The organism is Gaetbulibacter aquiaggeris (assembly GCF_044003965.1).
Classification (GTDB): Bacteria; Bacteroidota; Bacteroidia; order Flavobacteriales; family Flavobacteriaceae; genus Yeosuana; species Yeosuana aquiaggeris.
In genome coordinates this window covers 576,717-667,716 of sequence record NZ_JBAWKC010000002.1, presented here as the reverse complement: position 1 = coordinate 667,716, position 91,000 = coordinate 576,717, and the positions used below count along the sequence as shown (strand labels likewise).

Here is a 91,000-nt window from a genome sequence, read left to right as displayed (position 1 = left end):
TGCAAACATACAACCCTTTTTTGTCTTATCACAACCTTTTTTCTCCCTTTTTTTGAAAAGTTTTTTTAATGAGATTTTATGTGTTGATTTTGAATTCCTTACACCAAAATATCTTTCATATTTTATTGAAAATTTTACAATTATTGAAGAAATAAACCCATTTATTATATTAAAAATTGACCAAGATTCCATATTGTTTAAGCCATTACTATTGACTTATTCCAAAGCAGTGATTCATTTAAGCAATAAACAGATCAATCTGAACAAAAGAAATTCAAATAAGGGAATTATAGAAGCTTACATAAAGAAGTTCCAGACAATACCAAAACGCACCGTAAAGTCTCTGTAAGGATAGTTTGGTGCCGAATAATAATTATATCCTGTAAAAGATGAATTGAAATGCTCAGCTTTTAAATAAATACGTGTTTGGCGTATTTTTGCATTTATGAAAAAATCTAACCTAGGAAAATTTCCATATTGTTTTTCGTTTTGAACAATAAATTCCGCCAACAAAGGATCATAATCGTCCATATAGTACTTAGTAAAATAATTAAACGTCACTCCTGTTTGTAAAAACAAGGCATTTTTAAACATATTTGTGGAGTAGTATAACGTATTACGGGTGGTCAATTCAGGTACATTTAATGACTTATTTTCATCCTGAACATTTTGATACAACATGGTATTATTCAGAGCAAATTTTCCCAATCGAATTTCCTTTTCCAATTTGACGCGCAAATAGGTAATGGTTGAGTTGTTTTGAAACGCCTTGGTTAGATTACTTATTCCGTCTTTTTTAAAGTAAGCATAATCAGTTATAGTGGCATAGTCTACAACTATATTGGCTAACTTCTTTGATTTTAAATGAAAGGCGATTTGCTGAGTCTCCGTATTATTAAAATTATTCTGCCAATTATAATTAATGTAATCACTTTGGTATAATAAGAAATTATAATTAGGTGCTTTTGAACTATGATTTATTTGAGCCGTTGCTGAGATATCTTCATTTAATTTAAATGAGGCGCTCCCTTTTATAAAATTTCCATCAAAATCTCCTGTGATATTTATTCCCATCTCCCCTTCCAAATCAAAACTTTTATATCGCTTATGGTATTTACCACCCGCAGTATAAATATCTCCTTTTAGTCTATTAGTAATAGTTTCGCCATTAAGTACTATTAATTTATCATAACCGTAATTGTAATTATTATTACTCACATTAAACTGCATATCTCCTAATAAATCGTTGCTGTAGTTTAATTGCACCTGATTATAAAAATTTTCCAAAGTCACTTTGTCTTGTAAATTTGAATTATTAAAGGCATTGCCGAAAAAACCAGAAGCATTTGCTTGGTTATACTGATAATACTTGTCTTCAAAAGACATAATATGTCTCAAAATAAGCTTATTACGTGAAGTGGAATCCTTTTTTCGTACAATATCGAATGAATGATCTAAATGAAATCGTTTGCCCTTAAGTATACTTTCGGCATTTTCAAAATTTACTTCTAAAATGGCCCGTTTTAAAAATTCAGGATCGCCTGACTCAAAATTAAGCACACTATCATCATTTAAACCTCCATTTTCTTGATTCAACAAATCTTGCGTTACAATATGCGTTCTTAAATGGTATCTGATATTTTTTGATGTATAATTTGTAGTAAACCTGAAATTACCTGTACTGGTCAAGATATGCTGATACTTACCTAAAGATCGCAACCCTTTATAAGCAATAGAGAAATTAAATCGTGGGGTTGTATTCACGGTAAAAAAGGCATCGACTAATTGACCTTGTTCAAAAGCTGTTTTAAAAAACAGCTCTGTTAAAGGTGTTGGCACTCGGTAATAATTAATATCTTCAATTTCCATATAATTAAAATGCCTTGCTTGTGCTCCAAAACTTGGCATTAGATTGGTGTTTTCAAAATTATAAGTTAAAGTATTATATGTTTGACCCAGGTTCGAAAAAGGAATCAATCCAAAGTCATCCTTTCTTAAATAATTAAATTTATAATCTTTATATATCGTTAAGGTCGTATCTAAATAAGTAGTATCATTTTCCCTACTAATTATAAGGTAATCTGTAATTTTAGCGATTTGTTGCTTAGCATTTTTAGTATTTTTCTTATAATCCCCTGAATTTACCGATTGTAATGATTCTACGTCATCCTGCTTTGGCCTGCCTAATTCCTTTTTAAGTTTTTCTAATTCCTCCTTTGATATGTCCTTTTTTTGCGCATAAACACCACCAAAAAAAGCTAGTAAAACAAATGCCAAAAATATTTTTTTCATAATTGTTTATTTCCAGAGCAAAAGTAAATATTTGAACTTAAAGCACCACCAATTATTTTAAATTAAGAAAGCCAGCAGTTCGCCGCTTTGTGCTTTTAACATTTTCTCTTAATGTATCCTGAATATTACTGCTTCTGTGAGCGCCTTTTAGCTTTGTTTACTCTTGCCCATGCGAGTCACAAAAACCAAATAAAAAAATTAAAAATTAAAAAAGATGAATTTCGCATCAAAATTAAGTGTAAAAGATTAAAAATAATTATTTAATCGTTGATTGAATATTTCTTTTACTAAGCCCTCTAACTACAGAAAAAAGTTAATAACTAACAATTAATATAGAAATTAAGTTATTTGTAATAATCAAAAAAAAAAAAACCACCTTTAAACAAGGTGGTTTTTTTAATGTGTTAAAATTAGAATTTACTAATTCTGACCATCTAAATTTGAATTGAACAAAATTTCATTCTGTGGAATTTCATATGTTAAGCGCTCATCACTATGCTGAAAAGAACTACCTTGGTAATCTAACCAGTTAGAGCCGGCTCTCGTTCTAGTCTCACGTCTTCTCTTCATAATGAAATAAGACTGACCTTCAGCAAATAATTCTAAACGTGCTTGCAGAGCAGCTTCTTCTGCCAATGCATTACCAGAAAGTGCATCTATATAAGAACTGTCATCCAATCTTAAATCTAATACAGCCTTTAAACTAATTCTTGCGGCGGCATCATTTCCGTTTTCAGCGGCAGCCTCTGCATGTAATAAATACATCTCAGCCACTCTCATATAATGAGAATCTGAATCTATATTTGTTTGTGGCCCACTAAACAGACGAAAAGGGCTAGGAGAACTATTTTGAGCTCCCTTGTAATAAAACTTCCACCTAGGTCTTAAGCTGGAATCAAACTGTAATCTCCTTATATCATCTGGTCTAAATTTTGTATACAAAACATTGTCCATACCTTTTGCATTTCCTACCGCAGCATAACTATAACTGTAAGGATCCATAAAACCCCACCAAGAAAAAAGCGATGCCAATCCTTGTCCTTCAGGAGTAATATCAATGCCCCACATAATGCCAGGAATACTATTTACATCATTGAAACCACCTACGTTACCAGTTTCTCCTGGCAAAAAGGCTACCTCATCCGCAGTCATAATAGGGTAATTTCCAGAATCTATGACTTTTTTAGCATACTCCTCAGCTTTCGCCCAGTTGTTTAATGCTCCATATGTTCTAGCCAATAAACCTCGTACAACATCTTGGTTGATCTCAATTTTCGCAGACCTCACGAAACCATCAAGCAAAATTTCTGCATCTAAAAGATCATTAATTGCTACATCAAAAACTTCTTGAAGAGTGCTTTTTGGTTGATCTAAATCTTCTGCACTTTTATAAATTGGCAACACAGGTTTAGACAAATCCGTAATATCATTTACGTAGATATGTGCTAAAAAGTAGTAGGCATACCCTCTTAATGCTTTGGCCTGACCTACTGTATATTTACCATTCGCGGTTTCAGGTACTACATCATTTCCACCAGCTCCATCTATAACCAGATTTGATAAATTTATGATTCTATAAAGGAATCTCCATCCTCTGTAGTTATAATCAGAATCAGGGTCAACAGTAGCCGTTAATTCAGAAATAGCAGTTTGTCTGTTGTAGCCCTTACTCAAGTGAGCCATATCTGCAGATAACATATCTAATTGAATATACTGAGTGGTTATACCAAAATCTTCTTGACTGTCAGTACCGCCACTCCCTCTACGGTACAAATTCTCATATATACCTAACAATGTCCCTTTTGAAACATCGGGGTTAATTTCAGCCGCCTCAGAAACTTGCTCTGCTGATAAAGTATCTGTTGGATACACCTCTAAGAAGTCTTTACTACACGAAGTAAAGGATAGTATTACCCCAACATACATAATTTTTCTTATAATTTTCATAGTTTTTATAAATTTATATTAATACCAAACACGATAGTAGATAATGGGTTGTAACGGTAGATACTTGAATTACCAGTTACTGAAGTAGATGGATTAAAACCTTTTCTTTTAGAGAAAAGAGCGAGGTTATCACCTGATATAAACAAATCCATATTTTCAAGTCCGATTTGTTCAGTAACAGATTTTGGCATTGCAAAACCCAAACGAATGTTGTTCAATGCTAAATAATCTGCTTTTGTCAAAAATCTTGTAGAGACTGCATTTTGCTGAATCTGAAATCTAGCATCCTGTCTTGGAATATCGGTAATATCTCCAGGAGCCATCCAACGATTTCTTATGTCAGTATGGAAATTATTTGTACCTGCATAATCATTATCCATCAAATTAGCATAAGCACCGTCGTAGGACCACCCTCCTATAGAATAGTTAAATAAAGCGCTCAATGTAAAACTGCCATAACTTGCATTCAATCTAAAAGATCCATTTATATCAGGAATAGCTGTTTTATCAACAAATTTATCAGTTGCTTCTGCATACACTTCAGTTAAATCCTGAATAATATTAGCATCAGGATTTTCATTAATGTAGCTAGTTAAATCTAGAATGACTTCATCATCAGTTCCAAATACGCCATCATTGTCTACATCATCAAAATGCCGTTCCCATTGGGCTGCACCAGTATCCGAATTAACACCAGCATAAACCGGCATATACCAATCATATAAAGAACGGCCGGCAGTACGCCCATAACTTCCTTCCTGGTCAAATTTTTGTTCTAAACCTGTTGTTGGGTCAATTGGCAAATTGACCAATTTATTATTAAGCATAGCTCCATTAATACCAAAATTTAAACGAAATTTACCATTATCTACCAACTTGAAATCTAAATCAAATTCAATCCCTGAGTTTAACATCTCACCATCGTTAACTCTAATAACTGCATAACCATTGGAAGGTCCTACATTTCTATTGAAGAACATATCTGTAGTGGTTTTTCTGTAATACTCAATAGATCCATCTATAAAACCTCCTAATTCAAATTCCGAACCAACATTAAAATTACTTGAGCTTTCCCAAGTTAGGTCAGGATTACCTTTTGTAGCAAAAGCCAAAGAAATATTATTGTTTAGGTTATTTACAGAGTATAGGTTGTACCCAGGGTATAAGCCAATTCCTGCAGAATTACCAATTACACCATAACTCGCTTTAAGCTTCAAGAAATCTACAAATTTTGAACCCATCATAAAACCTTCCTGACTTAGCACCCACGCTGCACCAACTGAATAAAAATTACCCCATTTGTTATTTACAAATCTTGAGGAGGCATTTCTGTTGAAATTTGCATTAATGAAATATTTATTTGCAACATCAAAAGTAGCGTTTGCAATGTAACTCTCAGTGGTTTCATCTTGTGTAAAACCATCACTTGGATTATTAATAACACCATTTCTAATATCTGTGCCAAAAGGTGTCACTAATTTAGAACGGCTTGCCAATAAGTAATTAAATTCATACGTTGTAGCTACGTGCGTAACAAAGGCAGAAAAATTAGCATTTCCAAATTTTCTATCATACCTAAGACCCGTTCTAATTGTATAGTTTTTTGTCTCAGATCTTGATCTATCAATAACACCACCTGCACCTGCAGACGGGCTATAAAAAGGTTCATTTAATTCAGTATCATCACTCATATAGTATTGGTAACCAAAGTTGTTTTCCAATTTAAGCCCTTCGAATAAATTAATTTTTATATCGTTATTAAAGTTAATTGCATTACCTTTAGAATTACTGATGTTTATCTGAGCATCAGCTACACCGTTTGTAGCAAAACCAAATCCTCGTCCATCTTCTAATCCATAATCATACAAAAAGCCTCCATAAATAGGATCTGGAATTTTATTCCCAGCAGCATCTCTCTGAAATAATGGATAAATTGGAGGCAAATTGTCTATCCACCAAAACTGTGATGAAGAAGATTCATTCTGTCCATTATTGTTTGCCTCACTTTGTGCATAGTTTAAAGTGGTACTCATATCAACAAAATTTTTATATTTGTTGGTAGCAGAAATACGTGCGTTAAGTCTTTTATAATCAGTATTACTTGCATAACCTCTATCATCAATAAAACCTACCGAAGTATAAATTGATGAATTTTCTCCGCTACTAGATAGGGAAACATTAGCCTCAGTTCTATCTGAACTTTGAAATGCAAAATCCTGCCAATCTTCTGGTGTATATCTTCTACCCACTCCTGGCCTAACAGTTGCAGTATTGGGATCAATCAATTCAGACACACCAATTGCACCACTATCGCTAACATTCCACATATTGTAAACTGGTGATATATCGGAGACATCGGCATTACTACCTTCAAATAAATTTGAATTAGCATAGTCAATGGCAAGACCTTGATCACCGGCATTTTCCAACAAACCTCTTTGGTAGATACCTTCCCAAGAAATTCCAATATACTCTTCTGGCGTTTTTATGGTTTCATATCTTGGAATACCTTGAAAGTTTACACCAGTTTTAACAGAAACATTTAAACGATTTCCGGCATCCTTACCATTTTTGGTAGTAATAACAATTACACCATTAGCTCCCCTTGCACCATACAAAGACGTTGCAGAAGCATCTTTAAGGATAGTTACAGACTTTATGTCATTCGGGTTAATATCATTTAAACTACCTCCGAACGGTGCATCGTCCACAATATATAAAGGATCTTGACTTCCATTAATAGACCCAAAACCTCTAATTCTAATTGTAGATGTGCTACCAGGTTGTCCAGAAGTGTTAAACACAGCAACACCTGCCGCCTCACCCGCTAAAGCCTGAGAAACATTTGTAAAAGATTTCGCTGAAATATTTTCACCCGTAACAACTTTTGCCGATCCGGCAAAGGATGTTTTAGTCACATTACCAAAACCTGTAACGATGACCTCATCTAACTGGGCAGCATCCTCTTCCATGCTTACGTTGATCGTGTTAGCTGAACCTATCACAATTTCTACAGTTTTCGTACCTATATAAGAAAAAACCAAAGTTTCACCTTGCGAGGCACTGATAGAATAAATTCCATCAAAGTCTGTTTGTACTCCTCTAGCTGTTCCTTTAACTATTACATTCACACCAGGTAATGGCATGCCAGCAGCAGCAGATGTAACGGCCCCTTTGACCGTTTTTACTTGTGCAAAAGAAAATTGCACAACAAACGCCATTAAAAGCGTCATTAAACACGTTAATTTGAATTTCATAAAAATAGTATTTTGAATTAGTCGAGGCTAAAATTCTCAATTAAATTTCATAAAAACAAATTATTTCACAAAATAATGTTAAATCATAAAAAAACTTAAAAATTTACAATCTACACCCTTTGAACGTAACGTTTTTTATGGTTTTATAAATGATAAAATTATAACTTTGCTTAAACTTCATTTATTTGGTTTTAAAAGCAAATTTTTCAGATTTCAAATTAGAATGTGGTACTGACGAAGCCGGTAGGGGCTGTTTGGCAGGACCAGTTACGGCTGCTGCCGTTATTTTAAGGGAAAAATTCACTAATGAATTACTTAATGATTCCAAGCAATTGACTGAAGTAAAAAGAAATTTACTTAAACCCCTCATTGAATTGGAATCTTTATCATTTGGAGTGGCTCATATCTTTCAGGAAAAAATTGATAGCATTAACATTCTAAATGCCTCCATTTTAGCTATGCACAAGTCTATAGATCAGCTTCATCACGCTCCAGAATTTATTATTGTTGATGGCAATAAGTTTAAACCCTATAAAAAAATTCCTTTTGAAACCATTGTTAAAGGTGATGGAAAATATATGAGTATAGCCGCGGCCTCTATACTGGCAAAAACCTACAGAGATGAATATATGAATAAAATTCATAAAGAATTTCCCATGTATAATTGGAAACAAAATAAAGGTTACCCAACCAAAGAACACAGAGAGGCCATAAAAAAATATGGCATTACCAAATACCACAGAAAATCATTTAGATTATTAGCAGAGCAATTAAAATTTGACCTATAAGTTTTTATCTTTGTAAAAATTATTTGATTCATGAGATTCTTAAGGTTTTCCCTCTTATTCCTTTTTATTTTTAGCTGTTCCAAAAAAGATATCAATCATTCAACACTTTTTTATTTTATCCCAGAGAATACTTCTATTATTCTAAAGACGTCAAATATTGAAAGTCTGAAAAGCAGTATTGATAATAATGATTTTTTAGAAAGCCTTTCTGAAACCAATGCTTATAAAAAATTAAATAAAAAATTAAAACATCTATCACTTTTAAAAGCAAAAGGACAAGTGTTGATTTGTTTTTCAAAAGATCACTTAGACAGCCTGCAATATTCCGCTATCACTAAATATTCCAACAATATATTTTTAAGGGATTCCTTAAATAATTACAAAGAAGAAACCTTAACCTATAGGAACAAATCTATTATTAAATCCGTTTTTAATAATGAAACTTTTTACAGCGCCATTATTGACAGCACCTTTTTTACTTCCTCATCAAGAGAAATTGTTGAAAAAGCTTTTGAATACATCAACTCAAATAGTGACTTAGAAAAAATATATCAAACCACAGATGTCACTAAAACGGCCTCTATTATTATTAAAAATGATGAAAACAGTTTAATAAAATCTATTCTTCCTTACCATATTTTACCTTTAAAAAAACTCACCACCTACCTGGCTATTGATGCAGACATCAGCCAAGACAAAATTTTATTAAATGGTATTTCTCAAGCAAATGATTCCGTTCAAAGCTTTATAAACGTTTTTAAAAATACGATTCCACAAGAAAATCAAATCCAAAACATTACCCCTTCAAGCAGCGATGGCTTTTTAAGTTTCACCTTTAATAATTATAAAGATTTTAGAGCAAATCTCATTAAATATACTCAGGTAGATACTTTAAAAACAAGTACCACACTGTTTGACAATATCATTGAAGTTGGTGTGATTTATGATTCTGAAAATAATGCCATTGTTTTAAATTCTTTAGATGGTATTTTAACTGAAGATGCACTATTAAGTGAGCAAACCATTATTGAAAACTTTAGGCAAGTTGACATTTTTAATTTTAGCCAACCAGATTTATTTCAAAATGTATTTTCACCATTAATCTCTTTTAGTAAGGCCAGTAAATATTGCATTATAGATAATTTCTTTGTGTTTGCTGACGATTTAGAGCTGCTCAAAAGCATCATTTCAAATTATCAAAATAAAACCACAATAAGTGAAGAAACCTATTTTAATAATGTACACGAGCAATTAAGTGATGCTTCTTCCTTATTAATGATATCAAATCCTGCATTGTTAACTAATATATTAAATCAGAATACCCTTGAAGAGACTTCTGTTTCAATTGAAAAATATAAAACTTCGGCACTTCAGTTTGTTTTTGATCATGATTTTGCTCACGTAAATGGAATCATTAATAAAACAAAAGCGAAAGCCTTACAAAACTCTATTTCTGAAGAACTGAACATCAAACTGGATGCTGATTTATTGAATAATCCTCAATTAGTTATTAATCATTTAAACAAGCAAAAAGAAATTGTGGTTCAAGATGTTAAAAACAAGCTTTATTTAATATCAAATACCGGGAAAATACTTTGGAAAAAACAACTGGACGGACCTGTTTTAGGACAGATAGAACAAATAGATATTTATAAAAACGGCCGGTTACAGTTAGCATTTACAACGCCACATAAATTATATATCATTGACAGGAATGGCAATGATGTTTCACCATTTCCAGGAAATTTCAATGATGTGATAACACAGCCATTATCTGTTTTTGATTATGAAAAAACCAAAAATTACAGGTTATTGATTACGCAGGGAAAAAACATGTTAATGTATGATACTAGCTTAAAAACAGTCAAAGGATTCCGTTTTAAATCTGCCAATAATACTATTATAACTCAGCCTCAACATTTTAGAATTGGCAGTAAAGATTACATTGCATTTAAAACCCAAAACAAACTCTATTTTCTGGATAGGACTGGGAATATCCGGATTAACCCAAAAACAACAAGTAACTTTTCAAACGAAGCTATTTACGTTTATAATGACAAGTTTATAACGACTAGTAGTGAAGGAAACCTTATAACCATTGACACCAGAGGCAACAGCGTGTCTCAAAAATTAAATCTTTCAGAACAGCATCATATAGACTCTTCAAGTAAAACTCTGGTCACATTAAGTGATAATAAATTAGCTATTAAAGGAAATTCTTTTGAACTGGATTTTGGAAGTTACACGGCACCAAAATTATTTTATTTACGTGATAAAATATATGTGACTGTTACCGATTTACAAACTCAAAAAGTGTATTTGTTTGACAGTAATGCCCAATTGCTTTCTAATTTTCCGGTTTATGGAAACTCAGCAATAACACTTGATAATATTGATTCTGACAGCGATTTGGAATTTGTAACTAAAGGGGAAAATAATTCCATCATTCTATATCAAATAAATTAGGCTTTATCTTTTAATTTTACTTAGTATTGCAGACTTAAAAAGACAACCATATTCCTTATGATTTCAAGAAAAAATGCCTCTATTTCAAAATTTATTATACATAAAGTTGGCAACAAATTTAACGACACCAAAAACGCCTTTTCAGAAAAAATAGTAGATTTTGATGAAGCGAGTTATGACTTGATGCTGCCTTTTTTATTAAGACCTTTTGCCTCTGTGGTTCAGAGCTATCGTTTTAACCATCACTCCAATATTGTTCTCAACGAAATCAACGCCTATTCTAGCCAAATATTTAATGAGGATGATGCATTTATAGAGGTTTCAAAACATATAGTCACCCATTTATATGAGCAATCCAATTCGTCACAAATAAAAACAGGAGACGTTTTAGTTGTTTTATTTGAAGGTATTGAATACCATGAAATAACCACCAATGCCATTGGCATCTTTAAAATTGAGAACAAAGTCAACTTTTTTCAAACCTATTTAGAAAACAACAGTTATGATGTACTGGTTCAAAAAGGTATTAGCTCTAAAAAAGTAGATAAAGGCTGTTTAATTTTAAACCAAACAGATACTGAAGGTCCCATTATCTTAAGTGTTGACAATAATAGTTATGATGCGCAATACTGGCTTAACCACTTTTTAAACATTAAATATGCAGATGATGCCAACAGCCATACCCAGCAATATATTGAACTGTGTAAAGATTTCTCTTCTGAAATTTTAAAAACCAGTTATGGTTCACAAGAGCAAAACGCATTTTTAGCAAAAACCATTGATTATTTTAAAGAACATGAAGTGGTTGCTATTGAAAACTTCAAGAACGAAGTTTTTGAAGAAGACAAACAAAAAACCCTGTTTGACAGTTTTAAAAAAGAATTTGAAGGCGAAAATAATATACTTATCAGAAACCAGTTTGATATATCTGAACTGGTGGTCAATAAAGAAAAAAAGAAAATTAAAACAGATATTAAACTAGATACCAATATCCAAATAAAACTGGATATTGACGCACCTGAAGCTGCCAGTGAATACTTAGAACGCGGTTATGATGACGAAAAGAAAATGCACTTCTACAAGGTGTTTTTTAATGCAGAAAGCTAGTTAGATACAATCTAAATTTCTTATAAAATCCATTTAACTTTTTGTAAAGAATACATTGTAAATGTTTTATTCTTAACTTTGAGTATGGGAGAAAAATCATTTAATTACGAGGCTGAACTTGCAAAACTTCATGTAGAACTGGTTCATTTACAAGAGTGGGTTAAATCACAACAATTAAAAGTAGTTATCGTATTTGAAGGCAGAGACGCTTCTGGTAAAGGCGGAACCATTAAAAGGTTTACTGAACCTCTCAATCCGCGTGTTTGTAAAGTAGTTGCTTTAGGCGTACCCACCGAAAGAGAAAAATCACAATGGTATTTTCAAAGATACGCCCAGTATTTACCTGCAGCTGGAGAAATTGTATTGTTTGACAGAAGCTGGTATAACCGCGCCGGTGTAGAAAAAGTAATGGGGTATTGTACAGAAGAAGAATATCATGAGTTTTTGCGTTCCTGCCCAGAATTTGAAAGAATGCTGGTACGCAGCAATATCATATTATTAAAATACTGGTTTTCTGTAAGTGATGAAGAACAGGAAAAACGCTTTAAAAACCGTATTAAAAACCCAGTAAAGCGATGGAAATTCAGCCCTATGGATTTAGAATCGCGTTCCAGATGGTTAGAGTATTCAAAAGCAAAAGATAATATGTTTGCACATACCGATACCAAACAAGTACCCTGGTATGTTGTTAATGCCGATGACAAGAAAAAAGCCAGACTTAATTGTATTAGCCATATTTTGAGCAAAATACCTTATGAACCCATTCATTTAACACCTATAAAATTACCCGAATTGCCCGACTATAAAGCGTATGTGCGCCCACCCATCAATTACCAGACCTTTGTACCTGAAAAGTATTGATGTTACTATATTGTAAAGCGAGATGGTTTCTTTAAATTTTAAATGAACCTAATTTTTAAACTTATAACTTAATCTATATAAAAAATAACGATATGAAACGACCATTAAAAGTTCTGGAGTTTAGTTCAAAACGTAAACTTTTAGATTATGTAAATTCAAATTCAGATAAAATAGATGTTTTATCGATTTCTTCTAGTCAGGAGTTCTTTTTTATAAAACATTTTTTATGGTATTATCAGAAGTAGCTTAAAAACCATTAATTTTATATCAAAGTCTTTCAATTCTCAAGGTCTCCATATCAATGAAACGTGCGCTATCATTGAATACAAAGACAAGTAGATTTTACTTATACTCTAAAATTAATTAACTTAATATGCTCTCTTAAAAATATGGTAGCAGCCTTAAACAGGATTGTATACCAAAGGAGCAGGATCGGGTAAATTCATGTCTCGCATGAGCTGTATGAACCTCGGGTCTTGCCTTATTTCATCGGGTACAAAATAAGTTCTTAACCATGGAAAAAAGGCAGCCTTGTTTTCAATGCTCCAGTATTCAAAGGATTTGTCATAATCACCCAAATGTGCGTAATAAATACCGATGAATAAGTCCCGCATATCAAATGAACTGAAATAAACACCGGGAGGCGCTTGTTCCAATTCATTGAGAATGGCTTTCCCTTCCTCAATAAATCCTGTCTCGATCAGTGTCCAGCCATATGTTACTGACACAGATGGAACTATTTTAGTACATTGTTTCAGGAGCTCTAAGCCCGCTTCCACCTTACCCTGATCTATAAATATGTGCGCTTTGAGACGCATCCCTAATACATATTGCAAATTGCCCTGCTCTCTCGCTATAAGGGAAGCTTTTTCGATTTCTGTTAATGCTTCTTCATACATACCAACCATTCGGTATAAATCTCCCAACCAGACAGTCTGACTAGGGGTGAAAGGATCCAGCTCCTGAGCCATTTTATGCTCTGCAATGGCTTCATTCATTCTTCCAAATAGCACCAGGTACCAAGCCCTGTGATAATGATTGTCTGCTAGATTGGGATCCAGTGCATTGGCTCGGTTAAAAGCGTATTCAGCCATCGCCCAGTCCTTTCCAAAATAAGTGTGATAATGTGAAAGTGCGGCCCAGCCCAGGGCAACGGTGGAATCGAGTTCAATCGCCCTATTTGCTGCTTCAAGTGCTTTGAGAAATACGTCAGGATCCGCGCCTCCGTGCCCCAGATTAATATAAGCTTCTGACAACCAGGCCCAGGTATTTGCATCCGCGGGATTTCTATCCCGTGCCTCCTGCAATAACACCAAACCTCGCTGCCAGTCAGCAGGGGTGGATTTATTCAGATAGTGTTTCCCCTTCAGGTACAGCGCATAGGCCTCCGGGTCAACCGGTTGGCGTCCTGACCCAAATTTGGAATTTGCCGGCTTGACCACAAGACCCATTTGACTGGCCAGATCAGCAGCTACATCCGTCCATAAGGTTCGTATTTCAGAAAGGTCTTTGGAATAGCTTTTTTGCCAGACGGGTCCCTCGTTTATGGATTCTTTAAGGATGATATGAACCTGAATTCCATCGGCTTCCTTCTCAAAACTTCCCTCAACAAAATAGTCAATGCCCTTGATCACATTTAAAATCAGGGAGCTGGTCTGATCAAATCCTGAAGTTAAAACCTTTGTGGACCTTTGGCTGATCACCTTTAACTGATCTACTTCGGAGAGTTCATCCATCAGTTCCTGGGTCATTCCGGTCTGAAAATAGGCTTCTTCTTCATCCGCCGTTGAAGTTACAAACGGAATAACGGCTACTTTTTTTATTTCTGACGAAGCTGGCTGGTCATTCCAATTGGAACCCACCCAAAAGCTAATGACTAAAAGTAATAAGACCCCCACGGTAAGCGAACCCGCGATCACCTTATTCAATCTGCGATTCGCTAATTCCATTGATTCCTTGCTTGTTTCTATATCATCCGTTTTCTGAATACCTTTTATTGTCAAATCATAATACCAGGAAAAAACAATCCAAAAAATAAGCCCTAACGCCAAAATATAAATCAAGATTTTCAATGAATAATCGGGAACATCAAACGTGGGTAAGATAATTGAGGCAATTTGGATGATAATCCATGAAATGGCTAAATAAGCGATAGTAGATTTAAAAACATGCCTGCGTTTAAGCTCTGATATTAAATTATTACACTTCATATTGTAAAGTTTTATATTTTGTGTATCACCCTGAATGAAAGACCAAAGGAGCAGGATCGGGTAAATTCATATCTCTTATAATCTTTAAGAATCTGGGATCTTTTCTTATTTCATCTGGTAAGAACATGACCCTTATCCATGGAAACCAAGCATGTTTTTGTTTATAATTCCAAGCTTCAAAAGCTTTGTCATAATCGCCCAATTGAGCATACATTATACCTATACACAGGGCGCGATAATCATTAAGAGGTTTGCCTTCCAATTCTATAAGAACAGCTCTTCCTTCCTCGGTATATGCATTTTCAATAAGGGCCGGACCATATCCTACATATTTCCACCCAGGATTGATTTCGGAGCTCTGTCTTAAAAGTTCCAGCCCCTCTTTCACTTTACCCTGGTCTATAAATATCCTGCCTCGAACAAACATACCTAATGCATAATTCAAATCATCCTCCATAAGAGACGCTTTTTCTGTTTGATTGATGCCTTCTTCATACAAGCCAACCCATCGATATAATTCTCCCAACCATGCCGTCTGATTAGCTGTAAACGGATCTAATTCCATTGCCAATATGTGTTCTTCAATGGCTTCATTCATTCTGCCAAACAGTGCAAGGTACCACGCCCTGTGGTAATGGTTATAGGCAAGATTAGGGTTTAATGTGTTGGCACGTTCAAAAGCGTATTCGGCCAGTGCCCAGTCCTTTCCAAAATAAGTATGATAATGTGAAAGTGCAGCCCATCCCAGTGCTAAAGTAGAATCTAATTGAATGGCTCGTTGCGCCGCAGCCAAGGCCTTCGGAAATACGTCTGGAGGAGGACTTGGACTATGTCCTAGAGTTACATATGCTTCTGCAAGCCATGCCCAGGTATATGCATCCGCGGGATTGCTGTCAAGGGCCTCCTGTAAATAAACCAAACCTCGGTCCCATTCAGCAGGGGTTGATTTATTCATGTAGTGTTTTCCTTTCAAGTAAAGCTCATAAGCTTCAGGCTTAACCGGTCGAAGCCCTGACCAGAGCACTGCATCTTCCGGCTTCACAACTATACCCAATTGACTGGCAAGATCAGAAGCAACATTTGCCCATAATACTCTTACTTCAGAAAAGTCTTTGGAATAACTTTTTTGCCAGACTGCCTCCGTGTCTATATACTCTCTAAGTGCAATATGTACGTTAATCATATTTAACTCCCGTTTGATATTTCCTTTAACAAAATAATCAATGCCTTTGATCACACTTGAAATCAGAGAATTTTTATCATCAAATCCAGCGGTTAAAACTTTAGTAGATCTTTGGTTAATCACCGTCAACTGATCCACTTTTGACAATTCATCGATAAGAGCCTGAGTCATTCCTGTTTTAAAATAGTCCTCTTGATCTTCTGTGTTATCTATAAACGGTATAACTGCAACTTTTTTGGCGTCATAATTTAATAAACTTTCATTCCAACGTGATCCGGCCCAAAAACTAATACTAATAAGTAATAATACAGCCAGAAAAAGAGCTCCAACGATGACCTTATTTAAACGCCTGTTTGTTAATCTTGCAACCTCTTCATTGTTAACAATATCTTCGGTTTTCTTAAAACCTTCAGAAGTCAGATCGTAAACCCAGGAAAATCCGATCCATAGAAAAAGACCCGCAGAAAGTATATAAAATAAAACTTTAAGTGAATAATCCGGGGCGTCAAATATAGGCAAGATAATAGAAGCTATTTGTATAATAACCCAGGCTACCGCCAAATAGGCAATAATCGCTTTAAAGACGTTTCTGCGATTAAGTTCCGATATAAGTTTACGAAACCTCATAATGGAAAATAATTTACAACACCTTTAAAGATAATATTTTTATGGTGATAATCAAAATTAAGTAAAGTCGTTAAATACATCATTACAGCTTAAATAAATTGTAAAAGCTGTTAAGGAGCCATAAGTAATGAAAAATACAAACTTAGAAGGTTTATTTTATTGCGTCTGGTTCATCTCTCTAAAACCGTATAACGCTTGGTTATTTCTTTATACTAACTCAGCACTAATCACCGTAAAACCATACACAAACATCTTAACGATATAAAAAATATTCAAGATAAATTTCATCATTTCAATATTTAATCGTAATATTGCAATATAATAATAAAGAACATGGGATTAACTAAAACCGAAATATTCACAGACCAGCAAAATACCATTGCTTTAATTGCCAAAGCCATTGGTCATCCGGCACGCGTGGCGATTTTACAGCATCTCATCAAAATAAATAGTTGTATTTGTGGTGATCTGGTGGAAGAAATTGGCTTGGCACAACCTACCATATCTCAACACTTAAAAGAACTAAAAAACATGGGTATTATTAAAGGCAATATTGAAGGCACCAGTGTTTGTTACTGCATTAATGAAGAAAAATGGGCAGAAATTGAAAAACTGTTCGCTTCCTTCTTAAGTCAAAAACCCAACAACGCCATCAATTGTTGTTAAATAAAATTATTGTTTCAAAGCTTAACTAAACACCTTATGAAAACTGAGCAAGAATTAAAAAACATTGTAAAATCGAAGTATGCCAAAATTGCTGAACAAGGCAAAACAGAAAACGCCTCATCTTGTTGCGGGGCCACTACGACCTCAAACAAAGTCTATAATATCATGATGGATGACTACTCTGATACAGATGGCTATATAGCAGATGCCGATTTAGGTCTGGGCTGTGGTCTTCCAACACATTTTGCACATATTAATAAAGGCGATACTGTAATTGATCTAGGCTCTGGAGCGGGCAACGATTGTTTTGTAGCCAGACATGAAACTGGTGTAGAAGGCAAAGTGATAGGGATTGATTTCACACCTATCATGATAGAAAAAGCCAGAATAAATGCCGAAAAGTTAGGCTATAATAATGTGGAATTTAGAGAAGGAGATATTGATAATATGCCGGTAAGTGATAATGTAGCCGATGTTATAGTAAGTAATTGTGTTTTAAATCTGGTGCCAGATAAGCAAAAAGTGATTAAAGAAATTTACAGGGTTTTAAAACCCGGAGGTCACTTTAGTATATCAGACATTGTGTTAGTTGGTAATTTACCTGAGGCCTTAAAAGAAGATGCTGAAATGTATGCCGGTTGTGTAGCAGGTGCTATTCAAAAAACGGATTACCTCCAACAGATAAACAACGCAGGGTTTTTAAACCTAAAAATGCAGAAAGAAAAACCTATTACCATCCCAGATGACATTCTTAGCAAATATCTTAGTAAGGATATGATTAAAGAGTTTAACACGAATAGTACTGGCATTTTTAGTATTACTGTTTATGCAGAAAAACCAGGGACAAAAAACACAAAACCAAAATTAAAACTAGCTGAACTACAGGATAATAGTGATTCCTGTTGTTCGCCCAATAGTGGATGCTGCTAAGCTAAAAAAACGAATATGATTTGTACTGATATTAAAAAGGTAATTGATACGCTCAATATTGAAAACCTATCGGCTGAACGACAATCTATACTTCAGCCATTAATAGATTTTATTCAGCAGAAAAAAAACGATCAACAGGACATCAGACTTAATTTTATTTGCACACATAACTCGCGGCGTAGTCATTTATCTCAAATATGGGCACAAGTGATGGCCAGTCATTTCAACATAAAAAATGTGTTTTGTTATTCCGGAGGTACCGAAACTACCGCCATGTTTCCTATGGTTGCTGAAACATTAATCCATACTGGTTTTAAAATCAACACGCTTTCAGATGGTAAAAACCCTGTTTATGCCATTAAATTTTCTAAAAACGACCATCCGATTATTTGTTTTTCGAAAACCTATGATGATCCCTTTAATCCAGAATCTAAATTTGCCGCCGTTATGACATGTTCCAATGCCGATGTTGGCTGTCCGTTTATTCCAGGTGCTGAAAAGCGAATACCCATCACTTTTGAAGATCCTAAAGCCTTTGATAATACACCTTTTCAAAAAGAAAAATATCATGAACGAAGTATTCAAATTGCCACTGAATTATGTTATGTTTTTTCTCAAATAAAATAGTTTATCATGGATAAGAAAAAATTAAGTTTTCTGGACAGTTATTTAACCCTTTGGATTTTCATTGCCATGGCCGTTGGGGTTGGTATTGGATATTTTATACCATCCTTTCCAAAAGTAATAGATTCCTTCAGCAGTGGTACTACCAATATCCCTATTGCCATTGGTCTTATCTTAATGATGTATCCGCCATTAGCCAAAGTGAATTACGCCTTGTTACCCAAAGTGTTTCAGAATGTAAAAATTTTGTCCATTTCACTTGTTTTAAACTGGATTATTGGTCCTGTTTTAATGTTTACACTAGCCATTACTTTTTTACAGGATCATCCTGAATATATGGTAGGATTGATATTAATAGGATTGGCAAGATGTATTGCTATGGTTTTGGTTTGGAATGATCTGGCCGAAGGCAGTAGTGAGTATGGAGCCGGATTGGTAGCACTCAACAGTATATTTCAAGTGTTTGCTTATAGTTTTTATGCCTGGATATTTATAACAGTGCTTCCACCCTATTTTGGTTTTGAAGGTGCTATTGTTGATATATCCATTATAACTATTGCGGAAAGTGTCGCCATTTATTTAGGCATTCCGTTTCTATTAGGACTTTTAAGCAGATTGATTTTAGTAAAACTAAAAGGTGAAGCCTGGTACTCTAAAAAATTCATACCAACTATTTCACCTATGACATTAATCGCCTTATTATTTACCATAGTAGTCATGTTTTCATTAAAAGGTGAATTGATTGTTGAAATACCAATGGACGTTTTAATTATTGCTTTTCCGCTACTTATTTACTTCGCCATCATGTTCTTAATTGGCTTTTTTGTAAGCAAAGCCATGGGTGCAGAATATGATAAAAATGCGGCTATCTCTTTTACTGCTGCTGGCAATAATTTTGAACTGGCTATTGCCGTGGCCATTGCGGTTTTCGGGTTGAATTCCGGTCAGGCATTTACGGGAGTTATTGGTCCTTTGGTTGAAGTTCCGGCTTTAATCCTTCTGGTAAGAGTGGCCTTCTGGTTGCGGAAGAAATATTATCCTAAATCTGAATGGTCTTAATCTCGGCTTCAAAAAGTATTGTGAAATGTTTGAGTAATTTTTCTTTGACTTCAGCAGTTGAAACTTCTTTGACTCCCAACTCAACATTAAGCGATGTCACTGCTTTTCCCCGAATGCCACAGGGAATGATATTGTCAAAATAACCCAGATTGGCATTCACGTTAAGCGCAAAACCATGCATCGTTACCCAGCGACTGGCACGAACACCCATAGCACATATTTTTCTGGCAAATGGCGTGCCTACATCCAGCCAAACACCTGTTTCACCTGGGCTTCTTTCTGCTTTTAAATCATATTCTTCCAATGTGAGAATAATCATTTCTTCTAAAAAACGAAGATACTTATGAATATCAGTAAAAAAGTTTTCTAAATCTAAAATAGGATACCCTACAATTTGACCAGGACCATGATACGTAATATCACCTCCTCTGTTGATCTTATAAAAAGTAGCGCCTTTATCTTTAAGCTGGTTTTCATCCAGTAGCAAATTTGATAAATCACCACTTTTTCCCAAGGTATAGACGTGCGGATGTTCAACAAACAAAAAATAATTATTCGTTGGCAACTGCAATTCTTCTCTTCTGTTTTTAATTTTGGTATCTACAATACCTTTAAACAATTGCTCTTGGTAGTCCCAAGATTGCTTATAGTCCTTATTACCTAAATCCTGAAGTTCAACACACTTATTCATAGTGCGCAAAATTACAATATTTTTTGTGTTTATCTCTTCGGATTATTCAATATAACTAAGGCCGCAATAACGCCTGGAACCCAGCCGCAAAGCCACAATAAAAACACTATAAATATAGAGCCGCAACCCTTATCTATAACAGCTAAAGGTGGACAAATAATAGACAGCAAAACTCTCCAGAAACTCATTTTGGTTGATTTTAATTGATGATTGCCTGTATGACGCTATTCAAAAAGAGTTGTTACAATTTTAATAAAAATTTATTTAGTACATAACTCTTCCAAGGTGTCTTCAATATCACCAGGTGTACTCATGATTTTCATAAAAGTTCCCATGGTAAGTTCTGGCCAATGCAAGGCAATTCTATATTTACCATGTAGCATGGTTGCTTTCTTTCCCTGTAAAATGATTTCATATGGTAGTGCCGCAACATGGTCTTCTCCAATTTTTGGTAAGAAATAAGACTCGCCATCTTCAGTACTTTGAAGTCCCACCCCAAATACAGCTACTTCTTCTTTTTCATAAATAAGGGTATATACTTCTTTTGTGTCTCCTTTTTTGGCTTTTAAATTATTTGTTATGGTAGCTAAGCCCTCTTTAAATGAAGAAAACTCATTTAATTCAACGGGATCAGTAAAATAGGGCATCATTATTTTATAATGGTAATTACCCAATTTATCTGCTTCAATAGTCCCTCCAAATGATGTAAACTCATTCCCTAGAAGGGATAAAGCATTTTTTAAATCTGAACTAAATTTTACAAAAACACTTTTAAAAGTATTGTAGTTTGTTGGTAAATATGCTCTTAATAAATAGTCAGGATTTGTATATGAAATAACAACTTTATCACCTTTCATCACTAATCCAACTTTCATGATGGCTGCCAAAGCCCCTCGGTCCTTTACTTTAATTACTGTATTTTTTAAATCATTTCTTGTAAAAGCAATAACTTTCAATGCGCTTTTATTAGAAGGATTATAAGTCCCTAAAACGTTAAAGGAATTATCTTCTAAGGTTTGGATCACTTTATCTGATAACTCCTGCATGGACAGCGTAGATTCACCCACTTTAATATAAGGTGATAATTCTTGCCCGAAAGAACTCAATTGAACTAACAATAATGAAATAGCACTAAGAATAAGATGGTTCATCTTTTTAAATATTTAAGATTTTTAATTTAATTTGATACTATTAACTCTTGGAAATTTCCTGTAAAATAGTATTACAAAAGAAAGGATTATTACGAGTAAAATCTATGACTTATGTCATGCTAATGAAGAGATCTTATAGTTAAAAAAACACACCATTCATACTTTTGAATCTTTATTTTTGGCTTGCCTTTAAAAAATCAAAAAGAACTGCCAATGCTTTTGAAAATTTAACCAAACAAGAACAAAATATTCTTGCTTTAATTTTAGAAAATAAATCAAATAGAGAAATTGATTATGGCACCATCAACCAAAATGCTTATGGGGAACGCACTTTTAAATTCATCAATACGGGTGAGGCTCCAATTGTTATTATGCAAGTAAAGACTTCATGTGGATGTACGGTTCCTTCTTATTCAAAAACTCCCATTTTATAAGGTGAATCCAGTGAAATAAAAGTGAAGTATGCCACCAATAGAATTGGCGCTTTTAAAAAGACAATCACCGTTATTTCAAATGCAAGTGAACCCTCTAAAATATTATATATAAAAGGTACGGTCTTAAGTCCTACCAACTAAACACAACTGTAAAAAAGATATTTTTACAATTTTAAAATCTAGTAAAAAGTTATGTGCTAATTTTTTGAAATAGTGTAATTTTGCACTCGCCTATCAAAACGGTAGGTTAAAAAAAATAATTAGCATGCAACTTTCTGAACAAGAATTAGTAAGACGAGATAAACTTTCAAAATTACGCCAGTTAGGTATAAACCCCTATCCTGCAGATTTATTTCCTGTAAATCACTCTTCCAAGGACATCAAAAACAATTTTGAAGAAGGCAAAAAAGTTATTATTGCCGGAAGACTCATGGCCATTAAGTTGCAAGGTAAAGCCTCCTTTGCTCAGATTCAGGATGCCGAAGGTAAAATTCAGGTATATTTTAATAGAGATATAATTTGTCCGGGAGAAGACAAAACAAAATACAATGATGTTTTTAAAAAACTCTTAGACTTTGGAGATTTCATTGGAATTGAAGGGGAGCTTTTCACAACACAGGTTGGTGAAAAAACTGTAATGGTTAAAGATTTCACCATTCTCAGTAAAGCTTTAAAACCATTACCAATGCCAAAGGAAAAAGACGGTATAGTTTATGACGCCTTTACAGATCCTGAACAACGTTACAGACAACGTTATGCAGATCTAGTGGTGAATCCACACGTCAAGGAAGTATTTGTTAAGCGTACCAAACTTTTTAACGCCATGCGTGAATTTTTTAATAACGCAGGTTATTTTGAAGTGGAAACCCCTGTTTTACAACCTATTCCTGGCGGTGCAGCTGCCAGACCATTTATTACACATCATAATGCCTTAGATATTCCGCTTTACATGAGAATCGCCAATGAGTTATATTTAAAAAGACTTATTGTTGGTGGTTTTGATGGTGTTTATGAATTTTCTAAGAATTTCAGAAATGAAGGTATGGACCGCACTCATAATCCAGAATTTACCGCAATGGAAATTTACGTGGCGTATAAAGATTACAATTGGATGATGGATTTCTGTGAGCAATTATTAGAACATTGTGCTAGTGCTGTTAATGGCACTACTAAAGCGACTTTTGGTAAACACGAAATAGACTTTAAAGCTCCTTATGCCAGAGTAACCATGGCTGATTCTATAAAACATTTTACCGGATTTGATATTACTGGAAAAACCGAAGATGAGATCAGAAAAGCCGCTAAAAACATGGGAATAGAAGTTGATGAGACCATGGGTAAAGGGAAACTTATAGATGAGATTTTTGGAGAAAAATGTGAAGGCAATTATATTCAACCAACTTTTATTACAGATTACCCCAAGGAAATGAGCCCTTTATGTAAAGAACACAGAACCGATCCGGAGTTAACAGAGCGTTTTGAATTGATGGTTTGTGGAAAAGAAATTGCCAATGCTTATTCAGAATTAAATGACCCAATTGACCAAAGAGAACGCTTTGAACATCAATTAAAACTAGCCGCCAAAGGGGATGATGAAGCTACAGAATTTATTGATGAAGATTTTTTACGCGCTTTAGAATATGGTATGCCTCCAACCTCTGGCATGGGTATTGGTATGGACAGACTCGTTATGTTCTTAACAAATAATCAGTCCATACAAGAAGTTTTATTCTTCCCTCAAATGAGACCAGAGAAAAAGGCCATTGAATTGAGTGACAATGAAAAGGTTATTTTAGAGATTCTAAAATCTCATAAAAGCATGACATTAAATGATCTTAAATCAAAATCAGAATTAAGCAACAAAGCCTGGGATAAAGGTATTAAAGGCTTAACCAAGCATAAATTAGCTAAAGTTGAAAAAGTTGGTGATGATTTATTTGTAGAGATCATTTAGCCCCTTTTTTCTTTCCGTCTTGTCATGAAAAATAGAAAAGGAATTAATACGAATTAATTTTTATTTTTTTTTATTAATTAAGCTATCTTTACTTTATCAAAAGTTTTAATTTTCTGAATTTAATAAATTCAGAATTTTTTATTTAAAAACCAGCCATTTACATGAAAAATCTATTTCCTCTATTACTATTTACTATAGTATTACTACAAAGCTGTAAAGTATATGACTCTAAACCTACAACAAAAGAAGACGCGCTTCTCTTCGGGGGAAAAGTTCGGGTTAAATCAGATTCAAATTCGAACTACAAATTTGAAAAATTAATTATTGAAGACAATCAATTATATGGTATAGGGAAAAGGGTATCTAAAAAATCAAAACTTTCTTATACAAACAATATTGTTAATGAAAACAAAAACGATAAAAACGTAAAGATTCTACTAACCGATAATTTAATTAATGAAATTCATCTTTATAATAAGGGCAAGTCATCTGCGTTAAAAGTTATAGGTAAGGGAACTTTAGGACTTCTCGTCTTAGTAGTGATATTGCTATCTGGTTTATAGTATAATAGTTTTTCTATAAAATTGAAATAATTTATTATCTACAATGGATAACCTTTTAATAGTTGATTTTTGAAATTATTCTCACTTTAGCAATTCATTGATTTGATTTTTATAGCTATCATATTCATTCAAATTATTATGTGATCCGTGAGGTATTAACAGGAACTCTGAATTTATTTTTGATGATGCATTGAACAATTTTTTTCCAGATTCAAAAGGAACCACTGCATCATCAGTACCATGAAATATATAAAGTGGGTTGTTTATATTTTGAATATGTTCAAAATTAGGAAATCGAAATTTCAACAAGTATTTTGCAGGAAACATAAAAAGTCTCCTTTGGGTAACATCCTCTAAGCTATAAAAGGGGGCTTCTAAAATGGTTTGCTTAGGTTTATTTTTAGACGACACATAGGTCGCAAAAGCACTTCCTAAAGACCTGCCATAAACCGTAATTGAATTTTCATTATAATTTTTTTTTAAATAATCATAACACATTTGCGCGTCACTGTATAAAACGGCTTCGTTTAAATCTCCGGAACTTTTTCCATAAGTTCTGTAATCCATCACCAGTACATCATAATTTTTATTTGCAAAATATTCTGTGATTTTTCCCCAGCGATTTAAGTCACCCACATTGCCATGAAAATATAATATCACCCCTTTAGGATTGTCATTCTTGAATAAAACAGCATTTATGATTCCTCCATCTTCCGCTTTTAAGAAAATTTCCTGAAACGGATGTGAAAATTTATAAATATGATTCTGAGAAAGTACCGTTGGCCTGAAAATAATATTTTCCTGAAAAAAATACAAGGACCCACAAATTATGGCATATAAACCTATTAAACCTATCACCACTATTTTAACCTTGGGTTTTCCTTTTTGTGCCATGTACAACATGAATACTGGTTGTTGATAAATCTATTTGTTCTGATTTTGAATTAATAATCTCATGCATCATTTTATGATAGGACTCAAAATTGTTCAAATTTTTATGACCCCCGCCTATTACCGTATGCAATCTGGTTAATTTAGGATTTACCTTTGAAAGTCTGACACTTGTTTTATATGGGATTAAAGTATCATTCGTCCCGTGAATAATATGTATTGGGCATTGCACATATTTTAACCATTTGTAAGTTGGTAGTGGATATTTTATTAGAATAGACAGTGGCATAAATGGAGCATATCTTGCTGTGACCTTAGTTAGACTATAATAAGGCGCATCCAAAATAAGCATTTTAGGGTTATTCATTGAGGCAAGCTTTGCAGCAAAACCTGACCCTAAGGAACGGCCATATACAATGATTCTATCCTCAGTGGTTTCCTCTTTAATTTTATTATATACTTCTTGTAAATCTCTTTTTATTGCCTTTTGAGAGCGCCTTCCTGTACTTTTACCAAAACCACGATAATCTACCATTAATACATTGTAATTATGTCTGGTAAAATCGACTGCAAATTTCCCCCAACCCTTTATACTTTTTGAATTTCCCTTAAGATAAAACACAATGCCTTTAGATTCTCCTTTGGGTTTGAAAAGGAGCGCATTAATAACAGCGCCATCTCGCGTTTCAAGATTATATTCCTTGATATCCTGATTTTCATAGTAAAACTGAAAATCTTCTGGTAACTTTTCCGGTTTAAATAATAAATAGTCCTGCAAATAATATATCGCTATGCTTATAATCACATAAGCAATAATCAACAGAATCAGAAAGTGCAACCAATAAGGCATATTCTAAAAATCATTATAAGACTAATATACAATAAAAAGTATAATACATTTAAAACCCCGCAGTTAATCACTGCGAGGTTTTGGGTTAAAATGTAATCATCAAAATAAACCCATTTATAATGCCATTCTTTTTAACATTTTTTATCCTCATCCCTACTTCTATCAATATACCCTACATCTCTGATGTTTTTTTGAACGGCAATAGAGGCAAATAAACTTAAGGTAAAGGCCATACCATAAAATCCTTTTTCACTTAAAAATAAATCGGCATTCCAAAGACCAATAACTAACAGTACTATTGAAGCCACTGTAGTAAACCAGCTTATTCCATAATAAACTTCTGTAATTGGAATATTCTCCAATTTATCTCTTACCGCTTTTTGCAAAGAAATTACCGAAAATAGCCCAAAAAGTAAAATGGTAAAATAGTAACCCTTTTCATTTAATTGCATATCCGCATTCCACAGTCCAATGCAATAGGATGTCATACCTATCAATAGAGCGAACCATGAGGCTCCAATAAACGCCGGCGTTGGTTTTTGATCAAAAATTTTTATTTCTTTTTTTACGTCTTTTTTTTCTGTTTTTTCATCTACAGAAACTGTTGTTTGATAATTCATAATATTTTATTTTAATGATTAAACTTAATTTTAAACACCTAGAACCTTTATAGATTCTACTGTATTTATTACAATAAATCTTACTTAACTATTATTGCTTTGGAAAACTATTGTTGAAATAGCTTTTGAACAAGCAGCTTGTACATTTACCCTGCTGTGAAGTTTGATATTCTATTAAATAGTTTCATATTAAATTGTTTTAATGATTACAGGACAAATTTGCAGCTCTTTAAGCTTTATTAAAACCCAATTTTTATTCATAACTGACGATATATTTTTGTATTATTACATAATATATGTTTTAATTAAAGGCTTTTTATATATTTTACTGACGATATCATGACGAATTTAAATGAAATAGTTTCCACACTTTCATCTGAAGATCAACAACATTTTATAATGTTCTTAGAAAGGAAAAATACCAGATCAGATACTAAAAATGTCCAGCTTTTTAAACTTTTAATAAAGAATGAATTAAATTCAAAAGAGGTTTGTCTAAAACTTTATAAAGCTTATAAAAAAGAGGCTTATCATGCCTTAAGAAAACGCCTCTATTCATCTATCATTGATTTTATTGCCAACTTAAGTTTAGAAGAAGATAAAATTATTGATATGCAAATAATTAAATACATTTTAGCTTCAAGGACATTTCTACTTCATAAACAATATAAAGTTGCCTTTAATATTTTAGACCGGGCTGAAATCTTAGCTGAAGAAAATAATTTATTTCCGTTACTGAATGAAATTTATCACACAAAAATCCAGTACGCCTACTCTAATCCTTCTGTAAAATTAGATTCGCTTATTGAGAAATTTAAAATAAATCAAAAATACTATCTTCAAGAAGACCGACTAAATATAGCGTATGCTAAAATAAGAGAATCGATAAACGAAGTAACCGTTAAAGGTGAGTTTATAAATTTTCAAAATCTGGTTAATGACACTCTTGAAGAATATGACATTGACATAACGGAATCAATGTCTTTCATGTCCTTATACCAATTAATGAAGATTGTAACTATTTCTGCATTTGCTTCGAATGATTATTTAAAAATTGAACCATTTTTAAAAAATACTTATGAGATATTGCTTACTCATAAAAACAAAGAGAAGCAACTTTATTATCATCTTCAGGTATTGTATTTAATAGCTTACACTCTTTTTAGAAACAAAAAATTCAATGAATCTTTAGAATTCCTAGAGAAACAGCATGAGTTGATGACACAAAAAAAAGGTAAGTTTTATAATGAATTTAAACTAAAATATCATTTGATCTTAGCTCTTAATTTTAATTATCTGGGAGATAAAGAAAAAGCAATTGATATTCTCAAACCATTTTTAAATTCAAAACATTCAGATTTAGAATCTTTGTTAGATATTCATTTAAGTCTGGTCATGATGTATTTTCAAAAAGGTGATTTTCAAAAGGCACGTCAGATATTTTCTAAATTTTATCACACAGATAAATGGTATATTGAAAAAGCAGGAAAAGAATGGGTTATTAAAAAGAATTTAATTGAAATTTTATTACATATTGAACTCAAAAACCTTGATTTAGTAGAATCAAGACTATTAAGTTTTAGAAGAAATTATTCAATATTTTTAAAAGAAATAAAACAACAACGCGCCATAATCTATTTAAACCTAGTTAACGAATACTTTAATGCTCCAGAAAAAATCACAACAATCGCGTTTAAAAATAAGGTAGAGAATTCTTTTGAATGGATTGGCGGTAAACAAGAAGACATTTTTGTCATGAGCTTTTACGCCTGGCTAAAAAGCAAAATGGAAAATAAACCGCTGTTCTTAACTACTTTAGATTTGATAAAAACGGCACAACAAGCCAATTAATTAGAAGTTTTTAAATGTTAATTCACAGTTAAAAACAGGAACTTTTTAAACCTTTTTCAGTTATCAATGTCTTAATAACAAATAAACTCTAAATAACATATAACATGAAAAAAATAGTATTTATCCTTTTAGCTTTAATAGCTATTAAAGTAACAGCGCAGGAAAAAAACGAACGTCCTAACAGAGAACGAGGAGAAAAAATGGAACGTTATCAAGATTTCTCTCCGGAAGAAATGGCTACTCTTCAAACAAAAAAAATGACGTTGCATTTAGATTTAAACGAATCTCAACAAAAAGAAATCAAGAAATTAAATCTTGAAAATGCCGTTGAAAGAAAAGCGAGAATGGAAGCTCATAAAGCCCAAAAAGAAAGTGGTAATATCGCGAAACCTTCAAAAGAAGCACGATTAGAAATGATGAATGAACGCTTAGACCATCAAATTGAAATAAAAGCAAAAATGAAAAAGATATTAAATGAAGATCAGTTTGCTAAATGGGAGAAATCTCAAGAAGAGATGAAAAATAATCACATCAGAAAACAAAAAGCAAAAAATAGAAATAAATAAGTTTCAGTTTGTTAATTAGATTACTGATTATTTTTAGTTAGAAAAAAGCCTTTCCAGAATTCAGGAAAGGCTTTTAATATTTAAAATTTACTGGTAACTTTTTTAACAGCTGCTATGGTAGCATCTAAATCTTCATAGGTTAAAGCATCTGTAATAAACCAGGTTTCAAAGGCACTCGGTGCAATATAAATACCTTCTTGCAACATCCCGTGAAAGAATTTTTTAAAAGTCTCGTTATTTCCTTTTACTGAAGTCTCAAAATCAATGACCTGGTCTTCGGCAAAGTGAATAGAAATCATGGAACCTACTCTATTGATCGTATGACTTGTTTTATTTTCGTTTAAAACCTTGGTAAACCCTTTATGTAAATAAGCTGTTTTTTCAGCCAGACGACCAAAAAGTTCTGTGTCATTATTTAATGTTTCAAGCATGGCTAACCCCGCAGCCATAGCCAATGGGTTTCCACTTAAAGTTCCAGCCTGATATACAGGCCCTAAAGGCGCCAAATAATTCATGATCTCTTCTCTTGCAGCAAAAGCACCAACTGGCAATCCACCTCCAATAACTTTCCCGTAACATACAATATCAGCGTTAATATTATAAAGCTCTTGTGCCCCACCTTTTGCCAATCTAAAACCCGTCATCACCTCATCAAAAATGAGCAAAAGACCATGCATATCACAAAGATCCCTCAAGCCTTGTAAAAAATCTTCTTTTGGAGGAATACATCCCATATTACCGGCAACAGGCTCAATAATAATACACGCGATCTCTCCTTTATTAGCATTGATAACCGATTTTACATTTTCAATATCATTATACTTTGCCAACAAAGTGTCTTTAGCAGTTCCTTGAGTCACGCCGGGACTATTAGGGGATCCAAAGGTAATTGCACCACTACCTGCTTGAATTAAAAATGAATCACTATGACCATGGTAGCACCCTGCAAATTTTATGATCTTATCTTTACCGGTATAACCTCGCGCTAACCTGATAGCACTCATACAAGCTTCTGTCCCTGAATTAACAAAACGTATTTTATCAATATTAGGCACCATAGAAACTGCTAATTCTGCTATTTTAGTTTCAATTTCAGTAGGCATACCAAAAGACGTGCCTTTTTTGGCTTTTTCAATAACTGCATTAACCACGGGGTCATAGGCATGCCCAAGAATCATTGGACCCCATGAGTTGATATAATCAATAAACTTATTCCCATCTTCATCATATAAATAGGCTCCTTTAGCTTCTTTAACAAAAATAGGGGTACCACCTACTGCTTTAAATGCTCTTACCGGTGAATTAACTCCACCAGGTATAACTTTTTCTGCTTGTGCAAATAATGCACTACTGCGCTTATAATTCATTAACTTTTATTAGTTTTTTAATTTAGGACTTACAAACAATTCTTGTCCAATTTTTAAATCAGTTCCGTTCAAACCATTTAAAGTTTGAATTTCATTTACTGTGACATTATATTTCTTTGAAATAGAATACAAGGTATCTCCTTTCATCACAACATGTGTCAATGCACTTTCAGCCTTATTTACGCTAGCCATTGGCATACTAACTCCAAGAACCTCTTGATCCAGTCTGATCAACTTATACCGTTCTATCAAATATATCAGTTTATCCGGATATTTTTTATCGGTGGCATAACCGGCCGCTTTCAATTCCCTTGCCCAAGCCTTATAATCGTCTTTATCTAGTTCAAATAATTTTGAATAGCGCGAGCGCGTAGTTAAAAACAATGAGTGATCTCTGAATGAATATTTGGCATCATTATATTTCCTGAAACATTCCTGTAAACTATCATCATCATGATGTATTCTGTCGCCTGTCCAGTCATGGCATTTTATCCCAAAATGATTATTAGCTTCAACGGCAAGACGTCCTTTTCCTGAGCTTGATTCTAATATGCCTTGCGCGAGGGTGATACTTGCAGGGATACCATACAGACGCATTTCTTGTTGGGCAATATCACTGAACAAATCAAGATATTCTTCTGTCGATTTAACAGTTAAGGTTTTAAATGAAGAACTTTCAACATCCTCGGCAACAACCTCTGTTATTTCAGGCTTTACAGTTCTTACGACAGGTTCTGGTTTAGGTTTTATATGTGAGCTGTTTCTGACCGTGACTTTTCTCGAGCTACAGCTAAAAACAATTAATCCTAAAAATATCAGTACTACAATTCTCTTCATGTCACTAAACAATTATTGGCATTTTTTTTTGTCTTAATACATTATTCATACCAGGTATTCCTTGTAAACCACCGGTATGAATTGCTAAAATTCTTGATTCTCTTTTAAAAAAACCTTTTTCCAGTAAATCAAAAATTCCAAACATCATTTTACCTGTATAAACAGGATCCAATTGGATATTATTTTCTATTTTAAATTGATTAATAAATTCAATTAATTCAATGTTTATTTTAGCATAACCACCAAAATGATACTCATTTATAATACTCCAATTTTTTTTCGTTACAAATCTACTAATATCTTCCTTTAAAAACGAACCTTTTAACGCCGGAAAACCTAAAATTTGTTGACCATCTTTTGAACTATTAATTATTCCTGAAATAGTCCCTCCTGTGCCCATCGCACAGCACACATAATCAAAATGATTATCATCACCTGTCAAGATTTCTTCACAGCCTTTAACTGCCAATGCATTGGTTCCGCCTTCAGGCAATAAATAAAAATCGTTAAACTCTGCTTTTAATTTTTTAATAAAGGACATGGAATGCTTCTCTCGGTAAGACTCTCTCGTAATAAATTTAAATTGCATGCCACATCCCTTTGCAAATAACAACGTAGGATTCTCCGGAATCTTGTCTTCCAGTTCATCACCCCTTATAATTCCTATCGTTTCAAAACCAAATTTCTGGCCTGTAAAAGCAACGGCAGCTATATGATTAGAGTATGCGCCACCAAAAGTAAGCAGCTTAGAAATACCTAATTTTTTAGCTTCTTCAATATTGTATTTTAATTTTCGGTATTTATTGCCAGATATGAATGGATGAATGTTGTCTTCACGTTTTAAAAATAAATGAACACCATATTGTTCAGGCAGCACAACAGGCTGATTAATACTTTTGTTTAACTGGAAAATCATGGGCACGAATATACTTTAAAAATTGCCAAAACCCTCTCTGATGCATATACTTTAAATTAGATTCATTAGCATATGCTTCACGTTCAAAAGAAATATTTTTATAAGCCAAATGCCAGGTTTTATAAAAACAAAGTCTTAGTAAAAATTCAACGACATACCAAACATAGAACGGTAAAATTAAGAGTTCTAGTTGTTGTTTTAAATGAATACTTTCATGGTTTATTAACTTAGCATTTTTTTTTAATTTCTTATTCTTTAAGAATACAAAAGGATAGATAGTTAACCCTAAATAACCATTTGGAACTAAGTTTCTGGAACATAAAATCATACAATATCTCCTTCAAAAATCAATCCAAATTACATTATCTTTGTGAAACTATGAAGAAAATTATCCCTTTAGAAGAAGGTGATTATTACCTAACACCAGAAGGCTATCGTTGTTTTACAGAGCAATACCTGTTAAAACGGGGCTATTGTTGTGAAAGTAACTGCAGGCATTGTCCTTATGGCTTTAATGAAAAGAAAGTAAAATCATAAACTGAAATTAACATAATCAATGACTTTTCGAGAGCAAATATTAGAAGGTATTCCAAATATTTTACCAAAAGCAAAACCCTATGACCAATCTATTAATCACGCGCCTAGGAGAAAAGACATTTTATCTTTAGAAGACAAAAAACTAGCTTTTAAAAATGCCTTACGTTATTTTGACAAAAAACATCATAAGGATTTAGTTACTGAATTCAAAAATGAACTGGACACCTATGGTCGTATTTATATGTACCGCTTGCGTCCGGATTATAAAATGTATGCCAGACCTATTGATGAATACCCTGCAAAATCAAAACAAGCCGCAGCTATTATGCTGATGATACAAAATAATTTGGATCATGCAGTCGCTCAACACCCTCATGAATTAATTACTTATGGAGGTAATGGTGCCGTTTTTCAAAATTGGGCACAATATTTATTGGTTATAAAATACCTTGCAGAGATGAATGACGAACAGACTTTAGTCATGTATTCGGGTCATCCTTTAGGGTTATTTCCTTCACACAAAGAAGCCCCAAGAGTAGTCGTTACAAACGGCATGATGATTCCTAATTATTCCAAACCAGATGATTGGGAAAGATATAACGCTTTAGGCGTGACTCAATATGGACAAATGACCGCTGGAAGTTATATGTATATTGGGCCACAAGGTATTGTACATGGTACCACCATAACTATTTTAAATGCTTTTAGAAAAATAAATAAAAATCCCAAAGGCCATGTATTTGTAACTTCGGGTTTAGGCGGCATGTCAGGAGCACAGCCAAAAGCTGGCAGCATTGCTGGTTGCATTACTGTATGTGCTGAAGTTAATCCTAAGATTACAAAAATTCGTCACGAACAAGGCTGGATAGATGAAATAATTACGGATTTAAATGACCTTATAACTCGCGTTAAAAAAGCAAAATCTCAAAAAGAAACTGTTTCTATCGCTTATTTAGGAAACATAGTAGATGTCTGGAAATCCTTTGACAAAGCAAGCATCACTATAGACATTGGAAGTGACCAAACTTCTTTACATAATCCTTATGCCGGTGGCTATTATCCTGTTGGTATTTCTTTTGAAGAGGCCAATAAATTAATGGCTGAAAACCCTACATTATTTAAAGAAAAAGTGCAGCAAACTTTGAGGGAGCATGTTCTGGATATTAATAAACATACAGAAAAAGGAACCTACTTTTTTGATTATGGGAATGCTTTTTTACTTGAAGCCTCTCGTGCTGGTGCTGACATCATGGCTAAAAATAGCCTTGATTTTAAATATCCGAGTTATGTTCAAGATATTATGGGGCCTATGTGTTTTGATTATGGTTTTGGTCCTTTCAGATGGGTCTGCACTTCAGGAAAACCTGAAGATTTAGAAAAAACAGACGCTATTGCTTGCGCTGTTTTAGAAGAAATGATGAAACGCTCTCCAAAAGAAATACAGCAACAAATGGCTGATAACATACAGTGGATAAAAGGCGCCCAAGAAAATAAATTAGTGGTAGGTTCTCAAGCGCGCATTTTATATGCTGATGCTGAAGGGCGCATGAAAATTGCCCAAGCGTTTAATGATGCTATTCAAAAAGGGGCAATAGGAATCGTTGTTTTAGGAAGAGATCATCATGATGTATCAGGCACAGATTCGCCGTTTAGAGAAACTAGTAATATTTATGACGGATCCAAGTTTACAGCTGATATGGCCATACAAAACGTCATTGGTGACAGCTTTAGAGGGGCCACCTGGGTAAGTATTCATAATGGTGGTGGCGTAGGTTGGGGAGAGGTTATAAATGGTGGATTTGGTATGGTTCTTGATGGTAGTAAAAAGGCAGAAAGCCGGTTAAAATCTATGCTGTTTTGGGATGTTAACAACGGTATTGCCAGAAGAAGTTGGGCTAGAAATGAAGGCGCTATTTTTGCCATTAAACGAGCGATGACTATGGAACCAAATTTAAAAATAACCTTACCAAATTTTGTAGACGATAATTTATTAAATTCGTTATAACCATTAAAAAAAAAGAAAATGAAAAGAATCTTAAAAACAATCCCACTGTTGGTAATATTGCTTTTAGTGGTCACTTCATGCAGCTCAATAAGAGTCGCTACTGATTATGATAAGAATGCTAATTTTGACAACTTCAAAACATTTGCTTTCTTTAAAACTGGCATTGATAAGGCCGAAATAAATGATCTCGATAAACGGCGTATTCTTCGTGCCATTGAGTCTGAATTATTAGCAAAAGGATTTACAAAATCTGAAACTCCAGATCTACTAATAAGTTTATTTACAAAATCAAACCAACGGGTTGATGTTTACAATAATACCTGGGGCATGGGCGCTTGGGGATGGGGCGGATGGGGTCCTTGGGGTGGATTTGGACCTGGCTGGGGTTGGGGATATAACCAACCATCTGTTTCAACTTCTACAGAAGGCACATTGTTTATCGATCTCATTGATGCTAATAAAAAAGAGCTGGTTTGGCAAGGAATGGGAACCGGTTATTTAAGCAGAAATATGGATAAAAAAGAAGCCCTTATTAAAGAATTTGTTTCTAAAATAATGGAAAAATATCCTCCAGGAGCAAAAAAATAAAGAGATATATAAAAAAGCAACTTATTAAAGTTGCTTTTTTATTATGTTCATGCGCTTCCCTATTTTATGCATTCTTTGTATTTTTACTTAAATCTCATTTAGTAATATCCATGGATAACTCAATAGAATTAAACCCTATTTTAAATCGCTTACCTAAGCATCTGCGTCAATTTATCAAACCACAAAATTATGAAGATTATTCTGCCATTGACCAAGCTGTATGGCGTTATGTCATGCGAAAAAATGTTGATTTCTTAAGTAAAGTAGCTCATAAATCCTATTTAGACGGTTTAAAACAAACCGGAATTTCTATTGAAAGTATTCCCAATATGTACGGAATGAATAGAATTTTAAAAGATATTGGCTGGGCGGCAGTAGCAGTAGATGGTTTTATTCCACCAAATGCTTTTATGGAATTTCAAGCCTATAATGTATTGGTCATTGCCAGTGATATTAGGCAATTAGACCATATTGAATATACCCCTGCTCCAGATATTATTCATGAAGGTGCTGGTCATGCACCCATTATAGCAAATCCAGAATATGCGGAGTATTTAAGACGGTTTGGAGAAATTGGCTGTAAAGCCATTTCATCAGCTAAAGATTATGAGTTATATGAAGCCGTTAGAAACCTTTCCATAATCAAAGAGGCTCCTAACTCTGCTCAAAATGATATTGATTCAGCAGAGAAAAAAGTTGAAGAACTTCAAAAAAATATGGGAGAGCCAAGTGAAATGGCACTTATTAGAAATTTGCACTGGTGGACGGTTGAATATGGTTTAATAGGAACAGTAGAAAATCCAAAAATCTATGGTGCCGGATTATTATCCTCCATTGGAGAAAGCGCGTGGTGTATGACAAAAGCGGTGAAAAAACTGCCTTATGATATCGATGCAACGTTTAAAGATTTTGACATTACCAAACCTCAACCTCAGCTTTATGTGACACCAGATTTTGCACATCTAAGCTTAATATTAGAAGAATTTGCCAATACGATGGCTTTAAGAAAAGGAGGGCTTTCAGGAATTAAAAAACTCATTCATTCCAAAGCTTTAGGAACTATAGAATTGAGTACAGGTATTCAAATCTCAGGAACCTTCACACATGTTATTGAAAATGAAGGCAAACCTGTATACATTCAAACAACTGGAGACACTGCTCTGGCCTATCGAGAAAAAGAATTAATAGGCCATGGTGTTCCAAATCACAAACAAGGTTTTGGCACTCCTATAGGAAAATTAAAAGGCATCAACCTGGCTATTGAAGATATGAGCCCACGCGATTTAAGTGCATATAATATTTATGAAGAGCGCACCGTGACTTTAGAATTTGAAGGAGGCATCAATGTTTCAGGTGAAATTATTACCGGAAAACGCAACTTACAAGGAAAAATAATTCTTGTAAGTTTTAAAAACTGCACTGTAAAACACTTTGATAAGGTATTATTTGAGCCAGATTGGGGCATATATGATATGGCTGTTGGAAAGGAAGTTGTTTCAGCTTTTTCTGGCCCTGCAGATTTACAAAGTTTTGATTTGATAACCCATGTTCCAACGACTCAAACTATTCACATTAGCAAATCTGAAAAGCAGTTAAAATTAGAAAGATTGTATCAGCAAATCAGAGATTATAGAGACGCAAAAAACAGAACCATTTCAAGAACGAAAGTCTTGGAAGAGTTAATAACCAATCATTCGAATGATTGGTTATTACCCGTAGAAATTTATGAACTGGCAACTTTAGACAATGAGAAAAACTTAAGCATTAGCTGCTTAGAACATTTAGAAAACATTAAACAAAGCAGACCAGAAGTAGGTCATTTAATAGATGATGGTTTGGAAATAATTAATAAAAAAAGATTAACCGTATAATTATTGAAAACGCTTTAAGCTGTCTTTAGTAAAGTCACTTAAAACCAGCTTTCCACTTATTTTAGCACGTTCTTTTAAAAGGGTATCCCAATGATCAGTACCTTTCCAAAACACGGTTTTAAGTTCCCTTAAAGCTTCAGAATTATAATGTGATAATTTTTCTGCCAGTGATTTAACCGCTTCATCTAAAGTTTCCACAGAGTCATAAACTTCTGCATACAAACCATTATTTTTAGCAAATTCTGGAGAAAAGAAAGTTTCTGCATTAATTGTCATTTGTGACATGGCTGTAGCACCCATTTTCCTTGAAACTGCAGGCTCAATAACAAATGGCCCTATTCCAATACTTAATTCACTTAATTTAATTGACGCGAATTTGCTTGCCAAACAATAATCTGTTGCTGAAGCTAAGCCAACACCCCCACCAACGGCTTTGCCTTGAACGCTCCCAATAATGAGTTTCGGACATTTACGCATCGCATTTATAACATTAGCAAAACCAGAAAAGAATTTTTCTCCTTCCTTTGTAGTTGAAATACTTACTAGTTCTTTAAAACTGGCACCTGCACAAAATGTTCTGTCTCCACCACTTTTTATGACAATTACTTTAACAGCTTCATTTCTTCCTGCGTCTAAAATAGTTCGCTCCAGTTTAACTAAACTTTCACTTGGCAGTGCATTTTGGTCAGGATGAAAAAAGGTAATATACCCAACACTATTTTCAATTGTTAACTTCACAAATGGTGCACTCATATTTTTTTCTTTAAAACAAGAACCTAATTTAATTCAAACTTAATAATAAATCCTTAAAACGGCAGGTTTCCAACATCAACATTTCCACCTGAAACAATGATTCCTATTTTTTTGTTTTTATAATCCTCTTTATTTTTTAATAATGCAGCAAACGGAACGGCGCTTGACGGTTCAATAACAATTTTCATACGTTCCCATATCAGTTTCATAGCCTCTATAATTTCCTCCTCTTCTACTCTGATGATACGTTCTACATATTTTTTAATGATTGGAAAATTTCTATCACCCAAAAAAGTACGTAACCCATCTGCTATTGTATTTACCTGTTCATTAAACTCTATTTTGCCACTTTGTAAAGAACGATAGGCATCGTCAGCATTTTTTGGTTCTCCACCAATAACTTTACAATGACTTGAAAAAAAAGCGGCTGCCAAAGCCGTTCCTGCAATTAAACCGCCTCCACCCACTGGAGAAAAAATATAATCTAACTCTGGATAATCCTCCAACAATTCCATAGCTGCTGTACCTTGGCCATAAATTACGTTATCATCATTTGAAGGATGAATAAACGTTGCTCCAGTTTCTTTTTGAACATTTGCAGCCATCTCTTCTCTAGCTATTGGGTTTGAATCACATTCTATGATTTCACCTTCATAGGTTTTTACGGCCTCTTTCTTAACCTGAGGCGCATTTTTAGGCATCACAATATAGGCTTTAACACCCATTTTCTTCGCCGCTAATGACAATGCCTGTGCAAAATTTCCAGAGGAATGTGTTACCACACCTTTACTCCGCTTTTCATTTGATAAACTCAATATCGCATTGGCCGCTCCCCTCATTTTAAATGCACCCATTTTTTGAAAATTTTCGCATTTAAAATAAACCTGCGCCTGTACCATGTCATTTATCAACTCTGAAGTTAATACGGGCGTTCTGTGAATATAGGGTTTCACTCGTTCATGGACTTGTAAAAGTGTTTCTTTATTCATTTTCTAATTTAAAGTAAGGATTGTAAATAATGCCAATAATATTTTTCCAAGGGTCATAAACAGAGGCCACCATCAACTCACCGCCAACATTTGTTGGCTCCTTATGAGGTTTGGCTCCCAGCCCAATTAAATAATCAAAAGTTATAAAAATATCATCAACGCCCCAATATGACAACACCCCTTCCCCTCGTAATATGTCTCCTTCAACTGGCATTAAACCCAATTCATAACCTTTTATATTGAAGCCAACATAAAAAGGTTCATCAAAATATGGATCGGTCTTAAAAGCCTTTCTATACCAAGATTTAGCAGCTTCTAAATTATCTACTTTATAAGCGGTAGTTCTTAATCCTAACATAATAATAAATTATAAAATAATTCTTTTAATTTCGCAATAAATTGTAAAGTATGAAGATACTGAAAAAAAACACCCTGTAACTATTGTTACATTGGTTACAAAATAAAATAATTTAATTTGCATAACATTTTTCAAAAAATATGGGACTATTTGATTTTCTAACTGGAAACAAAACGGAAAAAATTAAGGATTTTCAAGCGAGAGGCGCCGTTATAATTGATGTAAGAACCAAAGGCGAGTTTCAGCAAGGAGCCATTCGGGGTTCAAAAAACATTCCTTTACAAAATATAAACACACAGATTGCAGCCATAAAAAAACTTAACAAACCAGTTATTGTTTGTTGTGCCAGTGGTATGCGTTCTGGAAGTGCCGCAAGCATTTTAAACAATCAAGGCATTGAAACCTTAAATGGTGGTGGCTGGACTAGTTTAAATAATAAACTTTAAAGCTTATTTCAAAATACAAAAACACCAGTCATAAAATCATTTTACTGATTATATCGACTGGTGTTTTCAAAATATGAACTGATTAATAGCGAAATGAATATACTTTAATTAGCTGATATTCAAATATTTTTTCGTCCAAATGCTATTAAAAAAGTTTAAGCGTAATAGTTTATTTATATTACCCAAACTAAATTTTCTTATACTTTTAATAGTTTAAAACTTAATAAAAGGCAGCTTTAATTTAAGCTGTTGTTTACTTTTTTCAAGGTTTTGAAGAAATTTTTGATGGGATTCTGAATCAGGACTAAATGGTTTATGTTGCAGGCCTTTTTGAATAACATCTACCTCATCCATTATACTATTTGAATCTTCAGAAATCCAAACTTCTTTAAACCTATTCCAAATATATTCAATTGCCAGATTATTAGGATGTATCATATCTTCGGCATAAAATCTGTAATCTCTTAGCTCATCCATCATAATTTCATAGGAAGGGAAATAATGGATTTTATCGTTTAATATAGAATGAATCGCTGTAATTAAATGTGACTTACTTTGAGTATTTTCTATAAAGCCATCTTTAAGGTGACGCACCGGAGATACTGTAAAAATTATAGCTACATCAGGATTCACTTTCTTAATTAAGCACACCATATTTTCAAGTAATTGCAAAATTTCTACAACCGATAATAATTCTTTTGAAAATTGTTTTTGCGGCACTTTATGGCAATTGGCAACTATATTTTGAGACTCGACAAAGCGATATACCCATGCCGTTCCTAATGTTATAATAACATGTGATGCCCTTTGAATTTTTTGATTAGTTAAACCTAACCGATTATTGAGATTTAAAAGTAATGCTTCTTTAGAAGGATTACTCAGTTTGGAATGTGCATCAAAGCTATGCCATTGTTCATCATAAAAAAAAATGTCTTTTTCTGAAAACTGTCTTTTTTCAATAGCACCAACCATTAAGGTTTCTATTGCTTTTGGATGAAATAATATGCCAAATGGATTAAGAAGATTTTGAAACTTAAAATACTCTAATTTATTACCAATATTTTCAACAAAACAAGACCCGATTAATAAAATATTTGACGCATAGTCTATTAGATTGTCTGACTGTTTTTTTAATGGTATTTGAGTTTGTAGTTTCATTCATTAGATTATTTCAATAGCCACATTTTACTTTCTATTTAATATAGTCTTTAGCTTTTTCTAATGCTTCTTTAATTCCTTTAGGACTTTTACCGCCAGCAGTTGCGAAAAATGGCTGACCGCCGCCGCCGCCTTGAATATATTTACCTAGTTCTCTAACCACTTGACCCGCATTCAATCCTTTACTTGACACCAGTTCTTTTGATATATAACAGGTTAACATTGCTTTTCCATCTTGTTCTGAAGCAAATAATAAAAATAAATTATCAAATTGACTACCCAAATCAAAGGCTACATCTTTGATACCCGAAGCATCCAATTCCAACTGTTTCGCTAAAAACTGAATACCATTTATTTCAGTCAATTCATTAACTAAATCCCCTTTAATGCCTTTTGATTTTTCCTTTAACAACATTTCAATCTGCTTTTTAAGACTGGCATTTTCATCTTGCAAGCTTTTAACCGCCTTCACGGGCTCTTTAGGATTATTAAGCATTTCTTTTAAAGCTTCGTATTGTTTGTCAATAGTTTCAAAATAATCTCCAACTGCCATATTAGTGATGGCTTCAATCCTTCTTATTCCAGCAGCTATGGCGCCTTCTGACTGAATTTTAAAATACCAGATGTCACCCGTATTTTTAACATGAGTGCCTCCGCACAATTCCATAGATTGACCAAAGCGAATAGCTCTTACACTGTCTCCATACTTTTCGCCAAATAAAGCAATAGCACCTTCATCTATAGCTTTTTTCATTGGAATATTACGCTGTTCTTCTAAAGGTAAGTTTTCTCTAATTCTTGCATTTACAAAATCTTCAATTTCCTGCAACTGATCTACATCCACTTTTGCAAAATGTGAAAAATCAAAACGCAATGATTTTGGTTTTACTAAAGACCCTTTTTGTTCAACATGCGTCCCTAAAATAGTTCTTAATGCCTGATGTAATAAATGAGTTGCCGTATGATTACTAGCCGATTTTTGTCTGTGTTCCTTACTTACAATAGCTTTAAATGTATCCCCTAAATGTTTAGGTAAATTTTTAGTAATATGAATGGTAACATTATTTTCCTTTTTTGTATCCAATACGTAAATAACATCTCCATTTGGAGCTTCTAAAGAGCCCTTATCTCCAACTTGTCCGCCACCTTCAGGATAAAAAGGGGTCATATTAAAGACTAATTGATATTGCTCACCTTCCTTTTTAGAAACTACTTTTCGGTAACGGGTCAATTTCACATCGGCTTCAAGTGTATCATATCCAATAAACTCTTGAACATCATCCTCTTTAACAACCATCCAATCTGAAGTTTCAGATACTGACGCAGCACGAGAACGCTCCTTTTGCTTTTTCATCTCATTTTCAAAACCCTGCGCATCTATGGTATACCCTTTTTCTCTTGCAATAAGCTGAGTAAGATCTAATGGAAAGCCATAGGTGTCATATAACTCAAAGGCCTTTGCTCCATCTATTATTTTTAAAGGTGTATTTTCAATGACCTTATCTAATAACAATAAACCTTGATCTAAGGTTCTTAAAAAGGAACTTTCCTCCTCTTTAATGACGTTCTCAATTAATCTTTCTTGGGCTTTAATCTCAGGAAATGCCATTCCCATTTGAATGCTTAAGGTTTCTGCCAACTTAAAAATAAACGGTTCCTTCTGATTTAAAAATGTGAAACCATAGCGAATGGCACGTCTTAAAATCCGTCTAATCACGTATCCAGCACCGGTATTACTCGGTAACTGCCCATCGGCAATTGAAAATGCGACGGCTCTTACATGATCGGCAACAACCCTTATAGCCACATCAATTTCTTGATCTTTACCGTAGTTAGAATTTGTTATAGTTTCAATTTCTCTAATAATGGGTGTAAACACATCGGTATCATAGTTTGACTGAACCCCTTGCAAAACCATGCAAAGGCGCTCAAAGCCCATACCCGTATCAATATGTTTATTTGGAAGCACTTCAAGAGAGCCGTTTGCCTTGCGGTTATATTGCATGAATACCAAATTCCAAATTTCTACCACCTGGGGATGATCTTTATTTACTAAATCTCTTCCAGATATTTTTACCTTTTCTTCAGGAGAACGTATATCAACATGTATTTCACTACAAGGCCCGCAGGGTCCCTGATCTCCCATTTCCCAGAAATTATCTTTTTTATTTCCTTTTAAAATACGGTCCTCTGAAATAAATTGCTTCCATAAATCAAAAGCTTCAGAATCCATTGGAAGGTTGTCTTCTTCATTGCCCTCAAAAACCGTTACATAAAGAATCGCTTTATCAATAGCACAAACTTCAGTTAAAAATTCCCAGGCCCAGGCTATGGCCTCTTTTTTGAAGTAGTCGCCAAAACTCCAATTACCCAGCATTTCAAATAAAGTGTGGTGATACGTATCATACCCAACTTCCTCTAAATCATTGTGCTTTCCGGAAACACGTAAACATTTTTGAGTATCGGCAATTCTATTGTTTTTAGGTTTAGCGTTTCCTAAAAAATACTCTTTAAAAGGTGCCATACCAGAATTGACAAACATTAAGGTAGGATCATCTTTTAAAACCATTGGGGCTGATGGAACAATACTGTGATTCTTTTCTTCAAAAAACTTTAAAAATTTGGCACGAATATCTTGAGACTTCATTTATGTAAGATGGTTACTGTGTTCTTAAATTATATTAATTGCGAAACAATTTTTATATTTGATGTTTTGCATGCAATTTAATGATAAATTGCATGTTATATAAAGTGCAAAAATAGTATAATTTCAGTAATGAGTAAGGTAAAATATTATTACGATCCTGAATCTCTTTCTTATAGAAAAATAGAAAGAAAGAAAAGAACCACCCTTAAATACGCTTTTATGTTTTTATTGGGTTCTGCCCTTTTCGGGTTCTTATTTGTTTTTCTTGCTAGTCAGTATGTAGAATCACCCAAGGAACGCGCCCTAAAACGAGAATTACAAAATGTACAACTTCAGTTTCAACTACTCAACAGGAAAATGGACGAAGCTGAAACAGTTTTGGCTAATGTTGCCGATAGAGATAATAACATTTACCGGGTGTTTTTTGAAGCAAATCCTATACCTGACGAACAGCGTAAGGCCGGTTTTGGTGGTATAAACAGGTATAAAAATTTAGAAGGTTTTGATAATTCTAAACTTATAATTGCAACCAGTAAGCGCCTGGACATATTACAAAAGCAAATTGTAGTGCAATCAAAATCACTTGATGAAATTGCGAAACTCGCTGAAGAAAAAGAAAAATTATTAGAGGCCATTCCGGCAATTCAACCCGTAAAAAATGAAGACTTAAAGCGTATGGCTTCAGGTTATGGTATGCGATCAGACCCTTTTACTAAAGTTAGAAAAATGCACTGGGGCATGGATTTTTCAGCACCTAAAGGAACCCCTATTTATGCAACAGGTGATGGTGTTGTTGTGCGCGCAGATGAAGGCGCCATTGGTTACGGAAAACATATTAGAATTGATCATGGTTATGGCTATGTCAGTTTATATGCGCATCTATTTAAGTATAACGTTAAGAAAAATCAAAAAGTCAAGCGTGGAGAATTAATTGGGTTTGTTGGTAGCACTGGACGCTCAGAAGCACCGCATTGCCATTATGAAATCTTTAAAGACGATGTACGTATAAACCCAATAAACTTCTATTACGGAAGTTTGACTGCAGAAGAGTTTAATGAACTATTAGAAAATGCGTCATTAGAAAACCAATCTTTAGACTAATGTATATAGAATTACCTGAAAAACGATATTATGGTATTGGCGAAGTGGCTGAAGCTTTTGGTGTCAACACTTCATTAATAAGGTTTTGGGAAAAAGAATTTGATGCCCTTAAACCAAAAAAAAATGCTAAAGGAAACCGAAAATTCACACCTGAAGATATCAAAAACCTAAAGCTTATCTATCATTTGGTTAAAGAACGTGGTTTTACTCTTGATGGTGCAAAAACACATCTTAAAGAAGAAAAGCAAAAAACCCTCAATAACTTTGAAATTATTAGTAAATTAGAGGATATAAAAAATCAACTTTCAAAAATAAAAGATCAACTTTAAAACTTAAAAAATCATGAAAAAATGGTTAATTCCAGTAATTATAATATTAGTTGTAATTTTTGGTGTCTACAAATGGGCCGTTGGATTCAATAATAATGCAGTTACATTAAATGAAAATGTGAGTGAAGCATGGGGTAATGTTCAAACCTCTTACCAACGAAGAAATGACCTCATTGGAAATCTTGTGAACACGGTTAAAGGTGCGGCAGATTTTGAGCGTAAAACTTTAACAGATGTTATTGAAGCACGATCAAAAGCAACACAAACTACTATTGACCCTGCCAACATAACACCAGAACAACTGAAGCAATTCAATGAAGCTCAAGGTGGATTAAGCAGTGCCTTATCTAGATTATTAGTAACGGTAGAACGCTACCCGGAATTAAAAGCTAATGAAAACTTTTTAAAACTGCAGGATGAATTAACCAGTACAGAAAACACCATTCAAACTGCCAGAACTCGATATAACGAAGCTATTAAGCCTTTCAATAATCACGTAAAAACATTTCCAAACTCCATATTAGCCGGGTTGTTTGATTTTGAAGGTAAACCTTATTTTGATGCAGAAGCTGGTGCAGAAAAACCAGTTGATGTAGAATTTGATTTTAATTAAATTATGTCTAAAGTAGAAGATTTCCTTTCGAAAGAAGAAGAACAGGAAATCATTGAAGCGATAAGAACCGCAGAGTTAAACACCTCTGGTGAGATTCGTGTGCACATTGAAAAAACATCTCAAACAGATGCCTTCAATCGTGCCTTAGAAGTGTTTCACTACTTAAAGATGGACAATACTAAAGACCAAAATGGTGTTCTTATTTACGTTGCTGTCAAAGACAAAACCTTTGTGATATATGGTGATAAGGGTATAAATGAAGTAGTACCTGATGATTTTTGGGAGAGTACTAAAGATATTATTCAATCACATTTTAAAACAGGAAATTTCAAACAAGGTCTTGTTGAAGGTATTTTAAAAGCTGGCAAAGAATTAGAAAAACATTTCCCCTGGATACACGTAGACAAAAATGAACTTTCAGATGACATCTCGAAAGGATGATCCTAAAATGATATATTCCGTTTTAAATATGAATTTACTTATTAGGCTAAAAGGCTTCATTAAACAGACTATTCTTTTAATAGCCATACTGTTTTCCAGCTTTTCTTTTAGCCAATTTGATATTCCACCTATTCCAAAAGAGCAAACCAGTGTTTATGATTATATAAATCTCTTATCTAGTTCTGAAAAAATTACTTTAGAAAATAAACTTATTAAATATTCTGACACGACTTCTACACAAATTGTGGTTGTTATAATTAGCACTACCAAGGGAGAAAATATCGGATTACTCAGTCCAAAATGGGCCCAAAAATGGGGTATTGGACAAGCTAAAGAAGATAATGGTGTTTTTATATTATTAGCCAGAGACGACAGAAAAATCTGGATTTCTCCTGGCTATGGTGTTGAAGACAGATTAACTGCCGGAATTGTTGGAGAACTGACAAGAAACATTATTATTCCTGAATTCAAAAATGGTGACTATTATCAAGGTTTAGATAAAGGCGTAGATGCTATATTTGATATTTTAACTGGTGCTTATCAAGGCAGTAGACCCGTGGAGTCTCAACCTTTCCCTTCTCAGTTCATTATTATATTAATCGTCATTTTCATCATTATTATTATCTCTATTTCAAAAAACAGACGCGGTGGTGGTGGCAAAGGAGGCAACAGACATCAAGGGTTTGATATTTGGGACGCCATTATTTTAAGCAATTTAGGTCGTGGTGGCTTTGGAGGCGGAGGACGCTCAGGCGGCGGTTTTGGCGGCGGAAGTTCCGGTGGTGGCTTTGGTGGTGGCTTTGGTGGTGGTGGCTTCTCAGGTGGTGGTTCAGGTGGCAGCTGGTAGAAATGTAAAAGATATGAGCTTATAAATGCTATTTCTAAATACGTAACATAACCTCAACAATTAATCGAAAACATACAGAATGAATCATTTCTCAATACATGAGCAAAGTTCCTGACCTTGGAAAAGGAGAATACGTTATTGGTATTAATAATCATTAGATTTCATAATAAAAAAAGTAGTAACATTCTTAATGTCTATGAAACCTTTCTCCATCATTTTCTGTTTCTCCTGCCTTTCCTAAACTATTAAATTTCCAGCTAAAACTTAACATAAAATATTGTTCTAAAACAGTACTTTGTGAATCTTCAATATAATTTGAAGTTGCTACGCGTCTTGCATTCGTATTTTGGTTCAATAAATCGTAAACTTTAAGTGTTATATTTCCATTGTTTTTAAGCACAGAATAGGCCAATGTTGAATTCCAAAACCAAGCGCTTTTTTGAAAACCTGGTGCAATATTAGGATTGTAATTAAACTGGATATCGTTTCGCCACTCAAATCCTTTAGGTAAAAAAGTTGCTGAATTTAAATTAAGAGAATGGCTAATAAATTCTTGATTTTCAATGTTTTCAATATCAAATGTGTTTTTAGTAAAAGATAAACTGTATCTTGGATTAAACTCGAAAACATCTTTCCAGACGACACGAAGTCCTAATCTTGGAGATATTGAAGTATTTGTACTTGTATATTGCACCCCATTATTAAAATTCACAGACCTCCTAATATTGGGCCCCATTCCAACATCAAAACTAACCGTTCTTAAACTATCTATTTTCACTTTCTTATTGACAGATAAATATCCATTTAATTGATAAGCGCCATTTACATTTGCGAATGTCGTTTCTCTAACTAAATTTTCATCAATTATCGTTTTTCTAACAACGGTATTATTGTCAAAATTCGCACTTACATACCCATAAAACCCGGATCCTTTTTGAAAATCGAAAGCATTAAAACGCATATAAACACGGTGACTATTCTCCGGTTCCAAATTAGGATTACCGACAACCGTATTTAGTGGATTTGAAACATTTCTGAATGATTGTAAATTGGATAGTTGGGGAGGGTTATTATTTAAACTATAACCAAACCTAAATGAGGATTTAGGACTAAACCTATAACGAAATCTAGATCTTAATTCAATTGCTTCAAAATCACGCTTTAAACTAAATTCTGGTCTAAGAATATCATTATTTTCTAAAGTTCTAAATACATAAGATGTTTCAAAACTAGCTGACCAATCTTTCTTTCTATATTCAAATTCAAAGGAAGGTGTACTCCTTTGATTGATATACTGAAAATCAGTACTCAATTCAGTATTAAAAACAGAATACTCATTTGTGATTTGATCCTTATCAAATGTATTTTTTCTATCTTCTTGTTTGTTTCTATCATAATCATATTGCAACTCCAAAAAGAACTCTTTCCTAATTAATGGTATTCTATATGTTACTCTTGAATTAAATCTATTAACCTTATTTTCACCATCGGTATATTGATCTCTAATAATATCTTCAGGATTATCTCCAAAAATATTGGTTTCAGAGTTTAAGTAATCATCACTTTCTCTAACATTTATTTCATTTTCTATACTAAATCTCACGAATGCGCCATTTGAACCAAATCGTTTTGTTATATCGATATCATTGTTGAAATTTTTACCAAATGTTTCAACATTTGAAGCTAATGTAGATTGATTTATTAGTGCGTTTAATTCATCTGACGACGTTTCATCTTCCGAAAAAACGGTGTTACTTTTTGAATACCTAAAGGAAGGCTCTATATTTATTAATAAAGTAGAATCAACTTTTATATCAAACTCAAAATTTGCACTATGATTATTACTGTCATTAAAGCTATTAGAATTAGCTGTTGTAAAATATCTAGAATCTGCTAAAATATTCTCTCTATTACTCGTGCTTTTATTCTCTGAGTTACTTCCTGAATAAAAATAATTTGCAGCAACATCAAATTTTTCGCCAAACTTATCCGCATAGTTTGTACCATAGTTTTGGGATTCAGTAATTCCTTGTCCGCCACCAAACGAGCGACCGTCTATATTAAAAGAGCCATTGCCGTTAAAACGAATATTGTTACCTCCACCAAACATTTTACGAATTTCACCAAAACTAAAACCTGGTGAATTAATATCATTACCACCTGCTAAAAAACTAATGCGTCGATCATTATCAAAATAATTAAACATACCCGCATATTCATAATGATTATCTGTACCTGCACCTGCTGCCACACGACCAAAAACACCTTTATTATTTTCTTTCTTAATTACTAGGTTTATCGTTTTATTTTCACCATCTACTTCTTCACCAGTAAAAGCTTGATCTTTTGTTTTAGTATCTAAAACCTGGATTTTTTCAACAATATCTTTGGTTAAATTTCTAGTTGTAATGGTGGGATCTCTACCAAAAAATGGTTTTCCGTTTACCAATATCTTATTAACTTCTTTTCCATTAACTGTAATGGTTCCCTCTTCACTAATTTCAACCCCTGGAAGCTCTTTTAATAAATCTTCAACGTTAGCATCTTTTTTAGTTTTAAAAGAATTAACATTAAATTCCAACGTGTCCCTTTTTATGGTAATCGGTGCAACGGATGTTATTATAATTTCTTCTAATGTACTTGTACTTGTTTTAAGAAGGATATTCCCTAAATCTAATGTTTCTGTATCTAAACTAATGGTTTTAAAATAGGTTTGATATCCAATATAAGAAACATAAAGATTCGCCTTTTTATATGGTGTTTTATTTTCTAATATAAATTCTCCATCCTTGTCTGAAATGGTATAAGTAATTAAAGTACTATCATTAACTTGTTGAAGATATATAGTTGCAGATTCTAAAGGTATTTTATCTTCATCGGAAATTAAAGTTCCTGAAATTTTAAAGGGTTTAGATTGAGCAAATGAGTTTGTAAAAAACAATAACAATATAAATCTATAAAAATACTTTCCCATTTGGTGATAGTCGTCTTAACTTAAAAAGTTTGACCTTTTAGATTTTAAAAGGTTTAAATGAGACTACTTGTTTTATGAAAACATTAACATTTATAACGAAAAAAATACCAGATTTATATTTAAAAACAAAAACATGCTCTTAAAAATATCAAATAAACTATTTCTTTCTCATATACACACTTATAGGCACCCCATGAAAATCAAAATGTTCTCTTAACTTATTTTCCAGAAAACGTTTATAAGCGTCTTTTACATATTGAGGCAAATTACAAAAGAATGCAAACTGCGGTTGTGGTGTTGGCAATTGCATTATATACTTAATCTTAACATATTTTGCTTTGTATGCCGGTGGTGGATAATTTTCAATAATGGGTAGTAAGATTTCATTCAACTTACTAGTCTTTATCTTTTTTGTTCTGTTTTTATAAACCTCAACAGCCGTTTCAATAGCCTTATATATACGCTGTTTGGTTAAAGCTGAAATAAATATAATAGGCACATCTGTAAAGGGTTCAAGTTCCTTTCTTATGGCTTTTTCATACTCTTTGGTTGTTTTTGTATCCTTCTCAACCAAATCCCATTTATTCACCAAAATGACAATCCCTTTTCTGTTACGTTCAGCTAACCAAAATATATTTTGAACTTGTCCGTCAAAGCCTCGGCTTGCATCCATTACAATTAAACATACGTCACAATGTTCAATAGCACGAACACTTCGCATGACTGAATAAAATTCCAGATCTTCCTTAACTTTCGCTTTTCGTCTTATCCCAGCAGTATCTACCAGGTTAAATTCAAAACCAAAACTACTGTATTTAGTATCAATAGAATCACGCGTCGTACCCGCAACATCTGTTACGATATATCGATCTTCACCCATTAAGGCATTAATAAAAGATGATTTCCCTGCGTTTGGACGACCAACCACTGCAAAACGAGGTAAGGTTTCTTCAACAACTGTTTCCTTTTCAGGTAGTGCTTTCACCAAAGCGTCCAATAGATCGCCTGTTCCACTGCCATTAATACTGGCAATAGTATAATATTCACCTAGACCAAGTGAGTAAAATTCTACAGCATCTTCCTCACGCTTAGCATTATCAACCTTATTTACAACCAAAAATACCGGTTTGTTTACTTTTCGCAATAAATTGGCAACATCTTCATCCATTCCAGTTACGCCAGATTCAACATCAACCATAAATAGAATAGCATCTGCTTCATCAATGGCCAATTCTACCTGCTTATCAATTTCAGCTTCAAAAACATCATCACTTCCTTTAACATAGCCACCGGTATCAATTACAGAAAACTCTTTACCATTCCAATCACATTTCCCATAATGACGGTCTCTGGTAACACCGCTAACGGCATCAACAATGGCTTCTCTTCTTTGAATCAAACGATTAAAAAACGTTGATTTTCCTACATTTGGCCTTCCTACTATAGCTACTATATTACTCATAATCTTTAAATTGTGTGCAAAGGTAGTGTTTACTCTTTGAAAAAAATAGTATTTTAATCTCCTTAAAACAAAACAACATGTCAACTACCAATGCCATCGTCTTACGCCCGCGTTTTAAAATAGAATTACCCTATCATAATGAAGTTGTTTTAAAAGATTTTGAAATAGCCAAAACATCACAAAAAGAGTATATTGTAAATCGCATTGATGACCATGTTTTTATAAAATTCCCGAAACAAAAACAGCACTTTTGGTCGCCACAACTTCATCTTGAAATTAATGAAGTAGATGAAAAATCGAGCTTACTTCATGGATTATATGGCCCCAACCCAACTGTTTGGACTTTTTTTATGTTTCTCCATTTTATGGTAGCAGGCTTATTTATAGCCTTTAGTATATGGGCTTATACTAATTGGGCCTTAAAGTCGAGCTATGCTTTACAGGTTAGCCTCATGCTTTTTATGGTTATTGTTTGGTTTGCACTATACTTTGCAGGAAGTATTGGAAAAGCCTCAAGTAAAAACGAAATGTTAGAATTGCAGGAATTTATGAATAAGGTATTAAAACCTTTTTCTTAATTATTGTAACCAAACCGTTTTAACTGATTCACATTAGAGCGCCAATTCTTATTTACTTTAACATATAATTCAATATGTATTTGTTTTCCAAAGAATTTTTCCAGGTCTTTTCTTGCCTCTACACCTACCCGTTTTAAGGCAGTCCCTTTATGCCCAATAATGATTCCTTTTTGAGTTTCACGCTCCACCATAATGACTGAACGCACTCTAATGATGTTTTCTTCTTCAAAAAATTCTTCAGTATCTACCTCCACAGCATACGGAATTTCCTTTTTATAATGCATTAGGATTTTTTCACGAATGGTTTCATTAATAAAAAAACGCTCCGGTTTATCAGTTAATTGATCTTTAGGATAAAAGGCGGGAGACTCTGGAAGTAATTCAATAATTCTATTGAACACTTCCTTTATATTAAAACCTTCTAATGCAGAAATGGGAAAAATTTCAGCATTTGGTACTTTTTCAGACCACAGTTGCACTTGTGTTTCAAGCTGCTCCTGATTTGATTTATCAATTTTATTTAATAATAAAAGTACTGGAATTTTTGAATTGGTAATTTTATTGAAAAAAGCTTCATCTTTCAATTCTTGCTCGCCAATTTCAACCATATATAATAATACATCAGCATCTTCAAAGGCAGATTTAACAAAACCCATCATAGACTCTTGAAGTTCATAAGCTGGTTTTATAATGCCTGGTGTATCTGATAATACCACTTGAAAGTCTTCACCATTTACAATGCCTAAAATACGATGCCTAGTGGTTTGTGCTTTGGATGTGATGATAGATAATTTCTCACCTACAAACGCATTCATAAGCGTAGACTTACCAACATTTGGATTTCCAATAATATTTACAAAACCTGCTTTATGCATTCTAATCTTAAATTAAAGGCAAATATAGTGCATATAGATTTGTAACTAAAAAAAAGCGTATTGATTTATTAAGATATAACTTGATCAAGAAAACTTTTATTTTTCAAAATAAAATTATTTTAAAGAATAATAGTAACTTGTTAAACTAACTTTTATATATCACAATGGATCTTATGAAAAAATTATCTTTTTTAATTATTATGTTATTTTTTGGATTAATGACTGCTCAAATAAGTGGAAAATTAATGCAATATCCGGATGTTTCAGACACACATATTACTTTTGTATACGGAGATGATGTCTGGATTATGCCTAAATCTGGAGGCATCGCGAATCGGTTAAGCTCCCCGGAAGGTGCTGAAAGTTTTCCAAGGTTTTCTCCTGATGGAAAAATGATAGCATACACAGCCAATTATGAAGGCAATGATGATGTATATGTCATTGACATAAATGGAGGCATCCCGAAAAGACTGACCTATCATGGCATGCCTGATCGTGTTTTAGGATGGTCACCAGATGGTAAGTCTGTTTTATTCGCCTCTTCAAGAGAAAGCGGACGCCAACGTTATAGCCAATTTTATACAATTTCTATAGCGGAAGGCACCCTTACTAAATTACCAGTTCCTTATGGAGAATATGCTTCATTTTCAGCTGATGGACAAAAAATAGCCTATACAGACAGATCGAGAGTACAAAGAAATTGGAAACGGTATCGTGGTGGGACAGCTCCGGATATTACGGTTTTTGATCTTAAAACTTTTGAATGCCAAAATATTACCAATAATATAGCCAATGATGAGTTACCAATGTGGGTTGGAAACAATATATATTATATGTCGGATAACGGACCTGAGAAAAGAAATAATATTTGGAAACATGATAATGAAAACAATACAAATAGTCAATTAACACATTTTGTTGATTTTGATATTACATATCCTGAAAGCTGTTCTTCAGATATTATTTTTGAAGCTGGCGGAAAATTATATCTATTCAATTTAGAAACTGAAAAAACTAAAGAAGTTAATGTTGAAATAATTTCAGATCAAAAAAACCTTCTTCCACAACAAAAAAATGTTGCCGAATTCATTCAAGGCGCAACGATTTCCCCTGATGGAAATAGAGTTATTGTTGAAGCAAGAGGTGACTTATTTGATTTACCTGCAGCCGAAGGATTTGTGTCTAATTTAACAGCTTCATCTGGATCTGCCGAAAGAGAGCCAGCTTGGTCTCCAGACGGAAAATATTTAGCTTATTGGTGTGACTCTAATGGAGAATACCAATTGAATTTGTATGATGTCAAAGGGGTTCAAAAACCAAAAACTATTACCGATTTTAAAAGCGGGTTTAATTATTCCATTTTTTGGTCTCCAAACAGCAAAAAAATCATGTATGTGAATCAAGCTATGGATATACATTGTATTGATGTAAATACTGGAGATGTCATTAAAGTTGATAAAGGAAATTACATGTTTCAAGGAAATTTACAAAACTTCAAAGTTAGTTGGTCTACAGACAGTAATTGGGCTGTTTATTCCAGGAGTACAGATAATCGTTCTAAAACAGCCATTTTTCTTTATGATGTTCAGAATAAAAAAACCACTCAACTTACTTCGGGTTATTATAGTGATTATGATCCTACTTTTAGTGTTGATGGTAAATATCTGTTCTTTGGAACGAGCAGAACATTTAACCCCGTTTATTCAGATTTAGATAATACGTTCATTTATCCAAATTCAACTACTATTGCAGTTGCTACATTAAGTGCAAAAGAAAAGTCTTTATTAGAAGTTAAAAATGATGCTATAGAGGATTCAACAAAAGAAGATGAAAAAGAGAAAGATGCTGATGAAAAGAAAAAAGGTTCTGACAAAGAAGCTAAAAAAGAAATAGTTAAAACAGTTATTGACATTAACGGGTTTGAAAACCGTATAGAAATGTTAGACATACCAGCCGGAAATTTAAACAATTTACATGCGGTTGAAGGCAAGTTATTATTTACAAGGTTTCCAAATTCCGGAGCAAGTGAGGAGGAATCACCTAAATTAGATTATTATGATTTTAAGGAACGGGAAGTTAAAACAATCATAAACAAAGTTTCTAATTATAAAGTCTCAGCCAATGGTAAAAAAGTATTAGTGTTACAAGGAAAAAAACTTGCTGTTATAGAGATTAAAGCAGATCAAAAAATAGACAAAACCGTTCCTACTGATAAAATGGTAATGACTATTGTTCCCAAAGAAGAATGGAAGCAAATTTTTAATGATGTTTGGCGTTTTGAAAGAGATTACTTCTATGATCCTGGCATGCATGGAGTAGACTGGAATACTATGAAAACACGTTATGGCAATTTAGTGGACCAAGCTAACTCTCGAAATGATGTAAACATTATTATTGGTGATTTAATTGCCGAATTAAATGCCTCTCACACCTACAATGGTGGTGGTGATATAGCGTCCGGGCCAACGATGAATGTTGGTTATTTAGGGGCTGATATTAGTTTAGAAAATGGTCACTATAAAATCAAAAAAATTATTTCTGGAGCACCTTGGGATGTTGAAGAGCGCTCCCCACTGTCCAAACCAGGTATTGACTTAAAAGAAGGAGATTATATTTTAGCTGTAAATGGACTCATAGTTGACCCTGCTAAACCTTTTTCATCGGCGTTTCAAGGATTAGCAGAAACAACCGTACAGTTAACCGTTAATAATACACCATCAATAATTAATTCAAAAAAAATTATTGTAAAAACAATGTCTTCAGAAACAAGGTTGCGCCATTTAGGCTGGATAGAGAACAATAGAAAAAGAGTAGATGAAGCAACAAATGGTAAGATAGGATATGTTTATGTGCGCAGCACAGGAATTGATGGTCAAAATGAATTGATTAGACAATTTTATGCACAGATGAACAAAGAAGGTTTGATTATAGATGAAAGATTCAATAGTGGAGGACAAATTCCTGATAGGTTTATTGAGTTATTGGACAGAGATCCTTTAGCTTACTGGGCAGTAAGAGATGGAAAAGATTGGGCTTGGCCGCCATCGGGCAGCTTTGGTCCAAAAGTTATGCTTATTAATGGGTTTAGTGGTTCTGGAGGTGATGCTTTTCCTGATTATTTTAGAAAAAGAGGTTTAGGTCCACTCATCGGAACGCGCACTTGGGGTGGCTTAATTGGTATTTCTGGCGCACCTAATTTAGTTGATAACGGCCGTATAACTATACCAACTTTTAGAATGTATGATCCGAATGGTGAATGGTTTAAGGAAGGCCATGGTGTAGACCCAGATATAGAAGTAATAGAAGATTTTCAAAAACTGGCAAATGGAAATGATGTCCAACTTGAGGCTGGGATTAATGAAATTTTAAAATTACTTAATAGTCAAAAAATATTTAAAAAACCTGCAAGACCTGCATACGAAAACCGAAACTAAAGTCATTAAACAAAAAAGCAGGAAGTTAAACTTCCTGCTTTTTTAAAACCAATATATTTTTCAATATTATTTAACGATTTCTATAAGTTCTACTTCAAAAACTAAAGCAGAAAATGGTTGTATTGGTCCACCCTGACGAGGAAATGCTCCATAAGCCAAGTCTTGAGGAATAAAAAACCTGTATTTTGAACCTACAGGCATTAACTGCAATCCTTCAGTCCAACCTTTAATTACCTGTCCAACACCAAATTGAGTTGGTTCACCTCTTTTAATTGAGCTATCAAATTCAGTTCCATCAATTAATGTCCCTTGGTAATGAACTTTTACCGTTGAAGTAGCCGATGGTTTCTCACCTGTTCCTTCCTTCAAAACAATATACTGTAAACCACTATTTGTTACTTTTACACCTTCCTTAGTTTTATTTTCTTCCAAGAATTTTTCACAAGCAACTTTGTTATCATTAAACTGCTCCTCAGCTTTAGCCAATGCATCAGCTTGTTGTTTTTCTTTTTCTACTTCCTGTTTTTTCTTAAAATAATTACTCAATATGTCTTGTACCTGTTCTTTGTCAATTAAAAGAGTAGTAGAATCCATAACATTATTAAACCCTTGTAAAAAAAGATCTTTATTCATTTCAGAGACATTAGTTTGAACATTTCGGGCTACATCCATACCTATGGCATAACTTAATGAGTCAATTTCTGTGTCTAATGATTTTTTTGTAACACCTTGGCTATTACATGATGATACTATAGTAGTTAAAAATACAACTGCTAAAAACTTGATTAATTTCATTTGTCTTATTGATTTAAAAATTTTAGCAAAAGTAACAAATTTAAAACGAGAAATTAAGCAGCTTTTGTTACAATTTTCATAATTAAATGAAAGTCTTCTAATTACTGGAAGTGATTAAAATTAAAAAAAAGTATAAATAGTAATATAATTGATATAAATAGATACTATAAAATAACTATTTATACTAAAAATTTAAAAAGAGCCTCAATCGTGAAGCTCTTTTTATTATTTAGAATTTCTTTTGAAAAAATACAGTTATATTTCTTCCTGGTTCAGTAATTGGAACTGCTCCAAAATCTGCTTGATTATTAAATGAAAAATTCAGATGATCATGATAAGCTTGATCAAACACATTTAATACAGCAACTCCAAGAGATACTTGTTTAAAGGGCTTCACTCCAAACCGAAGATCTAAAGTTTCATAACCCGCTGTTTCAATTTCACCAAAGCTTTCGGCTATATTATTCTGTCTACTGTTGATTTTATATTGTGCATTCGCCCAAACTTTCTCTTTTTCAAAACCCGCGGTAAGGGTCATATTAAAAGGCGGAATAAGTGGTAAAGACTCATTTAAATCTTTGTTTTTAGCATATACATAAGCAGCCGCAGTTTTAAAATAATAATCATTTAAAAAATCTAATTGACCCATAACCTCAAAACCTGTTTTGTAAGCCTTATCTAAATTTTGAAACACTTTAGGATTCACAGGTTGCAATGATGGCATATATTTTCTGGTTAAACTAACATCTTCAATTGCAACAATATAATTGTCAAAAAACGAGTAATAAAAAGACGTCTCATATCTAAACGTATTGAATCCCTTTTTTAAGTTTTCATAGCCTTTAAAACCAATCTCAAATTGGTTATTAACTTCAGCCTTTAAATTAGGATTTCCTATATATTCATAAGAATCTTGTCCAACCGTAAAATGATTAATAAATCGCTCAATCATATTTGCTGAACGCACGCCTCTACCAAAAGCTGCTTCAAAAGTCAAATTATCTGACACTGTTTTTTTAACAGAAATAGTACCGCTTACATTTTGTTCTGTGCGCTTTCTTAAATTATACAGGTCAGCAAAATCAACTTCTGGATCCTTAATATCAGAACTTACAATATCTGTTCTTAAACCTGCTGTCAAAATAGTTGAACTGTTTACAGCCCATTTTGCCTCAGTAAACACGCCTATATCATCAATATAGGAATCTTGCCAAACCTTGTCATAAAATAACCTTGGAGTTGGCAACATCATACCATTCATCACCTTAACTAAGCGGTCTCTGCCGCCATCTCTAGCAATATGCATCATATCTATACCGGAAAAGATGTTAAGATTATCAAATGGCATCCAGTTTAATTCTAACTTACCTCCTATCGTTGTTGCTTCAACTGCAGAAGAAGCTTCAGTCATCATAAATGAGGGCCTTAAATTATTTGTCATTAAATGATCTACATAGCTATAATACGTTTTAGCAGTGATAGATCTTAAAATATCTCCAATGTTGGACCATTTATAATCTAAGGATAAGATACTGCTGTTATCATATTCTGTATCCATTGGTAAACCCGCATGCAATACATCTCTGCCAAATGACTGTCTCCAATGAGCTTGTAAGCGTTGATTTTCTAATAAGTTATATCCAAATTTGAGTCCATAATCGGTACTTTTGAATGACGACGGAATTTCAATCTGATTACCATCCTTATAATTACCAAAATCTCTGTATCCAACATTACCAACTAAGTCATAAGTATTAGTTACTTGTTGTAATTGCAACATGGTTACAAAAGAATTTCCATTGGACTCATAGCCTCCCGACACTTTACCATGAAATCCATGATCATCTAAATTAGGCTTATCAGTGACTATATTTATAACACCTCCAAAAGTGGCTCCATAACGCACCGTGTAAGGACCTTTAATAATTTCTATTTTTGAAACTTCTTCAGGTATGATGTGGGTAGTAATCGGGTCCATTCTATTTGGACAAGCATTCATAGCTTTGGTACCACCATCATATTGAATATTTAACTGTTCATATTGTGCGGCTCTAAATGATGGATCTGTTGCATAATTTCCCCTTTTTATAACAGAAAAACCGTTTATATTATTAAATAAATCGGCTACATTTTTAGGCTGAACAATGTTTTTTTGATAATCATTTGATGCCTGAGTTAAAACAGGATCCATAATAGCGTTACCCGTTATTAAAACTTCATCCAGTTGCACTGTTTTTTGTGTAATTGTATCTTTAGCTGTGTCCTTTTTTTCTTGAGAAAAAGACACAACATAAATAAGCATGCATAAAAGCACACTATAAAATGTTCTCATTTTTTATTATTTAAAAATTGAAATAATTTAATTTGTAGAAGATGTTATTATCTCCTGAATTATTTTAAATAAAGAGAATTAAGTTTGTGGTGGGCGATCTAAAGAATCAATAAAAGAAAAGGCATATAAATTATTATAATTTCCTAATTGAACATTTTTAAATGAAACGCTATTAAAATCATACTTCATAAATTCAACAACATATAAAGTGACGTCTTTAAGATTGACAGCTTTTACGGGTTCTTTATCATTATTTGTATTGTTATCAACAAGTTTCTTCAAATGACATTTTCCATGACATTGTAATTCTGGTATGTCTTTATTTTCACATAGCTTTTCAATAAAACCAACAGTATCTATATTGTAATAGGCATATGTCAAGGACACTTGCAAACTATTCAATATAATGATTGAAGTGAGTATAAATGATAATATTTTAGAAAGTATTTTCAACAATATAAAATTAATTCTTTTGTCAAAAAACAACGACACATTTGTTACATTCTTTTTATCAAAAACCACCATTAGTAAATTGACTAATATCATTTCGTCATAACTTAAGCAGCTTTATTTTTAAGCAGATCTAGGAATAGAAATCTCTAAAGGGCTTAGCAGCAAAGGTTACTCTTTTAATCTATAAACTAATTTAACTTTGAATTATTCATTAGGATATCAAAAAATAAAAAAAATTAAAGTCAGAATCATGAAAATTTTAAGTACCCTTAAAACTGTAAAAATATTAATTGTCATAGGATCTATTTCATTTATGACTTCTTGCAGTGATAGTAATAATGATAATAATCAATCCATTAATACTATTGAGCTTTCCGTTACAGATACAGAAGCACTCTTATTTATGCTAGAAGAAGAAAAATTAGCGAGAGACACTTATGAGTTTTTAGACTCGGAGTGGGGCCTCATTCAATTTGCTAACATTAAAATAAGTGAACAATCTCATATGGATGCCATTATAACCTTATTAGAGCAAAGTAAAACCCCATACACTATTTTACCTTACGGTGAATTTGATGATGACCACTTACAAGATTACTATAATCAATTTGTAGAAAATGGTCAGTTAAGTCAAGCAAATGCATTACAAATTGGCGCTACCATTGAAGATTTAGATATTGTAGATTTACAAGAGTTTATAAATCACGTGGAAAGCACATCTGTAATTGAAGTTTTTGAAAGTTTAAAATGTGGTTCAGGTAATCACTTAAGAAGCTTTGTATCTAGTATTGAATTAATAGGTGACACTTATACCGCACAATTTTTAACTGAAGACGAATATAATCTAATACTATCTCAAACTCATGAAAATTGCATTCTTTAAAATCACATTTATTATTATTTCATTGCTCAGTTTTGATACTTTCTGTCAAGGCATAAATCTTTCAACCCATGAGGTTAGTGATATGAAATATATGCTTGAAGAAGAGAAACTCGCCCGAGATGTTTATGAGATTTTAGATGCCAAATGGCAAATGAGAGTTTTTAATAATATCAAACAAAGTGAACAACATCATATGGATATGATGGAATATTTGCTCAACTCCTATAAAATAAGGTATAAGTTAAACTTTGAACAAGGTGTTTTCTATAATGAGCAATTACAAACCATGTATAACAACTTCATTGAAAAAGGTTCAAAATCAAGACAGGATGCTCTAGAGGTTGGCAAAATGATAGAAGTTGTGGACATTGAAGACTTGGAAAAAGCCATCAAAAAAACATCAAAAAATGATATACATGATGTGTATTCGAAATTAATATTTGCATCAAATAATCATTTACGTGCCTTTAACAGGAATTTATCCAGGTTTTAAGACGGGATTTAATATTATCGTCCCTTTTCATTAAATCACTTCGCTCTAAATATATAGTGGATTTATTGATTCCTCATCTTAAATCCATAACAAATCTTTTGGTCAATTGATTAAAATCATTTGCAAACTCGCTATGTCCTTTTACTTTTAAAAAATTTACAAAAACATAAAACATAAAACTAGGTAACATAGGTTACCCAAGAACAATAAAAACAGGTCTACATTTGCCACGTTAAATAAATAATTTTATGAAAAACAATTTAAAAATAACAACGCTTCTCTTTTTAGGCCTTGTTTCTTTAATAAATGCCCAAGAGATTATTCACATCTCAAAAGCTGAAGTTTTAGTTAGAGTTTACCAGGAAAACCAAAGCTTAAAAATATCAAAAGAAGACTACAATGAGGCAAGAGCTGATTTCCGACAAACCAATGCTATTTTTTTACCAAATATTGCAGTTTCACATACTGGTATTTCTACAACAAATCCCTTAATGGCTTTTGGATCCAAATTAAATCAAAGCATACTCACAGCAGCAGATTTTAATCCAGATTTATTAAATAATCCTGATCAGACTCAAAATTTTGCTACCCGAATAGAAGTGAAACAGCCGCTTATCAATATGGATGGTTTTTATCAGCGCAAAGCTGCTAAAAACAAAATGGATGCCATGACTTTACAAACAGAAAGAACGAATGATTACCTCATGTTTGAAGTTGACAAAGCTTACATGCAACTGCAATTAGCCTATAAAGCTTTGGAAGTGATAGAAAAAGCACTACAAGCGGCAGAATCAAATAAATCATTAGCTGATAATAGCTTTAAACAAGGGTATTTACAACGGGCTGATGTATTGGCTGTTGAAGTAAGAGTTACTGAAGTAAAAAATCAGTTGCAAATAGCAAAAAGCAATGTTGAAAATGCTTCAAATTATTTATCCTTTCTTATGAATGATTCCAGCAATGCCTTGCTACATCCATCAGACAGCTTAAGTATAAACCATTTTGATTTAGTAGTAGCCACACAAATTTCAACAGAACGTTCTGATATTAAAGCCATGCAATTAGCTTCAAATGCTTATGAAACCATGAGCAAAGCTGATAGAATGACCTTTCTTCCCACATTAAACGCTTTTGGAAGTTATGAGTTGTATGATGACCAAGTTTTTCAAGGTGATGCCAGCGGTTATTTGTTTGGTGCCCAATTAAGCTGGACTCTTTTAGATGGCACCAAGCGTTTTGGAAAAGCTCAAAAAAGTAGAGCTGCCTTTGAAAAATCAAAACTTCAATATGAACAATATGTATCACAAAGTCAGTTGGAATTAAATAAAGCCAAACGCCTATTTATTGATGCGGAAAACAAATTAAAACTTTCAAAACTTGCTATGGAGCAATCTCAAGAATCGTTGAGAATAAGAACCAATCGTTTTGAAGAAGGATTAGAAAAAACATCAGACTTATTAATGGCAGAAACACAATTTGCGCAAAAACAATTAGAATATTACCAAACCATTTTTGAATATAATTATGCGCAAGCATACCTTCAATTTTTAACTAAAGCTTAATAAACAACTATGAAAACAAAATATATAATACCTCTTTTAGCAATATCATTCATAACTTTTAGTTGTGGTAATGATGAGAACAAAACCATTACTGATAAAGCCTCTATTTCTGTAAAAGTAAAAGCCGTAAATGACAATAGCAAGAGTTCATTTATAACAACGAGCGGGACTATACAAGCCGTTAAAAGTGCCAATTTAAGCACACGCATGATGGGTTATGTTACTAATACCCCTGTAAATGTTGGTGATAAAGTAAAACAAGGCCAGTTACTTGTTGTTATTAATAATTCAGATTTACAGGCAAAATTATCTCAAGTTAATGCCAGCATCAATGAAGCGAATGCAGCCTTTACCAATGCAGAAAAAGATTATAATAGATATAAAAATCTATTTGCAGAAAACAGTGCTTCTCAAAAAGAATTTGATGATATGACGGCTCATTATAATATGGCTAAAGCCAGATTAGAAGGCGCTAAACAAATGAAAAATGAAGTAGATGCACAGTTTACTTATGCTAATATTAGAGCACCATTTGATGGTGTTGTTACAGGAAGATTTGTTAAAAATGGCGATATGGCAAACCCGGGAATGCCTTTAATTGCCTTAGAAGCTCCAGGGAATTTTGAAGTCATAGCGATGGTTCCTGAAAGTAATATCTCAGAAATCATATCTGGGAGTGAAGTTAATGTTCTGGTAAAATCAATTAACAAGACAGTAAAAGGAAAAGTCACTGAAGTAAGCTCTTCTGCTAAAAACACTGGCGGTCAATTCTTGGTAAAAGTTGCCTTAGAAAAAACGGATGCTTCTATTTTGTCAGGCATGTTTGTTACTGCTCAATTTTCACAAGAAACACAAGAAAAAACCAATGCGGTTTTAATTCCAGTAGAGGCGCTTGTTACAAAAGGCCAGCTTTCTGGCGTTTATACCGTTAGTGAAAGCAACACCGCCTTATTGCGCTGGTTGCGCTTAGGAAGAACATTTGGTGATCAAATAGAAGTTTTATCAGGCTTAAATGCCAATGAATCCTATATTATTTCAGCTGACGGAAAATTATACAATGGTGTTAAGGTAACCATCCAATAGTCAGCTAGAACAGAAAAACAACTTTAAACTTATAAAATTTAAAGAAAAAAATTATGCAAGAAGGAATTTCAGGTAAAATTGCCCATTTTTTCATCAACTCAAAACTGACCATTTTATTGATGATAGGTTTGATGATTATTGGAATATATAGTTCATTTCTAATCCCAAGAGAAGAAGAACCACAAATAATTGTACCAATGGCCGACGTTATGGTTGGTTATCCCGGTGCCAACCCTACCGAAGTAGAAAACAGGGTTATAAAACCTTTAGAGAAAATTATTTCAAATATTAAAGGTGTTGAGCACGTACACAGTATGGCAATGAATGGTCAGGCCGTGATGGTGGTTCAATTTTATGTAGGTGAAGATACAGAACGTTCCTATGTAAAATTATATGACGAGCTGATGAAGCATGAAAACATGTTTCCTCAAGGTGTTTATAAACCCGTGGTTAAAACACGTGCTATTGATGATGTTCCTATGTTAGGCTTAACACTTTGGAGCGAAAACTATAATGATTTTCAATTAAGAGAAATCGCTGAAGAAGTCACCTCTGAAATTGAAAAAGTTAAAGATGTATCCATCACCACTGTCATTGGTGGCAGAAACAGGGAGTTAAAAGTCATCCTTGATAAGGATAAGATGGCTGGAAACGGTGTAGATGCCTTAGGCATTATGCAAATGATTCAAGCCAATAATAGTAGTTCGCAATCAGGGAGTTTTATAAATAATGATACTGAATATTTAATTACTACTGGTCGATTTTTAGAATCCGCTGAAGATGTTGAAAATTTAGTGATTGGCATCAATAAAAATATGCCGGTTTATTTAAAACAAGTAGCCACTATTCAAGATGGACCATCATCACCAAAATCCTATGTGTCTTTTGGTTTTGGTCAAGCGAATGACGATTTTAAAGAATATAATTCTGAATATCCTGCTGTCACTATATCGGTTTCAAAAGTAAAAGGAGCGGATGCCATGAAGGTCTCTGAAAAAATATTAAAGCATATAGATAAATTAAAATCAAACTTAATTCCTTCTGATGTACATATTGACGTTACCAGAAATTATGGTGAAACGGCCTCAGATAAAGTAGGTGAATTATTATTGCATTTAGGAGTAGCCATATTAGCTGTTACCATTTTGGTAATGCTTGCCATGGGATGGAGAGGCGGTTTAGTGGTTTTCTTTTCGGTGCCTTTAACCTTTGCCTTAACCTTGTTTGCATATTATATGCTGGGTTACACATTAAACAGGATCACACTATTTGCTTTAGTATTTGTAGTGGGTATTGTGGTTGATGATAGTATAATCATAGCCGAAAATATGCACAGGCATTTTAAAATGAAACGATTACCATTTAAACAAGCTGCTATTTACGCTATCAATGAAGTGGGTAATCCAACCATATTAGCAACTTTTACGGTAATAGCGGCTATTCTGCCTATGGCCTTTGTATCTGGTATGATGGGGCCTTATATGAGTCCTATGCCCATTGGAGCGTCTATCGCAATGATCTTATCTTTGTTTGTTGCCTTAACTGTAACCCCATATTTAGGGTATCATTTATTACAGGAAAAAGAGGAGCAAGCACACAAAGAAGAAGGCGGTTTAGAAACAACCCCCATTTATAAAGTCTATAAAAAAATAGAACAGCCTTTCCTAGATAATTCTACTAAACGTAATGTCATGTTTGGCATTACCATTCTATTACTTTTAGGATCAATGATGCTGTTTTTCACAAAGTCAGTAGCAGTAAAAATGTTGCCTTTTGACAATAAGAATGAATTTCAGATAGTCATTGACATGCCTGAAGGCAGCACTTTAGAAAGAACGGCAGTTGTTACTCAAGAAATTGCGCAATACTTAACCACTATTCCAGAGGTTGTAGATTACCAGAATTATATTGGCGCGTCATCTCCCATTACATTTAATGGTTTAGTGAGGCATTATGATTTACGCGGTGGTAGTAATATGGCTGACATTCAAGTAAATCTTGTACACAAAGAGCATAGAGATTTACAAAGTCATGACATTGCAAAAATTGTGCGCCCAAACATTCAAAAAATTGCCAAAAAATATAATGCCAATGTAAAAATTGTTGAAGTACCACCAGGACCACCAGTACTTTCAACCTTAGTTGCTGAGATATACGGACCAAATTATGAGGACCAAATTAAAGTAGCTAAACAGGTTAAAGACATCTTAGAGAATACAGTTGATGTGGTTGATGCCGACTGGATGGTTGAGGCAAATCAAACTGAATATCGTTTAGAAGTAGATAAAGAAAAAGCGATGCTTAATGGCATTGCACCGCAGCAAGTAGTAGGTAATTTGACTTATTTACTCAGAGAATATCCCATTTCCAATTTGTATGATGAAACCTCAAATGACAATGTTAGTATTGTACTTTCTTTAGATGACAAGGATAAAACATCACTACAAGATATTCAAAATCTTAAAATTAAAGGACAAAATGGAAATGTCGTTTCTGTAAGTGATTTAATTTCCATAAAAAAAGGAACTCTTGAAAATACTATATATAGAAAAGACCAAAAACGCGTTGTTTATGTTTTAGCTGATATGGCCGGGGTCCTAGAAAGTCCGGTATATGCGATTTTAGGAATGAACGAAAAACTTCAAAAAATAGAGCTTCCCAAAGGATATAAAATCAATGAATTGTATATGGAAGCTCCTACCGAAGAAACCGATTTTACTGTTAAATGGGATGGCGAATGGCAAATTACTTTAGAAGTATTCCGTGACTTAGGTGCTGCCTTTTTAATAGTTATTGTGATTATTTACATGCTCATTGTTGGTTGGTTTCAAAACTTTAAAACCCCTTTGGTAATGATGGTTGCCATTCCATTATCATTAGTGGGTATTGTTCTTGGACACTGGATTTTAGGTGCTTTCTTTACGGCAACCTCCTTTATTGGAATGATTGCCTTAGCAGGTGTTATGGTAAGAAACTCTGTTTTGTTAATTGACTTTATTGAGATTAGATTAAACGATGGTATCCCAATAAAACAAGCCATTATTGATGCTGGTGCTGTGAGGACAACTCCTATTTTATTAACTACAGGAGCTGTTGTAATTGGGGCATCCATCATTTTATTTGATCCTATTTTTCAAGGGCTAGCCATTTCATTAGTTGCAGGAGCCATTGTTTCTACTTTGCTTACGTTAATTGTTGTGCCTTTAATTTATTATATCACAGAACGTAAAAAATGGGAAATAAAAGAACCTATAGATGAAAAAGAATAAGAATTAAATACATCATAACATGAAATTAGTTATTATTACAGCCATTAAGCAATTTGAAAAAGACATTAAATTGCAATTAAAAAAAGCGGAGGTTAGAACTTTTTCTTTTAAAGAAGTTACGGGATACAGAGATAGTACTGAAGATGCCATAGAATCTAATTGGTTTTCCAGTGAAATGAATCAAACAGAATCTATTGTGTTTTACGCTTTTGTAAAAAAAGAAAATGTGGATATGTTGTTTAAATTAATAAATGATTTCAACGATAAACAAAAAACCATGTCACATATACATTTAGCCGTTATAAACATTGAAAAATCAAACTAATAAATATACATATGAAAAACAGAATTGTTAGAGGCGTTGCCGGAACATTTATATTAGCAAGCTTATTATTGGCTATTTATGTTAATATAAATTGGCTGTGGTTTACTGCTTTTGTAGGAGCTAATTTATTACAGTCCTCCTTAACCAAATGGTGTTTAATGGAAACTATACTAGAAAAATTAGGTGTAAAAAATTAATTGTAAAACATTAAAATACCTATAATTTACGGATACCAAATTTTTTTAAAACAAATTAAAAAAGCACTCTCTATTTTGAGAGTGCTTTTTATTAATTATACTTTATAAATTGATGTGTAATGATTAGTTTAATTCAAACATCTCTACTACATTTTCTCCATTTGATTTTTTGAAACCTCTGAACATGCCGTCAGAATTAAAATCCCAATACACATCTCCATTTTTATCCAATAAAATCATACCTCCTTCACCTCCAAGTTTACCAATTTGGTTAAATAATACTTCATGTAAGGCCTCCTTTGGATTTAAACCTTTATACTGGATCAAATTTGAAACTTCATGAGCTGCCACAGTCTTCATAAAATATTCACCCGTCCCTGTTGCAGAAATTCCACAGGTTAGGTTATTGGCATAATTTCCAGCTCCTATAATTGGTGAATCGCCAATGCGGCCATATTTTTTATTGGTCATGCCTCCGGTAGAAGTACCTGCTGCAATATTCCCTTTTTTATCAATAGCTACGGCGCCTACAGTACCATATTTATGATCATCCATAAGACCCTCATTTTCTAATAATGATGAATGATCTAAAAGCATTTGATCCTTTCCTTGTACTTTTCGCAATTGATTGAGTCTTTTTTCAGTGAAAAAATATGTGCTATCAACCATTTCTAAACCATATTGGCCCATTAATATTTCGGCTCCCTTTCCTGAAAGCAAAACGTGTTTGGTGCTATCCATTACCAGGCGCGCTGCTAAAATGGGATTTTTTACATGGTTTATTCCAGCAACTGCACCACAATTTAAATTACTTCCATCCATAATAGAAGCATCCATTTCTTGGTTACCTTCACTATTATAAACGGCTCCCTTTCCAGCATTAAATAACGGTGAATCTTCCATCACATTAATAGCTGCTTGTATAGCATCTAATGATATACCACCTTTTTCTAAAACAGCATAACCGGCGTCAAGTGCTTCTTGTAATTTTTTAGAATAAGCTTCCTGTTGTTCAGTATTATGATTTTCTCGTGTAACACCGCCAGCACCACCATGAATAACAATTGCAAAGGAATTAGGCTCTCTTTGAATTGGAGATTCAGATTTCAAGTGCTTTTTTTCGCAAGCCACTAATGTTAGCGCTGCCATTAAAATCAAACTTAATTTTTTCATATTATCCATTTTATTAATTTTTTTTATCTATACGGTTTACATAAATTTTGAGAAAAATATGGCATTCATTAACAATTTATTAGTACCATACCAAAAAGCTCTAAAATTGGTGTTATCTGTAAACACTACCACTTTTCCTTTACCAAGACTTTTCACTTGAAAGGGCACAGAATTTTTCAAAATATTTAAATTTGGTTTTGATATATAACCACTTAATAATGGGCTTTGGCTATATTTTATAGGGTTATTATAACTTGAACTATCTGCCTTAATAAAAATAGTAGTTTTTCTAAACATGGCTAAATTGTCATTTTTATAACCAAAATTTATTGGATGTGAACGATCTAATTTTGTGTCAAAAATAGCCCCTGCAATAACCTGAGCTTCTTCAAAATCTTCTTTCTGTTCAAAAGAAATGTTTTTAGCATCTACTTTAGACGTTTCAAATTCCAAATCAATAAACTTATTAGTTGAAAGCCATTTAACCGCATTTTTATAGCCTATAATGGTCCCTCCTTGTTTCACCCAATCCATTAATTCATTAATGGTAGCTTCATCAAGTTTTACTTTAGTACTAGGCACAATGATGGAAGTATATTCTGAAAGATCAACAGTTTTTAAATACTCAAGGTCCAACTTAGTAATATTCATTTCATAACGCTGGTCAAATAAATGCCAAATTTCCCCACTATCATAAGAGGTAATACCATTACCAACCAACATGGCTACTTTTTGCTTTTCAATCGTTTTAAAATAAGAACTTCCCAAATCAATCCCTAAAGTAAGTCCAGAATTGACCCCTGTTATTTTAACATGACTGGTTTGAGCAATATCATTGATCATGTCATATAATTCAGATTCATCAAAATTTTGATTTTGCACCGGTATCAAAATAGTTCCATAATCAAATTGTTGACCGTCCAATGAAAATGGCTGTAAGCCCAATTTTACCCGAATATCTTTTTGCAATATTTTATTTAAAGCTTTAGGTGTGTAATATTCATGCCATTCCATTAAGTAGGCATATTTACTTTTAGCAGTAACTTCTCCCTTTTTAACTTCAACATTTTGAACTGCATCCCCGATATTTTGAGTGGTCTTTAGTTCTGCATAATCTAAATTAAAAGCCAGCGGAAATGTCCAGGCAGAGATATCATAAAACAAACTATCTGAAAAAATAGTTCGTTTTTCAAACATTGCTTTAATGATGGTACTTTTTGTTTGATTTGTAGAGATTATATAACTGGTTTCCTTTTTAAAATGTTTCCCATCAGCTGTTAAATCGTTATTTAGCCTATTCAAATTTATTTTATGTCTCTGTAATATTTCGGCTAAATGATTGGTTTTTGCCACATCCTTATCATCACCAAAAACAATCGCTTTTACAGTATTTTTTTCGTTTTCATTATGTTCATTAACATAAAAATCCTTTTGGTATTTCAACAACTTTCCGCGCATTTCCTGGGCCGCTTTAAGAGTAGATAAAGCGGTTGTGAATTGATTTCGAATCGTAAAAGGAAAAGTTAGAAGTCCATTATCTGTTTCTTGCGCATGACCACGTGAGCTGGCTTGTTCAAAAAGAATACCAATACCTCCATTAATATCTGGAAAAGTAGATCCTTTCCCATAGTAATAATCGTCATATCTTTCTTCAGTAAAATATAAGGAACCAATATTATCAAGTGCTTTTGCATGATAATTACCAATTTCCTTTGTTAGCTCCTGGTTTAATTTTGGTGTTAAAGGATGTACTCTTGATTGAACTCCAGGTTGAAAAAAGAAGGTTGAATTGGTTCCCATTTCATGATGATCAGTCAAAATATTAGGCATCCAATTGTTATACGTTACAATACGTGCTCTTGATTCCGGCAGTTGCACAGGCAACCAGTCACGGTTCATATCGAACCAATAATGATTAGTCCTTCCACCTGGCCAAACTTCATGAAACTCTCTATCATTGGGATCCGTATTTAAAGAATTACTTTTGTTGGTATTTGCCCAATATGCAAAACGCTGTAAACCATCTGGATTAAATGATGGATCTAATAAAATTATCGTATTCTTTAAGAGTTCTTCAATTTCCTCTCCTTCAGCTGCCGCTAAATAATAGGCTAATATTAAACTTGAATTTGAACCACTAGGTTCATTCCCATGTATTGAAAACCCCTGATAAACAACTAATGGCATTGCGTCTGTATTTAATTGATTACTTTGCTTATAATCAATTAACTTAAGATGTTGAGTCCTTATAGCATCTACATTTTTATGGTTTTCCGGTGAGGTTATGGTCAGTAATAGCATAGGCCTACCTTCAAAGGTTTTGCCTCTGTCTTCAATAGTTATTCTATTTGAAACTGTACCTAACAGCTTCATATATTCTACCAGTTTGTCATGTGTCACATGCCATTCTCCCAATTCAAATCCTAAGACACTTTGAGGTGTTGGAATATCTTGATTGTAAGTCACATTTTTTGGTAAAAAATAAGATAAATCAACTAGGGTTTGTGCTTGTAAAAAATTGCTGAAAACTATAAAAATAAAGAGGTGTAAATGCTTCATGTGTTTTTAATTTATTGCTTATAAAGTTATCGATAAAAAACATTTTATTTACTAAAAGTAAATTGTATTCTACTCTGTTTGTTTATAAATATTGATTCTAAATGTTAATTATTGACTCAAATAAAAGATTTAAAATATTTTGACTTCTAAAATTAAAAAAGGCAGCTTAAAAAATACTTTTAAGCTGCCTTTTATCTAATTATTTAAACTTATTGATTTACTGGTGTTTTTACAAAAAGGTCAGGTATTGGACTCGGTGCATTTGAGTTTCCATTAATTTCATCTTGAGCTATTAAAAAGCGCTCTGGGTAAGTACTTCCAAAATTGATTGGAATAGGTAAAGAGATGTCGTTATCCGTTTTTCTTATACGTCTTACATCATCAAAAGGAATCAATGTACCAAACATAGACACATACTTTTCTTCTATGATTTCTCTTAATAATGCCTTATCAGAAGTTTTACCATCTAAATTCTCCATACCACCAGAATCAAAATCTGCTGACACATAAGGGGCATATAATTTTGTTAACCCAGGATCGCCTGCAAAAGCACTAGCTGAACTTAAGTATGCTCTCAGAGCATTTAATCGTGTTAATCCTTCATTAAAACTTACAGATCGTGCACCTGCTTCTGCTAAGATCAATAAATTTTCTTCATAAGTGACCATTGGCATAGTGGCCTTTTGTGCACTCAATCTATTAGCATTAATTCCAGACTGATCTAAAAACAAATAATCACGTCTTCTGCTCTCATCAGTTTTTGCATTATTTCGAGAAGAGGCGTTTGCAGGATTTAACAAATCTTGAAGGAATGAACCAGTAGATGTTAAATCTCCAGCACGACTACCGGTTAAAATAAGAAAGTATAAACTACTGTTCTCATTGGTAGTCCCATAACCAGAAAACGCTTTCGCATACCTTAAAGAGTTAGCCTCTGAACTGATGCCAGCTTGTGCTGCGGTATAAGCTTCACCGTATTGTCTTGTCATTAAAAAATACCTTGCTTTTAAGGTGTTTGCCACTTGAATCCAAGAAGTTGGATTCCCGCCCAAAAGAATGTCATCAGTAAGTCTTCTACTTGCTGGGACAGCACTTAACTGCGTAATGGCATCATTTAGTAACGTTTGAGCAGCTTGATAAATGGATGCTTGCGAATCAAATGCAGCATCTTCATTGGAACCTACGTCTGAATAAGGAATATCACCAAACATAGAGGTCATACTACCAATGCCATGAGCTTCAAGAACGTTAGCGATTCCTTTCACTAAATTATCTTCAGAATTCTCCTGAATGATGTTGTTTTGTGTCATGATACCATGATACATAAAACCCCATTCGCTGTTTGTTTCTTCAGGAGAAATATTATAATCATTAATTCTGGCATAAAGATTCGCTATACCTTTCATTTGTCCGGTCCAAAACTGAGATATTCGCATTAAATGTCCGGACTGAATTTGTACATCAGCCAATTCCATTCCCTTAAGTAATAGTTCCGCAGGAACATCTACGGCCACGTTGGGATCTTCGTTAATATCTAAATATTGATCACAACTTATAAAAGCTAATATAGCTGTGATACAAATAAATTTTCTTATATATTTTTTCATTGTAAGCATTTTTTAATAATTTATATTAATTCCAAAAACCACAGATCTTGAACTTGGGTTTGTAAAATAATCAACGCCTTTAGCAAGTCCACTGCCAAACTGACTAACATCTGGATCAATACCTTTAATTTTAGACCAAAGCGCTAGATTTCTTCCAGTAACTGATATTGAAATAGATTCTAAACCAGCTTTTTGAACCCAACTAGAATCTAAACTGTACGCTAAGCTTAGTTCTCTCAATCGCGTCCAACTTGCATCTGTAACGGCAAATTCATTGATTACAGAGCCACCAAAACCACCACCTAAGCTGGTATACCAACTTTCATCCATTAAAACAGGACCTGCTCCAAAATCTCTTAAATTACCCCTTACTAAAGTTCCAGCAGGAATTGTAGCACCTGCATAATTTACAACATCTTGAGTTGGAGTTACTTCATTACCAGTAATAGCATGTGTTCCAAAGCCTTGTAATACGAATCTTGTACGTTCTGCCATATCATTGCCTTGAGACGTTTCAAACAATACATTCAATGAAAATCCTTTATAATTAGCGCGCAAACCGGCTGCACCTCGCCAGTCTGGATTAGGATCACCAAGTACTTTATCTCCAGAGGTGTCTAACTGTGGGAATCCATTAGCATCTAAGTCAAAAGAGCCATCTGGATTATGCAAAGCAGCACTGCCTAATAATACTGAAACTGGTTGTCCTACCATAGCACTAGGTTTTACTGAAGAAGCTCCATTAGAAAAATCGACAGATGTGACACCACCTAAATCTGTAACCTCATTTTTGTTTGTTGACATATTACCGTAAATACTCAACGACAAATCATTCTTTTTGAAGAAATTATAGTCAAATTCAAATTCAAGACCTTTATTTTCTAAAGAGGCTATGTTACCAAGTAAAGTAGCGTAGCCAGAGGATGGGTTTAAATCTACTGGTAATAACATATCTGTCGTTTCATTGAAGTAATACGTTCCAGATAATTTTAATTTATTCTTAAAAAACCTAAAATCTAAACCTACTTCATACTCCTTTTTCTTTTCAAATTCTAAGTAAGGGTTTCCTTGATTGTTATCAATTCTATAACCACCATTAAAAGCAGTAAGAGAAATACCATCAGAATAACTTGTATAAGAAGCCGTTTCATAACCTGTTTCCCATCCATGCGGGTCTGGTGCCAAACCAACTTCACCGTAGGCTAATCTTAGTTTAGCAAACGACAATGAGCTGTCTGTACTTAAATCAAGTAATTGACTCCAGTTAAAACCTAATTCGGCACTAGGGTATACAATTGATTTCGCACTTGACGAAGCATCTTCATAAGTTACACCTAAATTTAGGTTTAAAAAGTCTTTATATTCAAAATTTGACTGTCCATAAAAACGCACGTTACGTACGCGTCTATTACGCTCTAACTCATCAACATTAGAAGCAATAGAAGGGTTTTGAAGTCTACTGTTATATAAGAAATCTAGAGCTTCAACATAAATTTGTTTACGCTTTCTATCATTCATGGCACCACCCAAAGTGAAATTTGCTTTTAAATCATCCGTCAAATTAAAATTTAATAATGAGATAAATTCTCCAGTATACTCTGTATTGTTATAAATTTCATTTTGATATCGACCATTGTTTGCACTATCACCTGAGAACATTGGGAAGAAATAGGTTCTATCATCATTGTATGTATCAAGACCCGATCTCACCACAAAGTTTAACCATGGTGTTGCGTTAATGTTAAATTCCATTGAACCGAAAACTCTGTCAACTTTAGTGTCGCTAGTTTGTTCATATACGGTCCATAATGGGTTATTATAAGTTGGATTTGCAGTATTTGCCAAATACCTTCTATAACTTCTATGTCTTAATGGTGTTGGATTTCCACTCGCATCATAATACGTTCCAATATAATCACTAATATCAAAATCAGGTGGGTTTCTTAATAATCCTAAATAAATACCTGCTGTATTTGATCCTTGCTGAATTCTATTAGATTTACTGTTAGTGTATGCCACTTTGGCGGAAGAAGATAACCAGTTATTATATTTAGTTGTATTTCCAAAAGTAAACGTATTTTTAACATAATTACTGTTTACCATGATTCCCTTTTGATTTAAATGCGAGGCACTAAAATAAAAGGTTGATTTTTCAGTTCCACCCGAAATATTTAATTTTAAATCTTCGGCCATCCCATCTTGGAATACCTGATCAAAATTGCTATTGGTAAAAACTTCCTGAGAATTTTTTCCACCACTTGCATAGGGATAGTACCTTGTGCCATTTGCGGCTTCAAAATATTGCCCTGTAGTATTAAAAACATCATCGGCACCAGATCTATCAGAAATCTTATCTCCCCAAGAATTTGCATTTGTAGCGCTGTAGTTACCGCCTGATCCTTGACCAAATTTAGTTTGCAACGGGTGCTTAACATTAATTTGATCTACAGAAATAGTAGAATTTAGTGATACTCTTAATTTTCCTGCTTTTCCTCGTTTAGTCGTGATAACAATAACACCGCCTAAGGCACTTGAACCATATAATGCTCCAGCCGAGGCTCCCTTAAATACTTGAATAGTTTCAATATCATCCGGGTTGATATCATTTAACCTAGACTGTTGAGAAATACCGCCATCTGCATCACTGGCAAAACCCTCTAAATTACTATTGTTTAAAGGAATACCGTCAACAACAATTAAAGGTGAGCTTCCGTTAATGGAACTTACCCCTCTAATTTGAATGATGGAACCAGCTCCAGGATCTGCACTTGATCCCGTAATTGTTAAACCAGAAGCTTTACCTGCCAAGCTATTAATAAGCGTTGGTTCTTTGGATCTTAATGCATCATCAGCTCCAATAACAGAATAGGTTGAAGCGACTGCATCTCGTTTTTCTTTAAAACCTAAAACGTTTACTACAACTTCATCTAAGCTTTCTGCATCTTCTTCAAGAGAAACACTAATAGTGGTTTGATTTCCAACCGTGATCTCAACGCTTTTAAATCCAATGTAACTTATAAGAAGTACGTCAGAATTTTCCTGAACGTTTAAACTATAGTTACCATCAAAATCTGTGGAAGTCCCATTTGAGGTTCCTTTCACAATTACTGAAGCGCCAGCTAAGGGCACTCCACTTTTATCACTTACCGTTCCTGATACTGTCTTTTGTGCATATATAAAAGCACTAGAAAGTAACAAGATAAGCATAGAAAAAAATGATTTTTTGTTCATACTTGTTTGAATTAGTTAATTAATTGATTTATTTGATTGTGTTAAAATTTTCATCATCTGTAAGGCAGAAACCCTACCTACCATTTGAATATCTTCTTTTGATGTTGCATCACCTATTTCATAAGTAATACCAACGGCATTATGCCCATATAAAAACCAACCTTTTGAGACTGGTTTATCACTATTGGCTGAATCTTCATTGACTTTGTAACCTGGAATATTATCCTCTATACCTTTAAACCATTCCGATATAAAATTTGGAAGCGTTGTACCATCTCGTTTATCATTGGTATAAAAAACATCGTGAAATGTAGAATGGAAATCTAAGCCTAAAATAAGTTTTGATTTATTTTTATTTAAGGCTTTATTTATATAACTCACTGTTTGCTTAATTTCTGGTTGGTTATAAACAGACCAGTCCCGATTCAAATCTATTCCACCTGCATTATGCCTCCAATGCCCTGAATCCACACCATCGGGATTCATTAATGGAAAGGCAACAACATGGTATTTACTTAAAAATTCATCAGATAGTTCTGAGTTTTCTAAAATGGTTTTCACAAAATTTTGAAAGGCATAATAGCCTGTAACTTCAGGCGGATGCTGTCTTGTTAATAAAACAATAACATCCTTATTTTTGACAGCGCCTTTACTTATGTTTAAAACCTTTAGGTTTTTTCCTAAACGAGATTTTCCAAAAGTAGTATAGCTAACTATAGATTCTTTACCTTTTATTAGATTTGTTACCCAGTTATTTACATCGTTGGAAGTCTGTATTTCTTGAGCTGCAATAATAATAGGTTTTGAATCCAGTTGAACCTTAACCGTTACAATAGAATCATTTTTAAATACTTGAGAAGAATCTATTATGGCCCATTTGTCATTAATTTTCAATTTAGGCAGATATCTGTGCTTATAGCCTTTAGGATAATTAAACAAAAAATAAAAAGGTTTTGATTCGTTAGACCATGCTTTAAAGGCATAATAGGCACTATTATTTATGGGTTCATTTTCAGGATAAATAGATACTTGAGCTGTGCTGTCATTTAACTTATTAAAATCATTTAAACGTGCGCCATCAAATTCATTACTTACATATACCCCTATATCTTTCAACTCAAAAGTTTGCTTTGCTTGTACCAAGATTGCCTTATCAGTTGTATCAACAGGTGTTTTAAAAGTGACATATTCATGACTTTTACAACCAAATAAGGCGAATAAACAAACCGATACGACTGAATAAAACAAATAATCGTGTAAAGCTAATTTCATAAAATTTTGTTAAATAATATAAATCTAAATGAAAACTAAGATAAGTTAGGCATACCAATTATTAAAAAAAGCACATACCAATTATAATTAACTGTATCTCTATTAATTATCCAAAATACCCAGATGAATGATTCTTCCGCCAGACATATTAGCAGGGTTTGTGCTTTTACCAATGACAATGCCATCTTCAGGAGCAAAATATTCTTTTAATACTTGCCCAAAAGCATTTTTTACGACGGCCATTTTATCTCCCTTTTTAAGGAGCTGATTGAGCTCTACTAAAACCTCTAAAAATCCGCCTTCCTCCATATAAATCCAATACGATTTTTTACAATACGTTGTTGAATATTTTGATTTTTCAATGGTCCCAGTATACATATTAAGATATACCAATGAATTATAAACACCCTGCAAACCTCTGCTTACTATGTCTTTTTGATACACCTGTGGATTACCATATTCTACAGTAATACCTAGATTACCTTTTAAACCAGTTTCAGCCCTCATGGTTCTTGAGGATGTTGATGTATTTCCAAAGGAAGGTGTTCCTTTGCTGTTTAAAATAATATCTGCCCCTTGCAATCTTGCTAAGGTAACAATGGTATCATTCGAAACATCAGCTCTGGCATACATGGTATTGGTTCTGCCAAAACTTGCCGTATGCATATCTATTTGAAAATCAAATACCGGTAAAACACGTTCACTTATTTTATAAGCGTATTGTTCGCTTCTGTTTCCAGTTTCTTTACCAGGAAAATTTCTATTCAAATCTTCATCATCACTAAATCTTCGTTGATCCAGTTCAACCGAAACGGCATTAAGACCTGGTATGGCCACAATTCGCCCTTTTAATAATTTAACGTCAATTGTTTCAACCAACTCATGAATAATTGCAATTCCATTTAATTCATTTCCATGAATTGCAGCCGTTAAACCCAGGGTTGGTCCAGAGGTAAAGCCCTGTATTACAACAACAGGAATCAAAATAGGTTTTCCAAAAGTATCTGAACCCATTTCAAGCCAATAATTGTTAATACCTGTAATTGAATTATCTATTTCATTTAAGTTAGTTAATACAGGTAGGTCATTTTGAGCGGCACTTTCGGCTGGGTTAAGTATGGTGAGAATAATTGAGATTAGTAAGGTTTTTATGGCTTTCATATTTAATTATTTTTTGCCTTTTACAGTTAAAAATTATAAAGATAATACAGGTAAAACATACATATACATGAGCATAGTTAATAAAATAACACAAAGAAAATTTAAACCTAAACCACACTTTGCCATTTCAGCGATAGTCACTCTATTACTGCCAAATATCACCGCATTTGTTCCCGTTCCCGAAGGCAGCATAAAGGAAAAAGAGCATGCAAATGTTGCTGGAATCATAAGAAGTAAGGGGTTTATTTGGCCAGCAACTGCCATAGCTGCAAGTACTGGTAAGAAAATATTTGCAGTAGCTGTATTGCTGTTTATTTCGGTAATAAAAATCATAAGTAATATAACTATCACAAGAATAATTATAACCGGATAATTACTAATAAAACTTAATTTTGAACCTAAAAAAGTGGCCAATCCAGTATGATTAAAAGAATCGGCAATAGCATATCCACCACCCACTATCATCACGACACCCCAAGGTACTTTTGATGCCGATTTCCAATCAAGAAGCATGGTTGGTTTTTTTGATGCCACCTTATTTCCAGAAGGAATAGCAAATAATAATACCGCCGAGATTATGGCTACTGTTGAATCATGCACATAGTCTGCAATTCCTAAAAGTGAAGACCAGCCAGGAATAATAAATCCATCCAGATCTATATCACGTCTAAAAATCCAACCAATAGCAGTAAATAGAAAAACAATAAACACGCGTTTTTCCATTTTTGACAGTTTACCAATAGCTATTATTTCTTCATTAATAACCTCCTTGCTACCTGCAAAATTTCCACTAATTTTGAAATATTTAATAATATATATCCAAATAATAGGAAGCAAAATGATTACAATAGGTGTTCCTAGTTTCATCCATTCCAAAAAGTCAATTTCCGGAAGATCTGGAAAGGTCTTTGCAAAAACACCTGCAAACACCATGTTTGGTGGCGTGCCTATTAAACTTCCTGTTCCACCAACACTGGCAGCATAGGCAATAGCAAGCATGAGTGCTAATCCAAATTTAGGATTTCGTTCTTTATTTTCTTCTTCTTTATCAACTATGGCAAGCGCAATAGGTAACATGAGTAAAACTACCGCCACATTGGCAATCCATAAAGAAAGGAATGCTGTAGCGATCATAAAACTTAAAATAATACGGCGTCTGCTAGTACCTAATTTACTAATTATATAAAGGGCTACTCTTTTATGCAGGCCACTCAGTTCAATTGATTTCGCTAAAAAAAATCCTCCTAATAACATTAATACGTAGTTGTGACCGTAATTCTCAGTTGTTGTACTAGCATCAAGAATCCCTAATAACGGAAACAGAGCAATGGGCACAAAAGCCGTTGCATAAATAGGTATACATTCAGAAACCCACCAAATAGCCATTAAAAGAGCAACACCAAGAGCTTTTAAAGCTTCAGGTTGCATCCCTTCAGGCACAGGACAGATCATTAAAATTAACAGAACCATAATCCCACTCCAAAATCCAATACGTTTTGATTTATTCATATGTCAGGTAAAAAATTATCAAAAAAAAGAAATCGTTTAAATCTAACTTATAAATAACTTATATTGCACATACCAATTTGTATTTTTTAAACATACCAATTTGCATTTTAACATCAATCATATCTTAATAAATAGTGGATTTAAGCTTGAATCCTTAAATGATACTATTTATTTAAATTTATATGAGGCCTTAAAAAATGCCATTTTATCTGAAACTTTAGATTCCAAAATAAAGCTACCTCCTTCAAGAGTTCTGGCAAAAGATTTAAAAATTTCAAGAAGTACTGTTTTGAAAGCTTATGATTTGTTGGTTTTAGAAAAGTATGTTACTTCCGTTAAGGGCTCTGGATATTTCATCAATTCAATCACAGACAAAAAGAACCATAAGAATTTACATATCCCAATAGAACGAGCGAAATATCCCAAATTATCAAAAAAAGGGATTGCCTTTCAAAAAAACATTCATTTAATAAATGATACGCAATCAAATAGTGAAATTGCTTTTAAACCAGGTTTACCTCCTTTAGATATTTTTCCAATTTCTCAATGGAAAAATTTATCCAATTCTTATTGGGGAGGCATTAAATCATCTGAACTCTCTTATTCAAAATCTATTGGGTTGCAAAGCCTTCGAGAGAATATAGCCAATTATTTAAAAATTTACAGAAATATAACTTGTCATGCCAGTCAAATAATCATCACAACTGGATCATTGCATTCACTTTATCTTATAGGTAACGCTTTGATTAACAAGAAAGATAAGGTTTTAATGGAGCATATAACGTATCCACATGCCTATAGATTATTTAGTAGTTTGCAAGCTAAAATTACTCAGGTAGATTTAAATAATAGTGAAACACTTATTGGAAATTTAAAAAATAACTTAGCTAAATTAATATATACCATTCCATCAAATCAGAATTTTTTGGGAAACAAATTAAGTATGTCTAAAAGAGTACAATTATTGGAATGGGCCTCTGCGAACGGGGCATTAATAATTGAAGATGATTATGAACATGAATTTAGTAACTGGAACAAGCCCATTGACTCCATTTATAGTTTAGACAAACAAGACAGAGTTATTTATTTAGGAACTTTTAATAAGCTTTTGCATCCCTCAATTAGGTTAGGCTATATGATTGTGCCCAATTACTTTCAAAATACCATTCTTAATATTATTGAACAATCCAATAGATTTGTTTCTGCCGAATTACAAAAGGTAATGAGCATGTTCATTGAAAAAGACTATTTAAATAAACACATAAGAAATGTTGTTGCTGTTGCTCAAGAACGAAAGGAACTATTCACTGAAAATTTTATTTCTAATTTCGGTGATGAAATTGTTCTGGATTCAAGCAGTACTGGATTAAACATTTTAGGTAAGTTTAAAGACCCCAATATTAATGATCAAATGGTTTCAGACTATTTAAGACAAAAGGGATTAATTACGAACCCATTAAGTAAATACTATGTTTCTACACCTGCTGAAAATGGACTTGTAATGGGATATTCCTGTGTCAATAATAAATTAATTAAGGAAAGTCTCTCTAAAATGAAAACTGAATTCAACAATTTTATTTTTAATTCATAATTACTAAAATATATTTTAGAATTAAAAAACCTCCAACCAATAGTGGTTGAAGGTTCTAATTGTAACGTGTACTGACCTATTAATATAAGTTTAGTTACCTTTTAAAACTGATATCTTAATCCCAATGCAATATCAGAACCATAATTGTTTTTGTAATAACCATTCCCACCAAATTCAGGTCTAAAATCTAAAGAGATTAATAATGGAATTGGAAAATTATACTCAATACCTATGTCTCCTGCAGCAAATGCAAATGTATCGTTATAATGATCATTGTTATAATCATAACCATAAGTACCTAATCCACCACCTACACCAACATACCAGTTGAAACCACCGTCGATGTTCATTACCCATTGGTATAAAGCCGCTAACTTGATAGCATCATCATCATAACCGTTATTATTGAAGTCTTTTCTGTTTCTCCAACCTAAATCTAGTTCAAGTCTAGTGCTGTTTCCCAAAGCTCTTTGGTAAGAGATTTCAGTTCCGAAGCCACCACTGTCTCCTAAACGTAATCCCAAGGCATTTTTTGAAATATCTTGAGCGTTCATTGTTAAACCAGCCACTAATAATATTACGGTTGCCATTATTGTTTTTTTCATGTTATTCATTGTTAAAGTTAATTATATTAAATTTTTGCGTTTGCATTTTCTTCTGATTTCGCTCCCATTCTATTAAATGTGTACATAGGTGCAAATTTTAATTTTAAACCAGCAATTTTATGATTGTCAGCGCTTGTTAGCCCCTCATTTTCAACCGTGTTTTTTCTGGTATCAATGGCTTCATATAATAATTTAATTTCATCCCAATCTTCTCTGGAGTAATTGTCTTTATTAGCCTCAACCGTATCTACAAAATTTTGATAGACACTTAATATGTTGTCTTTGTTAATCCACTCAAACTTCATGTCATCATTAGCATAGTTTTGTCCTAAAAGAGATATTCTAAAGTTGTTTTTTTGAACTAGTATATCTTGATATTCCTTTTCAGCTAACTGTGTTTTGTATTCTTCAAATTTTAATGTTGAGTTCTCTACCTCATTTTTTAAGGTTTCATTGTCCTTAAGCTCTTTTAAGTTTTCGTTTGCTGTAAATTTATAGGTGCTATACCCATTTTCAATGTTGTTCCAATTGGATTTGGCCTCAGCAAGATCTAAATTAGATATGGAATCGACATAGTTTGAATACGCTTCAGTGCTTACTGCTGCAATCTGTGTCTTTTTATCTTTACACGATGTAAATACTAAGCCTAATGCACATAAGGCGATTGTAAATTTTATTGTTTTCATAATTTTTAATGTTTAATATTTTTGGAAATTATTTTCATTGTAAAATATTGTATTGTGAATCCCAATACCTGTTTAATAATTGATTTTGATTTACCTACAAAGAGTTTTTTTGACAGGTAGCCACCAGATAAGCTTATGAGCGATTCAAATAAATTACCTTTAACTTCTGGCGCTTCTTTAATATCCATCAAGGCTCTTGTTAATAATCTTGAAGGTCTTAATTCTTGATAGGTAGTTTCAAGTTGTATTGAAAGTACTTTAAGGCTCTCATGTCTTTTACTCTCCAGATATATAATTTTATTTTCCAGAATTTGGTTTTGATTTCTATAATTTCTCATCTTGACCAAACTCAGATTCAATGTTTTCCTTTTTTCTGGATTTTAACAATTTTGCAATCACCAAATTTGTAATGGGTGTTTTGATAAATTTGTTACTGAAAAAATAAATAAGAATGGCAATAATTAAATAGAACCCAGAGACTATTAAAAACCCCAGATAATGACTCCCCATTAAATTGCCAATCAATAAACTAATGGCAATGTTTACAAAGAGAGTGAATAATGAAAACACTAAAACTATAGATATTCTTGATACTAAAGACGATACAACATCAGCCGTAATGTCTATAACATTCAATTTATACAGCTCAAAACTAGTTTCAGTATATACTTTAACTTTATCATAAAGCAATTCAATATGTTTTGCAGCGGTTTCCATTTATTTAATAATTAGGCCTTTTTCATTTTCTCTTTTAATTCTTCCTTTTCCTTATTTAGCAATTCTTCCCCATTATGCTTTATTGATCCGTATTTTTCTGAAACCGTATCAAGAAAATCATCAAAACTTTCTTTTAAATTATCTTTTACTTTTTTGGTTTTTGATCCTATTTTCTTTCTGGTTTTTTCTCCCTTGTCAGGAGCTAATAATACTCCTAATGTGGCGCCTAAGGCTAAGCCTGCGACTAATCCTAATATGGCATTATTTGATTTCATCTTTTTTAAATTTTATTAAATGTTTTCTTTATTCTTTATGAACCTAAATTCTTTTGCCACCTATTAATCTTAAAAGTATAGCTATAACAGCCAGAACTAATAATATGTGAATGATTCCACTTGAACTGTAGACAAAAAATCCTAATGCCCAACCAATTACAAGTACTACTGCGACGATGTATAATAAGCTTCTCATTTTGTTATGTTTTAAAGGTTCCTATTTATTTTGATGTTGTTATGGTTTCAACTCTATTGGATATTAACACTTTAGTTGTTCCAAATGATTTTTCTGCCATTTGTGCTTCTTATAAATTGGTTTGATGCTAATGTTTCAGATGCAAAAATTGATTTGTTCATGATTCTGTAATACTATATCTGTCTATAAGATGACTACAAAGGTGAGGTAGAAGGAAGTGTTTTATGTTACAGTATTTCAGATTATCATTGTAAGATTCCAATTTCTTGTCCTGAATCTTAAAAAATAAAATGATTAATTTGTAATGCGGTTTTGTTTATAGACTAAGAAACCGGTAAATAAATAATAAATGTAGCACCAATATTGATTTCTCCTTTGGCAAAAATATATCCTTGATGATTATCAACAATCTTTTTGCATATGGAAAGCCCAACACCTGTACCTGAATATTCTTTTTTATTATGAAGTCTACTAAATAATTGGAATATTTGATCTGTATATTTCTGTTCAAAACCAATACCATTATCTGTAAAAGTAATTTTATGGTATAAACTTTTAGATGCTTTTATTAAATCAGGCTCCTCATCAGCTTTCACTTTTGAATAGTTTATTTTAATAATTGGCACCGTTTCTTCTCGACTGTATTTTAAGGAATTACTTAATAAATTTGAAAATAATTGCTGTATCTGAAATACAATTACCGTTGCTATTGGCAAGGTATCACCCGTAATTTGTGCTTTTTTTTCTAAAATAATTTCAGCCATATCTTGTTTGGCATTTTCAAAAAGAGTATTTAAATCTGAACTAATAAATTCTTTATCAGGCTTATTAGTTCTTGAAAACTGAAGCAAATCATCTATTAATAAACGCATCCTTGTGGCTGCTGATTTAATACGGTCTAAATATTGACGTCCTGAATCTGAAAATTTATTACCTTCCTTTTCTTCTAACCTAGAAATAAAGGTTTGTATTTTCCTTAAAGGTTCCTGCAAATCATGACTGGCGGCATAGTTAAAAGCGGAAAGCTCCTTGTTATTTCGTTCTAGTTTTAAATTATGTTCTTCAAGTGTTAAGATGCCTTCTATCTCATAAGTAACATCACTGGTGTTTCCTATTAATCTTTTTTGTCCGTTAACACTATAAAAAGATTTTGCATAAGTTTTTAGATATTTTATTGAACCGTTTTTTTGAATAATCCTGTAATTTGTAATGGGCAACTCTTCAACCTTAATCATTTTATCTAAATCTTTAGAAAATTTTTCCATATCTTCAGGGTGAACAAATTTTAAAAAATTATCAAAAGTAGCTTCAAAAGATTGCGGTTCTTCTCCTAAAAGGCGATAAAGATTATCTGAATAAGCAAATATATTAGACTCAATATGCCATATCCAGTTACCATGTTTACCAATAATTTCAGATTGATTTGTAGCTTCTTTAAAGATTAATAACTGGTCGTTTTTTGCTTTTATGTGTTTTAAGTCAATACTAATCTTATTGTAGGCTATAATTATTAATATGAGTGTAACCAATAAAACTGAATAAAAAAATAAGGGTGTAAATTGTGAATCACTCTGATATTTTTCTTGCCTGATATTAAGTAGTTTATTTTCTAAATCAAACATAGTATTAGACTGACGTCTGATACTATCAATTATTATTTTCTCTTTAAAATAAAGCGTTCTAAAGGCTTCGGTATTTGTTTCATTATTTTTAACAAAAACATTCGATTTATAAAAGTTAGAGAAAAGGCTATCGGTTAATATATTTAAAACCTTTAAGTTTTCCTGTTGCTGTGAATTTTCTTTGATCAGGCCTTTTAGTTTTAAAAAAGAACTGTTAACCTTTTCACTTGCATTTAAATAAGGCTTTAAATATAAAGTATCTTTTGTTGCTATATAATTTCTATATCCGCTTTCTGCATCTCTTAAATAAGAAACTATATGCTCTAATTCAACATTAACTTTATAAGTTTTAACAACTACCTCTGTAGAGTCTTTCAAATTGGCAATGTGTCTGTATGTAAAGCCTCCTATTAAAAGAATGACAAACAAACTCAATAAAAGTATGACTCTTAAAAATGATGTTGATTCAAACAAATATTTCTTTTCCATTAGACTCGCAATAAAAAGTTGTCCTTGTTCAAACTGTTAGTATGATATTGCCAGTTGATAGACACCACTTCTGAAAGTACTTTTTTAAGTTTTTTAAAGTCCGCTGGTTTTTTGATGTAAATATTGGCCCCTAGCACAAAGGTTTTTTCTATATCTTCTTCTGATGCTGAGGTTGAATAAATAGCGATAGCTATTCCAGACATTTTATCATTGTCTTTAATTTCTGCTAAACATTCCAGTCCGGTTTTTTTTGGCATATTTAAATCCAGAAAAAGGACGTTTGGCATAACGGCTTTATCGGTATTTAAATAATTCATAAGTTCTTCGCCGTCTTTAAAGGTGTTGACTTTTGTGTTGATCTTTAATTCATCAAATGCATCTGTAAAAAAAAGGATATCATCTTCATCATCATCTGCAAGAATTATGTGGATGTAGTCGGTATGCATATACTAGTCGTTTTTTTGTTGGGCAATTATTCTTCTTTTAAAAATAATCCGTTGAAAAGCTGATGGGGTAATACCTGTTGTATTTTTAAACTGTGTACTTAAATGTGCTACGCTTGAATAATTGAGTCTAAAGGCAATTTCGGTTAAATTCAGATCTGTATTTAAAAGGAGCTGTTTTGAATATTCTATTTTTTGAATGATAATAAAGTTTTCAATGGACGAATACGTAATTTCTGAAAATAAATTGGAAAGATACCCGTAACTGTGTCCCAGTTTTTCAGATAAATAGACCGAACTTTTAACATTCACATTGGTCTCTTCATTAAAAACCATATCTATTATGACATCTTTAATTCTTTGAACCAAAATACCTTTCTGACTTTCTACTATTTCAATACCATAGTCATTTAATGAATTATTTAGTGCCATAGATTCTTCTGGGGTCAATTTTTTCAGGAGCTCAACTTCACCAAAACCTAAAATTTTATATTCCAAGTTAAGTTCATTAAACTTAGACTCCACTACCTTTTTACTAACGGTATTAAAATTGAATTTTAAAAATAATTTCATAAAACAGGTTAACTTTTATTAGTAGGCTAACAGGTAAAGGTAGTGAAGGGTTTGCTATAAATGGCCGTTTCTTTAATATTAAACCAGTTCAAAATAAACACATAAAAACTATGTTTGTTTCATTTTTCTTATTTTTCTCCATGCCTTTAGTCTATTTCTAACGGTACTTTGTAGGTGTTTATCAATTGGCTCCCCCATTAAAAATCCGTAGGGGTGATATCCCGGTATATTATCAAAAACAATTTTTAATGCAGCTGTAATTGGCAAGGCCACAATCATGCCTTCAATACCCCAAAGCATTGAAAAGATGATCAGTGACAGAATAGACATAAAAGAATTGATACTCACTTTAGATCCTGTAATTTTTGGTGTGATAAAATTACCCTCCAAAAATTGTATAAAACCAAATATGGCAATAACCCCAAAAGCATACCATGCACTGTCTTTAGTAGCCAGTGCAATGATGGCCGGAATTAGAGAGCCAATTATAATGCCTATGTAAGGAATTAATAATAAAATAGCAGCCAGAAATCCAAAGAAAATGGGATTTGTAATACCTAATATTAAAAGCCCGATGGTGTTAAGTGTGCCTACAATAAAGATAACTTTTAAAAGCCCCAGTAAATAATTTTGTTGAATGTTATAGACTTTTCTAATCATTCTGTTTAAAAACACTTTTGGTTTATTTCTGAACAATTTATAACAAAAGGCTTTAAAAAATCGTCTATAATATAAAAAGAAAAACAGATAAATTGGTATTAAAACCAAATAGCTAAACAAAAAACCAGACTGGTAAATAAGCCCTCCAATTTTATCAAAATGCCCTTTTAATAAACTTTCCATTCGCAAATCTTTTGTGAATAAAGAACTTCGTCTGCTTATGCCCAAAGTATCATAAGTAAATTCTATAAAGTTGTAGTAAAGGGTGGTTAATTTTGCAATATAGTTTTCGCCGTTATTGATCAAGGCATTAAGTCGATAAAAAATTATGATCCCCAATAAGGCAATGACGCTGAAAATGATGGTTATGGAGCATAAAGAAGCCAATAAGCGATGGCATCTCCATTTTTTTTCTAAAAAATCTTGAATCGGAAATATCATGATCGCCAATATGATGGCATACAAAAGAGGCATCAAAAGCGGCTTTAAAATATATAATAGAAAAATGATAGCAATAAGCGAAAATAAACCAAAAGTATTACTGTAATTTAAAGTTTTAGTATTCATTGGTGAAGCGGGTTGTTTGAGAAAAAATTCTGCCTTACTAACTTTCATAGTAATTCACTAACCAACCAACTAAATTAATTACTCGAATTTAAATCAGTTTTCAGGCAGAGTGTTTTTTATGGATTTGAAATTATTTAGTTATGACCTATAATAACTTCTCATTAGACAACATGATGAATACACTTGTAATATGAATATCATACCTCTTTTTAACATGTTTCTTTGTGTAGTTTTTGTAGTATGTTTAAATATTTTATTTACTTTTTTTTTCCTAAAAGACCTGCAAAAAGCAAGACTAAACCTAAGCCTATTATAAGATAAGAGTTCTTGTTATCTTGCGTTTTAATAACATCTAAAGAACCTATACTAACAACAGCCTCTGGGGCAATAAATGTATATATTCCATATCCTAATAACAACGCACCTGCTACTACGAATATCATTTTAATTGAGTTGTTCATCATTATTATATTTTCATTTTTAACTGATCTGAATACTTTACTCATAGTAAATATTCTTATCAAGAGACAAAGGTAGATGCAGAGCTAACTTTTTGCATTACATAATTTTTTATGAATGTTATATAATTGATAGGATGTTTCTAAAAGGAAGTAATCTTCAAAAAAATCAAAATAAAAGTCGCTTGTTAGAAATAAAAAAACCTCCAACTTAAAAAGGTTGAAGGTTCTTTTTGTAGAATGATTTAAAAAATGTTGAATCTTTTAATATTCAAATTGGAACCATTTGATTCATCAACAGTTGTTTCTCGCTCAACATGTGTAAAATTTCTACCTATATTATCGCATACACAAATAACTAGTATCTTTCTATAATAGTTCAATAATGGATTCTCCTACTTGAGTTGTTGTTAAACTTCCACCAAGATCAGGCGTGGTTTTAGTTGATTCTGTTATTTTTTCTATGCAGGCAAATAAATGGGCTGCAGCTTCTTTTTCGCCCAAATACTCCAACATCATCACACAAGACCAAATGGTGGCAATGGGGTTCGCTATATTTTTGCCATATATATCTGGAGCACTTCCATGCACAGGCTCAAACATACTAGGAAATTTTCCTTCCGGGTTTAGGTTGGCGCTAGGGGCGATTCCCATACCACCCGTACATACAGGCCCAAGATCTGAAAGAATATCACCAAATAAGTTAGATGCCACAATAACATCAAACCAATCGGGATTTTTTACAACTTGTGCACAAAGTATATCAATGTGGAATTTGGAGGTGATTACCTTAGGGTTTTGTTTCGAAATATTTTCAAAAATGTTGTCCCAAAAGATCATGGAATGAATAATCCCATTTGATTTTGTAGCACTTGTTAGTGTTTTTTTTCGATGATGTGCCAGTTCAAATGCATATTTTACGATGCGTTCCGTTCCTTTTTTACTAAATACACTATGTTGTATCACCATTTCATTTTCCGTATCCGGATATATGATCCCTCCTAAATCGGAGTATTCTCCTTCAGAATTTTCTCTAACTATTAAGTAGTCAATATTTTTCTTTTCTTTTAATACACCATTAATCCCCTTAAGAGACTTTACTGGCCGCAAGTTTACATATTGATCAAAGGCTCTTCTAATAGGAATGAGTAATCCCCAGAGCGAAATATGATCAGGAACGTTGGGCATCCCTACCGCACCTAATAAAATAGCATCGCAATCAGCAAGTTTCTTCATCCCATCCTTGTCCATCATGGCACCATGTTTCAGGTAGTAGTCACAGGAATAATCGAAAAATTTAAATTTGAGTTGGAAGTCAAATTTTTCCGATAGTTTTTCTAATACTTTAAGTGAAACGGGAACTACTTCTTTTCCGATACCATCGCCTGGAATGATATTTAATGTGTATTTATTATGCATCGATTTTGTTTAAAACGGGTTCTCAAATGCGTTAAAATCCCAAAGACTTGGTAACACAAAATAGACCATTACCAGAACCAA

Annotated in this window: 79 protein-coding genes and 1 pseudogene (1 of these 80 running past the window's edge); 34 read left to right on the top strand and 46 right to left on the bottom strand. The window is 33.1% G+C overall.

The genetic code is table 11. From position 1 onward, the window contains the following. Window positions 1-297: 297 nt before the first annotated feature. From V8G56_RS09200 to V8G56_RS09190, 3 genes are all read right to left on the bottom strand, one after another. The gene (locus V8G56_RS09200) at window positions 298-2,292 is read right to left on the bottom strand and encodes a putative porin (protein ID WP_395438155.1); all 1,995 of its coding nucleotides are present in this window, start codon (window positions 2,290-2,292) and stop codon (window positions 298-300) included. 420 nt (window positions 2,293-2,712) lie between these two features. Then, window positions 2,713-4,239, bottom strand: a complete 1,527-nt coding sequence (locus V8G56_RS09195) for a RagB/SusD family nutrient uptake outer membrane protein (protein ID WP_395438154.1) — start codon at window positions 4,237-4,239, stop codon at window positions 2,713-2,715. Between the two features lie 5 nt (window positions 4,240-4,244). Next, window positions 4,245-7,496, bottom strand: a complete 3,252-nt coding sequence (locus tag V8G56_RS09190) for a SusC/RagA family TonB-linked outer membrane protein (RefSeq protein WP_395438153.1) — start codon at window positions 7,494-7,496, stop codon at window positions 4,245-4,247. Window positions 7,497-7,681: 185 nt separating this feature from the next. On the opposite strand from V8G56_RS09190, the gene V8G56_RS09185 reads away from it, so the two are divergent. The 5 genes from V8G56_RS09185 to V8G56_RS09165 all read left to right on the top strand — a co-directional run bounded on the left by V8G56_RS09185 (window position 7,682) and on the right by V8G56_RS09165 (window position 12,963). Next, on the top strand, window positions 7,682-8,284 hold the full coding sequence (locus V8G56_RS09185; RefSeq protein WP_395438152.1) for a ribonuclease HII: 603 nt from the start codon (window positions 7,682-7,684) through the stop codon (window positions 8,282-8,284). 30 nt (window positions 8,285-8,314) lie between these two features. After that, window positions 8,315-10,750, top strand: a complete 2,436-nt coding sequence (locus tag V8G56_RS09180) for a ribonuclease HII (protein WP_395438151.1) — start codon at window positions 8,315-8,317, stop codon at window positions 10,748-10,750. A 57-nt stretch (window positions 10,751-10,807) separates the two neighbouring features. Beyond that, window positions 10,808-11,857, top strand: coding sequence for a nucleoid-associated protein (locus V8G56_RS09175; RefSeq protein ID WP_395438150.1), 1,050 nt, complete (start codon window positions 10,808-10,810; stop codon window positions 11,855-11,857). Between the two features lie 84 nt (window positions 11,858-11,941). Beyond that, window positions 11,942-12,718 carry a polyphosphate kinase 2 gene (ppk2, locus tag V8G56_RS09170; RefSeq protein WP_395438149.1) on the top strand — a complete coding sequence of 259 codons (777 nt, stop codon included), beginning with the start codon at window positions 11,942-11,944 and terminating at the stop codon, window positions 12,716-12,718. Between the two features lie 92 nt (window positions 12,719-12,810). Next, the gene (locus V8G56_RS09165; RefSeq protein ID WP_395438148.1) at window positions 12,811-12,963 is read left to right on the top strand and encodes a hypothetical protein; all 153 of its coding nucleotides are present in this window, start codon (window positions 12,811-12,813) and stop codon (window positions 12,961-12,963) included. A gap of 156 nt (window positions 12,964-13,119) precedes the next feature. On the opposite strand, the gene V8G56_RS09160 is transcribed toward V8G56_RS09165, so the two are convergent. Then, window positions 13,120-14,928 (bottom strand): tetratricopeptide repeat protein, encoded by a 1,809-nt coding sequence (locus tag V8G56_RS09160; protein ID WP_395438147.1) that lies wholly within the window; start codon window positions 14,926-14,928, stop codon window positions 13,120-13,122. A gap of 25 nt (window positions 14,929-14,953) precedes the next feature. Next, entirely contained in the window at window positions 14,954-16,738 is a 1,785-nt protein-coding gene (locus V8G56_RS09155) for a hypothetical protein (RefSeq protein WP_395438146.1), read from the bottom strand. A 333-nt stretch (window positions 16,739-17,071) separates the two neighbouring features. Between V8G56_RS09155 and V8G56_RS09150 the strand changes: the two genes are divergently transcribed. Genes V8G56_RS09150 through arsB form a run of 4 tightly spaced genes read left to right on the top strand, consistent with a single transcriptional unit; the run spans window position 17,072 to window position 20,017 of the window. After that, window positions 17,072-17,404 carry an ArsR/SmtB family transcription factor gene (locus V8G56_RS09150; protein ID WP_395438145.1) on the top strand — a complete coding sequence of 111 codons (333 nt, stop codon included), beginning with the start codon at window positions 17,072-17,074 and terminating at the stop codon, window positions 17,402-17,404. A gap of 36 nt (window positions 17,405-17,440) precedes the next feature. Next, window positions 17,441-18,334: an arsenite methyltransferase gene (locus V8G56_RS09145; protein WP_395438144.1), complete on the top strand. Its 894-nt coding sequence runs from the start codon at window positions 17,441-17,443 to the stop codon at window positions 18,332-18,334. A gap of 15 nt (window positions 18,335-18,349) precedes the next feature. Then, entirely contained in the window at window positions 18,350-18,961 is a 612-nt protein-coding gene (locus V8G56_RS09140; protein WP_395438143.1) for an arsenate-mycothiol transferase ArsC, read from the top strand. 6 nt (window positions 18,962-18,967) lie between these two features. Further along, window positions 18,968-20,017 carry an ACR3 family arsenite efflux transporter gene (gene arsB / locus V8G56_RS09135; RefSeq protein WP_395438142.1) on the top strand — a complete coding sequence of 350 codons (1,050 nt, stop codon included), beginning with the start codon at window positions 18,968-18,970 and terminating at the stop codon, window positions 20,015-20,017. On the opposite strand, the gene lipB is transcribed toward arsB, so the two are convergent. From lipB to V8G56_RS09120, 3 genes are all read right to left on the bottom strand, one after another. Next, on the bottom strand, window positions 19,998-20,708 hold the full coding sequence (gene lipB / locus V8G56_RS09130; protein ID WP_395438141.1) for a lipoyl(octanoyl) transferase LipB: 711 nt from the start codon (window positions 20,706-20,708) through the stop codon (window positions 19,998-20,000). The genes arsB and lipB overlap by 20 nt on opposite strands. Window positions 20,709-20,737: 29 nt before the next feature. Beyond that, entirely contained in the window at window positions 20,738-20,896 is a 159-nt protein-coding gene (locus V8G56_RS09125; protein ID WP_395438140.1) for a YqaE/Pmp3 family membrane protein, read from the bottom strand. Window positions 20,897-20,968: 72 nt separating this feature from the next. Beyond that, a complete protein-coding gene (locus V8G56_RS09120; RefSeq protein ID WP_395438139.1) occupies window positions 20,969-21,859 on the bottom strand; it encodes a hypothetical protein in 891 nt (296 codons plus the stop codon). Between the two features lie 164 nt (window positions 21,860-22,023). Between V8G56_RS09120 and V8G56_RS09115 the strand changes: the two are divergent. The 3 genes and pseudogenes from V8G56_RS09115 (at window position 22,024) to V8G56_RS09105 (ending at window position 24,810) form a co-directional block, all read left to right on the top strand. Beyond that, a pseudogene (locus V8G56_RS09115) lies at window positions 22,024-22,434 on the top strand (DUF1573 domain-containing protein). A 124-nt stretch (window positions 22,435-22,558) separates the two neighbouring features. Beyond that, a complete protein-coding gene (gene lysS, locus V8G56_RS09110; RefSeq protein WP_395438138.1) occupies window positions 22,559-24,247 on the top strand; it encodes a lysine--tRNA ligase in 1,689 nt (562 codons plus the stop codon). Window positions 24,248-24,408: 161 nt separating this feature from the next. Continuing rightward, window positions 24,409-24,810 (top strand): hypothetical protein, encoded by a 402-nt coding sequence (locus V8G56_RS09105; RefSeq protein WP_395438137.1) that lies wholly within the window; start codon window positions 24,409-24,411, stop codon window positions 24,808-24,810. An 81-nt stretch (window positions 24,811-24,891) separates the two neighbouring features. On the opposite strand, the gene V8G56_RS09100 is transcribed toward V8G56_RS09105, so the two are convergent. From V8G56_RS09100 to yiaA, 3 genes are all read right to left on the bottom strand, one after another. After that, window positions 24,892-25,704: an alpha/beta hydrolase gene (locus V8G56_RS09100; RefSeq protein ID WP_395438136.1), complete on the bottom strand. Its 813-nt coding sequence runs from the start codon at window positions 25,702-25,704 to the stop codon at window positions 24,892-24,894. Then, complete coding sequence (locus V8G56_RS09095; protein ID WP_395438135.1) at window positions 25,676-26,551, bottom strand: alpha/beta hydrolase; 876 nt, start codon at window positions 26,549-26,551, stop codon at window positions 25,676-25,678. Before V8G56_RS09095 ends, V8G56_RS09100 begins: the two co-directional genes overlap by 29 nt. Window positions 26,552-26,682: 131 nt before the next feature. Beyond that, complete coding sequence (yiaA, locus tag V8G56_RS09090) at window positions 26,683-27,171, bottom strand: inner membrane protein YiaA (RefSeq protein ID WP_395438134.1); 489 nt, start codon at window positions 27,169-27,171, stop codon at window positions 26,683-26,685. Between the two features lie 339 nt (window positions 27,172-27,510). Here yiaA and V8G56_RS09085 point away from each other — a divergent pair, with 339 nt between their 5' ends. Together V8G56_RS09085 and V8G56_RS09080 are read left to right on the top strand one after the other, a co-directional pair. After that, the gene (locus V8G56_RS09085) at window positions 27,511-29,022 is read left to right on the top strand and encodes a tetratricopeptide repeat protein (RefSeq protein ID WP_395438133.1); all 1,512 of its coding nucleotides are present in this window, start codon (window positions 27,511-27,513) and stop codon (window positions 29,020-29,022) included. 104 nt (window positions 29,023-29,126) lie between these two features. Then, window positions 29,127-29,588, top strand: a complete 462-nt coding sequence (locus V8G56_RS09080) for a hypothetical protein (RefSeq protein ID WP_395438132.1) — start codon at window positions 29,127-29,129, stop codon at window positions 29,586-29,588. 80 nt (window positions 29,589-29,668) lie between these two features. On the opposite strand, the gene hemL is transcribed toward V8G56_RS09080, so the two are convergent. Genes hemL through V8G56_RS09060 form a run of 4 tightly spaced genes read right to left on the bottom strand, consistent with a single transcriptional unit; the run spans window position 29,669 to window position 33,036 of the window. Next, window positions 29,669-30,955 carry a glutamate-1-semialdehyde 2,1-aminomutase gene (gene hemL, locus V8G56_RS09075; RefSeq protein WP_395438131.1) on the bottom strand — a complete coding sequence of 429 codons (1,287 nt, stop codon included), beginning with the start codon at window positions 30,953-30,955 and terminating at the stop codon, window positions 29,669-29,671. Window positions 30,956-30,964: 9 nt separating this feature from the next. Then, entirely contained in the window at window positions 30,965-31,792 is an 828-nt protein-coding gene (locus V8G56_RS09070) for a glucosaminidase domain-containing protein (RefSeq protein ID WP_395438130.1), read from the bottom strand. 4 nt (window positions 31,793-31,796) lie between these two features. Continuing rightward, window positions 31,797-32,708: a 1-aminocyclopropane-1-carboxylate deaminase/D-cysteine desulfhydrase gene (locus V8G56_RS09065; protein ID WP_395438129.1), complete on the bottom strand. Its 912-nt coding sequence runs from the start codon at window positions 32,706-32,708 to the stop codon at window positions 31,797-31,799. Beyond that, entirely contained in the window at window positions 32,680-33,036 is a 357-nt protein-coding gene (locus V8G56_RS09060) for a hypothetical protein (protein WP_395438128.1), read from the bottom strand. The genes V8G56_RS09065 and V8G56_RS09060 overlap by 29 nt, the downstream gene beginning before the upstream one ends. Window positions 33,037-33,086: 50 nt before the next feature. Here V8G56_RS09060 and V8G56_RS09055 point away from each other — a divergent pair, with 50 nt between their 5' ends. The 4 genes from V8G56_RS09055 to V8G56_RS09040 all read left to right on the top strand — a co-directional run bounded on the left by V8G56_RS09055 (window position 33,087) and on the right by V8G56_RS09040 (window position 37,709). Next, window positions 33,087-33,245, top strand: coding sequence for a DUF5522 domain-containing protein (locus tag V8G56_RS09055; protein ID WP_395438127.1), 159 nt, complete (start codon window positions 33,087-33,089; stop codon window positions 33,243-33,245). A gap of 19 nt (window positions 33,246-33,264) precedes the next feature. Then, window positions 33,265-35,250 carry a urocanate hydratase gene (locus V8G56_RS09050; RefSeq protein ID WP_395438126.1) on the top strand — a complete coding sequence of 662 codons (1,986 nt, stop codon included), beginning with the start codon at window positions 33,265-33,267 and terminating at the stop codon, window positions 35,248-35,250. A gap of 18 nt (window positions 35,251-35,268) precedes the next feature. Beyond that, window positions 35,269-35,838 (top strand): DUF4136 domain-containing protein, encoded by a 570-nt coding sequence (locus tag V8G56_RS09045; protein ID WP_395438125.1) that lies wholly within the window; start codon window positions 35,269-35,271, stop codon window positions 35,836-35,838. A gap of 110 nt (window positions 35,839-35,948) precedes the next feature. Next, window positions 35,949-37,709, top strand: coding sequence for an aromatic amino acid hydroxylase (locus V8G56_RS09040; RefSeq protein ID WP_395438124.1), 1,761 nt, complete (start codon window positions 35,949-35,951; stop codon window positions 37,707-37,709). Here the strand turns inward: V8G56_RS09040 and V8G56_RS09035 are convergent, their stop codons facing one another. Genes V8G56_RS09035 through V8G56_RS09025 form a run of 3 tightly spaced genes read right to left on the bottom strand, consistent with a single transcriptional unit; the run spans window position 37,710 to window position 39,809 of the window. Next, on the bottom strand, window positions 37,710-38,462 hold the full coding sequence (locus V8G56_RS09035; RefSeq protein ID WP_395438123.1) for an enoyl-CoA hydratase/isomerase family protein: 753 nt from the start codon (window positions 38,460-38,462) through the stop codon (window positions 37,710-37,712). Window positions 38,463-38,515: 53 nt separating this feature from the next. After that, window positions 38,516-39,451 carry a pyridoxal-phosphate dependent enzyme gene (locus V8G56_RS09030; RefSeq protein WP_395438122.1) on the bottom strand — a complete coding sequence of 312 codons (936 nt, stop codon included), beginning with the start codon at window positions 39,449-39,451 and terminating at the stop codon, window positions 38,516-38,518. Beyond that, entirely contained in the window at window positions 39,444-39,809 is a 366-nt protein-coding gene (locus tag V8G56_RS09025) for a VOC family protein (RefSeq protein ID WP_395438121.1), read from the bottom strand. Before V8G56_RS09025 ends, V8G56_RS09030 begins: the two co-directional genes overlap by 8 nt. Window positions 39,810-39,949: 140 nt before the next feature. On the opposite strand from V8G56_RS09025, the gene V8G56_RS09020 reads away from it, so the two are divergent. After that, a complete protein-coding gene (locus V8G56_RS09020; protein WP_395438120.1) occupies window positions 39,950-40,255 on the top strand; it encodes a rhodanese-like domain-containing protein in 306 nt (101 codons plus the stop codon). A 213-nt stretch (window positions 40,256-40,468) separates the two neighbouring features. Here V8G56_RS09020 and V8G56_RS09015 read toward each other — a convergent pair whose 3' ends face one another. Together V8G56_RS09015 and alaS are read right to left on the bottom strand one after the other, a co-directional pair. Then, window positions 40,469-41,413, bottom strand: a complete 945-nt coding sequence (locus V8G56_RS09015) for a GSCFA domain-containing protein (protein WP_395438119.1) — start codon at window positions 41,411-41,413, stop codon at window positions 40,469-40,471. A gap of 34 nt (window positions 41,414-41,447) precedes the next feature. Continuing rightward, the gene (alaS, locus tag V8G56_RS09010; RefSeq protein ID WP_395438118.1) at window positions 41,448-44,060 is read right to left on the bottom strand and encodes an alanine--tRNA ligase; all 2,613 of its coding nucleotides are present in this window, start codon (window positions 44,058-44,060) and stop codon (window positions 41,448-41,450) included. A 129-nt stretch (window positions 44,061-44,189) separates the two neighbouring features. On the opposite strand from alaS, the gene V8G56_RS09005 reads away from it, so the two are divergent. The 5 genes from V8G56_RS09005 to V8G56_RS08985 are packed head-to-tail and all read left to right on the top strand — an operon-like array spanning window position 44,190 to window position 47,391. Beyond that, entirely contained in the window at window positions 44,190-45,161 is a 972-nt protein-coding gene (locus tag V8G56_RS09005) for a M23 family metallopeptidase (RefSeq protein ID WP_395438117.1), read from the top strand. Then, window positions 45,161-45,490 (top strand): MerR family transcriptional regulator, encoded by a 330-nt coding sequence (locus V8G56_RS09000; protein ID WP_331631112.1) that lies wholly within the window; start codon window positions 45,161-45,163, stop codon window positions 45,488-45,490. The genes V8G56_RS09005 and V8G56_RS09000 overlap by 1 nt, the downstream gene beginning before the upstream one ends. A gap of 13 nt (window positions 45,491-45,503) precedes the next feature. Then, window positions 45,504-46,103 carry a LemA family protein gene (locus V8G56_RS08995; protein WP_395438116.1) on the top strand — a complete coding sequence of 200 codons (600 nt, stop codon included), beginning with the start codon at window positions 45,504-45,506 and terminating at the stop codon, window positions 46,101-46,103. Between the two features lie 3 nt (window positions 46,104-46,106). After that, window positions 46,107-46,544: a TPM domain-containing protein gene (locus V8G56_RS08990; protein ID WP_395438115.1), complete on the top strand. Its 438-nt coding sequence runs from the start codon at window positions 46,107-46,109 to the stop codon at window positions 46,542-46,544. Next, entirely contained in the window at window positions 46,525-47,391 is an 867-nt protein-coding gene (locus V8G56_RS08985) for a TPM domain-containing protein (protein ID WP_395438114.1), read from the top strand. The genes V8G56_RS08990 and V8G56_RS08985 overlap by 20 nt, the downstream gene beginning before the upstream one ends. A gap of 187 nt (window positions 47,392-47,578) precedes the next feature. Here the strand turns inward: V8G56_RS08985 and V8G56_RS08980 are convergent, their stop codons facing one another. Continuing rightward, entirely contained in the window at window positions 47,579-50,365 is a 2,787-nt protein-coding gene (locus V8G56_RS08980; protein ID WP_395438113.1) for an outer membrane beta-barrel protein, read from the bottom strand. Between the two features lie 157 nt (window positions 50,366-50,522). Further along, window positions 50,523-51,827 carry a ribosome biogenesis GTPase Der gene (gene der / locus V8G56_RS08975; protein ID WP_395438112.1) on the bottom strand — a complete coding sequence of 435 codons (1,305 nt, stop codon included), beginning with the start codon at window positions 51,825-51,827 and terminating at the stop codon, window positions 50,523-50,525. A 77-nt stretch (window positions 51,828-51,904) separates the two neighbouring features. Between der and V8G56_RS08970 the strand changes: the two genes are divergently transcribed. Further along, entirely contained in the window at window positions 51,905-52,405 is a 501-nt protein-coding gene (locus V8G56_RS08970; RefSeq protein ID WP_395438111.1) for a GTP-binding protein, read from the top strand. On the opposite strand, the gene era is transcribed toward V8G56_RS08970, so the two are convergent. Further along, window positions 52,402-53,280, bottom strand: a complete 879-nt coding sequence (era, locus tag V8G56_RS08965) for a GTPase Era (protein ID WP_395438110.1) — start codon at window positions 53,278-53,280, stop codon at window positions 52,402-52,404. The genes V8G56_RS08970 and era overlap by 4 nt on opposite strands. A gap of 173 nt (window positions 53,281-53,453) precedes the next feature. Between era and V8G56_RS08960 the strand changes: the two genes are divergently transcribed. After that, a complete protein-coding gene (locus tag V8G56_RS08960) occupies window positions 53,454-56,714 on the top strand; it encodes a S41 family peptidase (RefSeq protein ID WP_395438109.1) in 3,261 nt (1,086 codons plus the stop codon). 66 nt (window positions 56,715-56,780) lie between these two features. Here V8G56_RS08960 and V8G56_RS08955 read toward each other — a convergent pair whose 3' ends face one another. The 3 genes from V8G56_RS08955 to V8G56_RS08945 all read right to left on the bottom strand — a co-directional run bounded on the left by V8G56_RS08955 (window position 56,781) and on the right by V8G56_RS08945 (window position 60,387). Further along, window positions 56,781-57,509: an FKBP-type peptidyl-prolyl cis-trans isomerase gene (locus V8G56_RS08955; protein WP_395438108.1), complete on the bottom strand. Its 729-nt coding sequence runs from the start codon at window positions 57,507-57,509 to the stop codon at window positions 56,781-56,783. Between the two features lie 229 nt (window positions 57,510-57,738). Next, the gene (locus tag V8G56_RS08950; RefSeq protein WP_395438107.1) at window positions 57,739-59,841 is read right to left on the bottom strand and encodes a TonB-dependent receptor domain-containing protein; all 2,103 of its coding nucleotides are present in this window, start codon (window positions 59,839-59,841) and stop codon (window positions 57,739-57,741) included. A gap of 78 nt (window positions 59,842-59,919) precedes the next feature. Beyond that, window positions 59,920-60,387: a hypothetical protein gene (locus V8G56_RS08945; protein ID WP_395438106.1), complete on the bottom strand. Its 468-nt coding sequence runs from the start codon at window positions 60,385-60,387 to the stop codon at window positions 59,920-59,922. A 157-nt stretch (window positions 60,388-60,544) separates the two neighbouring features. Between V8G56_RS08945 and V8G56_RS08940 the strand changes: the two genes are divergently transcribed. From V8G56_RS08940 to V8G56_RS08910, 7 genes are all read left to right on the top strand, one after another. Beyond that, complete coding sequence (locus tag V8G56_RS08940; RefSeq protein WP_395438105.1) at window positions 60,545-61,177, top strand: DUF2202 domain-containing protein; 633 nt, start codon at window positions 60,545-60,547, stop codon at window positions 61,175-61,177. Then, window positions 61,158-61,670 (top strand): DUF2202 domain-containing protein, encoded by a 513-nt coding sequence (locus tag V8G56_RS08935; RefSeq protein WP_395438104.1) that lies wholly within the window; start codon window positions 61,158-61,160, stop codon window positions 61,668-61,670. The genes V8G56_RS08940 and V8G56_RS08935 overlap by 20 nt, the downstream gene beginning before the upstream one ends. Window positions 61,671-61,918: 248 nt before the next feature. Next, window positions 61,919-63,232, top strand: coding sequence for a TolC family protein (locus V8G56_RS08930; RefSeq protein ID WP_395438103.1), 1,314 nt, complete (start codon window positions 61,919-61,921; stop codon window positions 63,230-63,232). Between the two features lie 9 nt (window positions 63,233-63,241). Continuing rightward, window positions 63,242-64,315, top strand: coding sequence for an efflux RND transporter periplasmic adaptor subunit (locus V8G56_RS08925; protein ID WP_395438102.1), 1,074 nt, complete (start codon window positions 63,242-63,244; stop codon window positions 64,313-64,315). 53 nt (window positions 64,316-64,368) lie between these two features. Then, window positions 64,369-67,584 carry an efflux RND transporter permease subunit gene (locus tag V8G56_RS08920; protein WP_395438101.1) on the top strand — a complete coding sequence of 1,072 codons (3,216 nt, stop codon included), beginning with the start codon at window positions 64,369-64,371 and terminating at the stop codon, window positions 67,582-67,584. Window positions 67,585-67,603: 19 nt separating this feature from the next. Then, the gene (locus V8G56_RS08915; RefSeq protein ID WP_395438100.1) at window positions 67,604-67,909 is read left to right on the top strand and encodes a hypothetical protein; all 306 of its coding nucleotides are present in this window, start codon (window positions 67,604-67,606) and stop codon (window positions 67,907-67,909) included. An 11-nt stretch (window positions 67,910-67,920) separates the two neighbouring features. Beyond that, window positions 67,921-68,106, top strand: a complete 186-nt coding sequence (locus V8G56_RS08910) for a YgaP family membrane protein (protein WP_395438099.1) — start codon at window positions 67,921-67,923, stop codon at window positions 68,104-68,106. A 123-nt stretch (window positions 68,107-68,229) separates the two neighbouring features. Here V8G56_RS08910 and V8G56_RS08905 read toward each other — a convergent pair whose 3' ends face one another. The 7 genes from V8G56_RS08905 to V8G56_RS08875 all read right to left on the bottom strand — a co-directional run bounded on the left by V8G56_RS08905 (window position 68,230) and on the right by V8G56_RS08875 (window position 80,618). Then, window positions 68,230-69,279, bottom strand: coding sequence for an isoaspartyl peptidase/L-asparaginase family protein (locus tag V8G56_RS08905; protein WP_395438098.1), 1,050 nt, complete (start codon window positions 69,277-69,279; stop codon window positions 68,230-68,232). Window positions 69,280-69,315: 36 nt separating this feature from the next. Further along, window positions 69,316-71,838: a M14 family zinc carboxypeptidase gene (locus V8G56_RS08900; protein ID WP_395438097.1), complete on the bottom strand. Its 2,523-nt coding sequence runs from the start codon at window positions 71,836-71,838 to the stop codon at window positions 69,316-69,318. 209 nt (window positions 71,839-72,047) lie between these two features. After that, entirely contained in the window at window positions 72,048-73,445 is a 1,398-nt protein-coding gene (locus V8G56_RS08895; RefSeq protein WP_395438096.1) for a SusD/RagB family nutrient-binding outer membrane lipoprotein, read from the bottom strand. Between the two features lie 12 nt (window positions 73,446-73,457). Next, entirely contained in the window at window positions 73,458-76,676 is a 3,219-nt protein-coding gene (locus V8G56_RS08890) for a SusC/RagA family TonB-linked outer membrane protein (protein WP_395438095.1), read from the bottom strand. Between the two features lie 15 nt (window positions 76,677-76,691). Then, complete coding sequence (locus tag V8G56_RS08885) at window positions 76,692-77,948, bottom strand: M14 family metallopeptidase (RefSeq protein ID WP_395438094.1); 1,257 nt, start codon at window positions 77,946-77,948, stop codon at window positions 76,692-76,694. A gap of 102 nt (window positions 77,949-78,050) precedes the next feature. Continuing rightward, window positions 78,051-79,109: a succinylglutamate desuccinylase/aspartoacylase family protein gene (locus V8G56_RS08880; protein WP_395438093.1), complete on the bottom strand. Its 1,059-nt coding sequence runs from the start codon at window positions 79,107-79,109 to the stop codon at window positions 78,051-78,053. 33 nt (window positions 79,110-79,142) lie between these two features. Then, on the bottom strand, window positions 79,143-80,618 hold the full coding sequence (locus V8G56_RS08875; protein WP_395438092.1) for an SLC13 family permease: 1,476 nt from the start codon (window positions 80,616-80,618) through the stop codon (window positions 79,143-79,145). 100 nt (window positions 80,619-80,718) lie between these two features. On the opposite strand from V8G56_RS08875, the gene pdxR reads away from it, so the two are divergent. After that, on the top strand, window positions 80,719-82,209 hold the full coding sequence (gene pdxR / locus V8G56_RS08870) for a MocR-like pyridoxine biosynthesis transcription factor PdxR (RefSeq protein ID WP_395438091.1): 1,491 nt from the start codon (window positions 80,719-80,721) through the stop codon (window positions 82,207-82,209). Between the two features lie 101 nt (window positions 82,210-82,310). Here the strand turns inward: pdxR and V8G56_RS08865 are convergent, their stop codons facing one another. The 13 genes from V8G56_RS08865 to V8G56_RS08805 form a co-directional block, all read right to left on the bottom strand. Continuing rightward, the gene (locus V8G56_RS08865) at window positions 82,311-82,814 is read right to left on the bottom strand and encodes a hypothetical protein (protein WP_395438090.1); all 504 of its coding nucleotides are present in this window, start codon (window positions 82,812-82,814) and stop codon (window positions 82,311-82,313) included. A 26-nt stretch (window positions 82,815-82,840) separates the two neighbouring features. After that, window positions 82,841-83,500 (bottom strand): hypothetical protein, encoded by a 660-nt coding sequence (locus tag V8G56_RS08860; protein ID WP_395438089.1) that lies wholly within the window; start codon window positions 83,498-83,500, stop codon window positions 82,841-82,843. A gap of 5 nt (window positions 83,501-83,505) precedes the next feature. Then, on the bottom strand, window positions 83,506-83,838 hold the full coding sequence (locus V8G56_RS08855; RefSeq protein WP_395438088.1) for a hypothetical protein: 333 nt from the start codon (window positions 83,836-83,838) through the stop codon (window positions 83,506-83,508). Further along, the gene (locus tag V8G56_RS08850) at window positions 83,825-84,217 is read right to left on the bottom strand and encodes a hypothetical protein (protein WP_395438087.1); all 393 of its coding nucleotides are present in this window, start codon (window positions 84,215-84,217) and stop codon (window positions 83,825-83,827) included. Before V8G56_RS08850 ends, V8G56_RS08855 begins: the two co-directional genes overlap by 14 nt. A gap of 11 nt (window positions 84,218-84,228) precedes the next feature. Then, entirely contained in the window at window positions 84,229-84,492 is a 264-nt protein-coding gene (locus V8G56_RS08845; protein WP_395438086.1) for a YtxH domain-containing protein, read from the bottom strand. 43 nt (window positions 84,493-84,535) lie between these two features. Then, window positions 84,536-84,688: a lmo0937 family membrane protein gene (locus tag V8G56_RS08840; RefSeq protein WP_395438085.1), complete on the bottom strand. Its 153-nt coding sequence runs from the start codon at window positions 84,686-84,688 to the stop codon at window positions 84,536-84,538. Between the two features lie 323 nt (window positions 84,689-85,011). After that, window positions 85,012-86,799, bottom strand: coding sequence for a CHASE3 domain-containing protein (locus tag V8G56_RS08835; protein WP_395438084.1), 1,788 nt, complete (start codon window positions 86,797-86,799; stop codon window positions 85,012-85,014). Beyond that, on the bottom strand, window positions 86,799-87,245 hold the full coding sequence (locus V8G56_RS08830) for a response regulator (protein ID WP_395438083.1): 447 nt from the start codon (window positions 87,243-87,245) through the stop codon (window positions 86,799-86,801). Before V8G56_RS08830 ends, V8G56_RS08835 begins: the two co-directional genes overlap by 1 nt. A gap of 3 nt (window positions 87,246-87,248) precedes the next feature. Further along, window positions 87,249-87,815: a helix-turn-helix domain-containing protein gene (locus V8G56_RS08825; protein WP_395438082.1), complete on the bottom strand. Its 567-nt coding sequence runs from the start codon at window positions 87,813-87,815 to the stop codon at window positions 87,249-87,251. Between the two features lie 108 nt (window positions 87,816-87,923). Further along, window positions 87,924-89,042 carry an AI-2E family transporter gene (locus V8G56_RS08820; RefSeq protein ID WP_395438081.1) on the bottom strand — a complete coding sequence of 373 codons (1,119 nt, stop codon included), beginning with the start codon at window positions 89,040-89,042 and terminating at the stop codon, window positions 87,924-87,926. Between the two features lie 257 nt (window positions 89,043-89,299). Next, a complete protein-coding gene (locus tag V8G56_RS08815) occupies window positions 89,300-89,548 on the bottom strand; it encodes an LPXTG cell wall anchor domain-containing protein (RefSeq protein ID WP_395438080.1) in 249 nt (82 codons plus the stop codon). Window positions 89,549-89,869: 321 nt separating this feature from the next. Further along, on the bottom strand, window positions 89,870-90,919 hold the full coding sequence (locus V8G56_RS08810) for a tartrate dehydrogenase (RefSeq protein ID WP_395438079.1): 1,050 nt from the start codon (window positions 90,917-90,919) through the stop codon (window positions 89,870-89,872). A gap of 9 nt (window positions 90,920-90,928) precedes the next feature. Then, window positions 90,929-91,000: the end of an SLC13 family permease gene (locus tag V8G56_RS08805; RefSeq protein WP_395438078.1), read on the bottom strand. The gene runs 1,389 nt beyond the window's last position; 72 of the gene's 1,461 nt are visible here — the last part of the coding sequence; the start codon falls outside the window, past its right edge — the gene reads right to left on this strand; the stop codon is at window positions 90,929-90,931.

What these genes read in the sequence shown, in the direction of transcription:
- V8G56_RS09095 (WP_395438135.1), bottom strand. Translation starts at nt 26,551, where the DNA reads ATGCCTTATTGGTTGCACTTTCTGATTCTGTTGATTATTGCTTATGTG.
- V8G56_RS08810 (WP_395438079.1), bottom strand. Translation starts at nt 90,919, where the DNA reads ATGCATAATAAATACACATTAAATATCATTCCAGGCGATGGTATCGGA.
- V8G56_RS09065 (WP_395438129.1), bottom strand. Translation starts at nt 32,708, where the DNA reads ATGATTTTCCAGTTAAACAAAAGTATTAATCAGCCTGTTGTGCTGCCT.
- V8G56_RS09105 (WP_395438137.1), top strand. Translation starts at nt 24,409, where the DNA reads ATGAAAAATCTATTTCCTCTATTACTATTTACTATAGTATTACTACAA.
- V8G56_RS09160 (WP_395438147.1), bottom strand. Translation starts at nt 14,928, where the DNA reads ATGAAGTGTAATAATTTAATATCAGAGCTTAAACGCAGGCATGTTTTT.
- V8G56_RS08875 (WP_395438092.1), bottom strand. Translation starts at nt 80,618, where the DNA reads ATGAATAAATCAAAACGTATTGGATTTTGGAGTGGGATTATGGTTCTG.
- V8G56_RS08930 (WP_395438103.1), top strand. Translation starts at nt 61,919, where the DNA reads ATGAAAAACAATTTAAAAATAACAACGCTTCTCTTTTTAGGCCTTGTT.
- ppk2 (WP_395438149.1), top strand. Translation starts at nt 11,942, where the DNA reads ATGGGAGAAAAATCATTTAATTACGAGGCTGAACTTGCAAAACTTCAT.
- V8G56_RS09080 (WP_395438132.1), top strand. Translation starts at nt 29,127, where the DNA reads ATGAAAAAAATAGTATTTATCCTTTTAGCTTTAATAGCTATTAAAGTA.
- V8G56_RS09030 (WP_395438122.1), bottom strand. Translation starts at nt 39,451, where the DNA reads ATGAATAAAGAAACACTTTTACAAGTCCATGAACGAGTGAAACCCTAT.
- V8G56_RS08985 (WP_395438114.1), top strand. Translation starts at nt 46,525, where the DNA reads ATGACATCTCGAAAGGATGATCCTAAAATGATATATTCCGTTTTAAAT.
- V8G56_RS08850 (WP_395438087.1), bottom strand. Translation starts at nt 84,217, where the DNA reads ATGGAAACCGCTGCAAAACATATTGAATTGCTTTATGATAAAGTTAAA.
- V8G56_RS09180 (WP_395438151.1), top strand. Translation starts at nt 8,315, where the DNA reads ATGAGATTCTTAAGGTTTTCCCTCTTATTCCTTTTTATTTTTAGCTGT.
- V8G56_RS08980 (WP_395438113.1), bottom strand. Translation starts at nt 50,365, where the DNA reads ATGGGAAAGTATTTTTATAGATTTATATTGTTATTGTTTTTTACAAAC.
- V8G56_RS09175 (WP_395438150.1), top strand. Translation starts at nt 10,808, where the DNA reads ATGATTTCAAGAAAAAATGCCTCTATTTCAAAATTTATTATACATAAA.
- hemL (WP_395438131.1), bottom strand. Translation starts at nt 30,955, where the DNA reads ATGAATTATAAGCGCAGTAGTGCATTATTTGCACAAGCAGAAAAAGTT.
- V8G56_RS08880 (WP_395438093.1), bottom strand. Translation starts at nt 79,109, where the DNA reads ATGAAAGCCATAAAAACCTTACTAATCTCAATTATTCTCACCATACTT.
- V8G56_RS08820 (WP_395438081.1), bottom strand. Translation starts at nt 89,042, where the DNA reads ATGAATACTAAAACTTTAAATTACAGTAATACTTTTGGTTTATTTTCG.
- V8G56_RS09000 (WP_331631112.1), top strand. Translation starts at nt 45,161, where the DNA reads ATGTATATAGAATTACCTGAAAAACGATATTATGGTATTGGCGAAGTG.
- V8G56_RS08945 (WP_395438106.1), bottom strand. Translation starts at nt 60,387, where the DNA reads ATGATATTAGTCAATTTACTAATGGTGGTTTTTGATAAAAAGAATGTA.
- V8G56_RS08845 (WP_395438086.1), bottom strand. Translation starts at nt 84,492, where the DNA reads ATGAAATCAAATAATGCCATATTAGGATTAGTCGCAGGCTTAGCCTTA.
- V8G56_RS09145 (WP_395438144.1), top strand. Translation starts at nt 17,441, where the DNA reads ATGAAAACTGAGCAAGAATTAAAAAACATTGTAAAATCGAAGTATGCC.
- V8G56_RS08865 (WP_395438090.1), bottom strand. Translation starts at nt 82,814, where the DNA reads ATGAAAAAAACAATAATGGCAACCGTAATATTATTAGTGGCTGGTTTA.
- V8G56_RS09015 (WP_395438119.1), bottom strand. Translation starts at nt 41,413, where the DNA reads ATGAAACTACAAACTCAAATACCATTAAAAAAACAGTCAGACAATCTA.
- V8G56_RS08860 (WP_395438089.1), bottom strand. Translation starts at nt 83,500, where the DNA reads ATGAAAACAATAAAATTTACAATCGCCTTATGTGCATTAGGCTTAGTA.
- V8G56_RS09045 (WP_395438125.1), top strand. Translation starts at nt 35,269, where the DNA reads ATGAAAAGAATCTTAAAAACAATCCCACTGTTGGTAATATTGCTTTTA.
- V8G56_RS09020 (WP_395438120.1), top strand. Translation starts at nt 39,950, where the DNA reads ATGGGACTATTTGATTTTCTAACTGGAAACAAAACGGAAAAAATTAAG.
- V8G56_RS08960 (WP_395438109.1), top strand. Translation starts at nt 53,454, where the DNA reads ATGAAAAAATTATCTTTTTTAATTATTATGTTATTTTTTGGATTAATG.
- V8G56_RS08905 (WP_395438098.1), bottom strand. Translation starts at nt 69,279, where the DNA reads ATGAAAAAATTAAGTTTGATTTTAATGGCAGCGCTAACATTAGTGGCT.
- V8G56_RS09165 (WP_395438148.1), top strand. Translation starts at nt 12,811, where the DNA reads ATGAAACGACCATTAAAAGTTCTGGAGTTTAGTTCAAAACGTAAACTT.
- V8G56_RS08995 (WP_395438116.1), top strand. Translation starts at nt 45,504, where the DNA reads ATGAAAAAATGGTTAATTCCAGTAATTATAATATTAGTTGTAATTTTT.
- V8G56_RS08840 (WP_395438085.1), bottom strand. Translation starts at nt 84,688, where the DNA reads ATGAGAAGCTTATTATACATCGTCGCAGTAGTACTTGTAATTGGTTGG.
- V8G56_RS09125 (WP_395438140.1), bottom strand. Translation starts at nt 20,896, where the DNA reads ATGAGTTTCTGGAGAGTTTTGCTGTCTATTATTTGTCCACCTTTAGCT.
- yiaA (WP_395438134.1), bottom strand. Translation starts at nt 27,171, where the DNA reads ATGAATTATCAAACAACAGTTTCTGTAGATGAAAAAACAGAAAAAAAA.
- V8G56_RS09050 (WP_395438126.1), top strand. Translation starts at nt 33,265, where the DNA reads ATGACTTTTCGAGAGCAAATATTAGAAGGTATTCCAAATATTTTACCA.
- V8G56_RS08910 (WP_395438099.1), top strand. Translation starts at nt 67,921, where the DNA reads ATGAAAAACAGAATTGTTAGAGGCGTTGCCGGAACATTTATATTAGCA.
- V8G56_RS09040 (WP_395438124.1), top strand. Translation starts at nt 35,949, where the DNA reads ATGGATAACTCAATAGAATTAAACCCTATTTTAAATCGCTTACCTAAG.
- V8G56_RS09190 (WP_395438153.1), bottom strand. Translation starts at nt 7,496, where the DNA reads ATGAAATTCAAATTAACGTGTTTAATGACGCTTTTAATGGCGTTTGTT.
- V8G56_RS09060 (WP_395438128.1), bottom strand. Translation starts at nt 33,036, where the DNA reads ATGATTTTATGTTCCAGAAACTTAGTTCCAAATGGTTATTTAGGGTTA.
- V8G56_RS09150 (WP_395438145.1), top strand. Translation starts at nt 17,072, where the DNA reads ATGGGATTAACTAAAACCGAAATATTCACAGACCAGCAAAATACCATT.
- V8G56_RS08900 (WP_395438097.1), bottom strand. Translation starts at nt 71,838, where the DNA reads ATGAAGCATTTACACCTCTTTATTTTTATAGTTTTCAGCAATTTTTTA.
- V8G56_RS09085 (WP_395438133.1), top strand. Translation starts at nt 27,511, where the DNA reads ATGACGAATTTAAATGAAATAGTTTCCACACTTTCATCTGAAGATCAA.
- lysS (WP_395438138.1), top strand. Translation starts at nt 22,559, where the DNA reads ATGCAACTTTCTGAACAAGAATTAGTAAGACGAGATAAACTTTCAAAA.
- alaS (WP_395438118.1), bottom strand. Translation starts at nt 44,060, where the DNA reads ATGAAGTCTCAAGATATTCGTGCCAAATTTTTAAAGTTTTTTGAAGAA.
- V8G56_RS08915 (WP_395438100.1), top strand. Translation starts at nt 67,604, where the DNA reads ATGAAATTAGTTATTATTACAGCCATTAAGCAATTTGAAAAAGACATT.
- V8G56_RS09025 (WP_395438121.1), bottom strand. Translation starts at nt 39,809, where the DNA reads ATGTTAGGATTAAGAACTACCGCTTATAAAGTAGATAATTTAGAAGCT.
- arsB (WP_395438142.1), top strand. Translation starts at nt 18,968, where the DNA reads ATGGATAAGAAAAAATTAAGTTTTCTGGACAGTTATTTAACCCTTTGG.
- V8G56_RS09100 (WP_395438136.1), bottom strand. Translation starts at nt 25,704, where the DNA reads ATGGCACAAAAAGGAAAACCCAAGGTTAAAATAGTGGTGATAGGTTTA.
- V8G56_RS09200 (WP_395438155.1), bottom strand. Translation starts at nt 2,292, where the DNA reads ATGAAAAAAATATTTTTGGCATTTGTTTTACTAGCTTTTTTTGGTGGT.
- V8G56_RS09005 (WP_395438117.1), top strand. Translation starts at nt 44,190, where the DNA reads ATGAGTAAGGTAAAATATTATTACGATCCTGAATCTCTTTCTTATAGA.
- V8G56_RS08990 (WP_395438115.1), top strand. Translation starts at nt 46,107, where the DNA reads ATGTCTAAAGTAGAAGATTTCCTTTCGAAAGAAGAAGAACAGGAAATC.
- V8G56_RS08885 (WP_395438094.1), bottom strand. Translation starts at nt 77,948, where the DNA reads ATGAAATTAGCTTTACACGATTATTTGTTTTATTCAGTCGTATCGGTT.
- V8G56_RS08955 (WP_395438108.1), bottom strand. Translation starts at nt 57,509, where the DNA reads ATGAAATTAATCAAGTTTTTAGCAGTTGTATTTTTAACTACTATAGTA.
- V8G56_RS08940 (WP_395438105.1), top strand. Translation starts at nt 60,545, where the DNA reads ATGAAAATTTTAAGTACCCTTAAAACTGTAAAAATATTAATTGTCATA.
- V8G56_RS09035 (WP_395438123.1), bottom strand. Translation starts at nt 38,462, where the DNA reads ATGAGTGCACCATTTGTGAAGTTAACAATTGAAAATAGTGTTGGGTAT.
- V8G56_RS08970 (WP_395438111.1), top strand. Translation starts at nt 51,905, where the DNA reads ATGTCAACTACCAATGCCATCGTCTTACGCCCGCGTTTTAAAATAGAA.
- V8G56_RS08890 (WP_395438095.1), bottom strand. Translation starts at nt 76,676, where the DNA reads ATGAACAAAAAATCATTTTTTTCTATGCTTATCTTGTTACTTTCTAGT.
- der (WP_395438112.1), bottom strand. Translation starts at nt 51,827, where the DNA reads ATGAGTAATATAGTAGCTATAGTAGGAAGGCCAAATGTAGGAAAATCA.
- V8G56_RS08835 (WP_395438084.1), bottom strand. Translation starts at nt 86,799, where the DNA reads ATGGAAAAGAAATATTTGTTTGAATCAACATCATTTTTAAGAGTCATA.
- V8G56_RS08925 (WP_395438102.1), top strand. Translation starts at nt 63,242, where the DNA reads ATGAAAACAAAATATATAATACCTCTTTTAGCAATATCATTCATAACT.
- V8G56_RS08950 (WP_395438107.1), bottom strand. Translation starts at nt 59,841, where the DNA reads ATGAGAACATTTTATAGTGTGCTTTTATGCATGCTTATTTATGTTGTG.
- V8G56_RS08935 (WP_395438104.1), top strand. Translation starts at nt 61,158, where the DNA reads ATGAAAATTGCATTCTTTAAAATCACATTTATTATTATTTCATTGCTC.
- V8G56_RS09195 (WP_395438154.1), bottom strand. Translation starts at nt 4,239, where the DNA reads ATGAAAATTATAAGAAAAATTATGTATGTTGGGGTAATACTATCCTTT.
- V8G56_RS08920 (WP_395438101.1), top strand. Translation starts at nt 64,369, where the DNA reads ATGCAAGAAGGAATTTCAGGTAAAATTGCCCATTTTTTCATCAACTCA.
- V8G56_RS09155 (WP_395438146.1), bottom strand. Translation starts at nt 16,738, where the DNA reads ATGAGGTTTCGTAAACTTATATCGGAACTTAATCGCAGAAACGTCTTT.
- V8G56_RS08855 (WP_395438088.1), bottom strand. Translation starts at nt 83,838, where the DNA reads ATGAGAAATTATAGAAATCAAAACCAAATTCTGGAAAATAAAATTATA.
- lipB (WP_395438141.1), bottom strand. Translation starts at nt 20,708, where the DNA reads ATGAATAAGTGTGTTGAACTTCAGGATTTAGGTAATAAGGACTATAAG.
- V8G56_RS08825 (WP_395438082.1), bottom strand. Translation starts at nt 87,815, where the DNA reads ATGAAATTATTTTTAAAATTCAATTTTAATACCGTTAGTAAAAAGGTA.
- V8G56_RS08830 (WP_395438083.1), bottom strand. Translation starts at nt 87,245, where the DNA reads ATGCATACCGACTACATCCACATAATTCTTGCAGATGATGATGAAGAT.
- V8G56_RS09140 (WP_395438143.1), top strand. Translation starts at nt 18,350, where the DNA reads ATGATTTGTACTGATATTAAAAAGGTAATTGATACGCTCAATATTGAA.
- era (WP_395438110.1), bottom strand. Translation starts at nt 53,280, where the DNA reads ATGCATAAAGCAGGTTTTGTAAATATTATTGGAAATCCAAATGTTGGT.
- V8G56_RS09055 (WP_395438127.1), top strand. Translation starts at nt 33,087, where the DNA reads ATGAAGAAAATTATCCCTTTAGAAGAAGGTGATTATTACCTAACACCA.
- V8G56_RS09120 (WP_395438139.1), bottom strand. Translation starts at nt 21,859, where the DNA reads ATGAACCATCTTATTCTTAGTGCTATTTCATTATTGTTAGTTCAATTG.
- V8G56_RS09070 (WP_395438130.1), bottom strand. Translation starts at nt 31,792, where the DNA reads ATGAAGAGAATTGTAGTACTGATATTTTTAGGATTAATTGTTTTTAGC.
- V8G56_RS08895 (WP_395438096.1), bottom strand. Translation starts at nt 73,445, where the DNA reads ATGAAAAAATATATAAGAAAATTTATTTGTATCACAGCTATATTAGCT.
- V8G56_RS08815 (WP_395438080.1), bottom strand. Translation starts at nt 89,548, where the DNA reads ATGAGTAAAGTATTCAGATCAGTTAAAAATGAAAATATAATAATGATG.